Below are 115,343 nucleotides of genomic sequence, written 5' to 3'. Positions count from 1 at the left end.
GGTGATAACCCTGCCGTGGTTCGTGCAGAAGACGGAATATCGCCCAAAGGCTGCCAACTACACGCCGCTTGTGAACGGCCACGAGGCGTTCGGAGCACTCTATGACGCCATTGACAAGGCGACACGTACCATTGATTACATCTGCTGGGGTTTCCAGCCGTCGATGTATTTCAAACGGGACGGTGGCAAATCGCTGCGTATTGGCGATCTGCTCATCAGGAAGGCCAAAGCGGGTGTCAAGGTTCGCATCCTGTGCTGGCTCGATTCCGCCTGGATCGCGCAGATCGGCGAACAGGAGGTGCCGGGGTGGACCGAGGGTGCGCGGTTCATGACACAGAACGAGGATGCATATCAGATCGCCTACGACCGGAACTGGTATCACAATGCCCGGTTGCCGGCAGGCGGCAAACCTTCGGGTGCAGCGCCTGCCGGATCGCAGATGTATACCGCACTCAGACAGGACCCGTACCAGATGTTCGGTTCGCAGTCCTTCAGGGATATCGGCATCGAACTGGTGACGCGTGACTTCTCGCTGCACGACCGCGAGGAGATCATGTATCGGGAAAAGCTCATGCGGGGAAGCGGCGATGGCCCAACATCCGGGACTATTGGCGCATACGGTGCGGAACCCTCCCATCACCAGAAAATGGTGCTGATCGACTATGAAGCGCCGGAAGTTGCTGTGGGCTTCGTGATGGGACATAACACGCTGGATGCCTATTGGGACGATGACCGTCACAGCTACGCGAAGAAAACGCCGGGCCTGGGGCGCAATGGTGATACGCCACGGCAGGACATGTCGGCCATCGTCGCGGGGCCGATTCTCGAACATCTGAACGACAATTTTTGCTGGGCGTGGCAACGTGATGCGAAGGAAGACCTGCTCGCAAAGCGTAGTGGATTTGCGGCGCAGTTAGAACCGCGCGACAGGATCGGTACACGCGTCATGGCGCAGATCAGCCGCACGCAGTCGCAGGAGGGCGTGCGTAACATCAGGGCGCTTTACCTTCAGGCGGTCAATAACGCAACGAAATTCATCTATATCGAGAATCAGTATTTTCGCTGGCCGGCTCTTGCGGAAAAGATCAAGAGCGCGGTACAGGCACAGATCTGCGCCGGACGTGATCCGGCAAAGCCAGTTCATCTTTTTGTTGTGACCAACGCGAACAAGGACGGTATCGGGCAGGGGCCTGGAACGACCTATGACATGCTCAATAGCCTTGGCCGCGCGGACACCATTCCGGTCATCGCGAAGGAAGAGCGCAGTGACGCGCTCGGCTCCGCATTACAGGATGTCCGGAAAGAGGTTACGGCGGCGAACACGCAGATGCGCGACGCGAGCAGCCCGCGGGAACAGGCCGACGCACAACGCGCGATTGACGCAGCGCAAGCCGGGCAGGCGAAGCTGCAACAGCAGTATGACGACAACCTCAACGCAGGTAAGGCGGTTCTGCCGCAGCCGATTCCGGGTCTCAAGGTTCACGTCTGTTCGCTGGTTGCGCCCGACTCGCCGCCTGGTAGTGCGTGGACGCCAGTTTACGTTCACAGCAAGATCATGATCGTTGACGACGTGTTTCTCACGCATGGTTCGGCCAACATCAACCGGCGCAGCATGGAGGTGGATAGCGAGCTAAACATCTGCCACGAACGGATGGACGTGACGCAGCCGCTGCGAAGGCACCTGTGGAATATTCATACGGATGGTCGAGGCGCGCAGGATGACCCAGAAATAGCAGCGAAAACTTGGGAGGACATCATCGGCCGGAATAAGGGAAAACAAAAAAACGCCGAGACACCGATCGCCTCGCTTGTTGGTTTCATGTGGACTGGCGCGAGTCGTTTGCGGCTGGACTGAACGATGAAGAAACGAAGCAAATTAATTGCAATCTGCCTGGCGCTTGCGCTCAGCGCCTGTTCGAACAAGGATAATCCGATGCCCACTCAAGCCGAATGGAGCGCCGTGCGCGCGAAACTGGCCTTTACCTGCGTCCATGAGGCGGACCACCTGCCGCCGCTCGATCCGCAGGCTGATACGCTGTTCAAATATGCCCTGTTCCTCGAAAAGAAACCCGGCCCGAAAGACTACGATGCGGCCGCCCGCTATTATCGGATTGCCGCGGCATATGGTCATTACAAGGCTAACCACAACCTCCAACTGCTGGTCTCCACCGGGCAGGCATCGTCGCCCCACGCGGCCACAGAAACGGTTGATCTGGCCGAACAGTTGATTGCTGAGGGCATCCCGGGCGGCTACTACGACATGGGTCACTACCTCGAACTCGGTTACGGCGTGAAGCAGGACGAGAAGAAGGCGCGGATCTATTTCCGCAAGGCCGCTGACCTTGGTAGCGCCGAAGGGCAATATTATGTCGGTGACCTGCTTTCCCCAAAGGATCGCGCGCCGGACATTTCACGGCAGATGATGGAATGTGCCGTCGATCAGGGATATGGCAAGGCTGGCAGCTATTTGGGCATTGACCTGATGGACGCCAAACTTTATGAGGAAGCTGTCGAGGCGTTCCAGAAGGGGGTGCAGGCTGGTGATGCGCAATCGTCGTCATTTCTGCAAAATGGATTCGATACGAATCCATCGGATGAAATCTATTACGTCGGACAGTCCAAAGATTCTGAACGCTCACGCCGGTACGGACTGATCTGGAAGTTTCTCAGCGACCACGATGGCCTGAATCCGAAGGTCCCGGACATCGACCGGATCGTGCCGCTGCCTCCCGCGAAGCTACCGGAGTGGGATGGTACGTTCCAGTGGCAGAAGGAGCAGGACGCCGCCCAGCCACCGCAGAAGCCTGCCGAGTCGCTGGTTACAAAGCTGGCCCGTGAGAAAAACCTCGACCCTGCGACGGGCCTGCCTCTCACGCCGGCTAAAAAGGACAACCGTTTGCCGCTTGGCGCCACGGCTCGCACCAACGAGTTCTGCCCGCAGGATGGCGTCTGGCGCGCGAAACAATGGGCGGGTTTCAGTCCGGACGCGACACAGCGGATCGGCAAGGGAGAAATCATGCCGCGCCTCACCATAACCCAGCCGCGTGCCATACCGGGACTCGACGCGTTGCTTGGGATGCGCCAGCACCATACCGATGTGACGTGGAGCCTGGTTGCCTACAGCGACGAGGCGTAGGACACCCGGTTCGGCCAACGTCGACCGGCGCAGCATGGAAGTGGACAGCGAACTGAACATCTGTCACGAGCGCATGGACGTGACGCAGTCGCTGCGAAGGCACCTGTGGAATATCCATACAAACGGGCAGGGGGTGCAGGATGACCCTCAAATCGCGAGCAAGTATTGGGAACAGACAATTGCTCGAAATGCCGGCAATCAAAAGATCGCACTAGCTCCCATCGCATCACTCATTGGATTCATGTGGACGGGCGCGAGCCGTTTGCGGCTGGACTGAACGATGAAGAAACGAAGCACATCAATTGCGATCTGCCTGGCGCTTGCGCTCAGCGCCTGTTCGAACAAGGATAATCCGATGCCCACTCAAGCCGAATGGAGCGCCGTGCGCGCGAAACTGGCCTTTACCTGCGCTCACGAGGCGGACCACCTGCAGCCGCTCGATCCGCGGGCTGATACGCTGTTCAAATATGCCCTGTTCCTCGAAAAGAAACCCGGCCCGAAGGACTTCAATGCTGCTGCGCGCTACTACCGGATTGCCGCCGCGCATGGTCATTACAAGGCCAACCACAACCTGCAACTGCTGGTGTCCACCGGACAGGCATCGTCGCCCCACGCGGCAACGGAAACGATTGACCTGGCCGAACAGTTGATTGCTGCGGGCATCCCGGGCGGCTACTACGACATGGGCCACTACCTCGAACTCGGCTATGGAGTGAAGCAGGACGAGAGGAAGGCGAGGATCTATTTCCGCAAGGCCGCAGATCTCGGTAGCCCCGAAGGGCAATACTATGTCGGCGACCTGCTTTCCCCAAAGGATCGCGCGCCGGACATTTCGCGGCAGATGATGGAGTGCGCAACTGACCAGGGATATGGCAAAGCTGCAAATTATCTTGGTATAGACTTCTCGACCAACAATCTGTATCCCGAAGCAGTCGTGGCATTTCAGAAGGGTGTGAAAGCTGGTGATACGCAATCCGCACTAGCCCTTCAAGAAGGGTTTAGTGGACCACCACCAAGTAATAAGCTTTTCTTTCTGGCACTTACTCATGATCCAGAGCGCTCACGCCGCTATGAACTGATCGGCAGGTTTATCGACGACAACGACGGCCTGAATCCGAAGGTCCCGGACATCGACCGGATCGTGCCGCTGCCTCCCGCGAAGCTACCGGAGTGGGATGGTACGTTCCAGTGGCAGAAGGAGCAGGACGCCGCCCAGCCACCGCAGAAGCCTGCCGAGTCGCTGGTTACAAAGCTGGCCCGTGAGAAAAACCTCGACCCTGCGACCGGCCTGCCTCTCACGCCGGCTAAAAAGGACAACCGTTTGCCGCTTGGCGCCACGGCTCGCACCAACGAGTTCTGCCCGCAGGATGGCGTGTGGTGTGCGAAACAATGGGCGGGTTTCAGTCCGGACGCGACACAGCGTATCGGCAAGGGAGAAATCATGCCGCGCCTCACCATAACCCAGCCGCGTGCCATACCGGGACTCGACGCGTTGCTTGGGATGCGCCAGCACCATACCGATGTGACGTGGAGCCTGGTTGCTTACAGCGACGAGGCGTAGGAAAAATCACGCCCTGTGATTTTTGAGCAGGGATCGATATTTAAAAGCTGAGTGGAAATGCGACCATGGAACCGCGAAGGTATCACGGTGATCTGTGTCTATAAGCGTAGGCGCCTGCCTCTCGCCAGAATCCAGGCGGCGGCAGAGGCAAGGGGCGGACGGTGCGCGAATCTTGGACGGTCGAAGAAGCGGAGCAAGCGTCTGAAATACGATTTTGCAGGATGAGTGCGGACTGACGTTGCCCCCGTTGCACGCATCCCTCACTGTATTCCTTGGTTCTGACCTACACCGAAGATACTAAGCAGTTGATCATGCAGGCTGTAGATTCAGCCAAGCTGGCTCCTCTAGTGAGTGGAGTTATGGAAGTACCGTCTTTTTTAGACGGTGACGAATTCAAGTTTGACGATGAATTGGCGCGACAGCTTGGAGTTGTGGTGCTCAATGTGATTGCAGCGGGACGACCGAACCTGTCCGCATTTTTGTGTGCAAGGCGAGTTATAAAACGTTACTCGGCCAACATCGGCCTGATCTACTCCGAGACGACCCGTACAGGGACGTTGCGCAAGTTCGGGTTTGATTACAAAGGCCGGATGGTGCTGGTGAACTAGTTCGCGGTCGATAACATAGGGCCGGACAAGCTAAAGATCGATTTTCAGTATGACGATAACGATCGCATTGTTGCCACGGTGGATCCGTTGGGCAATGCAACGCGGTACGCGTACGACGGCAAGGGGAATCTTGCTTCGGTAACCCATCCCGATGGCGTGCCAAGGCTCTGCGTTGAATGCTATATGGCGTGGAAAGCGAAACTGCCGGGGAAGCTGTTTGGCGACGAATTGAGCGAGGCGTTGCCGGATTGGGGTGAGACAACGGAGCTGATGCTGAGCGATCAGGCGCAGATTCCTTATCCCGCTCTGGTGCCGGATTTGACCGGCTCTGCGAAGAGATCAACGCTCTATAGCGCGCTGTTCGGAGCTGGCGGCCGTGACGGTGGAATGGTTAAATGTGCAGGTAGCGGTGATAAAGAGTGGCTCGAGGCGGAGTGTCATGCGAAGTATGAGCGCGATATGTTCAAATGCAACGCGCTTGCCAAATATATGGGTGGGTTGGCTGGCCTCGCGCTTTGCAAGCAGAACGCATTTGCTGACTATCAAGATTGCAGGGGGCACTGATGATTCAATTTCCGCCATGTTCCGTGGTAGTAACCTATGACCAGGATCGTCAGCAGTTGATCCTGCAGTCGGTCGAGAAAGCGAGGATGGCCCCTGCTTTGAAGGGGGCAATTGAAATGCCCGTTTTGCTGGACGAATTCGAGTTCAGACTCGACGATGAATTTGCGCGTCGGTTTGGTGCTGGCGTGCTCAGTCTGATCGCACTAGGTCAGCCTGACATAAAGCAATACATGACTTTTACAGAGGCACCGACCGACAAACCGTCAGAAGAGTAAGCAACTGCGGTTCGGTGCAACGAGCGAACGATGTTCGATGGTTGCACCGGGATCACTGGAGACGATTGCGGCCCGTACTTTTATGTGGCCTCTATCCTGCGGCGCCTCCGCATCACCCTCACTCCGGCAACACCGCCACCGAAGCCTCACTCGTCAACATCAAAAACGTCAACGTCTCCTGCAGATACAGCCTCACCACCTGATCAGTGTGGCTGAGATACCCAATCGACAGATCCTGCCCAATATGCAGATCGAAGTCGCCACCACGTGTGGAAAGCACGCTCCCACCATCGATAGCTGGCGCCCAGATAATCTCGGTATTCACCAGTCGCTTGAGATGCGCGAGCACCGGATACCCTTGGTCACTCGCCTCGCTAACAGCCGTATACGCATCCGCGCCCAGTAAAACCGAATACGGCCCATCGACCCCGGCAAGACGCAATTGCTCGAGCGCCTTCGCGATCACCGCGGGATAGTCGCTCAAATCCGCCGGCAGACTCAGCTTGGGATTCGACGAACCCTCGCGAATGCCGACAATATTCGCCGCCTTATAACCGTCGAAAATCGCACGGTCCTCGGCATAGGCCAGTTGCTGCGCGGCATCTTTAGCCGGCTGCCAGTCCGAGTCTTCCGCGCCACGTTCCACATCGTCGATCGCGTCGCGCGTCAATTCGAACGGCACGCGCAATTCCACTAGCGCTTTCACTTCGCGCTGCCGCGCACTGATACCAGGCTGCGGCGGCGCAATGGTGGACTGATGACCCGTGCCAACGGCAGACAGACTCGGTCCACCAGGCCCTTTCACATCGACCACACGGCGACCCGCCACAGAACGTCTGAAGGTCCGTGCGACTTCTTCCTCGATCTCCGACCAGGCGGCCGCGGATATAGGCGCGAGTTCGCGATGCAGATTATTCATGTTGAGGTGCTCCTTTGAGAGAGCCGATGTTCAGCGAACCATCGCTGAGCGGTTCGGCAGACGGCGGGGATTCGGATTCATTGACGGGTGTCGCTACTGCGGCGGGATCGCGCTCGGCCAGCGCTTCAAGCAGGGGAGCCGAAGGCACAAAGAACAGGCCACCCGTGACCGCGCGGCTGTAGTCGAGCAGCCGGTCGTAGTTGCCAGGCGGCCGGCCGACGAACATATTTTCGAGCATCTGTTCGATCGGCGCAGGCGAGCGCGCATAGCCGATAAAGTACGTGCCGAACTCGCCGAAGCCCGGTCGGCCGAACGGCATGTTGTCGCGCAGGATTTTGACCTCTTCGCCGTTGTCGTCGATCGTCGTGAGCGAACTGTGCGAGTTGGTGGGCTTCACCGCCTCGTCCAGTTCGATGTCGGAGAGTTTGGTGCGCCCAATGATGCGCTCCTGCGTCTCGACCGACAGCCCGTTCCAGCCGGTCATGTCATGCAGATACTTCTGCGTGAGCACGTAGCTGCCGCCGGCAAACTCGGGATCTTCCTCGCCGACCACCGTGAACGTGACAGCTTCGTTACCGGTTGGATTCTCGGTGCCGTCCACAAAGCCAATCATGGCGCGCTGATCGAAGTTACGAAAACCGTGGATTTCGTCGACCGTGGTCACGGCGCCGCTGAGCCGGCCCATCAGTTGCGTAGCCAGCTCAAAGCACAGGTCCATCTGGTTGGCACGGATGTGCAGCAGGATATCGCCGGGCGTCGCCACTGCGAGCCGCTCGCCGGAGCCGAATTCGCGGAACGGATGCAGGCCGGCTGGGCGCGGCGCGCCGAACAGCGCATCCCAAGCCTCTGAGCCGAAGCCGCAGACACAGGACAGGCCGCCGGCCGGTACACGCTTGCCGACCGAGCGCACCAGCGCGGCAATATCGGCGCACCAGGCTCGCACGGTTGCACGACTGGCCGGGTCGGGGTTGATGGTCGCAACAATGAAGATTGCACTGGGAGTGACCTGCACGGACACCGCTTGTGGTTCGTGCGTAACAGCAGCAGGGATCGGGGTATCGGACATCGCTTCGGCCTTTCAGGCTGACAGGTCAGACAAGGTTGGTCGGGGTAGCAAAGGGAGACGCAGGGCCACAGGATATATCACCCGAGGCGTTGCGGAACGCCAAGGGTAGCAGGGTGCGGGGTTTTGTGTGTCGGAAGGGGGGGCAGCGGGAAGGCTGAACGTATCAATTCGCGCCGTTTATCCGTCGTTTGAGACGACAGGATGGATCGATAACGCTACCGGCCCACCACGAGCAGCGCGAACTGCGTACTAGGCGCTCCTGGCTCGCAACGCCCAGTTCAGGCGCTTCTGCGTGCTGGCATTGGGATGAGCAAGCCGGTCGGCGAGTTGCGCCACGGCACCGTCCAGTTGCGCCAAGGTCTGTGCATGGCCTCGATCAATGGCCATCTCCACCGCACTTGCGGTGGCCTCGAGCCGCTCGCCAGTTGCTGGCGAAGCGGGGGAGCCGTGATAACGCGCAATCATCGCGTCGAGTCGCGTGAGGATTGACGCGGCGTACGCCACGCCGGCATCGTTCGATACCGCTTGCCCAACATGCCCGGGCACAAGCGCGGCTTCTTCGGGCCGGCTCAACACGCGGGCCCAGTGCAGGCAACTGAGCATGGACCCCGTAGCGAGTTCGACGCCCGGGTTCCACACGAACACCCGTTGGGTTTGCAACGGTCGCAATGCAACGCGCAGGTCATGCCAGCTTCGGTCCAGCGTGCGCATTGCGGCGCTTGCCGCGGTGCCGTCCGGTTGTCGCGCATCGGGTTGTGTAGCAAGCCGCACCACCTGCCGGAGTGCCGCGAGTACGGCGGCGATTCGCGTCTCGACATGGCGCGTCGCTGCGAGCGGCATCATCAGAATGGCGACGGCAAACGATACGACGCAGCCCACCATCACTTCTTCGATGCGCAACTCGACCAACGGCCCCATCGCAAAGCCCAGTTGTCCATAGACGAGGCCGACCAGAACCGTGATAAAGAACACGCCCGGCGCATACGCATTCAGGATGTAGTACGCCCAGCCGAACACGCACAGCACCATGGCCACGGCCATCAGCAGCGGCTCCCCGTGCAGCGAGGTTGCCAGCAGCATGCTGGCGAGTGCGCCTGCGAGCGTCCCGGCCAGCCGTTGCGCGCCTCGATAGACGGTATCGGCACGCGAGCGGGTGCCGAGAAACACGACGAAGGTGGTGATGACCGCCCAGAACCAGCGCTCCGGCGAGAGCGAGTGGCCGATCACCATGGCGAGCAAAGCCGCAGTGGTGGCACGTGCCGCCGGCAGCCAGGCGAGCTTCGAACGGATCTCGCCGATCCACTCGGCGGCGGTCTTTTTGCCGCGTGCTGCAGGCGACGTCTGCGAGACGCGCCGCGGCCGCGCGGCTTGCCTGAGCCGTTCGACGGCCCTGCGTAGCGGATTGGTGTCCGCCTCTTCCGATGCCGAGCCGAATGCGGTCTGTCCCGCCGCCACCTCGAGTTCGACGAGCCGTTCGCGCAGCGTAGCGGCGTCAGGAGGGTTCAGCAGTGCGAGTTGTTCTTCCAGCGCGAGCGCGGCCTCATTCAGTTCGGAGACGCGCGCGGCGCTGGCGACGCCAGGCATCTGCGCAGTTCGCGTGGCAGCCAACACGCGTTCGGCGCGCAGCGTGACGGTATGCACCGCCAGGCGCAAGGTCCGCTCGGCGTGTATCGGTACGATCAGTCGTCCGACGAGCGCCACCATCGCTGGGCCGACCGTCGACAACGCAATGGTCTGCGCAACCTGGGCGGCCGAAGGATGCAGATACAGCCCAAGATAGAACGTAACCACACCGATCATCGCGCAGCCAAGCGCTCGCGGACCGCAAGCCTGGCAGAGCATGCCGGCGAACATGACGAGCAGGAAGCCGGCATCGCCCGCGAGCGGATAGCGGCTCAACGCGGCGGCGACGGCGAAGTTCACGCAGCCGCACAGATAGAGGTTGAACAGGGTGACGAACCACGCGCTGCGGCGCGCGTCGCGCACGAATAGCGGCGCGATCATGCTGAACAGGACGCCGAGGGCAGCAAGGGTGACGGGCTGGTGATGACCGGCCGTCCATGCGACGCAGGCGATGCCGCTCAGGAGGCAGGCGAGCGCGGCGCGCAAGGCAGTGTGGAGGCGTACGAGTCCCGGGTCCGCAACCAGCAGGCGGCCGGCGACGCGTGAAAACGCGACAGCAATCATGATCGATGATATCCAGGCTAGGAGGTCGAGACCGGCTTGTGGCCGACTGCGACAGGGCGGATGGAACCGCCAGCTTCAGGCCGCCGACCTGGGCTGTGAGCCGGGATCACCGGCCCACAGCCCGCTCGACGACGGACTACATCACCCGCGCATGACCACATCGGTCGCAGGAAACGGCATCTGCGTAGCGGTGGCATGTTCGGGTTTTCCCGGATGATATCTGGTCAAAATTAGCTGCGTCTAGAAAAGCAAGGTGAATTCGCTATTTTTTATGAAGGCTGGTTGAAAGCTTTGGCGTTCACAGAACGTGAGACAGAGCCGGCTTTTAGACAGCACGGCGCGGCACGGGAAACGTAAAACGCAAAATGCAAAGCTCAGATGCAGCGATCCATGGCGATGCGATGCGCCCTCCCGTTAAATCGCAAAACCGGAAGTCTGGGATATCAGTTGCATTATTTAATATGTGATCCTTATCAAATAAGCCGGTTCAAATTTCACACAGGATCGTTCTTTGAAGGCGTGAAATTTGGTGCGCTGCGCAAGCGATATGGCAGCGTATCGCAGTACAAAACGTTGAGCTTTCAACGAGGGTGGCAAAGCGCGGAAATGACTTCATTTAAGGGGTCTGCGCGAAGTCAATGCTGAGCATTGCATCTCTCCAGGTTGGTATTACACAACGCTTTTTCGCTTCCGTCTCAATCTCGATGGACGACCCGCCACGAGCGTGCAAGCATCCGTCCCGTTGCGTGTTTATGAACCGCAACCATCAACGAAGTTTGCCATTGAACCCTGCGTGGCAGTTCGAAAAAAGCGCGTCGTTTATATATCCAAGAACCCGGAGATCGTAATGAGAAAGCAGTTCATTGCATTGGCTGTATTAGCCGCATGTGCCGCCCCCGTATTTGCCCAAAGTAGCGTCACGTTGTATGGCGTGATCGACCAGGGCATCAACTACACGAGCAACGTCGGCGGTGGCCGCGAGTTCGAGATGGCGAGCGGCTATGCAGAGGGCAGCCGTTGGGGTTTCAAGGGTTCGGAAGATCTGGGCGGCGGCATGAAGGCCATCTTCCAGTTGGAAAACGGCTTTAACGCAAGTAACGGCGCGCTCGCTGAGGGCGGCCGTCTGTTCGGACGTCAGGCATACGTTGGTCTGGCAAGCAACACGTACGGTACGGTCACGTTCGGCCGCCAGTACGACTCCGTGGTCGATTACTTTGCGCAAACCACCGCCAACGGCAACTGGGCCGGCTATCTGTTTGCCCACCCGTACGACAACGACAATAGCGACAACTCGTTCCGTCTGGACAATGCCGTGAAGTACGCGAGCCCGAATATCGGTGGCTTCCAGTTCGGCGGGGCGTACGCGTTCAGTAACGATACCGGCTTCGCCAACGATCGCGCCTACAGCTTCGGCGGTCAATACACCAACGGCGGCCTGCTGGTAGCCGCCGCGTATATGCAAGCGGACAATCCTGGCGGGACCACTGGCGGCGCGATCACCACCAACGACGCGAGCTTCATTGCCGAGCGTATGCGCGTCTGGGGCGCCGGCATCAACTACACGTTCGGCCCGGCGACGGTGGGCTTTGCATACTCCAACTCGAACTACAAGAATCCGACGGCAAACGGCTACATCAGCACAACGGCGCCGCTCGTCATCGGTTCGACGCTGAACACGCTGAAGTTCCAGAACCTCGAAGTGAATGGCAAGTATCAGATCAGCCCGGCGTTCTATGTCGGCGCGGAGTACGTCTACACAATCGAGAACTTCGATGCCTCGACCGGCAACGTCAAGCCGAAGATCCAAACGGTCGGTCTGATGGCCGACTACAACCTCTCGAAGCGCACCGACGTCTACATCCAGGGCGTGTACCAGGACGTGACCGGCGACAAGACGAACTCGGTGCTGGACGACGGCTTCGTGCTCGGTACCGACGCACCGTCGTCGAGCTCGAGCCAGACCGTGGTTCGTGTCGCCATCCGCCACCAGTTCTAAATTTTTGCTCCATCACGCGGCATGATGTGACGCGATCGGCGTGACGTGATGTCCTTGGCAGGCTCATCGTGCATCGGAAGATTCACGATGAGCTTTTTTTCGTCGCAGCATAAAGTGCCACGCGCCACTCCGGCGAACGCTTAATTGCGCTGTATGTGGGCCGCAAAGCACGTCCCAGGCGGCGCCTCGAGCACCAGAATACGCCGCCTGGGTCTGGCAAACCCTTACCAGATCTCCTTGCGCTCGCCGTACAGCCCGTCCCGGCGGGCTGTGAGCCGCCTGCCTCCACGCTCGCAGCAATTCATGCTGTGAAGCGCTATCAAAACGATTCGTTTCGCTTGCGCGCGATGCCGAATCAGGACATTCCGTTAATTTTGCGGTGCTTAAATTCACTCAACCCGCAACGTTCCTCGAAATGACGGGCAAACCACGTTACACAACCCGGATTCATTCATCCTTGGTCCCAGGAGCAGATTCCATGAACGACGACGAAATCAAACGAGCCGGTTTCAGCCGCCGCGACATGATGCGAGTATTGGCTGCGGGCGGCATGCTCGCGACGGGGGCCAGTGGTTTGCTGGCGGGCGCGACCAGCGCCTTTGCTGCCGACACGCCGAAGAAGGGTGGCAAGATTCGGGCTGCCTACGACTCCAGTTCGACCGCCGACACGCTGGATCCGGCCAAGGGCTCGGCCGGTGCCGACTACATCCGCTTCTTCATGTTCTATAGCGGGCTCACGCAGTTCGACAGCAGCCTGACGCCGCAGCCGGCGCTGGCCGAGTCGTTCACCAGCAGCGACGCGAAGGTCTGGACCATCAAGCTGCGCAAGGGCGTGACCTTTCATGACGGCAAGGCGCTGGCGCCCGCCGACGTGGTGTACTCGCTGATGCGCCACAAGAATCCGGCGACGGCCTCGAAGGTGAAGTCGGTCGCGGATCAGTTCGACGAGGTCAAGGCAAGCGGCCCGGATGAAGTGCAGATCACGTTGACCGTGCCGAACGCGGACCTGCCGGCAATTCTCGCCACGCCGCAACTCGTCATCGTCAAGGACGGCACCACCGATTTCTCGACCGCCGTGGGCACCGGCCCGTACAAGCTGAAGACGTTCAAGCCAGGTGTCACGACGGTCGGCACGCGCAACGACAGCTACTGGCGCCCGGGCAAACCCTACCTCGACGAGGTGGAGCTGATCGGTATCGGTGACGACGCGGCGCGCGTGAACGCGCTGCTCTCGGGGGATGTCCATCTGATCAGCGCCGTCGATCCGCGCGCAACGCAGCGCGTAGCGTCGACGCCGGGCTACGCGATCAAGGAGACCAAGTCGGGTCTCTATACCGACCTCATCATGCGGCGCGACAACACGATCACCGGCAACCCGGACTTCGTTGAAGGCATGAAGTATCTGTTCGACCGCGAGCAGATCCGCACGGCGGTGTTTCGCGGCTATGCGGTAATCGGTAACGATCAGCCGATTCCTCCCGGTCACCGCTATTACTTCGCCGGCCTGCCGCAGCGTCCGTACGATCCGGATAAGGCCAAGTTCCATCTGCAGAAAGCCGGCGCCGTCGGCTTGACGCTGCCGCCGATCTACGCGACTTCGGACGCCAACGGTTCAATCGAAATGGCCGAGATGATGCAGCTGACGGCGCAGAAGATCGGCGTCAACCTGGCGGTCAACCGCGTTCCCGCCGATGGCTACTGGTCGAATCACTGGATGAAGCATCCGCTTGGCTTCGGCAGTATCAATCCGCGTCCGAGCGCCGACGTGCTGTTCACGCAATTCTTCAAATCGGACGCACCGTGGAACGAATCCGGCTGGAAGAATCCGCAATTCGACCAGTTGCTGATTACGGCGCGTGCAGAAACCGACGACGCCAAGCGCAAGCAGATGTACGCTGACATGCAGACCATCGTCAGCAACCAGGGCGGCATCGGCATTCCTTCGTTTATCAGTCTGCTCGACGGTTACGACAAGCGCCTCAAAGGCCTCGGTTCGATTCCGACCGGCGGCATGATGGGCTTCTCGTTTGCCGAGAACGTCTGGTGGGAAGCCTGACCCGGCAGACCCTCCTGACCGGCTCGCCGGTGGCGCAACAGCGCGACATTGCGTTGCGCCACCGGTCTCTGCAATCCTCGTAGGAGGCCCGTGCGATGAACCAGACCATTGCAGCGCTGATCGTTAAGCGCATTGCGCTGACGCTGCTGATTCTGCTGATCGTGTCGATGATCATCTTCATGATTACCAACCTGCTGCCGGGCGACGCCGCACAAGAGGCGCTCGGTCAGGCGGCAACGCCGGAGACGATTGCGGCATTGCGCCTGCAGTTCGGCCTCGATCAGCCGGCCTACCTGCGTTATCTGCATTGGCTTGCGGGCCTCGTGCGCGGTGACTTCGGCATGTCGCTCTCCGCCAGTCTGCCGGTCAGCGAGATGATTGCCGGCCGTCTGCCGAAGTCGCTCGAGCTGGCTGCAATCACGACGCTCGTCTCGGTGCCGATTGCGATTTCGATGGGCATCCTCGCCGCCGTGAAGCGCGGTTCGCTGCTCGATCGCATGATCAGTCTCAGTACGTTGGCGCTGGTGGCGACGCCGGAATTTCTGATCGCGACGTTCGCGGTGCTGGTGTTCGCAGTCAAGCTGCATTGGTTGTCCGCGCTGTCGTACAGCGGCGAGATCGACAGTTTCGAACATTTCATGCGGGCCTATGCGATGCCGGTTATCACGCTGTGCTGCGTGATCATCGCGCAGATGGCGCGCATGACGCGAGCAGCGGTGATCGAACAGCTCGGCTCCTCGTACGTCGAGATGGCGATTCTCAAGGGAGCGCGTCCGGCGCGCGTGGTGCTGCTGCATGCGCTGCCTAACGCGATTGGCCCGATTGCCAATGCGGTGGCGTTGAGTCTGTCGTATCTGCTGGGCGGCGTGATTGTCGTCGAGACGATCTACAACTATCCGGGCCTCGCGCGTCTGATGGTCGATGCGGTCAGCAACCGCGACATGCCGTTGGTGCAGGCCTGCACGCTGATCTTCTGCCTCGGCTATCTGATTCTGGTGCTGCTCGCGGATCTGTGCGCGATCGTTTCCAACCCGAGGCTGCGGACATGAACATTCCTCAATCGTCCCCCGTCGATCCCCGTTCGCCGACGCCTGCTGAAGGGGCACTCCTTAGGAGTTCTGCCATGCCCGCTCCTCATTCACCCGCGCCTTCCGGCGGTGGTGGCGGCGCTGCGCCGACGCCACCGGTCAGGCGTGCCGCGCGCCGCTTGCCGTCGCTGTCGTTGAGCGGCTGGATCGGCGCTTTCATGGTGGCGCTTGCGTTATTCGTGGCGATTTTCGGGCCGATTCTCGCACCGTATCCGGTGGGCGCGATCGTCACGCAAGATGTGTTCGCGCCGTTCAGCGCTCACTTGCCGCTCGGCTCCGACTACCTGGGTCGCGACATGCTGAGCCGCATCATGTACGGCACGCGTTTGACAGTGCTGCTGGCGTTGGCCGCGGCGCTGTTCGCCGCGCTGTGCGGAACCGGTCTCGGTTTGCTGGCAGCCGTCGCCGGCCGCGCCGTGGACGAGACCATGAGCCGCATACTTGACGCAGTGAGCTCGATTCCCACCAAGATGTTCGCGCTGATGATCGTGGCCGCGTTCGGTTCGTCGCTCACGTTGCTGGTCATCACGGCAGGCATCAGCTATACGCCTGGCGCTTATCGCATTGCGCGCTCGCTGGCCGTGAATATCAGCGCGCTCGAATACGTGCAGGTAGCCAAGGTGCGTGGCGAGAACGCAATCTACATCTGCTGCGTGGAAATCCTGCCGAACATGATTCATCCGATGCTGGCCGACCTCGGCCTGCGTTTCGTGTTCGTGGTGCTGTTGCTGAGCAGCCTGAGCTTCCTTGGGCTGGGCGTGCAGCCACCGTATGCGGATCTCGGCTCGCTGGTGCGGGAAAACATCGCCGGTCTCGGTGACGGTGCACCGGTGGTGCTAATGCCAGCTATTGCCATTGCGATCCTGACGGTCGGCGTCAATCTGCTGATCGACGGGCTGCCTGGGCGTGGCAAGCGTCTACGTTTGCGCCGTGCCGCGGAGGCTCGCTGAGATGAATAAGACAACCGACAACCTGGTTGAAGTGCGCGGACTGCGCGTGGTGGGCAGCAGTGAAGGGCGGCCCGAAACGACCATCGTCCACGACATCGACTTTACGGTCGCACGCGGCGAGGTGCTCGCGCTGATCGGCGAATCCGGCTCGGGCAAGACGACGATTGCGCTCTCGCTGATGGGTCACGCGCGTACCGGCTGCCGTATTGCGGGCGGGTCTATCCGCGTTGGCGACGCAGATGTGCGCTCGCTGTCACCCAACGCGCTGGCTTCGCTGCGCGGTCGCAAGGTTGCCTATATTGCGCAAAGTGCAGCGGCGGCGTTCAACCCGGCGCGCACGATTCTCGATCAGGTAATCGAAAGCGCGCTGATTCATCGGACCATGAGCAAGGCGGCCGCCCAGGCAAAAGCGATCGAATTGTTCCGCGCGCTGGCGTTGCCGAATCCCGAGCGGATCGGCAAGCGCTATCCGCACCAGGTATCGGGAGGCCAGTTGCAGCGATTGCTGGCGGCGATGGCGCTTATTACGGATCCCGAACTGGTGATTCTCGATGAGCCAACCACTGCGCTCGATGTCACCACGCAGATCGACGTGCTGCAGGCGTTCAAGAGGGTCGTGAAAGAACTCGGAACGACGGCCGTGTACGTGTCGCACGATCTGGCGGTGGTCGCGCAGATGGCCGATCGCATCGTCGTGCTCAGCGATGGCGAGATTCGCGAGGTGGGCAGCACGGCGCAGATTCTCAATGCACCCGCGCATGCATACACGCAGAGCCTGATCGCGGCGGTCATGCCGACGCCGCGCGGCGCACGTCCGGAAGGACGTGCCGCGGCCGGAGCCGACGAGCGTCCGTTGCTGGAGGTGAAGCGGCTTGTCGCAGGCTACGGCAAGACCGATGCAAAGGGTTACCCGGCGGCACGTATTCTCGACGACGTGGATCTGGTGATCCATCGCGGCAAGACGGTCGGCGTGATCGGCGAGTCCGGGTCCGGCAAGACTACGCTTGCCAAAGTAATTGCAGGGCTGGTGCCGGTAGCGGGTGGTTCGCTGCTGCTCGACGGCGAGCCGATGCCCAAGCGGCTGGATCAGCGTAGCAAGGAGCAGTTCAGGCGCATCCAGATCGTGTTCCAGAACGCGGATACGGCGTTGAATCCGGTGCATACGGTGGAACGGATTTTGTCCCGGCCGCTTGCGTTCTATCACGGCATGAAGGGCGAACGTGCCCGGCAGCGTGTCGCCGAACTGCTCGATCTGGTGCGACTGCCCGCAGCGCTTGCGACCCGCCGTTCGGGCGAGCTGTCGGGCGGCCAGAAGCAGCGGATCAATCTGGCACGAGCGCTTGCGGCCGAGCCTGATCTGATTCTGTGCGACGAGGTAACGTCCGCACTTGACACCGTGGTAGGCGCGGCGATTCTCGATCTGCTCGCCGACCTGCAACGCAAGCTGGGTGTGTCGTATCTGTTCATTACCCACGACATCGGCAAGATGCGCGCGATCAGCGACGACATCGTTGTGCTGTACTCAGGACATCGCGTCGAAGCGGGCGATCGCGCGGCACTGTGCGCGCCGCCGTTTCATCCGTATGCCGATCTGCTGATTTCATCGGCTCCGGAGTTGCGCACGGGCTGGCTCGATGAGGCCACCATTCGCTGTCACAGCGAATTGCCGCCTATTGGACCCAGCGCGGCGCATTCCGAACTGTGTACGTTTCTCGGACGCTGTCCGTTGCGCGTCGACGGCTTGTGCAACACCACGGCACCGGCGCGCCGGCAACTGTCGAACGGTGCCGAAGTGCTGTGTCATCGCACGGAACTCGATCTGACGACCTTGCAGGCCGCAATGGTGCGAGAAGGCACCGTCGTATAACGGGAAAAACTTCATGGCTCTGAGAATCGGTGTTGATATCGGTGGCTCGTTCGCGGACTTTGCAGTACTGAATGATGAAACGGGCGAGCTGAAAACGCTGAAAGTGTTTTCCCGTCCCGATAGCCCTGGCGCCGAAGTTTTACGCGGTATGGAAGGGCTGGCCGAACGCTACGGCATCGATCCGCACGAAGTGGCGTATTTCACGCATGGGACGACGGTGGGCGTCAACGCCGTCGTACAACGCAAGGGTTTGAAGCTCGGCCTGCTTACGACACGTCACTTCGAAGACGTACTCGATATCGCGCGGCTCAAGGGCCCCGATATGTATAACCTGATGTCGAAGCGCCCCGCGCCGCTGGTGCCGCGCGAGCGTGTCTTCGGCATCGTGGAGCGGCTGACCGCGGACGGCACGGTCGAGACACCCGTGGATGAGGCGAGCGTGCTCGATGCACTCGACAAGCTGCGCCGTGCCGGTTGCGAAGGCGTGGTGATATCGCTGCTGCATTCATATCGCAATCCGGCCCATGAGCACGAGGTTAAGGCCATCCTCGAGCGGGCCATGCCGGATCTCTTCGTTTCATGTTCCTCCGATGTATGGCCAATCATCCGCGAATACGAACGCACCTCGACGGCGGTGATTGGCGGCTATGTGCAGCCGAAGGTGTCGCACTATCTGTCGTCGTTGCAGCGCGCGCTACGCGAAACCGGCATCGCGGCGGACATGAAGGTCACCAAGTCGAATGGCGGCGTGATGAGCGCCGAAACCGGCAAGACCAATTGCGTGCAGATGATTCTCTCCGGTACGGCGTCCGGCGTGATCGGTGCAGCGTATGTTGCACAGCTTTGCGGCTTGCAGCATTGCATGAGCCTGGACATCGGCGGCACGACGGCTGACGTGGCACTGATCATCGACGGCGAGCCGCAATACGCAACCGGCGAATATATCGGCGACTTCCAGATTCATATTCCGTCGGTCTCGGTATCTTCGATTGGCGACGGCGGTGGCTCGATTGCGTGGGTCGACGATTTCGGCGTGCTCAAGGTCGGGCCGGAGAGTGCTGGGTCGAACCCCGGCCCTGTGTGCTACGGCCGGGGCGGCACACGCGCGACGATCACCGATGCCTTCGCCGTGATGGGCGTGATCGGCAATGCGAGCCTCGGCTACAACTCGGTGAAGGTCGATCACGATGCGGCCTGCCGCGCGGTCGAAGTGCTGGCGCAGCGGCTTGGCTCCGATATTTACCGGACCGCGGAAGCGATCGTCAACGTGTCGGTGTCCGGCATGTATGCGGGCGTGAGCCGGATCGTCTCGCGCTTCGGCATCGATCCGCGCACGTTTTCGCTGCTGCCGTTCGGCGGTGCCGGGCCGATGCTCGCGTGCTACTTCGCGCGGGCACTCGGCATGGAGCAGGTGGTTGTGCCGACCACACCGGGCGTGCTCAGTGCGCTGGGCGGTTTGATCGCGGACACCAAGAACGACTTCGTCAAGACCACCTACTACGATCTCGATGCTGCGGCGCTCGAGGCCTTACGCGACGATGCGCATGCGCTCGAAACGGCGGCGCGAAGCTGGATGGCCGGTGAAACTGCGTGTCCCAGCGATAAGAGCGACGATCGCCCCGCGCGCATCGCGGTCTCGGCGGATATGCGCTACAAGGGCCAATCGTTCGAAATCGACACACCCCTTGAACTGGCATGGCTGCAGGAGCGAAACATTGACGCGCTCAGCGAAGCATTCCACCGCGAGCACGCGCGACTCTATGGCCACAGCGATCTGAAAGCAAAGATTCAGATCGTGGCGCTGCGCCTCGTGATCGCGTCAGTAACCCCCAAGCCAGCCTTGCGACCCATCGAAGCCAGTGAGCAGACGCCGGTGCCGGACGCTTCGGTAAAGGTTTGGATGGACGGCGCGTTCCACGACGCCGCGCTGTTTCACCGCGCCAAACTGCTAGCCGGCCAGCACATAGCCGGACCCGCAGTGATCGCGCAGGACGATTGCACAACCTGCGTGCTGCCTGGTTTCGCGGGACGTGTCGATACCTACGGCAATCTGATACTCACTTATGTTGGCGCGAACTGAACCGGAGCCCGGCATGCAATTCGACAAGGCAGTCCTGCAGATTTTCGCCAACTACTGCGTCGCTGCGGCGGAAAGCATGGCGTACACGCTGGTGCGCACCGCGCATTCGACCTTCGTGAAAGAGACCGAGGACTTCTCGTGCGCGATCACGACGCCGGATGGACACACGTTCGCTTCACCAAAGACGCTTGGCGCGACCTGGTACGTCGGCCTCGATTACGGCCCGGTGATCGGCATGATCGATCACTACGAGCCGGGCGACATCGGCATGACGAACGATGCATACAGCGGTTTCGTCGCCACCCACACGCCGGATATCGTGCTCTGGAAGCCGGTGTTCTACGAAGGTGAGATTGTCTGCTTCGTGGGCGGCCACATTCACAACACCGATATGGGCGGCGCCGTGCCCGCCTCGCTGTCGCGTACGCTGACCGAGATCGAGCAGGAGGGCATCCGCTTTCCGCCTACCAAGATCGTGCGACGGGGCGTGCTCGACGAAGAACTGCTGCGCATCATGGCTACCAATGTGCGTGTGCCGGACCAGAACGTCGGTGATTTGCATGCGCAACTGGCGTCGCTGCATACGGGCGAGCGGCGCGTGCTGGAGATCATCGAACGGTTCGGCATCGACGGTTTCAAGGCGGGCATGCAGGCGTTGCTCGATTACTCGGAAGAGCAGGCGCGCACTGTCATGCGCGGCATTCCCGATGGCGAGTATTTCTTCGCCGAATACGCCGACGAAGACTCGGTGCGCGGCAAGCCGATGCGCGTCGCGTTGACGCTGCGTATCCGCGACGGCAGCGTCGAATTCGACTACACCGGTAGCGATCCGCAGTTGCAGTCGTCATTGAACATCCCGACCGGGGGACGCGAACGGCATGCGCTTGCGCTGGTCGGTTTCGTTTATGTGCTGTACACGCTCAACCCGGAGATCCTGCTGAACAGCGGCATGCTGAGAGTAGCGCGCTGCGTGCTGCCTGAAGGCACGGTGGTGAATGCGCAGCGGCCGGCGGCGGTCGGCATGCGCAGCCTGACCTGCAAGCTGCTGCATTTGCTGACCTTCGGTGCTTTCTCGCAGGCCATTCCTGAGCGGCTCGCCGCTTGCCCCGCAGGCGGCCTGTCGATCCTCAGCGTCAAGACAATGGACCGGCACGGCAGTACGGTCATGGCGTCGATTGGACCTATTGGTGGCGGCGCCGGAGGCATGTCGTTCGATGATGGCGAGGACGGCTCTGGCGCGAACAACGCGTTTTTGCGCAACACGCCTGTGGAGATCAACGAGGCTGAGGTGCCGATCCGTATCACGCGTTACGGCGTGGCGCCCGATTCAGGTGGCGCAGGACAATTTCGCGGCGGCCAGGGGCTGGTGATGGAATTCAAGGTCTTCTCGCCAAACACGCTCGTCACTGCTCGCAACCGCGACCGCACGCACTTTGCCTCATGGGGCGTGCGCGGCGGCCATGCCGGCGCGAACGCGCGGTTCACCAGGAACCCCGACACGCCGCAGGCGGAGCAACTCGGCAACACGGACCTGGTGATCTGCAATCCGGGCGACGTGATCCGGCTGATTGGTGCGGGAGCAGGAGGATACGGCAGGCCTATCGATCGCGACGTTCGGCGAGTGTGCGAAGACGTGCAACGCGGCTATGTCACGGCACAGGAAGCGCGCGAGGTTTATGCCGTGGCGATCGCCGACGGCGAGATCGACTCTGCTGAAACGGCTGTGTTGCGCGAGCAGGCTCATGCGATGGCGCGCAATACGCCGGTTCCTGCGTTCGAGTTTGGCCCTTACCGTGAAGCGTTCGAAGCGAAGTGGACGCGCGAACGCTATGCTGCGCTCACACATATTTTGTCAGGCGTGCCTGTGCAATGGCGCTATTTCATCAAGCATCGGATTTTCGATGCACTAGATGCGCGTGTCGAAACGCAAGGTGCGGGCGCCGAGGTGATCGAGCAGATCTTTGCGGAGCTCTGTGCTTCGTGGCCCGAGTTGCGTCGCGCGAGTTAACCGAATCGATTTACCGTAAAGAGAGAACCTATTCATGTCGCAGTCTTTATCAGTTAGTCCCGTGCAGAGTTTTTGTTTCGGCGAGCCGCAGGGCGAAGGCACACTGCTTTCGCTGAGTCCGGAGCGTTTGTTGCGCGGTCAGCCCGAGCGCCGCGATTGGCCTGTATTCGAGCGCGGCGATGGCAAGATCAGCACCGGCATCTGGAGCGGCACAGCAGGCGTGTGGCGGATCGATTTCCCCGAAGGACAGTTCGAGTTTTTCCACGTGCTGTCGGGCATTGGCGCGATCGTGCCGGATGACGGCGAACGCAAACCGTTCGGCCCGGGCGATGCCGTGATGGTGCCGGAAGGTTTTCGCGGTGTGTTCGAAGTGACCGAGAAAGTCACGAAGCAGTATATGTTTGTGCAGAATATCTGAGCGACGCGGCGCGAAGCGGCGCCGCTGTTAGCGGCACCGCTTCACGCCTCTCGCGATAGACAACGGCACTCAGTTGTCGAGCAATTGCCCCAACCGCACCACCGTTACCCCAGGCCTGAGCTGTCGCAACGACGGCATCACCAGCACGCAATTGTCATAAGGCGTGACCACCGGTTCACCCTCATTCCAGCCGATCACAGCGCCCGCTTTGGGGAATGTCTCCAAACCGGTGTAAGCGTCTGCAAAGCGAAAATCCATACTCTTTGCCACTACGGGCTCCGTGACACGAATCACACGCATGGCATCCGGCTTCGGCGCGAACCAGTCAGCGGGCAGGTCGGCTTCATCGAGTACACCGGACAGCACCAGGAAGCGCGCCGTGCAGTCCTTCGCTACCACCACCGACGACGGCTCCCAATGCTGGCCGCACTCCACCAGCAGCGCGTTGCGTGTGCTTTGCGGATCGCCGAAGTCGGCATAGTCGCGCATGCGACGCCCTTCCGGATGACCTTCGTCGCTGATCACGGTAGCAGGGGCACCCAGTGCGCGGGACAACGCGATGCCTTTCTCCAGCGGACCTGACACGATCAGCGGCGCACTACGCTCATGCATCGAATGCAGGTCGAGCAATGCGTCAACGGTATCGATCACAGGACGCAACGCTCGTGCGCGGCGCAGCTCGCTCGAATCCGTGCTCGTGTCATCGAGTTTCGCCGCGGTCCATACCCGGTTGAAATCCTGATCGACGAAGCGCGATGCATCCGGCTTCGAAGCGTCGAAAGTCAGATAAGCCTCGACGTTCGAAAACGCCAGTGTGAGCTTGCCGCGGCGCGGCCGCACGCCGAGATCGAGCAGCCCCTTGACCGTGATCGCGCCGCACACTTCGTTGCCGTGCGTGAGCGCGTTGATCATCACGTGCGAGCCGGGCAGGCCGCTGTCGAACGTGTAGACATACGGAATGCCGGTATTGCCTGCGGCATAGCCGCTCAGGTCGGGGAATTCGACGTCGACCGGGTAGGCGTGGTCCTGCGGTGAGTGGGTTGTCATGTGAGAGTCCATTCGCAGTCGATAAAGGGCCTTTATCCAGGATTCAGGCAAGGCCGCCCTGGCAAAGGTATTTGATGTGCTGGTAGTCGTCGAGACCGTAGCGCGAACCTTCGCGGCCATAGCCCGACTCCTTCACGCCGCCGAACGGCGCCGCCTCGCTCGCGACGGCGCCCTCGTTGATGCCGATCACGCCGCCTTCGAGCCGTCCGGCGACGCGCCAGATGCGCCGCACATCGCTGGAATAGAAGTATGCCGCGAGTCCGAAAGGCGTGTCGTTGGCTTCGCGCAGAACGTCGGCGTCGTTGTCGAAGCGGAACAGCGGTGCAACCGGGCCGAAGGTCTCTTCGCGGAACAGCGCCATGTCGCGGTTGGCGTCGCCGATTACCGTGGGGGCGTAGTAGTGTGGACCGTCCAGCCCTTCACCTTGCAGGCGACGGCCGCCCGTCAGCACTACGGCGCCACGCGCCAGCGCGTCCTGCACGTGACGCTCGATCTTGTCGACCGCACGGGCGTTGATCATCGGGCCGATCTGCGAGTCGCCGCGCGTGGCGGGGCCTACCCGGAGGGCAGCAACACGGTCCACCAGTTTGCGCACGAACGCGTCGTAGATGTTGTTTTGCACATACACCCGGTTCGGGCACACGCAGGTCTGGCCACCGTTGCGAAACTTCGAGGCCATCAGGCCGTCGACTGCGGCGTCGAGATCCGCATCGTCGAAAACGATAAACGGCGCATTGCCACCCAATTCCAGCGAGAGTTTCTTGAGCGTATCAGCCGATTCGCGGGCCAGGTGCTTGCCCACAGGCGTCGATCCAGTGAACGTGATTTTGCGCACACGCGAATCGGCGAGCCAGTTAGAAACGGTTGCCGGCGTGTGTTCGCGCGAGGCGGTCACGACGTTCAGCACGCCAGCCGGCAGGCCGGCCTCTTCGGCGAGACGAGCCAGCGCGAGAGCGGTAAGGGGCGTGTCTTCCGCGGGCTTGGCGACCACCGTACAGCCGGCGGCCAGCGCCGGAGCGATCTTGCGGGCGATCATCGCGAGCGGGAAATTCCACGGCGTGATGGCGGCGACCACGCCGACCGGTTCTTTGATCGCCATCATCCGCTTACCGGGCATCAGGGCGGGAATCATGTCGCCGTAGCTGCGTACGGCCTCTTCCGCAAACCATTCCACATACGACGCGCCATACGCCACCTCACCGCGCGCTTCGGCGAGCGGCTTGCCCTGCTCGCGCGAGATGATGCGCGCGAGGTCCTCGCTATTGGCGACGATCGCGGCATGCCAGCGCTTGAGAAACTGCGCACGTTCGCGGGCTGTACGCTCGCGCCAGCTATCGAAAGCGGCGTGCGCTGCGTCGGTGGCGGCCTGGGCGTCAGCGTGGCTGCTGTCGGGCACGCTCGTAAATTCGCTTCCGCTAGCCGGATCGCTGACGGGATAGCGCGCGCCATCAATAGCATCGCGCCACTCGCCATCGATGAAGTTGTGCGAGCGGGAAAGTTCTGGACGATGGAGTGTGAGTGGCATGGCGAACGCCTGCAAGAATGAGTTCAGGATAACGAAATAGAAAGCCGGGAAAGGAGTACAAAATCATGCCGCACCCATTCCTTCAATCGGTCAACGGAAACAGGCTTTCAATCGGGTAGTGGTTCTTCACGAACGGCGACTTGATCACGACGTAGCTGAAGTACTTTTCAATGCCGATGTTACGTTCCAGCAGATTCTCCATCACGCTCTGGTAATGCACGACGCTGCGCGTGACGAACTTGAGCAGATAGTCGTAGCCGCCGCTGACAAGGTGGCATTCGGCGATCTCATCCACGGTGCGGATGCTGGCCTCGAACTTGGCAAAGTCTTCGCGCCGATGGTCCTGCAAGGTCACTTCGGTAAACACGAGCTGGATGTCACCGAGCTTGTTGAGCTGCAGATGTGCGCCGTAGCCCGCGATGTACCCGGCCTTCTCGAGACGCTTCACGCGAATCAGGCACGGGCTCGGCGAGAGGCCGACCGCATCCGCGAGGTCGACGTTGGTTATGCGGCCCTTCTTTTGGAGCTGGGACAGGATGCGCAGATCGATGCGGTCCAGCTTCATTGAACTAGCGTTGGTTGACACGGAGGCGATGACCTATGGAAGCGCGGTGACGGAACTATCGTAGCACGCTCCGTCATGAAAAAATTTCACGGCAAACCCGTACGCAGCAAGCCTCTCGGCGCATTGAGCCGCCACACCGCAAGGCTGCGGGACGATGCCCGAGATCAAGCCTCGGGCACGACCTCAGGCAAGGCTGGCGCGTACTTCGGGCGCTTCCAGCACCGTATCGAGCGTTTTGCGCAGGCGTTCGAACATCACGTCGAACTCCTCGCGCGTGTAGCAGAGCGCCGGCGCGAAGCCGAGGATGTTGTCGTTGAAGGCGCGGAAGATCAGGCCGTTGCGATAGGCGGTGGTGGCGATCCGCTCGCTCAGGTTCAGTGCAGGGTCGAAGCGGCGCCGGGTGGCTTTGTCCGACACCAGTTCGAGCGCGCCGAGCAGGCCGCGGCTGCGGGCGTCGCCCACCAGCGGATGGTCGAGCAGGGCGCGCAGTCCCGCTTCGAAGCGCGGCGCCTGAGCCACGCCGTTCGCCAGCAGGCCGCCTTCGTGATAGAGCCGCAGCACTTCGAGACCGATGGCCGCGCTCACCGGATGCGCCGAATAGGTCTGACCGTGGCCCACGGCCGAACCGGTGCCTGCACCATCGGCAATGCCGTTGTAGACCTCGTCGGACATCAGCACGGCGCCCATCGGCGCATAGCCGGCGGTGAGTCCCTTCGCCACCGTCATCAGATCCGGCTCGACGTCTTCGCCAGCACAGGCGAACAACGGGCCGGTGCGGCCGAAGCCGGTGATGACTTCATCGGCGACGAACAGGATATCGAGTTGGCGGCATGCGTCGCGCATCGCCTTGAGCCAGCCTTTCGGCGGCACGATCACGCCGCCCGAGCCCTGGATCGGCTCGCAGAAGAACGCGGCAACGCGCTCGGCGCCGAGCGACTCGACCTTCGCGCGCAGCGCGGCAACCGACGCGTCGATCACCGCTTGCGGATCGTTGCTCGTTTCGCTGCGATACAGATACGGCGAAGGAATGTAATGCTGGTTCGGCAAAGGCAGATCGAAGTTCTGATGAAACACGCCGAGTGCCGTCAGCCCCGCACCCACCGACGACGAACCGTGATACCCGCGCTCCAGCGCAATGAACTGCTTTTTCTGTGGCCGGCCGGTGGCGTTGTAGAAGTTCGTGATGTAGCGGACTGCCGCGTCCACCGCATCCGAGCCGCCCAGCGTGAAATACACGTGACGCAGCGAGGCGGGCGCCAGTTCAACCAGTTGTTCAGCAAGCCTGATCGCCGGTTCGCAGCCGAAATGGAAATAACCGGTGGCGTAGGGCAAGCGCGTCATCTGTTCGGTCGCGACGCGCACGATGCTCTCGTGACCGTAGCCGGTATTCACGCACCACAGACCGGAGAATGCGTCGAGCAGTTCGTTGCCCTCGCTATCGCGCAGCCATGCGCCACGGCCCGATTCGAGAATGGTCACGCCGCGCTTCTCGTGAGCACGCATGCTGGCAACCGGGTGGATCAGATGTTTGCGGTCGGATTCGATCAGTGAGGACGTGGACATGGTATGGGGTGCGTGAGTTGTGCGCGCAGCAATGCACGGAGTGCCGGAAAGGTGCGCGCAACGCGTGCCGCGAGCGCGAACCGCATGCAAACCATGGTAGCGGGACACAAACAACGAAGACGCTGGGATTCGCCGCTGCTGGAAGGTGGGAATTGTGTTTTTGCAGGCGGCGCAGCATTTTGTGCTGCGCTGGCGCGCTCAATATCCGCGGGCGCGGTCCACCTGACCGATCAGCGGCTCGCCTTCGCGGTGGCGGCGCAGGTTGTCGAGTACGACTTCGACCGCGCTGTCCGGCTGCGTCACGCTGGCAATGTGCGGCGTCAGCATGACGCGCGGGTGATGCCATAGCGGATGATCCGCAGCTAACGGCTCGGGGTCCGCCACGTCCAGCACGGCGGCGCTCAGTTGCCCGCTTTCGAGCGCCTCTAGCAGATGATCCTGCTGCAGATGACCGCCGCGGCCTGTGTTGATCAGCGCGGCCCCGCGTGGCAATTGCGCAAACAGATCGCGGTTCAGGATATGCCGCGTTGCGGCCGTCAGCGGCAGCAGGCAGATCAGAATATCGGTGCGGGCGAGAAATTGCGGCAGCGTGTCGGCGCCCGCGAAACATTCGATCCCGTCGAGCTCGCGCGGCGAACGGCTCCAGCCGGCGCAGGGAAAGCCAAAACTGGCAAGGCGCTTCAGCACGGCCTCACCGAGCACGCCGAGACCGAGCACGCCGACGCGCCGCTCGCCTGCGACGCGGGTGCGCACCGGCTGCCAGCGGCCTTCGCGTTGCTGCGCGGCATAGGTGAGCCAGTCGCGGTGCAGCGCCAGCGTGGCGAGCGTCGTGTATTCGACCATCCCCGCCACGATGCCCGGTTCGATCATCCGCACTACCGGCAGGTGCGCCGGAATGGCCGACAGATCGAACTGGTCGATCCCGGCACCCACCGAAAACACCAGTTCCAGATTGGGAAAGGCTGTGGCGAGATCGCGCGGCGGTTCCCAGACGGCGAGGTAGCGCACGGCGTGGGCATCGTCGCCTGAACTGCCGTCCGGCCAGATGCGGAAGGGGATGTCCGGGGCTTTTTCGGCAAAGAGGCGCGCCCATTGGGCGCCGCGCACGGTGTCGGCCTTGTAGAGGAAGGTCATCTCGCGGGGTCCTGGGCGTCGTCGTTTGGGGAGGGCGGTGAGGATCTTTGGAGGCCTATAGCGCCTAACCGAGCGCCTGGTTGGTGATGGCGAAAACGCGTACGTCGCTTTCAGGCTGGGGCGCAGCGCCCCGCACCATGGTGACGACTGCATCCACCTGTTGCAGTCCGAGACCGTCGAGCCAGTCGGACAGACCCGAGTTACCGTCGACGTCGATACGCACGAACTTGCCTTCGTTCGATCCAACCAGGTGGCTGATCAACGCCTGGGCGCCTTCGATATGCGGCGCCACCAGCGGCCCGATCACATGGCCGCGGCCGAAGCGGCGCATCAGCGCGAAGCCGACCGGTTCGCCGTCGCGATCGAGCACGACACCTTCCGCCACGTTCAGCAACGCGCCCAGCACCTGCGTGCGGTCATAGCCTGCCGCGCGGTTTAACAGGGCCGAGAGCCGGCCCGGATCGCGCGCGCCGAGCGGACGGATCCGTTCGCCGGGCGCCAGTTGCACGGCCGGCGGATGCGCGCCACCCGTGCCCTGGTGTTGATGGATGCTGCCGATAGCCTTGAAGCCGAACTTTTCGTAGAGCGGCTGGCCGGCCGGCGTGGCGTTCAGGAAGGTGGTGCGCTCGCCGAGCGCGTCCATCGTGCGGGTCATCAGATCGCGGCCGATGCCGCGGCCTTGCTGTTCGGGAGCGACGATCACCATGCCGAGCGAGGCGTGATCCGCACCGAATTTCCAGTGCAACGCGGTGCCGAGCAGGGTGCCGTGGTCCTCGGCGCCGACGCCCGTGCCCAGGTTCAGCGCGAATTCCCAGTCTTCGCGGCGATGCGGCCATTTGACCGCCACCGACAGTTCGTGCGCGGCGGGCAGATCGCCGGCCGTCAGCGGACGAAACCGGACAGGTGCTCCAGCAAGCGGTTCAGTCACTTTCCACTCCTCTTCAATATGCCTGCGTAATGTCGCACCGGCAAAATACTGCGGCTAGGACGATCTTATTGCGCGAGCCGCACCGTGGGAATACCGCACGCTGCGCTGCGCACAGCCCTCATAACGCGTGCTCCGCGCGGTCGTGGCCGGTCATCATGGCAGCAAATGCTGCGCTATCGCCCGTACCATGATTCGAATCTCGTCTGCGACCTGGAATGGACACAATGGACAGCTTCGATCCCGCTCTGATTGCCGTGCGCGGCGCGCACTTCATAGGTGGCCGCTACGTGGACGGCGCCGCTGCACTCGACGTCACGCGCCCCTCGGACGGCGCAGTCTACGCGGATCTGCCGATCGCCGACGCCGATCTGGTGGATCGTGCTGTCGAGGATGCCTGGCACGCCTTCAGGACCAGCGACTGGGCTCGCTGCGCGCCGCGCGAACGGGCGCGCACGCTGCGCCGCTGGGCCGAATTGATCGAGGCGGATGTGGACACGCTGGCGCGTCTGGAGTCGGTCGGCTCGACGCGGCCCATTCGCGATGCCGTCGCTTGGGATGCGCCGTTCACCGCCGAAGGTATCCGCTTCTACTCCGAATTCGCCGACAAGATCGGCGGCGAGGTCGCGGCGACGCGCCCCGATCATCTCGGCATGATCGTCGCCGAGCCGTACGGTGTGATCGGCGCGATCGCGCCGTGGAATTTTCCGCTGGTGATGGCGTCCTGGAAAATCGCGCCGGCGCTTGCAGCGGGCAATGCGGTGGTGCTGAAGCCGTCGGAGATGACGCCGTTTTCGGTGCTGCGTTTGGCCGAACTCGCGATCGAAGCCGGCATCCCGCCGGGCATCTTCAATGTCGTGCAAGGCGACGGGCGCGTCACGGGCGACGCACTGGTGCGTCATCCGAAGATCGCCAAAGTGACCTTCACCGGCTCGAGCCAGACCGGTGCGGCCATCATGACGGCCTGCGCGCAGACCGGCACCAAGCCTGTGACGCTGGAGCTTGGCGGCAAGAGTCCGCAAGTCGTGTTCGCGGATGCGCCCGATCTCGATCTGGTGGCGCGCCGTATCGCCGGCGCGATTGCCGGCAATGCGGGGCAGGTGTGCGTGGCGGGTTCGCGCTTGATCGTCGAACGTTCGGCCGCGCCGCGTCTGATCGACGGTATTGCCTCCGCGTTCGCTGCGTTGAAGCCTGGGCACACGTGGGCCGCAGGCACGACACTACCGCCGATCATCTCGGCCAAGCAGGCACAGCGTATCGAAGGCATCGTCGCGCGTAGCGTCGGGCAGGGCGCACAGATTGCCGCGGGCGGCACGCGCCTGCCGGTGGCTGGTGAGGGGGCCTTCTACGCGCCGACCATCCTGACCAACGTGACTGCAGACTCCGAGGCTGTGCGCGAAGAAGTGTTCGGGCCCGTGCTCACGGTGCAGACCTTCGATGACGAAGACGAGGCACTCGCGCTCGCCAGCCACGAGAAATATGGTCTTGCGGCGGGCGTTCATACGGCCGATCTGAGCCGCGCGCTACGGGCCATGCGTAGCATCGAAGCGGGCACGGTGTGGATCAACCGCTATGGGCGTACTTCCGATTTTGTGATTCCCACTGGTGGCTACAAGCAATCCGGACTCGGCAAGGATCTCGGCCGCCAGGCGTTTGAAGCGAATCTGCGTTTCAAGAGCGTGCTGATCGATCTGAATCAGGGGGCTTGAATCTGCGTGCGGGCATGGCTTTCACGCGCGTCGATTTCAGCTCATACATAAGCCCTGCTGCGCGTAGCACGATGTGTTGCTAAAGCGGCATCTATAGCTTCCAATACGGCCGCGTCGGTCTCCGACGCGGCCGTTGTTGTTTATGTCGTCGCTTGACGATCACCGTCACGGACCCCGTGAAGCCTTGATTGGCCCGGTTGAGAGCGCCCGCGTAAGGGCATACCCGGGTCGAGGAAATGCCGTTCTGATCCCCTTCAGCGGATGCCGCATACTGTGCTGCGAGCGCAGCGAAAAACGGCGGATTGTGTGTTCAGCGCCGTCCATAACACGACAACCCGCATTTTTTGGGGTGGTGTAATTCTCTTCAAGCAGCCGTCGCCGCGCGTGCAGTGACTGCTTTCCCGCTGACTATTGCCCACCACAGGACATAGACATGACCCGCTTCAGGCCCAAATACATCACCTTCGACTGCTACGGCACGCTGACCCGTTTCCGCATGGGCGACATGGCCCGCGAAATTTTTGCCGACCGCGTCAGCGCCGACCATATGGATCAGTTCGTGCGCGACTTCTCGGCGTTTCGCCTTGACGAAGTGCTCGGCGCCTGGAAGCCGTATCAGGAAGTCGTGAAGAACGCCGTGCGCCGCACGCTCAAGCGCTGGAATCTCGCCTACGACGACGCCGAAGCCCAACGTTTCTACGACGCCGTCCCGACCTGGGGGCCACACGCAGACGTGCCGGAAGGTCTTGCCAAGGTCGCGAAGGAAATCCCGCTAGTGATTCTGTCGAACGCATCGAACGACCAGATCCAGAGCAATGTCGACAAGCTCGGCGCACCGTTTCATGCTGTGTTCACAGCGCAAATGGCACAAGCGTACAAGCCGCGTCTGCAAGCGTTCGAATACATGCTGGACAACCTCGGCTGCGGCCCGGAAGACATCCTGCATGTGTCGTCGAGCCTGCGCTACGACCTGATGTCGGCCAACGATCTCGGCATCAAGAACAAGGTGTTTGTCGCGCGCGGTCATGAACCTTCGACGCCGTTCTACAACTACACCGAGATCAAGGACATCGGCGGTCTGGCCGGCGTCGTCGGTCTTTAAGCCTGGTTTGACGCACTGATGCACTGACGCGCTCAAGCGCGAAGGAACCCGATGAAGCTTGATTCGTACTGGCTCGACACTGCGCCGCCGTTTCTGCACGGGCAGCAAGGCCCGCTCGAAGGCGGCTCCGATGTGGTGGTGATCGGCGGCGGCTTTACCGGCCTGTCTGCGGCACTCGAGTTGGCGAAGCGCGGTATTCCGGTGACGGTGCTGGAAGCCGGGCGCATAGCCGGTGAAGCGTCGGGCCGCAACGGCGGCCAGTGCAACACCGGTCTCGCGCACGATTATGCGGCGCTGGCCGAGCGTATCGGTGCGGACAATGCGCGCGATTTCTATCGTGCGTATGAGAGTGCGGTGGGGACGGTGGCGTCGATCGTCAGCGACGAGAAGATCGATTGCGATTTTTTCCGTGGCGGCAAGATCAAGCTCGCGGCCAAGCCTCAGCACTTCGACAAGCTTGCCAGAAGCTACGAATCGCTGTTGCGCAATGTCGATTCGGACGTCGAACTGATTCCTCCGGAACGGATTCGCGAGGAAGTCGGCTCGGATGGCTTTTACGGCGGCCTCGTGCAGCGCAACGGTGCGCAGATGCATATGGGCAAGTTTGGCGTGGGCCTTGCGAATGCCGCTGTCAAATACGGCGCGCGCATTTTTGAATACACACCGGTGACGGGCCTCAAGCGCCTCGAAGGCGAACGTTACGAAGTGGCCACCGAGTTCGGCAAGATCCGCGCCGGGCGCGTACTGGTTGCTACCGGGGCTTCGCAGATCGGCCCATTGCAGTGGTTCCGGCGCCGCATTGCGCCGGTAGGCAGCTTTATCGTCGTCACCGAACCTCTGACGACCGCGCAGCTCGACGAGATCGTGCCGAAGCGCCGCGCTTATGTGACCACACGCAACATCGGCAACTACTTTCGCGCGACGGCCGACAACCGTTTACTGTTCGGCGGTCGCGCCCGTTTTGCCATGTCGAATCCGCGTTCCGACGAAAAGAGCGGCCAGATCCTGCGTGCAGGTCTCGCCAACTACTTTCCGAAACTGGCCGACGTGGGCCTCGATTATTGCTGGGGCGGCCTCGTCGACATGACGGCTGACCGGTTGCCGCGCGCGGGCCAGCATGAGGGACTGTTTTACTCGATGGGCTACAGCGGCCATGGTGTGCAGATGTCGGTGCACATGGGTCGCTTGATGGCCGACGTGATGTTCGGCGCCGCCGCGAGCAACCCATGGCGCAAGCTGGAGTGGCCCGCCATTCCAGGCCATTTCGGCCATGCGTGGTTTCTGCCGCTGGTGGGCGCCTATTACCGTTTGCAGGACATTCTGCATTGAACCGATGCAGGGGCAGTACTGTTGTTTGCCGTAGCAGCGCATCTCGTTGCTACGGTTTTCACCAACCATTCCGAGGATGACCATGTTGCGTTTTACCCGTGAGCTTCGCCCCGCAGCACGCCTGCAAGCCGTTCAACGCTTCGCTCTTCAGGCTGGCGTAGCCCTTTCCATGATGTTCGGCGCAAGCCTGAGCCATGCCGATACGCCGACGCTGACCGCGGGTTCGCCGCCGTCGAGCGCACCGACCACCTTCATGGACGTGAAGACGCAGAAGATCGAAGGCCTGATGCCCGATGTGGTGGATGCGATCGGCAAGCGCGAAGGCTTCAACGTCTCGTTCGATGCGGTGCCGTTTTCGGCGCTGATCCAGTCGGCCGTATCGGGCAAGATCGACATCATCGTGGCGGGCATGACGCCGACGCCGAAGCGCGCTGAAGTGGTCGACTTCTCGCAACCGGTTACCGCGTTCGGCGAAGGCATCATCGTCAAGGATTCGAACAAGACGGATTACAAGTCGGTGCAGGACCTGAAGGGCACCGTAGTGGGCGCGCCCACCGGCACCGATTACGGCGATCAACTGGTCAAGCTCGGCATTTTCAAGGAAGTGAAGATGTACGACAGCCCCGCCGACATGACGCGCGACGTGGTGCTGGGCCGCATTACCGCTGGCTTTAGCGACTATCCGATTCTCAAGGCGCAGGAAGCGTCGGGTGGCCTGCGCGGCGCGCGCGTGGTGAACGACTACGTGCCGATGGAGAAATTCGACATCGCCATCGCCGTGAAGAAGGGCAATGGTGCACTGCTCGCCAAGATCAACGATGCTCTGACGAAGATGAAGGCCGACGGCTCGCTCAATGCGATCCTGAAGAAGTGGAATCTCGCAAGCTGAACGCGAACCCACCCCGATTCTGAAGAGCACACCGTATGCATTGGCGCGATATAACCGATTTTGTCCCGATTCTGTTCACGGGCGCCCTGATGAGCATCCTCATCACGCTGGGGTGTCTGGTATTGAGCACCGTGCTCGGACTCGTCTGGGCGTTGTTGAAAATGTCGCGCCATCCCGGTGTCGTCACGGTGGTCAGCGCGATGATCAACGTGGTGCGCGGTTTGCCGATGATCGTGCTGCTGTTTTACATCTACTTCGTGCTGCCGGATGTCGGCATCCAGATGACGGCACTCGAAGCGAGCATCATTGGTCTGGGCTTCGGCTACTCGACCTATGTGGCGGAAATCATCCGCTCGGGCATCGAAGCCGTCGACCCTGGCCAGTTCGAAGCGGCCCAGTCGATCGGCATGGGTCGCGTGAAGACGATGTATCGCGTGATTCTGCCGCAAGCCGTGCGCGTCGCGTTACCGCCGTATGCGAATACGCTGGTCATGATGTTGAAGGACTCGTCGCTGGCTTCGACGATCACCGTTGCCGAGATGACGCGTGAAGGTCAGTTGATCGCGGCGTCCACGTTTCAGAACGTGACTGTCTATACGCTGGTGGCGCTGGGGTACCTGGCGATGAGTCTGCCGCTGATGAGCCTGACGCGTCATCTGGAAAAGCGTTTCGGCAAGCACAAGGCGAAGTAACCGCGACACGAAGGCGACATGAAGGCTGTACGAACGCTAAACGAGGCCTCTAGCGAGGTCGCAAGCCGGGCCTCAAGCGAGGATGCCATGATCGAGATCGTTGATGTGCACAAGAGCTTCGGCGCCGTTCCGGTGCTGAAGGGCATTTCGTTGAATATCAAGCAGGGCGAAGTAGTGTGCCTGATTGGCGCATCGGGTTCCGGGAAATCGACTCTGCTGCGCTGTATCAACGCGCTCGAGTCGTACGATACCGGTGACATCAAGCTGATGGATCAGCGCGTCGAGCAACGCTCGCGCCACATCAACCGCTTGCGTACGCAAGTGGGCATGGTGTTTCAGCGCTTCAATCTGTTTCCGCATCGCACTGCGCTCGAAAATGTGATGGAAGGCCCTGTTCATGTGAAGGGCGAGCCGAAGCAGCAGGCGCATCGCGAGGCGATCGAATTGCTCGGCAAAGTGGGGCTCGGCGAGAAGCTCCATGCGTATCCGCACCAGCTCTCGGGTGGCCAGCAGCAACGTGTGGCGATTGCGCGCTCGCTTGCCATGAAGCCGAAGGCGATTCTGTTCGACGAACCGACTTCCGCGCTCGATCCAGAACTGGTAGGCGAAGTGCTCGCGGTGATGCGCACGCTCGCGCGCGAGGGCATGACGATGCTGGTGGTCACGCATGAAATGGGCTTTGCCCGCGAAGTGGCCGACCGGGTGTGCTTTCTGCACGGTGGTCTGATCATCGAAGAAGGCAGCGCGCAGCAGGTGCTGTGCTCGCCGCGCGAGCCGCGCACGCGCGAATTTCTGCGTCACGTGCTCACGAACCGGATGGAGACGACAGACGATAGCGCTGGCGCCAATAACGATGGCCACGCGCATGGAGCGACAGCATGAACGGACGATTCATCCGGCTTGGCGAGACCGGACGCAAGAGCGTGAAGATTCGCGTGGACGGTAAAGAGGTAGAAGCGCTCGCAGGCGACACGCTGCTGGTGGCGATGCTCTGCTCTGTGGATCATGTGCGTCAATCGGAATTCGGCAATGAGGTGCGCGCGGGCTTCTGCCTGATGGGCGCCTGCCAGGACTGCTGGGTCTGGACCTCAGACGGCGAGCGGCTGCGTGCCTGCACGACCGTGGTCAGCGAAGGGCTGCATATCCTGACGACTCAAGCGGAGGAGCAATGGGCGAACCTGTGATGGGCCAACCTCGCGTGATTATCGTCGGTGCGGGGCCGGCGGGTGTGCGTTGTGCGCAGACGCTGCTGGCTGCCGGCATCCGCCCGATCGTCATTGATGAAGGGCGCCGCGACGGCGGGCAGATTTATCGACGTCAGCCGGAGAATTTTTCTCGCCCTTACGCGAAGTTGTATGGGACTGAAGCTCCCCGCGCGGAGGATTTGCACAACACGTTCCAACGTTTGCGTCCGCAACTCGATTATCGACCGGAAACGCTCGCGTGGAATGTCGCCGAGCGCAAGCTGCATGTCGTTCGTGACGGGCACGCAAGCTCACTGCCTTATGACGCGTTGATTCTGTGCCCAGGCGCGACCGATCGTCTGATGCCGGTAAAGGGCTGGCAATTCGCGGGCACTTACAGCCTCGGTGCGTCGCAGATTGCGTTGAAGTCCCAAGCCGTTTCGATTGGCCGCAAAGTGGTGTTCATGGGCTCGGGACCGTTGCTGTATCTGGTCGCGAGTCAGTATGTGCAAGCCGGTGCTCAAGTGGCGGCAGTGCTCGATACGTCGAAGCTCGGGCAACGTCTGCGCGCGCTGCCGAAACTGCTGGCGCGGCCCGATGTATTGAAGAAGGGCGCCGCGCTCGTGTCGTCACTAAAGAAGGCGGGCGTTGTTGTAGAGAACGGCATCGAGCCACTGGAAATCGTGGGCTCTGACGCCGCCGGCGTGCAAGGCGTGAGCTATCGAAATGCAAAAGGACAGGTACAGCAGATTGCCTGCGATGCGGTAGCGCTCGGCTATCACCTGCGCCCTGAAACGCAACTCGCCGATCTCGCGCGCTGCGCGTTCCGCTTCGACGACAAGTCGCGCCAGTGGTTGCCGCAGATCGACGAACTGGGCCGCAGCTCGGAAGCGGGCGTGTATCTCGCAGGCGACGGTGTGCGTGTGCTCGGCGCAGACGGTGCGGAACTGGCAGGCCGTCTTGCCGCCTATGCGGCATTGCAGGATCTAGGCCACGATATTGACGCCACTACGCTGGACGAACTGAAACGCCAGCAACAGAAGATGGATCGTTTTCGCCAGGGCTTGGTGGAAGCTTTTCCGTGGCCCGCTGCGCAAGCCGCGCGCCTCTCGGACGACACAGTGGTGTGCCGCTGCGAAGGCATCACCGTTGGCGAACTACGCCGTGTTATCCGGGAAGAGGGCGCGTGCGAAGCGAATCGCGCTAAAGCCTTCAGCCGGGTCGGCATGGGACGCTGCCAGGGTCGCTATTGCGGCCATGCAGCAGCGGAAATCATCGCGGATGCGGCCGCTGTGCCGGTCGAACTGGTCGGCCGCTTGCGCGGGCAAGCGCCCGTCAAGCCGCTTTCGATCGCTACCGTTGAGGAGGTCGAATGAGTCGCTCGCAAGCAGATGTGATCATTGTCGGTGGCGGCTTCATGGGCGCGGCCACCGCATTTTTCCTGCGCCAGCGCGGCCGTTCGGTGATTCTGCTCGAGCGTGGCCTCGTCGGACAGCAGGCCAGCGGCGTCAACTTCGGCAATGTGCGGCGCCAGGGGCGTTTCCTGCCGCAATTGCCGCTCGCGAATCGCTCGCGTGAGATCTGGGGCAAGTTGCCGGAACTGATCCAGCACGACGCAGAGTTTCTGATGTCGGGCCACATTCGCATCGCCTATCGCGACGAACAGGCCGACCAGTTTGAAATTTATGCAAAAGAGGCCAGCCAGTACGGCTTAAAGCTTGACCTCTTTCGCGGCGCTGAAATGAAGGCGCGCTTTCCGTTCCTCGGCCCGGAAGTGCTGTGTGCGTCGTATTCGGAGAAAGACGGTCATGCGAATCCGCGACTCGCGGCGCCGGCGTTCGGGCGTGCCGCGGCACGTCTCGGTGCGCAGATCATCGAGAACACGGAGATCGTGACCGTCGAAAAGGAAGGCGCGGAATTTCGCGCTACCAGCACAGATGGCCGCACGTTCCATGCGCCCGTGCTGTTAGTGACTGCCGGGGCATGGGGTAGCCTGTTGAGCGAACAGTTCGGTGAGCCGGTGCCGATCGCCGTGCATGGCCCGCAAATGGCCGTGACCGAACCGACCACCTATGGAATCCGTCCGGTAGTGGGCGTGTCCTCGCCGAATATCGAGGAAGTGCTGTATTTCCGCCAGGTCAAGCGCGGCAACATCGTGATTGGCGGTTGTGCTCGGGGGCCGGCTTATCCCGACGTGCGGCGCGCTTATGTGTTGCCGCAGAACACCATGCTGCAGTTTCGTCAGATGCACCGCCTTGCGCCGGCGCTGGCGAAGCTCAATATTATCCGCGTGTGGAGCGGGATTGAAGGCTATATGCCCGATGATCGTCCGGTCATGGGCGCAAGCGGCAAGGTCAGCGGCCTTTACTACGCGTTCGGTTTTTGCGGACATGGCTTTCAGCTCGGACCGGGCGTTGGCGACACGATGGCCGAACTGATCGACACCGGCGCAACCAGCACGCCGCTGGAACCGTTCGATATTCGCCGTTTTGCCACCGTGGCCACACGGGCACAGCAAGCTGCTTAGGAATCGAGATCATGCTGACCGATCACGCAAGCATGTTTGCGGACGATGTAACCGAGAAGGCGCCGGTCGCATCGCTTCGTCTTGATCTGGCTACGACGCTCGCACAACCGCGTCGTGCGACGAGGCCCATAGAACGGGCGATCGAGTTCATCGAAACATCGTTCTCCCAACCTGTGACGCTCGCCACACTCGCTGCCAAGGCGGAGTTGAGCGTATCGCGCTTTGCAGCGCTATTTCGCGCGGAGATGGGGATCTCGCCGCATCGCTATGTTTGCCAGGTCAGAATCCGGCACGCGCAGCGTCTTTTGCGTGGAGGGTTGCCGCCGTCGATCGTGGCGACGGAAGTGGGCTTCTTCGATCAGAGCCACCTGGGCCGGCATTTCAAGCGTGCGGTGGGCACGACGCCTAGCGCGTACCTGGCGTCGCGTAGCTAGGGTGCTGTTGGTGCACAGCTGGTGGTGACTAGCTATAGCTGACGAGCAGCTGACACGAGGCCGCGCGCGGTGGCCTCGCTGCAGGCTCAATCAAACGTAGTTACCAACCCGCTCCGCAATCGCCGCACCAATCTCATCCGTCGACGCTTCCCCGCCCATATCGCGCGTGCGCGGTCCTTGCTTCAGCACGTCCGAGATCGCCGCCACAATCGCTTCATGCGCATCGTGCTCAGCGCCCGCACCTTCGCCGAGGAAGTCGAGCATCATCGCCGCGGACCAGATCATCGCGACCGGATTGGCGATATGCTTGCCTGCAATATCCGGCGCCGAGCCGTGAACCGGTTCGAATAGCGAAGGAAAGCGCCGCTCCGGATTCAGGTTCGCGGAGGGGGCAATGCCGATCGTGCCCGTGCAGGCCGGACCGAGATCCGAGAGAATGTCGCCGAACAGGTTGGACGCAACCACTACATCGAAGCGCTGCGGCTGCAACACGAAACGCGCGCACAGGATGTCGATATGCTGCTTGTCCCACGTGATGTCGGGGTACGTGGCCGCGATTTCGGCGGCGCGTTCGTCCCACCAAGGCATGCTGATGGAAATGCCGTTGCTCTTGGTCGCTACCGTCACATGACGCCGGGCGCGGCGTTGCGCGAGATCGAAGGCGAACTTCAATACGCGGTTGGTGCCGTGACGCGTGAAGATGGACTGCTGCATCACCACCTCGCGCTCGGTGCCTTCGAACATCTTGCCGCCCACCGACGAATACTCGCCCTCGGTGTTCTCGCGCACGACGAAGAAGTCGATGTCTTTCGCGTTGTGTTCGGCGAGCGGCGAGCGCACGCCTTCAAACGTGCGTGCCGGACGCAGATTGACGTACTGGTCGAACTCGCGGCGGAACTTGAGAAGCGAGCCCCACAGCGAGATATGATCGGGCACGGTGTCGGGCCAGCCAACCGCGCCGAACAGGATGGCATCGCAACCGGCAAGCTGGGTTTTCCAGTCGTCGGGCATCATCTGGCCTGTTTGCGCGTAGTAGTCGCAACTGGCCCACTCGATGTGCTTGTACGAGAGTTCGACGCCGAAGCGGCGGCTGACTGAGTCGAGGACGCGGAGCGCTTCCGGCATTACTTCACGGCCGATGCCGTCGCCGGGGATCACGGCGATACGATGTTGTTTGCGGGTCATGTCGAACGTCCGGATGAATGGCGTGGGGCCGTAGATGGAGGACAATGCGCGGCGCGACGGCAGGCCACGCGAGTGAATCCATTCTATTGATCCGGACGAGGCGAAACAGCCCTTTGCAGGTTAATCCACTTTCCACGAATCGTGAATAAAACGCCCAATCTCGCCGACCTTCGCGTGTTCTGTGCTGTTGCGCGGCATGCCAGTTTCAGCGCCACCGCGGAATTGCTGGGCGTGTCGCCCGCGTTCGTCAGCAAGCGTGTCGCCATGCTCGAAGCCGATCTCGGCACGCGCTTGCTACACCGCTCCACGCGGCGCGTGACGATCACCGAGGCGGGCGCGCAGGTCTTCGCCTGGGCCGAGAAAATTCTCGATGACGTGGAGCACCTGGTCGAAGATGTCTCCACGACTCAGCGCATCCCGAGCGGCACGTTGCGCATTTCCAGCAGCTTCGGCTTTGGCCGGCATGTGGTTGCGCCCGCGGTGGCGCGCTTGTCGGCGGCATATCCGCAACTGAATGTGCGGCTTGACCTGCTCGACCGGATCGTCGATGTTGCTGCGGAGGGTTTCGATCTCGACGTGCGCATCGGCGACGAGATCGCGCCGCATCTGATTGCGCGCAAGCTGGCGGCGAATCATCGGGTGTTGTGTGCGTCGCCGGAGTATCTGGAACGTCATGGCAAGCCGCGCGAACTGGCCGACCTCGTTGCGCACCGCTGTCTGGTCATCAAGGAGCGCGATCACCCGTTCGGCGTGTGGCGGCTCAGCGTCAAGGGCAAGGAGACGCAGTTGAAGGTGACTGGGCCGCTCTCGACAAATCACGGAGAGATCGCGGTGCAATGGGCCGTGGCCGGGTACGGCATCGTACTGCGTTCGATCTGGGACGTCGCGCCGTTGCTGGAGAACGGTACGCTTGTGCAGGTGTTGCCTCAGGTTTACCAGGCCGCGAACGTATGGGCGGTGTATCCCGAACGCCGTGCGAGTTCGGCAAAAGTGCGGGCGTGCGTGGACTTTCTGGTGAAAGAGTTCAAGGGGTGGAAGGGCGGCGCGGCGCTTCACAGTGCGTCATGAAAAATCACTCCGAGCGTGTGGCGATGCCCTGAAAGCAGCCGGCTCACGCCGTGCCGCATGTTGACCCGATAACTGCCGCGTGTGCCCTGCACGGGGCGATGATGCACGGCGAACACAACAGCATCGCCTTTACGTAACGGCATCACTGCAACACGTGACTGCATACGCGGCCGCTGCTCGGTCAGCACAAACTCGCCGCCGGTGAAATCTTCTCCCGGCTCGGAGAGCAGGATAGCCAACTGCAGCGGAAACACATGCTCGCCGTACAGATCCTGATGCAGGCAGTTGTAGTCGTCCTTCGCGTACTGAAGGATCAGCGGCGTCGGCCGTGTCTGACCGGCATCGTGGCAACGGCGGATGAATTCGGCGTGCTGCGCGGGGTAGCATGCGTCGATATGCATGAGCGTGTTCCATCGGTTCGCTACCGGCACCAGATGCGGATATACCGAGCGGCGCAGCGTAGCAATCAGATCGGGCAGTGGATAGCCATAGTACTTGTATTCGCCGCGACCGAAACCGTGGCGCTCCATCACAACCCGGCTGCGATATAGCGCATCGCGTGAATACAGCGCGCTTAGCGCATCGCATGCCTGCGGCGACAGGAGGCCTTGAATCATCGCGCTGCCTTGCTGGTCGAGACTCTGCTCGACGTTCCACCAGTCAACTGCCTCGATGCGGCGCGCCGTCTCTGCGTCCGATGCATCAAGTGAAGCAATGGTCGTATCGGTGACGTTCGCGTTTTGGGGAACGTGCTTCAGAACGGTGTTCATGCGAGGCTCCAGATTCTGCTTCAATAGACCCAGTGTATGAAAATGCGCGTCGCGGGACACCCCGGGTCTTGCTCTCCAATTCGGCGGAACTCCTCTGGCGGGCAGCAGTCATGGATTTGAAAGGCCAGGTCTTAACCAAATCCAAAGACTCGCTTCAGAAATGCGAACTTCGCGAAACGTGCCATAAGGTTCATAGTAATAGTCTGTTTAGCTTATCCGGAGTGCCGCCCATGTCCGCTTCTCCCCAGAGTCTCGACGCCTGGCTCGAAAAGCAGGAGGTCGTCAAGGACACCATCACCGCCTTTCCCCTGGCGGCGTTGGCGGCAACGCTGGACCGGACCGAAGCGGGCGATGTGGTCCCGCCAATGTGGCACTGGCTGTATTTCTTGCCGGTATCGCCGCTGGCAGAGAAGGGGCCGGACGGTCATCCGAAGCGCGGCGGTTTTCTCCCGCCCGTGCCGTTGCCGCGGCGGATGTGGGCCGGCGGGCGTCTCACGTTCCACGAGCCGCTGAAAGTGGGCGAGCGTGCCGTGCGCACCTCGACCATCGCCAACATCGAGGACAAGACGGGGCGCTCGGGCCGTCTCGTGTTCGTCACGGTGCAGCATACGGTTGAGGTTGGCGGCGAGCTGAAGATCGAAGAAGAGCACGACATTGTCTATCGCGACGCGCCGCATCCCGATGCGCCTCCACCAAAAGCGGCGCCTGCGCCGGAGGGCGAAACGTGGCGGCGCACGATTCAAACTGCCCCGGTATTGCTGTTCCGCTATTCGGCACTGACCTTCAACAGCCACCGCATTCACTACGACTATCCCTACGTGACCGGGGTTGAGGGTTATCCGGACCTGGTCGTGCACGGCCCGTTGATTGCGACGCTGCTAGTTGACCTCGTGCGCCGCGAGTTACCCGACGCCACGCTGCAAAGTTTTGCTTTCAAGGCGCTACGTCCGACCTTCGCGAACCACCCGTTCACTGTTTGCGGCAAACCCTGTGACGACGGCAAGACCATCGATCTGTGGGCCAAAGATCACGAGGGTTATCTGACGATGCGCGCCACGGCGGCAATAGCCTGACTCGGGCCGCCGCTGTGCCGCACCGCCGAACTTCAACGCTTGCCCTCGAACACCAACTGCCATTTCCATGCAAACGACGCAATCCGATTCTTTCCAGGACATTCGCGAAGCTGTGCGCGATCTGTGCCAGCAGTTTTCCGGCGAATACTTTCGCAAGATCGACGAGGCGCGCGGCTATCCCGAAGCCTTCGTCGATGCTCTGACCAAAGCGGGCTGGCTCGCCGCGCTGATTCCGCAGGAGTACGGCGGCTCGGGACTCGGTCTGACCGAAGCGTCGGTCATCATGGAGGAAATCAACCGGGCCGGCGGCAACTCGGGCGCGTGTCACGGGCAGATGTACAACATGGGCACGCTGCTGCGGCACGGCTCGGCGGAGCAGAAACTCAGGTATCTGCCGAAGATCGCCAGCGGAGATTTGCGTCTGCAATCGATGGGGGTGACCGAACCCACCACCGGCACGGACACCACCAGGATCAAGACCACCGCCGAGCGTCGCGGCGACCGCTACGTGATCAACGGACAGAAGGTATGGATTTCGCGTGTGCAGCATTCGGATCTCATGATCCTGCTTGCCCGCACCACGCCGCTTGCTGACGTAAAGAAGAAATCCGAGGGCATGTCGATCTTTATCGTCGATCTGCGCGAGGCGATCGGCCACGGTTTGACCGTGCAGCCGATCCTGAACATGGTCAATCACGAGACCAACGAACTGTTCTTCGACAACCTCGAAATTCCCGCGGAAAACCTGATCGGCGAAGAAGGTCAGGGCTTTAAATACATTCTCGATGGGCTGAATGCGGAACGCACGCTGATCGCAGCGGAGTGTATCGGCGACGGTTATTGGTTCGTCGACAAGGTTTCGGCTTATGTGAAAGAGCGCGTCGTCTTCGGTCGCCCGATTGGGCAGAACCAGGGGGTGCAGTTTCCTATCGCGCGCTCGTACGTCAATGTCGAGGCTGCGAGCCTGATGCGTTTCGAAGCCGCACGCCGCTTCGATGCGCATGAACCGTGCGGTGCCCAGGCGAACATGGCCAAACTGCTGGCGGCGGACGCCTCGTGGGAAGCAGCGAACGCGTGTCTGCAATTTCACGGCGGTTTTGGTTTTGCATGCGAATACGACGTAGAGCGCAAGTTTCGCGAAACGCGCCTGTATCAGGTTGCGCCGATCTCGACGAACCTGATTCTCTCGTACGTGGCCGAGCATATTCTCGGCTTGCCGCGTTCGTTCTGATGTTCTGTCTGATTGTGAAGGTGAGGTGTAGATGAGACCCCTCGACGGTATCAAGGTCGTCACACTCGAGCACGCCATCGCGGCGCCGTTTTGCACACGCCAGCTTGCCGATCTCGGCGCGCGCGTGATCAAGGTGGAGCGGCCGCGCGTAGGCGATTTCGCGCGCGGCTACGATGAACGGGTGCACGGTCTGTCTTCGCACTTCGTCTGGACCAACCGGTCGAAGGAGAGCCTCGCACTCGACCTTAAGCAACCGGAAGCCGCGAAGATTCTCGACGCACTGGTCGCCGATGCGGATGTGCTCGTGCAAAATCTCGCTCCGGGCGCAGCGGACCGGCTTGGGCTCGGCTACGAGACCTTGAGCGGGAAATATCCGAAGCTGATCGTGTGCGATATTTCCGGCTACGGTTCGGACGGTCCGTATCGCGACAAGAAGGCCTATGACCTGCTGATCCAGAGCGAATCGGGCTTCCTGTCCATTACAGGTTCACCCGGTGAGCCCGCCAAGGCCGGTTGCTCGATCGCCGATATCGCTGCAGGCATGTATGCGTATTCGAACATCCTCAGCGCGTTGTTGCTGCGCGCACGCACGGGGCGCGGTTGCCGCATCGATGTGTCGATGCTGGAGAGCATGGTCGAGTGGATGGGTTATCCGCTCTACTACGCTATTGATGGTCAAACACCCCCGCCGCTGTCTGGCGCTGCGCACGCGACCATCTATCCCTATGGACCGTTCCCCGCGGGCGACGGCAAGATTGTGATGCTTGGCCTGCAGAACGAGCGCGAATGGAAGCTGTTTTGCGAGCAGGTGCTTATGCAACCCGAGCTTGCCACCGATCCGCGCTTTGCATCGAATTCGAAACGCACGTCTGCACGTGAGGCACTGCGCTCGGTGATCGTGGAGGCATTTGCGCCGTTGACGGCGGCACAAGTGATCGAGCGCCTGGAAGCGGCCGGCATTGCCAACGCGCAGATGAATACGCTCAACGACGTATGGGTGCATCCGCAATTGGCTGCGCGCGAGCGTTGGCAAGAGGTCGGCACGCCGGCCGGCATGATTCCAGCCTTGTTGCCGCCTGGCTTGCCCACCAGCTTTGACCCGCGCATGGACCCCGTCCCGGCATTAGGCGAACACACCGACGCGATCTTGCGCGAACTCGGTTACGACAGCGCGCAGATCGATGCGCTGCGCGTGGCCGGCACCATTTGAGGCTTCCATCATGACCGATCACCCGAGCCGTACGCTGGCGATATTTGCCGCACAACTGGACTTCGATTCCATTCCCCACGCAGTGGTCGAACGCACCGTCAATCTGTACGTGGACTGGTTAGGCTCGGCGCTTGCCGGTAAAGGCGCGCGGCCGGTCGAGACCATCGCACGTTTTGCCCGCCAGGCGGGCGGCGGTCTTGCAGAGGGGCCGTGTGAAGTCTTGATCGATCGCAGTCGCGCGACACCGTATTTCGCGGCAATGGTGAACGGTGCAGCCTCGCATTTCGCCGAGCAGGACGATGTGCACAACGGTTCGGTTTTTCATCCGGCCACCGTCGTGTTCCCGGTGGCGCTCGCGCTGGCGCAAGCGAACCACGCATCGGGGCGCGAATTCATCGCGGCAGCGGTGGTGGGTTATGAGGTTGGAATTCGTATAGGCGAGTTTCTCGGCCGCTCGCACTACAAGGTTTTTCATACTACCGGCACGGCTGGAACGGTCGCAGCCGCCGCCACCGCGGGCCGGCTGCTCGGTCTTACGCCCGCGCAAATGCTGGACGCTTTCGGCTCGGCAGGCACCCAGGCGAGCGGCCTGTGGGAATTCCTGCGCGACGCGGCGGATTCGAAACAACTGCATACCGCGATGGCTGCGGCCAACGGCCTGATGGCCGCCCAACTCGCCGCCGACGGCTTCAAGGGCGCGACGCACATTCTCGAAGGCGCGCAAGGGATGGCAGCGGGTATGTCGAGCGACGCGGATCCCGCGCGTCTGGTCGACCGACTAGGCAGCCGCTGGGCCACCGCCGAAACATCGTTCAAGTATCACGCCGCTTGCAGGCACACGCATCCTGCGGCGGACGCACTGCTTTCGGTGGTTCAGCAACACGCCTTGGCACCGCAGGAGATCGCGAAGGTCACCGCTCACGTGCATCAAGGCGCAATTGATGTGCTGGGCCCCGTCGTCAATCCGCGTACCGTACACCAGGCGAAGTTCAACATGGGAACGGTGCTGGGCCTCGTCGCTTATCACGGTTATGCGGGCGTGACCGAGTTCGAACAGGGCTTCGACGACGACGCGATCGCCGCCTTCCGCGACAAGGTCGAGATGGCCTTCGACGCTGAAGTAGACGCTGCTTATCCAGCGCGCTGGATCGGCAAGGTCACCGTCGAGACGCGTGACGGCCGCACGCTGCACGGTCGTGTGGACGAGCCCAAGGGCGACCCTGGTAATACGCTGACGCGTTCCGAGCTGGCGACCAAGCTGCAGCGGCTGGCGGCGTTTTCCGGCGCAGCCTCGGAGGAAGAGGCGTCGCAGTTGCTCGAGCACGCCTGGCAAATTGCATCGCAGGCCCGCGTAGGAGCGGTGTTTGCGGAAGAGGTGCCTGCATGAGCACCGCGCTGCCGCGTTCATACCTGTTCGTACCGGGCAACCGTCCCGAGCGGTTTGAGAAGGCGCATGCGGCGGGCGCGGATGCCGTGATCCTCGACCTTGAAGATGCCGTGCAGCCGGATGAGAAATCTGCCGCGCGCGCGGCCGTTCTCGCGGCCGCAAATGCCGCGCGGCCGGCATGGGTGCGAATCAACGGCTCCGACACGCGCTGGTTCGCCGACGACGTCGCTGCGCTCGCCGGGCATCCGGGTATCGCCGGGGTGGTGTTGCCGAAGGCGGAGACGCAGGAGCAGGTGAGCGCGGTACTGGCTCATGCGCATGCGGCGCTGAGCGTGCTGCCGATCGTCGAAACGGCCCGCGGTTTTGCCAATCTGACGGTCTTGTGCGCCGCGCCGCGCGTGAGCCGCATCGTGTTCGGGACGCTCGATTTCCAGATCGATCTGGGTATCGACGGCGAGGGGGAGGAATTGCATCTGTTCCGCTCGCAGATCGTGCTGGCCTCGCGGCTGGCGGGGATTGGCGCGCCGGTAGACGGCGTATCGACCACAATCGACGATGCTGCCGTCATCGAAGCCGATGCCCGGCGTGGACGCCGCTTTGGCTTTGGCGGCAAGCTGTGCATCCATCCGAAGCAGATCGATGCGGTGCACCGTGCTTACGCGTGGAGCGACGCAGATCAGGCGTGGGCCACGCGGGTGTTGCAGGCCGTGGAGGCGAGCGAGGGGGCAGCGGTGGCCGTCGACGGCAAGATGGTCGACCTGCCTGTAATCCTGAAGGCGCGGCGGATTCTCGGTCAGGGTTGAGGCGAAAGCACCGATTGTTGCACCTCATTAACCTCAGCGAAATACCGGCTTCCAACAATGCGAATTCCCACTTTGGGCCGGCTATTGCAATCTTAGTCTGCTCTGGAAGAGGCTGATCGAAGCCGTAACACCCAGGGGCTTGCATTAGAGCTGTCATGCCACCCAAGACGGCCGCGCAAGCTTCGTAGAGCGTGCGGACCCCGCCGCAAGAGCATGGGACCGGAGTCACTGTCAAAGCGCTAACCCCGGTCGACACAGGAGACAAAGCTTGGCTACCGTTAATTCCGGCGCGCGGCTCGACCGCCTGCCTATCAGTCGTTTTCACTGGAAGATCCTCGGCCTGATCGGCGCGGGCGCGTTTCTCGACGCGTTCGACATCTATCTCGCCAACGGCTCGCTCGCCGCGATGGTCAAGACGGGCTTCACCGATTTGCGGCTCGGCTCGTTCTTCATCTCCGCGACCTTTATGGGCATGATGATCGGCGCGGGTCTGTCGGGTTATCTCGGCGACCGCTTCGGCCGACGCTATTCGTATCAGGCGAATCTGGCTATCTTCGGTCTCGCGTCGCTAGCAGCGTGCTTCGCGCCGAACATCTATTGGCTGATTCTGCTGCGCTTCCTGATGGGTGTCGGGCTCGGCGCGGAACTGGTGGTAGCGGCCGGCACGCTGTGCGAATTCGTCCCGCCGGCCACGCGCGGGCGCTGGACGTCGCTGCTGGCGCTGATCATCAACTCAGGATTGCTCGGCGCGACGGCGGTCGGCTACTGGGTGATTCCTCATCTGGGCTGGCGCTATATGTTTGCGATTGCCGGCGTCGGCGCGCTCGTTGTCTGGTTCCTGCGCCACCGGATGCCGGAGTCGCCGCGTTGGCTCGAAACGGTGGGTCGGCTCGACGAAGCCGAAGCGACGGTCTCGGCGATCGAGCGAGAGGTCGAGGTACGCGTCGGCAAGCTGCCGCCGGTGGCGCGCGTGGTGAGCCACGAAGTGCCTGCGGCGCCGCTGTCTGCGCTGTTTGCGCGCGGGATGATCGGCCGCACGCTGGTGGCCGCACTCACCTGTATGGCTATCAATATGTCGCTGTACGGTTTCGTGGCCTGGCTGCCGACGTTCTTCGTCAAGGAAGGGTTGACGATCGTACAGTCGCTCGGCTTTGTGCTGCTGATGTCGTTCGGCGCGCCGTTTGGCGCCGTGGTCGGCTACTTTGTGACCGACCGTATGGGACGACGTAACGGCCTCGTGCTGTTTTCCATCGTGACGATCGTGCTGGCCCTGATCTATGTGCAGATGCGTGCGCCTGCGGCGATCTCACTCGTCGGGTTCGCGCTCGTCACCGCGATTTATACGGTCTGCACGCTGGGGCTGTTCGGGTATATCCCGGAGTTGTTTCCGACGGCGCATCGCTTGCGTGGTACTGGCATCGCCGGGACCTGCGGGCGGGCGGCTTCGATGACGACGCCTTATGTCGCGCTGCTGCTATACACCCATTTCGGCGTGACGGGTGTGCTTGCCATGGTCGGCGGTGTGTTGTTGCTGATGAGCGTGGCGATTCTCGCGTTGCGCATCGAGACCAGCCAGCAGACGCTCGAAGAGATTTCCCCGGATACGGAGATGTATGGCGCAGGCGGCGTGGAAGTGGCGACTGGTGGTGTGACGCGGCAGTCTGCGAGGGTGTGAGGTTTGGTTGTGGGGCCTGCCGTGGGTAAGCGCCGGCAATGCGTGAGAAGAGGGCGCGTGATTTAATGTAGGTTCGGTTGGCGCGGAGCCCACGGGGTTCGACGGCTTCCGCCCACGTGGCACATCGCACAACGCGAGGCCCGCATCCGCAGCTTCCGAAGGAGACGCCGTTGACTCAGTCCGATGCCCCTGCCAATGCGCCAACGGCTACGCCGGCGCACACGAAGTCCCACACCTACGTACTGGTCCACGGCGCCTGGCACGGCGGCTGGTGTTGGGAAGCGGTCGCGCAGATCCTCCGCTCGAACGGGCATCGCGTGTTCACGCCGACGCTAAGCGGGCTTGGCGAGCGAAGCAATCTGCTGTCGCCGCAAATCGATCTGCAGGTCTTCATTCAGGACGTCGTCGATGTGCTCGAGCAGCACGACCTCTCCGATGTGATTCTGGTCGGGCACAGCTTCGGCGGCATATCAATCGCTGGCGCTGCCGATCGCGTGCCGCAGCGTATCCGTCAACTGGTGTTTCTCGACGCAGTCGTGCTGTCTAATGGGGAGACGGCGTTTTCGCGGCTCGCGCCGGAGATCGCCGCGGCGCGTAGGCAACTCGCGCTGGAAACCAGTAACGGTTTGACCATCCCGGTACCGCCCGCGAGCGCATTCGGCGTGTTCGAGCCCGATCAGGTCGCATTGCTAGAGCGGTATTGCACACCGCATCCGTTGAAGACGTTCGACGATCCTATTGCTTTGACGGGCCCGGTGGGTGGCGCGCTTCCGAAGGTCTACATCCAGTGCGTCGATCCCGTGTACGCCCCTTTGCAAAGCAGCCGTGACTTTGTGAAAGCGCAGAAGGACTGGGCGTGGGATGAGATTGCTACGGGACACGATGCCATGGTCAGCGCGCCGGAAGCGCTGGCGGAGAAACTGATGGCGTTTGTCTGAGGGAAGCGAGGGGGAGTCGGCGCAGACTGCCGCTGCGCCGTGCGGGAGACGATGGCCCCGCAGGCCGTACCGAGGCTAGCCATTCGGCTAATTGAAACGCCGTTTCGCGCCCGGTTAAGATGGGTCTTTGCGTTGCTGCCGTCCGCCTGTAGGTGGTTGTCGGCGCACCGGCGCTCACTCCATCGGCTTTCGTCATGCATTTCGACTTTGTAGACCTGCGGCTCATCATCAACGTTGCCGACACGAAAAACCTTGCCCGCGCGGCGGAGCGTTCCCACCTTTCGGCACCGGCGGCGAGCAACCGGATCAAGAACCTGGAGGAGCAGCTCGGCTTCAAACTGCTCTATCGAACCAGCCAGGGGGTGACGCCGACGCCAGCCGGCGAGGCGTTCGTCCACCACGCCCGGCTCGTGCTCGAGCGAGTCGAGCATCTGGCGGGCGACATGCAGGAGTACGGCGAAGGCATCAAGGGCCATGTGCGGATCTGGGCCAACACCACGGCGATCAGCGAATTCCTGCCCAATGTCCTGAGCCATTTCCTGCGCGACCATCCCGATGTCAACATCGACTTGCGCGAAGTGCTGAGCGGCGAGATCGTCAAAGGCGTCGCGGATAGCGCGACCGACATCGGCATCGTTGCAGGCAACATGCACGCCGAGCATCTGGAGATGCTGCCGTATCGGGACGACCGGTTGATCCTTGTCACCTCGAAAGACCATGCACTCGCACATGAGCGTTCGGTCGATTTCGCGCAGACGCTCGAGGACAACTTCGTCGGCTTGCCCACCGCGAGCGCGATTCACGCGTTTGTGACGAGCGCGGCCGATACGCTGGGTGTGCGGCTCAAACTGCGCATTCAGGTGGGCAACTTCGAGGCGGCCTGTCGGATGATCGAGGCAGGTGTGGGCATCGGCATCGTGCCGGAGTCTGTCGCGCTGCGCCATGGAAAGACCATGCAGATTGCCCTTGTGCGCCTGAACGACGCGTGGGCGGAGCGCAAGCTGAAGATCTGCGTGCGCAGCGTCAAGGATTTGCCGCCGTTTGCGCGGGCACTGGTCGACCGGTTGATGGCGGGCAATTGAGGTATGCACTCGAAGGCGCCCGAAGGCTCGAAGCGGCGTTCGAAGACATGTCCGCTGGGCGCGCGAGGCAGCCGCGACCTAGACACGTTTCCGGATCGAGAATATTTCGTATAGGAAACGAAATTGTCCTGATAGAAAGGCTACGCACCGCCGCGAGCGGGTCCCCGGAAATCCGCCTATCCTATATGCTGCAAGCCTCCAGGCGGCGCGGACTGATGCGCCCGTGACCTGAGCCGCAGACCCCGCCGCAATTGCGCTTGCCGCCATAAACCCCCGCGTGTATAGTTTCCGAACTTACTCTTGTTTCGTATTGGAAATTTAAGGGATTCCTGTTATGAACGCTTCGACCATCCTCGCCGATCTCGGCATCGCCCAGGCGGCGCAAGCCGGCGACATCGCGGTTCATTCGCCAATCTCCGGCGAGCTCATCGGCCGCGTGGCCAGCCATACCGTCGCCGACGTCGACGCGGCGCTCGCCAATGCCAAGCACGCGTTCAACGTCTGGCGCAATGTGCCGGCGCCGCGCCGCGGCGAACTGGTACGCCTGCTGGGCAACCGTCTGCGCGAGAAAAAGCAGGCGCTGGGCAGCATCATTACGCTCGAAACCGGCAAGATCCTCCAGGAAGGTCTCGGCGAAGTGCAGGAAATGATCGATATTTGCGACTTCGCGGTCGGCCTGTCGCGTCAGCTATACGGCCTGACCATCGCCTCGGAGCGTCCGGGCCACCGCATGGCCGAATCGTGGCATCCCATGGGCACCTGCGTCGTGATCTCCGCGTTCAACTTCCCGGCCGCCGTCTGGTCGTGGAATGCCGCGCTGGCGCTGGTGTGCGGCAACGCCGTGATCTGGAAGCCGTCCGAAAAAACCCCGCTCACCGCGCTGGCCGTCAACCAGATTCTCGCCGAAGCGCTGAAGGAATTCGGCGATGCGCCCGAAGGCCTCACCGCGTTGATCAACGGTGGCCGCGACGTGGGCGCGAAACTCGTTGCCGATCCGCGTGCGTCGATCGTCAGCGCTACCGGCAGCACTGAAATGGGCCGTACGGTTGGCGTCGAAGTGGCGAAGCGCTTTGGCCGCTCGCTATTGGAACTGGGCGGCAACAACGCCGGCATCGTCGCGCAAAGCGCCGATCATGAACTGGCCATGCGCGGCATCCTGTTCTCCGCGGTCGGCACGGCGGGCCAGCGCTGCACGTCCCTGCGCCGCCTGTTCGTGCACGACAGCGTGTATGACAAGACCATCGAGCGTCTGAAGCAGCTTTACAGCAAGGTGCCGATCGGCAACCCGCTAGAGAAGGGCACGCTGATGGGTCCGCTGATCGACAAGCAGTCGTTCAACCGTATGCAGGAAGCGCTGCAGCAGGCGGTCGCGGAAGGCGGCAAGGTGTTCGGCGGCGAGCGCGTCGAGGTGAAGGGCTACGAAAGCGGCTATTACGTGCGCCCGGCGCTCGTCGAAATGCCGTCGCAAACGGCGGTTGTGCTGAAGGAAACCTTCGCGCCGATTCTCTACGTGCTGCGCTACTCGGACTTCGCGGATGCGGTCGACGCGAACAACGCTGCGGTGCATGGTCTGTCCTCCTGCGTGTTCACCACGGATCTGCGTGAAGCAGAGCGTTTCCTGTCCGCTGCCGGTAGCGATTGCGGGATTGCCAATGTGAACATCGGACCGAGCGGCGCGGAAATCGGCGGCGCGTTTGGCGGCGAGAAGGAAACCGGCGGCGGGCGCGAATCGGGTTCGGATGCGTGGAAGGCCTATATGCGCCGCGCGACCAACACGGTCAATTACTCGTCGGCGCTGCCGCTCGCGCAGGGTATCGACTTCAATATCGGCTGATTTTCCGGCTGATGTCCCGGCTGACCGCACGGTTCGTGCGGTCAGCGCCTGCTTTCGATGGAGCCTTGTCGTGAGTGCGAAAGTCGTAATCATCGGCGGTGGCGTGATCGGCAGCTCGATTGCGTATTTCTTGCGGGCTTCGGACCCGACCGTGAGCGTCACCGTGATCGAGCGCGATCCGACCTACGCGCGCTCGTCGTCGGCGTTGTCGGCGGCGTCGATCCGTCAGCAGTTCTCCACACCGCTCTCGATCCAGATGTCGCTGTTCGGCATCGAGTTCTTGCGTTCAATCGGCGAGCGTCTGGAGATCGACGGTGCAAAACCTTCGATCGATCTGCATGAAGGCGGCTACCTGTTCCTTGCCACGCCGGCCGGCGAGCGCACCTTGCGCGAGAATCACGCGCTGCAGAAAAGCCTTGGCGCCGACATCAGTCTGCTCGAGAAAGCGGCATTGCAGGCACGTTTCCCGTGGCTCAATACCGAGGATCTGGTGGCGGGCGCTTATGGGGAAAGCGGCGAGGGCTGGTTCGATGGCTATGGCCTCGTGCAGGCTTTGCGCAAGAAGGCGCAGGCGCTGGGCGCACGCTACATGGCCGATGCGGTGACAGCATTGGATCGCGACGGCAAGCGAGTCACGCAAGTGGTGACGGCGGGCGGCGAGACTTTCCCCTGCGACGTGGTGGTGAATGCGGCGGGAGCGTGGTCGCGCAAGATCGCTCAGATGATCGGCATCGACATTCCGATATTCGCGCGCCGCCGCAGTATTTTCAACGTCAGTTCGCCTGCGCGACTGGAACACTGTCCGTTGCTGATCGATCCGACCGGCGTCTATTTCCGGCCTGAAGGCAAGTCGTTTATCTGCGGGACGTCGCCGAGTGCGGATAACGATCCGGACGATCTGCCGCTCGACGAAGTCGACCACGCGCTGTTCGATGAGGTGATCTGGCCGACGCTGGCGCATCGCGTGCCGCAATTTGAAGCGCTGCGCGTGCAGAATTGCTGGTCGGGCTACTACGAATATAACGTTCTGGATCAGAACGCGATCATCGGCCATCATCCTGATGTCGATAACTGTATCTTCGCCAACGGGTTTAGCGGTCATGGCTTGCAGCAAGGGCCGGCCACCGGGCGCGGCGTCAGTGAACTGATTCTGAACGGGCGTTATACGACGCTCGATCTGTCGTCGCTCAATTTTGAGCGCGTGCTGGAGAACCGGCCGATCGTCGAAAAGAATGTTGTCTAGGTGCGGACAAGTGCAGTTGCGTTGTGCGTCATGTTGCCGGCGCCTTTGGGAATGCGTTAGCTGAACCCGGCCTCGCGCCGGGTTTTTTTGCGCCGAGTGATTCCGAAAACTCAAAACGTAGTGATTAGATATCGTTTGCCGCGCGTGGGGTTGCTGACCACAATCTACGTTGGCGTTGGCTCACGGAGCGCCCTGAGCTCTTAAAGCCGAACCTTTTGCCCCACTCACTTAACTGCTGGCCACGAGCCCGCGGTCTACCGTTTCGACACCATGTTCTCGTTCACTCCACCGTTCGAAGCACCGTCTGGCTCGCCGATTCGTGAGCTGTTCAAATACCTGGGACAGCCGGGCATGATCTCGTTTGCAGGCGGCTATCCGGCGAGCGACCTGTTCGATCGGGCAGGTCTTGATGCAGCGACAGCACGCGCGTCGGAACAGAGCGCGCTGTGTTTGCAATATGGCCCAACCGACGGCTTGCCGGTCCTCAAAGAGGAGCTTGCCAGACTGATGACGCGGCGCGGCACGCCATGTACGCCGCAGGAATTACTGGTGACCACGGGCTCGCAGCAAGGCTTCGATCTGCTGCTGCGCGTAATGGTGGGCGCTGGTGACATCGTACTGGTCGAACAGCCGGCTTATCCGGCGACGCTGCAGGCGCTCAAGTTGCAGCAAGCCGAGGTGATTACGATCCCGGTCGATCAGGACGGCCTCGACGTGGTTGCGTTGACCGCGCTACTCGAAGCGGGCACGCTCAAGCGCGCGCCGAAGCTGCTTTACACGGTGCCCACATTCGCGAATCCGACCGGCGCGACGCTTTCCCATGACCGCCGCATTGCATTGCTGAAGCTGGCGGCGCGGCATCAGTTTCTCGTCATTGAAGATGACCCATACGGGGATCTGCGGTTTGCCGGTGAGGCGGTGCCCTCGCTGCTCGCGTTGAGTGCCCAGGTGCCCGGCTCGCGCGATTGGCTCGTGCACTTTTCGAGTTTGTCGAAGATCGTGGCGCCGGGTTTGCGAGTGGGCTGGACTGTGGCACATGCGGAGATTCTGCGGCGCTGTACGGTCGCCAAGCAGACCGTGGATCTGTGTACCTCGTCCCTGACTCAGGTGATTGCAGCGGAATATCTCGCGAGCGGCGCGCTTGAAGCGCATCTGCCGCAGATCATCGCGGCCTACGCATTGAAATGCAGGACGCTGTGCGATGGTCTCCAGACGCATCTGAAAGACGAGATTGCGTTTCATCGTCCAGCGGGCGGGATGTTCGTATGGGGGCGGCTCGGCGGCGGATTCGATGCGTCCGTTTATCTGAAGGCGTGTATCGAACAGAACGTGATGTTTGTGCCCGGCGTCGCGTTTTATAAGGACAACGTTGACCTGGCGTCGCTGCGATTGTCGTTTGCGGCACCGGGCGTGAGCGATATCGAAGAAGGTGTGCTGCGGTTGAAGCGGGCGCTTGACGCGTTTGGCGGGGCGTGACGATTGCGACGGGGCGTGCGCGTCATCGATAGCCTAACCCGCCCGCAAATGCTGCAACAACGCAAACCCATGCACGCCATGTAGCCAGACATGGCCAGCCACAAACCACGCGGCGATCCACGAAGCCCCGACCACCAGCAGATCGCAGTGCCCGCTATTCCACCAGTTAAGCGAGTGACGGCCTGCAATCCATGGCACGCCAAGCGGGTTAGGCCAATCTGCGAGTAAATGCATCAAGCCGCCGCAAGCAAAGCCAAACGCGATTGCCGCAAACGGATGCGGTAGCCCAAGCCAACGATACGACAACACCAGCAACACGACCCACCCAATGCCCCAATGCGTGACGGTGCGGTGAGTGATCCACAGGCGCCGCTTGCGCGACCACCATGCCACTTCCATCCAGTCGGGCGCCGTACCGCCGGCCACGGCGGCGATAAAACTCGACAACACCCACAGATGAAACGGGCCGCCCGCGCCACTGCGCGCGACGATAGCCGCGGCGATAACACCGGCCGCGAAGCCGGTAGCGTGATGTGCTTTGTTCGATGCCATCGGAAGTGCGCGGCGCCACGTGCGCCGTCTGATTACGAATACGAAGGGCCGTTATATTCGCAGATGCCCGCGCAAAAAGACAGCGCCGCGCGTGCAGTGCAGGCGCGGCGCGAGAGACTCACTCACATTCGTCAAGCGGCAAGCGCCGCGCAAAGCGCAGACGCGATGCCCGCTGCTTAGGTCGCGCAGCGCGCGATATCGAAGCGCATTTCCGGTTCCGGCGGATCGTCCGGCGAGTTGGCCGGCCGCATCACCTTGATGACGGACCCGGCACTGGCAGGCGTAAGTGTAACGAAGTACGAAGTGTTGGAATCCGATCCAACGGCCAGTTCGGTCGCTCCGCCCACGGACGATGCCCGTACGCGCGAAAGACGGCTCTCCAGGCATTCTGTAATGTCGGAGGTGGTGCGTTGCGACGTCACGAACACCAGCGGTTGCGACGCATCGCGCGCGGGACCGGACGAGCCGCAGGCCGCAAGCGTGAGTGCTGTGGGAACGAGTAACAGAAGAAGTTTTTTCATGATCGGATCGTCGGCGCTCCCGGTCGGGCGCGGGAACTGGGCCATGGGCGGAGAACGTGGTGCTCCGCGACGAAGCCGCCGGTCAACCGCGGCGAGCGCCTGATGAGGCCTGCAGCGTGGAAGGCGGCTGCAGCGAGTATACCTGCGTATGCATGACGGTTCGACACTTGTGCGTTTCGCGCGCCCATAAAAAAACGCACGCGTGATCGTGTCACGCGTGCGCTGTTCAGCAGTCTCAACAGACCGGATCGTTCGATCCGGTCCGCAGCTTCATTAGAAGCGGTGACGCAGACCGACGGTCGCTGCGACCTGGTTGCCGGTCGACGACGGCGACAGCGTGTTGATCATAGCCACGTTCGCGCTGCCATCGCCCAACGAGCCCGACGCATGCTGGTACACACCTTCCAGGTAGAAGTCGGTGCGCTTGCTGAGCGAGTAGTCAGCCTGCAGCGAAACGGTTTGCCACTTCGGATCGCCATCGCTCGTGCCGCCCGTCGCATGGCCGTTCGTGAACGTGTACGCCGCGTTCAGGCTCAGCGCCGGAGTCAGAGCGTACTTGCCGTTGACTTCATAGTTGTCGAGGTGCAGGTTCGTACCCGTCGGCACCGTGAAGCCCACGCCGTTCTGGTCGCCAGCGATCAGGTTGTCGTCCTGTGTGTGCGTGTACAGCAGACCAACCGTAGCCGGACCGAACGAGTAATTCGCGCCCACGCCATACGTGCGCTGCGTTGCTGCCGTCAGGTTGGCGTCGTTGCCTGCGCCTGCCGACACCGCGCCGCCCGAGTTCGAGCTGCCCAGTGAGTTGTTCATCTGCAGGTAGGCAGCTGCAACATTCAACGGGCCGTTGGTGTACGAAGCGCCGGCGCTATATGCGCGGTTGTTCGCGAACTGGCCAGCGTCGTTGCTGAAGCCGTACAAGCCGCCGAAGTGGAAACCGGCGTAGTTCGCGCTCTGGTATTTGACTGCGTTCTTGATCGAGAACGAGTTGTCGAGGTTGTCGTTGTCGAACGGGTGGGCGGCGAGGTTGTTGCCGTAGCCCGAACCTGCTTCCGACAGCGGACCGAGGTAGTCGACCACGGAGTCATATTGACGGCCGAGGGTCAGCGTACCGTACTGGTCGCTTTGCAGACCGACGAAAGCCTGACGGTTGAACAACGTGTTGCTTTCGTTGAACTGGCCGTTGTTAATGTTGAAGCCGTCTTCCAACGTGAAGATGGCATGCAGGCCGCCGCCGAGGTCTTCGCTGCCGCGCAGGCCGAAGTACGTATCCGACACCGTGCCGCTACCTTGTTGCCAGTTATTGTGGCCACCCTGGTTGTTCGTGTAGACCAGACCGGCATCCAGCGTGCCGTACAACGTGACGCTGCTTTGTGCGTGGGCGTTGATGGCGAACGCGCCCATGATGCCCGCGATGATGAGGGTTTTTTTCATGCTTTTTAACTCCGAGACAGTCCGTAGAGAATCGCGATATAGGACTTAATGCCGACGCCGCCGGCCGCCTAGTGATTCGCAGCGAAGTGTATTCCGTCTAATCCATTGATTTGCGTTGTATGACGCAACAATGCTTTTCCGAATCAGGAATGGCGCGTTTGATCAGACGTAAGTGCAAGTAAATAAAGTGAATTTCTGTTTGATTTATTGGGCGTCACGATGTTGTCAACTGTTTTGATGTTGCACGTGCGCGACGCCCGTCCCTGGCGGCTCAGCGACTTACGGGCTGTTGGCCGGGCGACAGGATTTCGATTCTTAAGTTTCGCGAAAGAGATTATTCCATTTGTTGTTGCGATTACGCCGGGTTACTCGATTTACAATTAAGCGCACCCTTTGACCGAGGGTGTCTTTTTCATCTGTTTATACGCGGCCTTCGGGCCGCGTTTTTTTATTCTGTATTGAATTCGATTATAAGTTCCTGGTAATTTCGAAAAACATTTTTCTATAAATGGAAACAATCGGCCACCTTGGCTGAAAGGCGTAGGCCGTCCTTGGCGGTCGCGCGGACAGGTAGAATCGAACCCTGAGCCCTGTGCTGATGAACCTGTTCCAAACCTGAGCGACCCTGCAATGACCGACAAGTCCCTTCCTTCGCCCGACACCGCGGCCGATTCCGCGACGGAAGACCTCCCCGACGTGCCCGAGATCCAGCACGAAGCGCGTTTGTGGCGCGATGACGGCTGGACGGCGCGCGTCATCAAGAACGAAGACGACGACGGCTGGGCGGTGGAAATGATCAAGGACGGCGAGGCGGAGCCTGCGCTGGTCGGACCATGGACGATGGGACGTGACAAGAAGAACCCGAAACCGCTCGATACGGGTGCTTTCAATACGTTGGTGAAGACGGCGTCGGAGGTATTGCGCCGCCATGAGCAGCAGCTGCACGCCATGCTGCACAAACGGGTCACAGTGGATTCGCCGTCCGGCGACGGGGAACTGGCGGTCACGCTCGACATCGTGCCGAGCGAAGATGATCCCTACGCGTTGTTGACCGCGTTCGACGCTTTTGGCGAACAGCTCGCGCAGGTGAAAGTGGCGCCTAACTTCAAGCTAGGCAAAGCAAACGCTACCGCGTGGGTGGCAGACGGCTTTCGGCGTCCGGGCTGAGTCCGCGCCAAACCGGGGTGAGATCTCCGGGCGCGGCGCTCGCACCCGTTCTCAATTCCGCTTGCAGAAAATTGCCGTAACGTGCGGGGCGACGTGATGCACGATTGCCGCCGTGCTGCCGGCCTGCGTGACCGCCTCCTGCACGCTCGAATCGCTGCCCCACACCACGGCGCCGTAAGCTGAATTGGCAAGCGGCTCGCCGTCGCCGGTACGGAACATCGGATCGTCCTTCTCGAAGCCGACCACCGCGAACACGTGAAAGCCGAAGGCGGTCAGGTCGGCGCTTTTGGCCGGCTTGAATGCATTGATCGAATTGCTTTCGACGCGCATCGGCGTTGCCTCGATCAGTTGCTGCTGGGCGAGGTCCGCGATGAACTGATGTCCGGATTCGTTGCAGGCAAGCGACGCGTCGAGCGCCGTGGCGGCGTGGCCGGCAAGCGGCAGGGCTGTCGCAGACAAGACGAGCAGGGCGATGGAAAAAACGTGCTTCATGGCCTTCAGGGTAGCGTGGTCGAAATGGCAAATTCGCCGCACGGCAAGGCTGGAAGGGCCGCCGCGCGGGTTGCGCATCTGGATTACACGGCGTTACAGGCGCAACTGGATTCGCACTTTACCAACGTTCGGGGATTCGTGCTGAAGTCCGCTCCTGTCAACGGTTAGAGGGATTTTTGTTGCGGAGAAGAGCAAGATTTCCTGTAACCGTATATATTTCCGGGTTATGAATTCGCGACCAATAGCCCTAAAAAACGTTCCGGTCCCAAAAACGTGGGACGCGAGACTTGCCCGCCGGCTCGTGACGCCGCTGGTGAACACGTTTGTCACCCCTAATCACCTGACCACCCTGCGCCTCCTGATCGGCGTCGCGGGCGCGCTGGGCTTGGCCCGTGGCGGGTTTGTATGGGCCAATGCAGGCGCACTGCTGATCGTGCTGTCGAACTTCGTCGACCACACGGACGGCGAGCTCGCGCGCATCAGCGGCAAGTCGAGCCGGATCGGTCATTTTTACGATCTGGCGTGCGACGCCCTGGTGACGGTCCTGCTGTTCGTTGGCTTGGGCCTTGGCATTGGCCCGGTGCACGAAGTCGGCCGGGTCTTGCCGGGCGGGTTCCTTGGAGGACTGGCCGGAGTGGCGGTCGCCGTGATTTTCTTCCTGCGTATGCGGATTGAAGACATGGAAGGAAAATCGGGCACCAAACAGGCATCGGTGGCCGGTTTCGAGACCGAAGACGTGCTGTACCTGCTGCCACTCGTCACGCTGACGGGCATCATCACGCCGTTCGTGGTGGCTGCTTCGATCGGCGCGCCGCTTTTTGCCATCTGGGTGATCGTCGACTATCGCCGCGCGCTGCGTCGCAATGCACGCCCCGTGGCCGAGACCAGTCAGATGCAGGTTAGTCAATGAGTACGCAGGCCGAAGAGCACGTGGTCAGGCAGGCGTCGTTCCAGCAGGTGTCCGGCGCACCAGCGCCCGCGGCCGCTCCCGAGGCGGATCGCGCAGTCGCCGGCCGTACACGCCAGTTCGACACAGCCGGTCTGCGCAAGGAATTCGCCGATCAGGGCGCCTTCCTCTACATGGAAGACTTCCTGGCGCCCGAGGTGACGGCGCAACTGGTGCATAGCGCCCGCGCGTTGCTCGACGAGGTGAACCGCAATTACCTGCCGGGGCACAAGCAGGGCGGCAGTGTCAGCCGTCACACGATCGACCGTCTCGCGCCATTCATTGCCGAGCTGTATCGCTCGAAAGAGCTGATCGGCTGGCTGGAGCAGTTGAGCGGCGACAAGCTGATGGTTTCGCCGGCGGACGATCCGCACGCCTATGCGCTGTACTACTACATGCGGCCGGGCGACCATATTGGCTGGCACTACGACACCTCTTACTACGACGGCCGTCGCTATACGCTGCTGCTTGGCGTGATCGACGAGTCGTCGTGCCGTCTCGATTACGAACTGCACACGCGCAACCCGGACGTGCCGGACGTGCCGGGCTCCGTGCAGATTCCACCGGGCGGCCTGGTGTTTTTCGACGGCGACAAGCTGCGCCACCGCATCACGCCGGCTGGCGCCAACGAATTCCGCGTCTCGCTGACGTTTGAATACGTTACCGATCCGAACATGCGCCCGTGGCGGCGTTTCATCTCGAACATGAAAGACGCGATCGCCTACTTCGGCTTCCGCCAGGTGTTCCGTCAGATGGTCAAAGGCAAAGGGGCCGGCGCATGACTCGCGCGGCCGTGATCCTGCTGACGATCGGCGTGGCGCTGTTCGTCGCGCTGCTCGCCTGGCAGGGCCTTGGTTCCGTTACGTCGACGCTGATGGCGGCCGGTTGGGGCCTGGCGCTGGTGGCCGCATTCCATCTCGTGCCGCTGGTGCTCGATTCGGCGGCGATCGCCGTGCTGTTCGACCGCCGGCGCGACGGTGTAAGCGCGCTCGATGCGCTGCTGGCGCGCTGGACCGGCGAGTCGGTCAACAGCCTGTTGCCGGCCGGACAGATTGGCGGCCCTGTGGTGATCGTGCGGCAACTGTCGCAACGCGGCATGCGCATGCGCGATGCGGCCGCCGCGATCACGGTCAGCACCACGCTGCAGGCGCTCGCGCAAATCGTTTTTGCCGTGCTCGGCCTGCTGCTGTTCGGCGCCTACGCGGCGCAAGGCGCGCTGCACGATCTGCGCACCGCAACTTTTATTGCCACCGCTATACTCGCCGGAATGATTGCGCTGTTCTTCTTCGCCCAGCGCCGCGGCCTGTTTGGACGGCTTTTGCGGGTGGTGTCGAAGGTGTTCGGCAAGCGCGACTGGTCATCGCTCACGATGCGCGCCGATGCCGTCGATGGTGCCGTGCAGGCGCTCTATCGCGACCGCGCCCGCGTGTTGGCGAGTTTTGCGCTGAGCCTGGTAGGCTGGATCGTCGGCACCGTGGAAGTGTGGCTTGCGCTGCGCTTCCTCGGTCATCCGGTGGGCTGGATCGATGCGTTGCTGCTCGAAAGCCTGGGTCAGGCAATTCGCGGCGCTGCGTTTGCGATTCCCGGTTCGCTTGGCGTGCAGGAGGGCGGTTATCTGCTGCTCGCGCCGCTTGTCGGCTTGCCGCCGGAGGCGGCGCTGGCGCTGTCGCTTGCCAAGCGCGCCCGTGAGCTCCTGCTTGGCTTGCCGGGCCTGTTGTACTTGCATTTCAGTGAAAGAAACTGGCAGCGTCGGCGCGCGACGCAGGTGCCGGCTGTCGACAAATCTTACTTTTAGAAAGGGACCGCGCATGCGTGCCATTATTCTCGCTGCGGGCCTTGGCCTGCGTCTCCAGCTTCCGCCTGGTGAACAGTTCCCGAAGTGTCTGCTGCAGTTCGACGGCGTGAGCCTGCTCGAGCGGCATCTGCAGATGCTCGAAACCGCTGGCGTGACCGACGTCGTGCTGGCGCTCGGTTTCCAGCCGGAACTGGTCGCGGCAGAGCTGAAGCGCATCAACTGGCCGCACCCGGTCGAGACGGTGATCAATCCGCGTTTCGACCTCGGCAGCGTGCTGACGGTGCACACCGTAGCGGACGCATTGACGCGCGGCGGCGACGTCTTGCTGATGGACGCCGACGTGCTGTATGACGAGCGCATCCTGAATGCCCTGGTGGCGGGCGAGACGGCAAACCGGCTGCTGATCGACCGTGATTTCGAAGCGGGCGACGAGCCCGTCAAGCTGTGTCTGAAAGACGGCGTGCCGGTCGAGTTGCGCAAGCAGCTCGCGGTGAACCTCGAATACGACACGATTGGCGAGTCGGTCGGGTTCTTCCGTTTCCGCGAGCAAACGGCGCAGCGCTTTGCGCAGATCGTGGCGGGCTACATCGACAGCGGCCGCTCGAATCTGCCACACGAAGAGGCCGTGCGCGATCTGCTGCTCGAGGGCAGCCAGGTGTTCGATACTGCCGACGTGACCGGCGCACCGTGGATCGAGATCGACTTCCCGAATGACGTCGTGCGTGCCCGTACCGAGATCCTGCCGCAATTGCAGCCGCTGGTCATGGCGCCGCGTTAAGCTTCGCTTCCCGCCTTTCTATGCGATGTGAGTGTGCCGGCTGATGCCGGCACATTTCTTTTCTGCGCGCTTCGTTGCATCCTCAACCATCTCGCACAGATTCCGCGCAGGGTCATCACAGCATGCTGTGCTGTGCAAATCACCTTCCTTAACAACATCTGTTGCCGGGGCAATGCGATAATTGCACCTTTACGCCGACGGTTTCGTCAACCGTCGTCTCGCCAATGCCTCTCGCCCTGGGTGCATTCATCGTCCCGTTGATCGTCGCATGTGCGATGTTCATGGAAAACGTGGACGGCACAGTCATCGTGACGTCGCTCCCCGTCCTCGCGCGCGACCTCGGCCAAAGTCCCATTACCCTTAAGCTTGCCATCACGAGTTATGTGATCGGCCTCGGCGTCTTTATTCCCATCTGCGGTTGGGTGGCCGACCGCTTCGGCTCACGCACGGTGTTTCGCACGGCAATCGGCATCTTCATGACCGGCTCGCTGATGTGCGCTGCATCGAGTTCGCTCGGCACGTTTGTGTTTGCGCGCTTCGTGCAGGGGCTTGGCGGTGCGTTGATGGTGCCGGTCGGACGCATCATTATTTTCCGCTCGCTGCCGAAGTCGGAGTTCATCCGGGCCATGAACTACCTGACGGTGCCCGCGTTGCTCGGCCCCGTGCTTGGGCCGCCGCTCGGCGGCTTCATCACCACGTATCTGCATTGGCGCCTGATCTTTTTCATCAACATTCCGATCGGCGTGCTCGGCATCTGGCTCACGAACAGGCACATCGCCAATGTCCACGAGGCGCATCCGGGACGGCTCGACTGGTTCGGTTTCGTATTGTCGGCGGCCGGCGCTTCGCTGTTTATGCTGGGCGCGTCGCTGGTGGGCGGCGAACTGGTGTCGAACAGTCTGTCGCTCGGTATGTGCGTGGCCGGCGCCGCGTTGCTGCTCGTGTACTGGTTGTATGCGAGCCGTGTTGAACTGCCGGTGCTCGATCTGCGTCTGCTGCGCATTCCGAGCTTCCATGCAAGCGTGCTGGGTGGCTCGCTGTTTCGCATTGGTCTTGGCGCGGTGCCGTTTCTGCTGCCATTAGCGTTGCAGGAAGGGCTTGGCATGACGGCCTTCGTGTCAGGTTCAATTACCTGTGCTTCAGCGTTCGGCGCGTTCTTCATGAAGGCGGCCGCCTCGCGGGTGCTGGAGCGCTTCGGATTTCGCCAGGTGCTGATGGTCAATGCGGGCCTGGCGGGCTTGGCGATCGCGGTCTACGGACTGTTTTTCCCCGGCATGCCGCATTGGGCAATCTGGTGCATCGTGCTGTTCGGCGGCTTCTTCCCGTCGCTGCAGTTCACCTCGCTGAATACGCTGGCTTATGCGGATATCCCTGCCCGCGACATCGGCCGTGCCACTAGCGTGGCGAGCGTGATCCAGCAGATCTCGCTTGGGCTCGGCGTGACGATCGGCGGTATCGTGCTGGAGATTTCGCACCATCTGCAGGGTCATCCGGCGATTGTGTGGTCGGACTTCTGGCCAGCGTTTCTGGTGGTGGGTTTGTTCTCGGTCGGTTCGATTCCTGTTACGGCGCGTCTGCCGCAGGGTAGTGGCGATGAGATCGCAAAGGGTAGCCGGGGCCGCGCATGATGGACCCGGCTGTTGAGTCTTACTTCCGCGATGGCACGACGCAACCGCGGTCAGATCGCCTCACGCACTGCCCGCAAGAACTGCTGGGTCCGTTGGTGCTGAGGCGCAGCGAAAAATTGCTGGGGCGTTCCCTGCTCGAGGATCTTCCCCTCCGAAAAGAAGCAGACGCGGTCCGCGAATTCGCGCGCAAAACCCATCTGGTGCGTGACCATCAGCATCGTCAGGTTGTGCTCGCTCCCGAGGCGGCGGATCACATTGAGTACTTCGCCGCATAACTCGGGATCGAGCGCGGACGTCACTTCGTCGAACAGCATTACTTTTGGGCGCATCGCCAGCGCTCGTGCAATGGCCACGCGTTGCTGCTGGCCACCCGACAGTTGCGACGGGTAGTGATCGCATTTGTCTTCCAGTCCTACCAGCGACAGCAGCTCCCGCGCGCGGTCGGTTGCCTCCTTGCGGGAAAGGTCATGCACGCGCATGGGTGCTTCGATGGTATTGGCGAGCGCGGTCATATGCGGAAACAGGTTAAAGCTTTGAAACACCATACCGATCTTGCTGCGCACGCGGCGCAGATGCCGCACGGAGGCCGGTACCAGTTCGCCGTTCTTGCACATATGCGTAAGCGGCTCGCCGTCGACTTCGATCGTACCGCCGGTTAGCGGATCCAGCGTCATCAGCACGCGTAGCAGCGTCGACTTGCCAGAGCCGCTTGGCCCGATGATGGCCACTTTCTCGTTGCGGGCGATTTCCAGATCAAGGCTGTCGAGCACCGTGAGCGCGCCATAGCGCTTGGTTACGCCGGCGAACCGGACCATCGGCGCCTCGGCTTCACAGCCTGCTGCCGTGCTCAACACGTCTGCGGGATCTCGGTTCATCTCTTTCTCCATCACGGGGGCATCCGGCTGCAACGGGGTGGATGTTTCGGTATCGGTCTTCATGGCAGCCTCAGCCTGAACTCGAGGCGCCGCACAAGTTGTGCAAATGTGACGCTGATAAGGAGGAAGAACAGGCCCGCCATCGTGATCGGCTCCAGATAGCGGAACGTTTCCGAGCCGATATTCTTGGCCTGCTGCATCAGTTCGACGACGGTGATTGCCGAGAGCACGGGCGTGTCCTTGAACATCGCGACGAGGTAATTGCCAAGCGCCGGAATCACGGCGCGGATCGCTTGTGGCAGGATCACGCCGCTATATGTGCGCCACGGCGAAAGCGACAGCGCGCAGGCAGCTTCCCACTGGCCGCGCGCCACGCCGTTGAGCCCCGCGCGGTACACCTCGGAGGTGTAGCACGCATAATGCAGCGCGATGCCGACCGTACCGGCCGTCAGTGCGGACATGGTGATGCCATATACCGGTAGCACATAGAACAGTACGTACACCTGAATCAGCAGTGGCGTGCTGCGGATAAATTCAACGACGAAGCCGACTCCCCGCGACAGCGGCTTGAGATGGCTGCGGCGCAAGATCGCCAACACAAGGCCGAGCACCAGCGCGATCGCAAAGCCGACCATCGTGATGAGAACCGTATAGAGCGATGCGCGCAGCAGCGCTGGCAGGATGTGCGCAGCATAGTGCAGATCGAAGAAGCTGTTCATCGGACGGCCCTCTGGCTCATGCCATGACTCGCACGCCGCTCGAAATACCGCATCAGCGCTACAAGGATTTGCGCGAGCACGAAATAGATCACCAGCGTGAGCGTAAAAATCTGCGCAGTCTTGAAGGTGGCCTCGTCGAGTTGCCGTGCGCGAAAGGTCAGATCCGATAACGTGATCAAAGAAACCAGTGAGGTGCCCTTGAGCAGCTCGATCATCAGATTGGTTGCGGGTGGCAAGGCATTGATCATCGCCTGCGGCAGGATGATGCGGCGCATCCGCGTCAGCGGCGACAGGTTGAGCGCGAGCGCCGCTTCGAACTGGCCGCCGGGCACGGAGCGCAAGGCGCCGCGCAGAATTTCCGAGCCGTAAGCGCCGTAGTGCAATCCGAGTCCGACTATAGCCACCGTGAAAGGTGCCAGTTCCAGATGAAACGGTGGCAGCGGCAGCACGAAGAAGAACCAGAATAGTTGCACCAGCAACGAGGTTCCGCGAAACACTTCCACGTACACGTTGCCAATCCAGCGTAACGGCGCCCAGGGCGCGAGCCTGGCCGCAGTCGCTGCGAAGGCCATGGCGATCGCGAGCAGGGTGCTGCACACCGCGATCCCGATGGTGACGAGCGTACCCTGCAACAACAGGGGAAACAGTTCACGCATGGCGGTTCCTCGCTTGCATGTGGCGGCGCACAGGAGCGCGCGCGGCTGAAACCCGATGGACACGCTGGCACGCGTATCCCGTGGCCTTATTTACCGCAGATTTGGGCGGCGCTCTTCGTGGTCAGATTTGACTTGTCGAAGCCAAACGGCGCAACCGTCTGCAGATGATCGGTCGTGCCGAGCCAGGCGTGCAACTGCTTGTTAACCGCATCGCGCAGGTCCGTGTCTTCGGGACGAAACGCCAGCGCGCCGTAGCCGGTGTGCTTGGGATCATCAGTGAAACTGGCAATCGCCTCAACCTGCGATGGATCTTTTGCTGCCAGACCCTTCATCGTCAATGCGGTACCGACGGCAGCGTCGGAACGACGTGCGCGAACAGCCTGCAGTTGAGCGGTCGTGTCGGGAACCTGTAGCAACTGATCGTCCTTGACGCCGCTGTCGTGCGCATAGCCCAGTTCAACCGTGCCCGCCATTGCCGCAAGTTTCGTGTCAGGCTGCTTTGCCACATCCGCGTAGCTATGCAGATGTTTGGGGTTGCCTTGCAAAACCAGCAAGGTGTCCTGAATCTGGTATTGCGGATCGGCGAACGCAACCTGCCCGCATCGCTCCGGCGTGATGTACATGCCGGCGGCGATCACGTCGAAGCGGCCCGCACGCAGACCGGGAATCAGCGATCCCCATTCGGTAAGCACGCCGTCTACCTTCTTCACACCGAGCCTGGCGAATATCTTGCGGGCAATTTCCGGCGACTCGCCGGTCACCTGGCCGTCCGGCGTCGTATAGGCGAAGGGCGCTTCGTTCGCATAGCCGATGCGAACTTCGCCGGTGCGTTGGATGCGCTGCAACGTCGTTTCCGCTGACGCGGCCTGGGTATGCATAACCATGCTCGCCGCTGCGAGGCAGAGGACTCCCAGCATTCCTGAAGTGCGCTTCGCTTTCATGTCGATCCCGATAGATGACGCTGTGAATGGGGCGGCGCGTCATGCGCCGGATCGCTCTAAGGGTTGGCCCCAGGCAATGGCGCAGCATCCGCGAGAGTTGCCATACGCGCATCGCGGCAGGCATCTCGATCGCAGGATACAAAGCCATTTTTTTGTTCCGATTGCTCTAGGACAATAATTTTTCGCCGTCATTTGGTTGCACTATAAGTGGGCAAACCAGCGGCAATACCGGGAGGCGAGGGTGATCGAGCAGTGGCGGGAAGCCGTGCGCGCGGTGCACGGAGTGGAGTCGAAGTACAAGCGACTGGTGAAAGCGATCGCGGGCGACATCGAAACTTCCGCGTTGCGGGCCGGCGCGCGCCTGCCTCCGCAGCGCGACGTGGCGGCGGAACTGGCGATCAGCGTGCAGACGGTTACCAACGCGTACAAGGAACTCGAACGGCAGGGCCTGATCCGCTGCGAAGTGGGCCGTGGCAGCTTCGTGGCGGCGCGCGTGACCGAGACCATGTCGAACTACATGCTCGACATCGCCGAACGCTCCGTGGTCGATTTTTCTATTGCGCGCATCATCCATACGTCTGAACACGATGCGATGTGGCGCAAGGTCTGCGCGACGCTGGCGACGCTCGAAGACCAGCCCTGGATTCGAGCGTTCCGGCCGATTGCCGGCTTCGAGCATCACCGTCAGGCGGGAGTGGCATGGCTCGCGTCTCTAGGCATGCCGGCCACTGCCGATTCGCTGCTGGTCACCAACGGCGCGGCACACGGCATTTTTCTCGCGCTGGCCTCGCTGGTCGGCCCCGGCGATACAGTGCTGTGCGAAAGCCTGACCGATCACGGCGTGATCGGCTCGGCCAATGTCCTGGGCTTTACGCTCAAAGGCCTTGAAATCGACGAATACGGTATCCATCCGGAGCATTTCGAGGAGATGTGCGATAGCGAGCGCGTCACCGCGCTGGTTTGCACGCCGACGCTCAACAATCCCACCGTCGCGCTGATGCCCGACTCGCGGCGGCGTGCGATTGCCCGCATTGCCGAGCGTTATGGCGTCTACGTGATCGAGGATGACGTGTATGGACCGCTGCCCGCCAAAGCCGCCACGCCGATCGCAAGCCTGATCCCCGAGCTGTCGTTCTACTGCACGAGCATGACCAAATCCGTGCTGACGGGACTACGCATCGGTTATATGACGACGCCACGCCGCCTCGCTCTGCGCGCTGAGAGCGTGTTGCGCGTCAATAGCTGGATGGCGACGTCGCCGATGGCGGAGGTGGCCACACGCTGGGTCGCCGATGGCACCGCTGCGCGGCTGGTGCAGATACAGCGCGAACGGCTCGCGCGGCGGCAGGCCGTGCTCAAGCAGATACTCGGTGCCTATGTTCTGGGCGCGCATCCACACGCATTGTCGGCGTGGTTGCGTGTGCCCGATCATTGGCAGGCGGAACGGCTTGTACGCGAACTGCGCAACCGCGACATTGCAGTGACCTCGCCTGACCCATTCCTCGTGCGAGGCGCGGAGCGTCCGAATGCCGTACGCGTGTGTGTAGGTGCTGAAGTGAGCGAGGAGGCCTATAAAGATGCGCTCGAAACGATGCGCGAGGTCTTCGAGCAATATCCGCAGGTGCATGATTTCGCGTGAGGCCTTGGCATGTTCTTCGGGTCAAGCCTGAAATGAACTAGGACAATAAGAATCAGTTTTTAGAACATTAGACTGGTTTGCATTGAGACCGATGCAAGCCACTATGACCTTCGCGAGCGATCTTTCCCTGGTCGATGTCTACCGCGCGCGCCGCCGCCTCGAAGGCCGCGTGCTGCGCACGCCGCTGGTCGAATCGCCGGCACTGTCGGCGTTGGCGCAAACGCCGGTCTTTCTGAAACTCGAGACGCTCCAGCCGACCGGCAGCTTCAAGTTGCGCGGCGCCACCAACGCGCTGGCTTCGCTCGCGGAGTGCGGCTGCAGACAGGTTGTGACCGCTTCGACCGGCAATCACGGCCGCGCAGTGGCGCATGCGGCGCGGGCACTCTCCATAGAGGCCACGGTGTGCATGTCGGCGCTTGTTCCAGGCAACAAGGTGGAGGCCGTGCGGGCACTCGGTGCGTGCGTGCGCATTGTCGGCAGAAGCCAGGACGAAGCGGAGCACGAAGCCCTGCGTCTGGCGCGCGAAGAGGGTTTTGCCTACGTGCCGCCGTTTGACGATCTGAACGTCATTGCCGGGCAGGCCACCATTGGCCTTGAAATCGCGGAGGCGTTGCCAGAGGCCGGCAACATCGTCGTGCCGTTATCGGGCGGTGGCCTGTTTGCGGGCGTGGCCTTCGCCGCCAGGAGCATCAATCCGGAGATTGGCATGACCGGCGTCACCATGTCGCGCGGCGCCGCGATGCATGCGAGTCTCGCCGCCGGCCGGCCGGTGCAGGTCGAGGAAGTCGAATCGCTGGCGGATTCGCTGGGCGGCGGGATCGGACTCGACAATCGCTATACGTTTGCACTCACACGTGACCTGATCGACGCAGCAGTGTTGCTCGACGAGGCATCGATCGCCCGCGGCATCGAACATGCCTACCGGCACGAGCGGCTAGTGATCGAAGGGGCGGCGGCTGTCGGCATTGCGGCCGTGCTCGACGGCGTCCTGCCCGCAGACAGGTTGCGGCGCGGACCCCTCGTGCTGGTGATCAGCGGCGCGAACATCGATATCGATCAGCATCGCCGCATCGTCAATGCGGTGTGACACAGGAATAGGCCATGACGTCCGCCTCCATTTCCATTCTCGGCGAAGCGCAACTTCGCGAACTCGTGCCGCTGGACCTGGCAGCAGTCGATCAGGTGGAAGCCGCCTTTCTCGCACTCGCCACGGAAGCAGTTGCGATGCCGCCTGTACTGCGTCTCGATCTGCCCGGCCAGCACGGCGAGGTCGATGTGAAAACCGCTTATCTGCCGCGCTTCGCCAGCTTTGCGATCAAGGTAAGTCCTGGTTTTTTCAATAATCCGTCGTTGGGTTTGCCGAGTCTCAATGGATTGATGCTGGTGCTCTCTGCGCAAACCGGGCTGACTGAAGCGGTGCTGCTCGATAACGGTTATCTCACTGCCGTCCGGACCGCAGCCGCGGGCGCCGTCGCGGCGCGCTGGCTTGCAAAACAGGCAACGCCGCAGGTCGCGATGATTGGGGCCGGCGAGCAGGCACGCTTGCAATTGCAGGCGCTGATGTTGGTGCGGCGCGTCGAGCGCGTCTCCGTATGGGCCCGCAATCGCGCAGCCGCAGAGCGCTTCGCCGCGGATACGACGGCACGATTGGGTGTGCATTGCGACATCGCGCGTGATGTCCACCATGCACTTGCCGAGGCGGATATCGCCATTACCACGACGCCCAGCCGCACCCCTCTGGTGGAAGCGCCAGATCTGCATCCGGGCTTGCACATCACCGCGATGGGTTCGGACGCCGAGCACAAGAACGAGATCGCTCCGGCCGCACTGGCGGCGGCACGCTACTTCTGTGACCGCATGCAACAAACGCGCGTGCTGGGGGAGCTGCACCACGCATTGGAAGCGGGCGCGGTGGATGTGCACGCAACGTTTTCCGAACTGGGCCAGGTGATCGCGGGCCAGGCCAAGGGCCGCACGCATGAGTGCGATGTGACGATTTGCGACCTGACCGGGACCGGTGCACAGGACACGGCCATTGCCGCGCTCGCGCTTTCGCGTGCACGGGAGGCTGGAGCTGGAACGATTTTCCGCAACGAAGCGAAAGGCTGAGAGGGGACGATGGCAGAAACAACTGAACAGGAACGTGGGGCAGCGACTGTGGCGGCAGCAACGCCCAGCGTACGGTTGCCATTCGAGCGCGCCGAATATGATGCGCGCATTGCGAAGACCCGCCGCGCCATGCAGGCCGTGGACATCGATCTGTTGATCGTATCGGATCCGACCAATATGGCGTGGCTTACCGGCTACGACGGCTGGTCATTCTATGTCCACCAGTGCGTGCTGCTGGCGATGGATGGCGAGCCGGTCTGGTTCGGCCGTGGCCAGGACGCAAACGGGGCACGCCGTACCGTGTTCATGCGGCACGAGCAGATCATTGGTTATCCGGATCATTACGTGCAGTCCACCGAGCGGCATCCGATGGACTACCTCGCCCGTGAAGTGATCGAAGCGCGCGGTTGGCAGACGTGTCGTGTCGGCGTCGAGATGGATAACTACTACTTCAGCGCGGCGGCTTATGCATCGCTGATGCGCAATCTCCCCAATGCGCAGTGGCGTGATGCGACGGCGCTCGTGAACTGGCAGCGCGCGGTGAAATCGCCGCGTGAAATCGAATACATGCGGATTGCGGCGCGCATCGTCGAGAAGATGCATGCACGCATTGTCGAACGCATCGAGCCAGGTATGCGCAAGAGCGATCTTGTTGCGGACATTTACGCGACCGGCATCAGCGGTGTCGAAGACCATGGTGGCGACTATCCGGCCATCGTGCCCTTGCTGCCGACCGGCGCCGATGCCGCGGCACCCCATCTGACATGGGACGACACGCCGTTTGCCCGTAACGCCGGCACGTTCTTCGAAATCGCCGGGTGCTTCAAGCGCTATCACTGCCCGCAGTCGCGCACGGTGTACCTCGGCAAGCCACCACGGCATTTCATCGATGCCGAGCGCGCAGTGGTGGAAGGAATCGAGGCGGGACTCGCTGCAGCGAAGCCGGGCAATACCTGCGAAGACATCGCCCATGCGTTCTTCGCAGTGCTGCGTAAATCGGGTATCGAGAAGAACAGCCGCTGCGGCTATCCGATCGGAGCCAGCTATCCGCCCGACTGGGGCGAGCGGACCATGAGCCTTCGTCCGGGCGACCGGACGGTGCTGGAACCTGGCATGACCTTCCATTTCATGCCGGGCCTATGGCTCGAAGACTGGGGTCTCGAGATCACCGAGAGCATTCTGATTACCGATTCCGGTGTCGAGACTTTTTGTACGACGCCGCGCAAACTGTTCACGAAGGAGTAGGGCGCATGCGGCCATCTCCGATTCAGCCGACGGTCGACTTCGAGGCCCACGGCGAACAACATGGCTTTCTCAAACTGCCGCATTCGCATGATGCGTCGGCCTGGGGCGCGGTGATGATTCCGGTTACCGTCATTCGTCGCGGCGAGGGGCCGACGGTGTTGCTGACCGGCGGCAATCACGGCGACGAATACGAAGGGCCGATAGCGTTGTCGAAGCTCGCGTCTGCGCTCAAAGCGTCGGACGTGACCGGGCGCGTGATCATCGTGCCATTCATGAACTATCCGGCGTTCCGCGCGGGAAACCGCACGTCACCGATCGATCGTGGCAATCTGAACCGCAGTTTTCCGGGTAAGCCGGATGGCACGGTGACCGAAAAAATCGCCGATTACTTCCAGCGTTATTTGTTGCCGCTGGCGGACTACGTGCTCGATCTGCACGCTGGCGGCCGCACGCTCGATTTCGTGCCGTTGGCCGCGATTCATGTTTTGCAGGACGCCGGACAGCAGGCACGTTGCGAAGCAGCGATGCGTGCGTTCGGTGCACCTTATTCAATGAGGATGCTGGAAATGGATAGCGTTGGGCTGTTCGATACAGCGGTCGAAGAGGCGGGCAAGGTGTTCGTGTCGACGGAGCTGGGCGGCGGTGGCACGGCAACCGTCCGGAGCGTGGCGGTGGCGGTGCGCGGCGTACGCGGATTCCTTGCGCACGCGGGGGTGCTTGTCCGGCACGATGATTTGAACTCCCGCGCTGCCTCGCATGATGGAGCGCGCACTACCACGCTGCTCGATATGCCGGATGGCACCTGCTACACGACGAGCGAACATGAAGGCTTGCTTGAACTGTGCAAGGAACTCGGCGATAGGGTCGAGAGCGGTGAATTGATCGCCCGAATCTACGACGCGACGCGCACGGGTTTGCCGCCTGTCGAATATCGCGCGCGCCGTGGTGGCTTGCTGGCGGCGCGCCACTTCCCTGGGCTGGTGCGGATCGGTGACACGGTAGCCGTAGTGGCTGAGGTGGTGGAGTGGGGTAAAAACCCATGAAACTCGACCGGTACGACCTCGCTATTCTGCGCATTCTGTCGCAAGACGGACGCATGACGAAGTCGCACCTCGCTGAAGAAATCAACCTGTCGGTTTCGCCGGCATGGGAACGTGTGCGGCGGCTTGAGGAGAGCGGCATCATTCGCGGCTATCGGGCCGACGTGGACTGGCTGCGCGCCTTCGAGGGCAGCCGCGTGATCGTCGAAGTGACGCTCGCGCGGCACACGGCGCCCGACATGCGCCGCTTCGAGGAGCGCATCGCCGGCGCGTCCGAAGTTTTGCAGTGCCACGCAACGGGTGGCGGTGTCGACTATGTGATGCACGTGATGTCGCGCAATATCGACCACTATCAACGCTTCATCGATGCATTGCTGACCGAAGAACTCGGCATCGAAAAGTACTTCACCTACATCGTCACGAAAGAGGTGAAGAGCATGGTGGAGGGCGTGCCCGCGTGGGCAGGCGATGAGGTTGCGGGCGAGACCTGAACGCAAGGGGCACAGGTCATGGGCTCACAAAAATCACCAGGTGCCGCCGCGAAAATCAGAAAAACACGCATCCTGCAGCGGCCAAAGCAGAAAACTCGCCGCTGGGCGGGACGTACAGTAACAGACATACATCGGATACAGGAGGTCGTCATGTTGCTGGGTCATCCCGTCCTATTCAAATCGCTCTGCTATGTCGATGGACGTTGGGTGCATAGTGCGAGCGCATCGACCGTCGCCGTCCAGAACCCGGCTGACCAGGAGGTACTGGGTCATGTCCCGATGCTGGAGGCTGCGCAAATCACGCAAGCGGTCGACGCGGCACACCGCGCGTTCTCAAACTGGCGCTGGCTGCCGGTGGCAAAGCGCGCCACTTTACTGCTGCGCTGGCACGAACTAATCTTGCGTCATCAGAACGATCTCGCTGCGATCCTCTCGCTGGAGCAAGGCAAGCCTCTGGCGGAAGCGCGCGGTGAAATCACGTACGGGGCGAGCTTTGTCGAATGGTTTGCGCACGAAGCGCGCCGTCTCAATGGACGTACGATTCCTTCGCATATCGACGGCGCCCAGCTTGGCACTCTCATCGAGCCCGTAGGAGTGGCAGCGTTGATCACGCCCTGGAATTTCCCCACGGCCATGATCACGCGCAAAGCGGCGGCCGCGCTTGCGGCGGGTTGCACCGTGGTGGTGAAGCCTGCGCACGAAACGCCGTTTTCCGCCTTGGCACTGGCGCAGCTCGCTGAAGAAGCGGGCTTGCCCGCGGGCGTGTTCAACGTCGTGCTCGGCGAACCGCAGATGGCGATGGAAACGCTGGTGCGCGATACGCGCGTGCGTGCAGTGAGCTTTACGGGCTCGACGCGAGTGGGCGCGCTGGTGATGCGGACCGCAGCGCAAGCAGGCATCAAGAAGACGGCGCTTGAGTTAGGTGGCAATGCGCCGTTCATCGTTACCGAGGACGCGGATCTGGAGCAGGCAGTGCGCGTCGCGGTGGCCGCGAAATTTCAGACTTCCGGACAGGACTGTTGCGCAGCGAACCGGATGCTCGTTGCGCGGCCCGTTTATGAGCCTTTTGTCGAACGTTATAGCACTGCGGTGCGTGCGCTGCGAGTAGGGGCAGCGTTTGAATCAGGCGTCGACGTAGGACCGCTCATGCACCAGGCCGCCTTCGACGCTACTGTGGCGCGTGTCGAAGATGCCCGCGCCAAAGGCGCGCGCATCACCGTGGGCGGTGCGGCGCATGCGCGCGGTGGCTGGTTCTTCGAGCCTACCGTGATTGCCGACACCGCGTCCGGCATGCGCGTCTACGACGAAGAGAATTTCGCGCCTGTCTCCGCGGTTGCGCCATTTGACACACTCGATGAAGCGATCGCACGGGCCAACGACACCGAATACGGCCTCGCGGCTTATCTCTGCGCAACGGACCTGAACACGGTATTCCAGGTGATCCGTCGTCTGGAGTTCGCGATGGTGTCCGTGAACGGTGCGAAGTTCACCGGCGCGCCGATTCCGTTCGGCGGCATCAAGGCTTCCGGGCTGGGTCGTGAAGGCGGCGTCGAAGGTTTCGAGCCTTTTGTCGAGACACGTTATTTCTGCCTCGGCGAACTCGGTGTGCCGGTGACCGAAAGCCCTCCCCGAGGACACCGTAAGCCCGCGCCTGTTGCGGCCTAGCCAGGTCGCCCGCGCAATCCAATCCCACTCATCGCTAATATGACGGAGAACCTCATGACCCAACTCAACCAGCTCTTCGAAGCAGACCGCGCGCATTTCATGCACCCCTCGACGCACGCGCACGATCACGCTAGCGGCGCTCTGCCGGGCCGCATTGTGACGGGTGCCAAAGGCATCCGGATCGAGGACCACCAAGGCAAGACGTACATTGACGCCTTCGCTGGCCTCTACTGCGTGAACATCGGCTATGGCCGCACCGAAGTGGCCGATGCGATCTACGAGCAGGCGAAGAAACTTGCCTACTACCACACGTACGTCGGACACTCGACAGATACGATCATCGAACTGTCGTCGCGCATTATCGACTGGGCGCCAGCGGGGATGAAGAAGGTGTACTACGGCATGTCCGGCTCGGATGCCAACGAAACGCAGATCAAGCTCGCCTGGTACTACAACAACGTCAAAGGGCGCCCTGACAAGAAGAAGATCATCTCGCGCCAGCGCGGCTATCACGGCTCGGGCATCGTCACCGGCAGTCTCACGGGTCTGCCCAGCTTTCATCAGTATTTCGATTTGCCACTGGAACGTGTGAAGCACACGGTGTGTCCGCACTGGTACCGTCAGGCGCCTGCCGGGATGAACGAAACGCAGTTCGTCGCGTATTGCGTCGATGAACTGGAACGGCTGATCGCAGAGGAGGGCGCCGATACGATTGCCGCCTTCATCGGCGAACCGGTGATGGGCACTGGCGGCATCCTGCCGCCGCCGGACGGCTATTGGCCCGCGATCCAGCAGGTCTTGAAGAAGCACGACATCCTGTTGATCAGCGATGAAGTAGTGTGCGGTTTTGGCCGCCTCGGTTCGAAGATGGGCGCGCAACACTACGGTATCCAACCCGATCTGATTACCGTTGCGAAGGGGCTGACCAGCGCGTACGCGCCGTTGTCGGGCGTGATTGTCGGTGAAGGGGTGTGGGACGTAATCGATAAGGCGTCGCAGGAATTCGGCGCAATGGGTCATGGCTGGACCTACTCGGGTCACCCGGTTTGCGCTGCGGCGGCACTCGCCAATCTCGAGATCCTCGAACGCGAGAATATTACGCAGAACGCTGCGCAGACCGGCGCTTACCTGCTCGAGCAACTGCACGCAGCGTTCGATGATCATCCAATGGTAGGTGAAGTCCGCGGGGCGGGTATGCTCGCTGCTTTGGAATTCATGGCGGACAAGGATGAGCGGCGTGCTTTCGATCCGACGCTCAAGGTTGGGCCGCGTGTGTCGGCCGCTGCGATGCAACGTGGTCTGATTGCGCGGGCCATGCCACACGGCGACATTCTCGGCTTTGCGCCGCCCCTTGTCGCCACACGCGCAGACGTGGACGAAATCGTGCGTCTTGCGCGCGGCGCAGTTGACGAAATCGCCGCTGAAGTACACGGGCAGCCGGCCACCGCATAGCACCATTCGCGCACCGTCGCGTGCTTTCACCGGGTGCTGCTTCACAACACCAGGTGCGGCTACATAAGACCGGCGACACCGAGCCGCAGGCCGCATCCCTCGAGATTGGAGGAAGACATGAGTTACGTACATCCATGGCACGGCGAAACTGTGCAAGGCACCTCGCCGGGCCTGTTACGGCGCGCCATCGCCGCCTCGGCGCTGGGCAATGCCACCGAGTGGTTCGACTACGGCATCTATGCGTACGGCCTGACGTATATATCGGCCGCACTGTTCCCCGGCAACACGACGCAGGCGACGCTGTTCGCGCTCGCCACTTTCGCCATTTCGTTTTTGGTCCGCCCACTCGGGGGACTATTCTGGGGGCCGCTCGGTGACCGCCTGGGCCGCAAGTATGTGCTTGCGCTGACGATCATCATGATGTCTACGGCGACCCTGCTGGTCGGGCTCGTGCCAACGTATGCAAGCATCGGATGGTGGGCTCCCGCGGTGCTGATCGTCTTACGGATGGTCCAGGGTTTTTCGACTGGAGGGGAGTATGGTGGCGCGGCGACCTTCATGGCCGAATATGCGCCTGACAAAAAGCGCGGCTTTTGCGGCAGCTTCCTCGAATTTGCCACGCTGGCAGGCTTTTCTCTCGGCGCGTTTCTGATGCTGGGTTGTTCCATTGCATTGGGAAACACAACGATGCATGCCTGGGGGTGGCGTCTGCCGTTTCTGATCGCGGCCCCGCTTGGGCTGATCGGCTTCTATCTGCGTTCCAGACTCGAAGACACGCCTGTCTTTCTCGAGCTCGAGCAGTCGAGCCGAGAGGAAAACGACGCTCGCGTGCCGCTGAAAGATCTGCTGACCGGATATGCGCAGCCGCTGCTGTTGCTTGGCGGCCTGGTGGTGGCCTTGAATGTCGTCAATTACGTGTTATTGGCTTATATGCCGACCTTCATGCAGAAGCAATTGAGTATGAGCGACAACATGTCATTGCTCGTCCCGCTCATTGGCATGCTGGCAATGATGGTCTTTCTACCTTTTGCCGGGACCTTTTCTGATCGGGTCGGCCGCAAGAATGTCTGGTGGTTTTCGCTGATTGGCCTTTTCGTCGCGGCCATTCCCATGTTCCTCCTGATGCGGCATGGAATAGCGGGTGCGCTCGCGGGTTTCGCCGTGTTGGGCTTGCTCTACGTGCCTCAACTGGCCAGCATCTCGGCGATGTTCCCAGCAATGTTCCCTACTCAGGTGCGCTATGCCGGCATGGCCATCGCCTACAACATCTCGACCTCGATCTTCGGAGGCACCGCTCCGATGGTGAACGAGTGGCTCATTGCGCATACCGGCAGTACGCTGGTGCCGGCTTACTACATGATGGGCGCTTGTGTGATCGGCGCATGCGCGCTGCTGTTCGTTACGGAAACCACCGGCTGCTCCTTGCGCGGACGGGAGATTCCAGGCAAGAAGTAGCGCGACCGAGCGTGTTGCGGCTTCGCAAAACCGCCCTCCTCATGCTATAAGCCCAAGGCAAACGTTTGTTCCGATCAGGGAATTTGTCATGGAGGGCGGTGAATGTCATCGGGTAAAGTAAAGTTGTCTGCTTGCGCATTTGCGTTAGCAGCATTCCTTACCGTATCGAGCGGGTTCCTCGAAGCGGTGCCGGCGTACGCGAAGACTTCGGATCAGCAACCCGCAGTTCTCGACGCTTCGGCCGTTGCCGTGGCAGACAAGTTCAGCGCCGATGCCGCTGAGCAGATCTTCAAGGAAGGCGGCAATGCCGTCGACGCCGCCGTGGCGATTGCCTTTACGCTTGCCGTGACGTATCCGGAAGCTGGCAACATTGGCGGTGGTGGTTTTATGACGCTGTATGTCAACGGCAAACCGTACTTTCTCGACTATCGGGAGAAGGCGCCGCTTGCGGCCACACGCAATATGTATCTCGACGACAAGGGCGAGGTCGTCAAAGGCATGAGCCTTTTCGGTTATCGCGCGGTGGGTGTGCCGGGCACGGTCGAAGGCATGTGGGAAGCGCAGCGCCGTTTCGGCAAGCTGAAGTGGAAGCAGGTGCTGGCTCCGGCCATCAAGTACGCTACAGACGGCTTCGAAGTGAGCGAACAGTTGCAGCAGCGTCGTGACGATGCCGCTAAAGAGTTTGCAGGCAAGACCAACTTCGATACCTACTTTGGTAATCTCAAGCAGGGCGTCAACTTCAAGCAGGCGGACCTTGCCGCCGTGCTGACGCGTATTGCCAATCAGGGTGCCAAAGACTTCTACGATGGCAAGACCGCCGACCTGATCGCCACATCCATGCGCGGCCATGGCTTGATCACGAAAGAGGATCTGCATGAGTACAAGGCCATCTGGCGTGAGCCGGTTCAGGCCGACTGGAATGGCTATCACGTGATCACCGCGCCGCCGCCGAGCTCAGGCGGTGTCGGTCTCGTGCAATTGCTAAAGATGAAGGCGGATATCGCACCTGACTTCAAGGACGTGCCGCTCAACTCGGCGCAGTATGTGCACCTGATTGCGGAAATCGAAAAGCGTGTATTTGCCGACCGTGCCCAGTACATGGGCGACCCTGATTTCTACAAGGTTCCGGTGGCGCAGTTGATCGACGATGCGTACCTTGCCAAACGCGCCGCCGACGTTAACCCCACGACTCCATCGGACACAAAGAGTGTGCAGCCAGGACTCGGCACCTCGATGCCGGAAAAGGCCGAGACCACGCATTTCTCGGTGATCGACAAGTGGGGTAACGCGGTGTCGAACACCTATACGCTCAATGGCTATTTCGGCTCGGGCGTCGTGGTGGACGGCACAGGGATCGTGCTCAACGATGAAATGGACGACTTCTCCGCCAAGCCGGGGGTGGCGAACCAGTTTGGCGTGGTGGGCAGCGATGCGAATGCGATCGCGCCGAAGAAGCGTCCGCTTTCGTCGATGACGCCGACTATCCTGACGAAGGACGGCAAGGTGTCGCTGGTGATCGGCACGCCGGGTGGCTCGCGCATCTTCACGTCGATTTTCCAGGTGATCAACAACGTCTACGACTTCAACATGCCGTTGCCCGACGCAGTCGCCGCGATGCGCTTTCATCACCAGTTGTTGCCGCCTAACACGATCTTCTGGGAGCCGTACAAGCCGATCACCGGCGATCTCGCGCAGCAGATCGAGGCGAAGGGTTACGTGTTGAAAGGCCAGGATTTCAGCGGCGATATCCAGGTCATCAAGGTCAATGGCGATACGCCGGAGCCGGCTGCCGATCCGCGTGGCCGCGGTGTGACGCGAGTGGTTCAGTGAGCGTTTGAAATGGCGGCGGCGGGCGCGCATTCAGCACTGCACCGCCGCCATGCAGTGCAGCACGAGACGGCTCGAGCAGTCGACGCGCGATGCGCTTACAACTCCGTAAACCGCCCGAGGAAGCGCGCCCAGGCGGCCTTATCGGCCTCCGAGAGGGCTGAGTTCGACGTGACGCCGAATGCCTCTTCGCGGGCTTTGACGCAGGCGTCGATAAATTGCTGCAGGGCGTCGCGATCGGCAAACACCAGTTCGCGTCGCGATGCGGCAATTTCAACGCGCGCTGGCGTTTTCGTCACACGCGGCACGCCGGAGTCGTCGTAGTCGGCGGTGTTCCGCGTGACTCGCACCTGATAGTTGCTTGTCACATCGCTCTCCTGTGTCGGCGTTGGCGCTAAAGCACCTGCGCCGATCCCATGCAGTTTGAATGCGCTCGAGGGTCGGTTCCCTCAGTATAGAAAATCGCCGTGACACTGGTGCGTTTCTTCGCATCAATCTCAACTCGTCTGTTCGACCGGCGTCAGCGTCAGCTCGAGCCGCTGCGCGCCGCGCAACACCGTCATATTGACCGGACGGTCGATGCGCGACGCATCCAGCACCCGTTGCAGGCTATCGACCCCGTCGACGGGCAGCGCATCGATCGCGACGATCGTGTCGTCCGTGCGCAGTCCACCGAGCGCGGCCGGGCTCGCCTTGACGATTTCCATCACCCGCACGCCGGTCTCCGAGTTCAATCCAAAGTAGCGCTGTACACGCCGCGACAGCGGCGTCGTGGTGCCCGCTACGCCGATATACGCACGGCGCACGCGGCCATGGGCGAAGATCTGCATGATGACCCACTTGGCGGTGTCGATTGCGGTGGCAAAGCAGATGGCCTGAGCACCGGGGATGATGGCCGTGTTCACGCCGATCACCTGACCCGCCGAGTTGATCAACGGACCGCCCGAATTGCCGGGATTCAAGGCCGCGTCGGTCTGGATCACGTCGTAGATCATGCGGCCCGAGTTCGAGCGCAGCGAGCGGCCGAGGGCGGACACCACGCCGGTCGTGACGGTCTGCTGGAGGCCGAGCGGGTTGCCGACCGCGATCGCAATCTGACCGACCCGCAGCCGCCCGGATTCGCCGAGTTCGACGTGCGGCAACGGTTCGGCCGAGCCGATCCGCAGCACGGCGAGGTCGCTGCCGGGGTCGTCGCCGACCAGATCGGCGTCGAACTGGCTGCCGTCCGCGAGGGTCACGCGGATCTGCGCGGCGCCGTGCACGACATGACTATTGGTCAGCAGGTAGCCGTCAGGTGTGAACAGAAAGCCCGAGCCGGTGCCGCCGCGTGTGCCGCGGCCACCGGGGTTGGCGGGGGTTCGGTGTTCGACGGAAATGAAGACGACTGCCTGCTGGACGCGCTCCAGCGCGCCGATCACGGTGCGCGAGTAGGCGTCGAGCAGGGCGTCGTCGGATAGCGCGGACGGGCCAGTGGACCCGCCAGGCGCAACGGGCTCAGACGCCGCGCGCGACAGGTCGTCGATAAAACGGGGACGGCTTCCCATGGTGAAGCTCCGGACAAGGCGGGAGCGTAACTGCAGGGCTGTCTGCCGGTTTTCAAGGCACGGGAAAGGGCGTGAGAAACTGGCCGTAGGCCAATTTAAAGGTGGCCAAACTGGTTATCATGGTTCGCATACGACGGTTCGCGCGCAGATCGGTGTCCGGATGAGCGGAAATCATCCGTGGCGGCCCTTCAGGCGCTACGCATGTCGCCCCAGTAATAACAGTGACACCTCGGTACTCGATAATCGGGCGGTTGCCGCAGCGGTTCGCGCGGTGCGCCTACCTATTCCCCGTTTCAGGAGAGTCGCGATGAAAGAGCAGGATCCCAGCGCCGATACGGCATCGATGGCAGAACGGCAGCGCCGTTTTGAAGAGGATCTCATCGACGCGTACGACGAAGAGCTCGAGATGGAGGTAGACGACCGCATCGGCGACGGCGAAGCGGGCTTCTCACCCGAGCATCGCGAGGCGCGTAAGCATTACTTCCGCGAGCTGTTCCGTCTGCAAGGGGAGCTGGTCAAACTGCAGGACTGGATCGTCGCGACGGGGCACCGTCTGGTAGTGATTTTCGAGGGACGCGATGCGGCAGGCAAGGGTGGCGCGATCAAGCGCATCACGCAGCGCCTGAACCCGCGCGTGTGCCGGGTTGCGGCACTACCGGCGCCGAACAATCGCGAGCGCACGCAGTGGTATTTTCAGCGCTATGCAACCCATCTGCCGGCTGGCGGCGAGATGGTGCTGTTTGACCGCAGCTGGTACAACCGGGCGGGTGTCGAGCGCGTGATGAACTTCTGTACCGACGAAGAGTACGAGGAGTTTTTCCGCTCGGTGCCGGAGTTCGAGAAGATGCTGGTGCGCAGCGGCGTGCAGATTATCAAGTACTGGTTTTCGATCACCGACGAAGAGCAGGAAATCCGCTTTCAGACCCGCATCCACGATCCGCTCAAGCAGTGGAAGCTGAGCCCGATGGACCTGGAAAGCCGCCGCCGCTGGGAGGCTTATACGCACGCGAAGGAAGTGATGCTGCAGCGTTCGCATATTCCCGAAGCGCCATGGTGGGTCGTGCAGGCCGTCGACAAGAAGCGCGCGCGTCTGAACTGCATTCACCATTTGCTGAGTCAGGTGCCGTACCACGAGATCGAGCATCCGACGATCAACCTGCCGGAGCGTGTACACAACAGCGAGTACATCCGTCAGCCAGTGCCGGCCAATATGATCGTGCCGGAACTGTATTGAGTTTGAGTGGATCGATGTGACAAAAAAAGCGCGGCTCACGAGCCGCGCTTTTTTATGGCTGACGGGATGGGCGGCCTGTCGTGCCGCCACAACCCCGTCCGCTGAAGCTTCAGAACACGTGCAGGAACACCCAATACAAGCCCGCTGCCAGCGCGATCGAAACCGGCAGCGTCAGCACCCATGCCAACAGCAGGCTGCGCACGGTGCTCCATTGCAGGCCGGAACCGTTGGCTGCCATCGTGCCGGCCACGCCTGACGACAGCACGTGGGTCGTCGACACCGGCAGACCGTAGACGTCAGCCGCTCCAATCGTCAGCATCGCCACCAGTTCCGCCGACGCGCCTTGCCCATAGGTCAGATGCTGCTTGCCGATTTTTTCGCCGACCGTCACGACAATGCGCTTCCAGCCCACCATCGTCCCCAGGCCGAGCGCGATCGCTACTGCGACCTTGACCCAGGTCGGGATAAATTTGGTGGCGCGATCGATCTGCTTCTTGAAGTTGTCGATCACCTTGTCGTCGTCTGCGGCAAAGTCGGGCTGCTTGGCCTTGTCCATCAGGCGAACCGCTTCGGAGACGACGTACATGTTGTTGCGCACGTTGTCGACGACATCCTGCGGCACCGCTGCCATCGAGCCGGACGTGCCAACCTGCTGGCCAATCTGCGTGGTCAGCTGCTGGAGCGCAGGCAGCGTCTCCGGCGTCAATTTATGCGTCTGCACATACGCTTCGACGTCGGCGCGCGGATGGGCCGACGGCGGTGCGCCATTGGTGTATTTGCCGAACGTCGCGGCGGCCTGTTGCGACACGGCGACGAAGGTTTGCGTTTCCGCAGGCGTCACGGCCTTGTTCAAGGCGTAGGCGGTCGGCACCGTACCGATCAGGATCAGCATGATGAGGCCCATGCCTTTCTGGCCGTCATTCGACCCGTGCGCGAACGAGACGCCCGTGCAGGTCAGAATGAGCAGGCAGCGAATCCAGAACGGCGGCGGCTCGTTGCCCTTCGGTTCGGCGTACAGGGCCGGCACACGTACGACCGCTTTCAGGACCATCAGCAGCAATCCCGACAGCAGGAAACCGACGATAGGCGAGAACACCAGCGACTTGCCGACGCCCAACGCCTGGTTCCAGTCCACGCCGCTCGTGCCGCTGGAGCCGTGCATCAGCTGGTTCATCAGGCCGACGCCGATGATCGATCCCACCAGCGTGTGCGAGCTCGATGAGGGCAAGCCGAAGAACCACGTCCCGAGGTTCCAGATGATCGCCGCGATCAGCAGTGCGAACACCATTGCGAAACCCGCGCTGCTGCCGACCTGCAGGATCAGTTCGACGGGCAGAAGCTGCAGCACGCCGAAGGCGACTGCGCCGGTCGATGTCAGGACGCCGAGGAAATTCCACGTGCCCGACCAGATCACCGCGAAATTCGGCGCAAGCGAATGGGTGTAGATGACGGTGGCGACGGCGTTCGCGGTATCGTGAAAGCCGTTGACGAACTCAAAACCGAGCGCGATCAGCAACGCGACGCCAAGCAACAGGTAAGGCAGAAAGCTGAGCGATTGAACCGACTGCAGATCGCTGACCAGATGGGCGGCACAGTACACCGCACCAATCGCGATCACGATCAGGAAAATGATCATACCAATGTTGCGGTTTCGGCCGCCCGTGGCAGGCGTTTGCGGGTAAGACAGTTCCGGCATGGCGTTGCCCCAAAAAGTAGTCGCGTCAACGTTTCATGCTGGTTTACGAATATGTCGTGTTTATGACAGAGATGTGTCTTTCGGACCCTTTGAAAGCAACGAAAGGGCGTAAGCCTTACCTGGTAAGGCGGCCCCATCGGAAAATCGCATACGGAATTCAACTACTATTTCGATTTGCGACACAAATTCTGGCGCCTGGCGGACGAGCAAGCGTGCCTTTTCAAATCAATTCGTCATACGAAGTAATTTGTCTGTCCATTGAACGGTTGAATGTTGCGTGCGGTGGCCGGCATCTCTTCGCACTCGTGGGCGGCGAAAGGACCAGCGTGGCGAGCGCGTAAAATGTCACTCCGCTTTGCCGCATCCGATCAGAGACGCCCTTGAAACGAAAAATGCCCGCGCTCAATGCGCTCAAAGCCTTTGAAGTGGCTGGCCGCACCGGCAGCTTCACACGTGCCGCCGAACTGTTGAATGTCACGCAGAGCGCGGTTAGCCGGCAAGTGCGTCAACTGGAAGAGCAACTCGGGGAATCCCTGCTGCAACGCCGCCATCACCATCTTGAGCTGTCGGCGGCGGGGCGCCTGTTGCTGCAAGCGCTGCAGCAATCGTTCGACAAGATCGAACTGACCGTGCGCAGCATTCAGGAAAAGACCCACCTTAACCGTTTGCGTATCAATGCGCCGCCCACCTTTACCAGCCGCTGGCTGATGCCGCGTCTGGGACGCCTGCGCGACGAACATCCGGAGCTCGAACTGAGTCTGTCGACGCGCGTCGAGGACAAGCTTGCCGAATCGGGCGTGCTCGATTGTGCCATCCGTTTCGGTGACGGTGAATGGGAGGGCTTCGACAATCGCTTGCTGATGAGCGAGCGGCATATTGCGGTTTGCTCGCCGGCGCTGCTCGCGCGGCATGCAGGACCGCAGGGCATCGACCTGAATCAGTTCACGTTGCTGCACGTGCTGGCGAGCGACGAGCAACGCTATCTGACCTGGCAGCACTGGCTAAAAGCAGCGGGAATTGTCGGCGTCGATACGACCGGTGGCTACGAATTCGATCTGCTCGACCTGGCGATTCGCGCGGCCGTCGACGGTCTTGGCATCACGATCGCCGACCGCCATATGATCGCGCGCGAACTCGCAAACGGCGAACTCGTGCAAGTGCTGAACGTGCACGTCGATGGCCACCAGTCGTACTGGCTGGTGACACGCCCCGAGCAGGACGACTTACCGCAACTGGCCTTGTTTCGCGACTGGCTGCAGCACGAAATGTGGTCTACCGCACGCAATCAGGAGCCGTCGGCATCGTCGCCGGACCGGCTGGCCAGCGGACATTAAGCCGCGATGTAACAACGGCGATCTTTAATGGAGAGCGTCGCCCACGCCGCATTAGCGGGCTTTAGCCGCCTTGGCTGCCCTGTTCGCTTTGTTCGCCCACGCCTGGTGGCTACCCACCACGCATAAGATTGGGCCAACGGCTTAGGCCTGCGAACAATGCGTTCTCCATAAAATCGCGCTAACCGGCACCCTTCAAGTCGTCCGAGCGGGTTGATTAAGCTCCTGTAAGTTAAGCATTGCGCTTAAAAGCTCGCGTTCTGCGGTGTTCTGCACGTTCAGCCCAAGGCACCCGCCCCGGATTCGCGCGAATCTCTATACACTGGCTCCGCGGGGACGAATCGCAAGATCGTCTTGAAGAACAAGGTAAGGCCGCGCGACGGGGAACGGCTGGAAGTTCCGTGCGAGCCTACGCCAACAAGAAGAACTGAGAGCAAGCGTATGGGGCAGTCAAGCGAAGAACCAGCAGGAGAATCGCCGGGATTTCCGGATGCAACACGTCGGCAAAGAGTGAGCGCAACACTGCGCGCCACGCTGCTTGCGTTCGCGGTGACGATGCTCACCTGTATGCTGAGTGGCGCACTCAAAAGCATGGCAGGCGAAATTGCGGCTATCTGGCTTGCGAATGCGCTGTTACTGGGCCAGATGATGGTGGCCGCGCCGGCCCAGCGCTACTGGGTGCTTGCCGGCGGCATAGCAGGCAATATGGCGGCCAATCTGCTTGGCGAGAGCCTTGCGGTATCCCTCTCTTACACGTTTGCCGATACGCTCGAGGTGCTGATTGCCTTTAGCTTTGCGCCACGCGTGACTTCGATCGCCGAACTGCTGCGGCCTAAAGCGCTCGTCAGATTCATCGCCGGCGGCGTGATACTTGCGCCGCTCGCGTCCGGTGTGCTGGCAAGCGTGCTGTTGCGTGGGCAACTGAGCGGCAATCTGCTGCCCAATTTCGCTAACTGGTTCGTTTCGGACGCACTCAGTCTGGCTATCTTTACGCCTGGCGCGCTCGTGCTCTGGAGCGGCGAGGGTGCCCATCTGTTGCGTGGGGAGCGGGGTCTAAAGACCTTGGGACTGCTCCTGCTGGTTTGCGCGGTAACGACCGGCGTCTTTGCACAAAACCAGTTCCCTTTGCTCTACTGGGCGTTGCTGCCAATCATGCTGCTGGCATTTCAGGCGGACCTCGCTAGCGTCATGGTCGGCCTGATGCTGTGTCTTGCCATTGCGGTGGCGTTCACCATGCACGGCATCGGACCGCTCTGGATGTATCCGTATGCGAACATGGAAGCGCGCATCTTTTCGCTGCAACTGTTTTTGCTGGCTGCGTTAGGCATTGCGCTGCCGATCAGCGCGACTCAGGTTTCGCGCAGCCGTCTGGTAGGGCTGTTGCGCGAAGGCGAGCGGCGCTACCGGATCCTTGCGGAGAACGCGACCGACATCGTTATGAGCGTGACGCTCGATGGCCGTCTAACGTATGTTTCGCCGCGAGCTCAAACGGTCATGCGTCGCGATCCTGACGAGCTGATTGGTGAATACTTTCCCGATCTGGTGATTGCCGACGACCGCGACGCGCTGGCTACGGCTATCGAAAAGCTGGCCGCCGGCGCGAGCGAGGTGTCGCAGGTGAGCCGCTTCAGACGACCCGACGGCCAGATCCTGTGGCTCGAAACGTACCTTCGTCCGGTGATCGATCCGTTTTCCGGGCAGCCTGAAACGCTGACGGCGACGGCTCGTGACATCACCGCACGCAAAGCTGCCGAACAACGTCTTGCCGAAGAACGTCTTGAACTGCAGGGGCTAGCCTATCGCGATGGTTTAACGGGGCTCTTTAACCGCCGGCATTTCGACCGCGAACTGGAGCATCAATGGCGGCACCTCGCGGAGGCCAATGACGCCAGTTTTATGGCAGTCGTGATGATCGATATCGACGCCTATAAGAGTTTTAACGACCACTACGGTCATCAGCGCGGCGACGACTGTCTGCGGACGATCGCGCAGGCGATTGCCCTGTCGGCGCGGCGTCCCTCGGATATCGTGGCCCGCTATGGCGGTGAAGAATTCGCGCTGGTCCTTAAGGACACCGATCTGCACGGTGCACGGCGGGTCGCCGAGCGTATCCGTCTGGCGGTTGAAGGGTTGCAGGTGCCGCACCTGGCGAGTCCCGCTGGGGTAGTGACCGTGAGCCTGGGCGTCGCAGCACAACAGCCGCGCGAGGGTCGCGACGCGAGTGGTCTGGTGGCGGCAGCAGACCGTGCCTTATACGTTGCCAAACGGCGAGGCCGCAATCAGATCTACGTGTCCGAGAGCGACGACGCAGGTCTCGGGTCGCTTGCCTGATATTTGTCTAAAGAGTTACGTCGGCCAGAACATTCCCAGTGCCGCTAACGCCATCACCGCAGTCGCGATCCATCCCACCCAGCGCAACAGACCGGTCACGATAAACTCGCCCATGATGTCCCGGCGCGCCGACATGAGCATAACCAGCACCATGATGGGTACCGCCGCTAGCCCGTTCACGACGGCGCTCCAGTAAAGCGCGTCGATCGGATCGAAATTGACAAAGGTGAGTATGACGCCGCCGAGAATCGCGATCGCGATCACCGCATAAAACTGCTTGGCGAGGCTAACCTGTAGCGCCAGACTGTTACGCCACTTCATCGTGCCGGCAGCGGCATAAGCCGCAGATCCCGCCAGCACAGGAAGAGCGAGCAGGCCGGTGCCGATAATGCCGAGGCTGAACAGCAGGAATGCGAATGAACCGGCAATCGGTTTTAAAGCGCTTGCGGCGTCGGCGGAAGTGGTGATCTGGATGTGATGTGCGTGCAAGGTCGTCGCCGCGGCAAGAATGATGAAGAACGCCACGCCATTCGACATCGCCATGCCAATCCACGTATCGAAGGTGATGCGGCTGAGTTGGGACTCTGCCTGCTGCGGCGCGCGCAGCAAGGCCTCTTGCCCCGGTTCGGAGCGAATCTCTTCTACTTCCTGCGAGGCCTGCCAGAAAAACAGATAAGGGCTGATCGTGGTGCCAAGCACGGCAACGACGGTGGTCAGGTAGTGGCCGGAGAACTGAATGTGCGGTTTGACAATGCTTAGGCCAACGGCCTTCCAGTCGACCGGAATGACAAACACAATCGCAACGTACGCAAGCAATACGAGCGTGAGCCACTTAAGGATGCGGGCATAGCGCTCGTATGGCACAAAGACCTGTAGCAAAAGGGAAAAAGTGCCCAGCAGAACGACGTAAACCGGCACGGGACCGCCGAGCACGAGTTTGGCTGCCGCACCCATTGCCGCGAGGTCGGCGGCAATATTGATCGTATTGGCAATCAGCAGAACCATCACGGCGGCATAAAGGATCTGCGAAGGATAGTGGCGGCGCAGATTGGTGGCGAGTCCGCGGCCGGTAACCCGTCCCATGCGCGCGCTGATCGATTGAATCGCGACCATCAGCGGGAACGTGAGCAGCATGGTCCACAGCAGACCGAAGCCGAATTGTGCGCCGGCCTGCGAGTACGTTGCGATACCGCTCGGGTCGTCGTCGGCCGCGCCCGTCACGAGGCCCGGACCCAGGCGCCTGGTCCACGACCGGCCGGCCTCATCTTCGACCACAAGCTCTGGATCTAATGGTTCAGTGGGCACGTTGGTTCCTTGAAGGTGGCGGCTCGTTCGCAGCTACCCTTTGCTGGGCAGCATTATTCGTGCCACGGGTTTGGGCGGACGAATAGGAATGACCTATGATCAGTTCTATTAATGAAACAGTTGAACGCCCGGCAAGCGGATATTTCTTGAGCGATGCAGTGCCGATAAGTGCAATGCCTTGTCTCGTTGTGCGCGAAACCATAGCGCTTTGTTGTGTGCTCATGGCATAGTGCGACCATCGTCCACACGTAAGGAGGCAGTATGGCCACTCTCGAGCAGATTCAAGCGCGTATGAAAAAACTCCAGGCGCAAGCCGAAGCTTTGCTTGCCAAACGCGCGCAAGCGGCCGTTGACCAGATCCGCGAACTGATGATCAAGCACGGCTTGACGACCGCGGATATCGAAGCCCGTGCCAAGGCCAGGCGTGAAGCTAAAGCAGCGGGGCGCCGTCTTTCCAATGGCGTTGCGAAGACTGCCGCCGGCGCCAAGGGCAAGCTACCACCGAAGTATCGTGATCCTAAAACCGGCGCAACGTGGAGCGGTCACGCACGGCCGCCCGCCTGGATCAAGGACGTGAAGGACCGTACCCGCTTCCTCATTGACGGCGCAGCTGAGATCGCATTGAACGGCAGCGGCGCTAGCAAAGCGACGACTGCGGCAAAGAAGGTATCGGCGAAAAAAGCGGCCGCAAAGAAAGCGCCCGGCAAGCGAGCCGCCGCGAAGAAGACCGTAGCTAAGAAAGCCGTGACCGCGAAAGCCCCGGCGACAAAATCCGCCGCGAAGAAGAAAGCAGGCGTGAAAAAGCCGGTGGCAAAGAAAGCGTCACGGGGTCGGCCGGCAGCTAAAAAGGCTGCGTCGAGCGCAGTCGCTGCGTAACAACGTCTGTTGATACGTTCAACAGTTCGTGCCTGAAAACGACATTGGCCCGCCAAGGCGGGCCAATGTTCTGCGGGAACGCGAGTTCCGGCTGCTTACAGCGGCGTGATGTTAGCCGCTTGCTTGCCCTTCGGGCCTTGCTTCACTTCGAAGCTGACCTTCTGGTTTTCCTGCAGCGATTTGAAGCCACTTCCCTGGACTTCAGAAAAATGCGCGAACAGGTCTTCGCCGCCGCCGTCCGGCGTAATGAAACCAAAGCCCTTTGCATCGTTAAACCACTTCACTGTACCTGTTGCCATTTTCCTGAGTTTTCCAAAAAAGACGTGTTGTGTTGGCGTCGTGCCGCCACGGTTGACGGAGCGCGACGCGTCTTTGTACCACAGTAAAATGACAATCCACAACCAGGGAGGCTACGGTTTACCGGAACTTTCTCGCCTTGGCGCGACACCGCGCAGCGTGACGGCCTCTGTCTCCGAGCGCAAACTCTCCACCCGTGCTGCCAGGGCGGCCGCGCTGGCTCGTGAAGGAAACGGGTCGAAGGCGTAGCCACGGCGTGCCCAGGAATCGAGCCCGCCCTTGAGCGCGCGAATCCGCGTAAACCCTTTACGGCGCATATGCAACCTGATGCGCATGGCTGTGTCCTCGTCCTGACACACGCAATACACCACGCGGTGCTTTCCCGGTAAAGCCTCTTCGATGTCGGCCGCCGAAGTCGCGTCGAGCCGCCGGGCGCCCGGAATGCGATGGGTATCGTCCTGCACCGCGGACTCCGGCCGTGCGTCCAGAATGATCGGCGGCGACTCCGAATGCAGGGTTGCCTCAAACTGTTCCTGGGTAATCCGAACCTGCTTGAGCCAGCGTCTAAAGCGCCAGCGCTGGATGCAGCGAAGCACGAAGTAGAGGAGCGACGCCGCCAGCACCAGATCGATCACTGTGGTGCCATGTGCCCTGACTGCGAGCACGAACAGACCCAGTTGCTTCTGGAACAGGGCGCCGCCGAGCAGCCAGAACGTTGCCCATATCACAGCGCCTAGCAGATCCCATGCGGCGAATATCTTTGGGTCGACACGCGTTGTTCCCATCAACGGCGGGGTGGCGAGGGCAAGACCCGGAATGAATTTGGACACCGACACAATCGGCGCGCCAAAGCGCTCAAACAGGGAACGCGTAGTCCGCACGCGTGCACCAGCAGACATCGATAGCCGCGAGAGCGCGTTAATCAGCCGCTGGCCATACAGGCGTCCCGCCGTGAACCAGATACCATCGCCGAGCAACGCACCGAGCACCGCTGCCGGCAATACGTACCAGAACGACAGGGCACCGCTTGCGATCGCGGTACCGGCGAAGAGCAGGACGGGCACCGCGGGCAGAGGCACGCCGAGACGGGTCAGAAACACGTTTAGAAAGACGACCGCGCCACCCCACGTCGAAATCTCCGATTGCGGAAACTCTATCAATTGCGCGGCTCCTGAAGTCACGGCTGAGGGCGCAGCAGCAGCGTTGCTGCATCCGCGTTCGTGGAATGTTGTAGGCGCAAGCCGGATGCCCGGGCAGGCGTCAACACGCTTTTATTTTACGTTTGAATCGATCAGCGTCACGCGCACGCCTTCGCATCCTGCGTCGCTGGAGACTTCAAGTTCGCGCCATGGACCTTTCGGTCCTTCGACGGCGATCAGCGGATCGATTTGCCGGTCGGGGCGTAGCACATTGAACGGCCACGATGGGCGCCGTAACCGCTCATGGACCAGCGAGCCTAGCCAGATCTGCGCGGAGGGTCCACCGCTTTTGCGTTGCACAGCATACGTGGTGGGCCAGAAGCGTAAGACGTCGCGTTCGTCGCGCGCTTCGCGGGCACGGGTAAAGACAAGTGTCGAGGGCTCGCCGTTGTTGAGCTTTGGCAAAACGGGTAACGCGGTCGCCTCGGGGTCGGGGGCCACCAGCGAGAGGATGGAGCGCACCGAGAGTTGCGTGCCCTCCATCCAGCCGCGGTCGGCCAGTTGCGATTCGATCTGCTCTCGGTTGGCCGACCATTGCACGGTGATCGGCTCGCGCCGGTCGCCTGTCATGTCGGAGCGGTAGCAGGCAAAAGTTTTCCAGAGCGTGTCGGTCCATTGCGCTTCGGTGACGACCTCGAGAGGAGGGTGCTGTTCGCTGGGCGGTGCGGTGCTCAAACGGTGAAGTCCTATCTGGGGTGCCGCGCTGGCGCAGATCACGAGCAACATCACAGCGGGCATAAACTCGCGCGGAGTGGGCATGTCAGGGTTGCGCCACACGGCGGTCAATGCGACGACGGCGACCCAGATCGCCGCGAACGCCGCCCCGCCCACCGCATCGGAAAACGCGAAGCGCCCGACGTAGAGCCCTGCGAATGCTACCGCCACGACGATCGCTGCGCTGACCGTCGTCACGAGGATCCCTTGGATTTTGCCGACGCGACGTGACAGCAGGAAGGCGAGAAAACCGTAGACGATCGCGCTTGCCGCCACGTGATTGCTAGGGAAGGCATACGCTTCGAAGCCGGTGGAAACGGGCGACACCTGCCGCACCGTCAACTGGATGGCGAAGATCAGCAATTGCGAAAAGGCGACTGCCGCCAACCAGTAGGCGACGGCGAGCCAACGCCGTTCGTATGTCATCCAGACGATAACGGTCGCCACAACGGCGCCCAGCGTAGGAAGGCTGCCTAGCGTGGCGAGGCCTGATATTAGCGAGTCGGCCCAGGGAGAATGGATCGATTGCAGGAATCGATACACCGACATGTCGATCTGAACCAGCGGGGCGCCATTGGACACGCCTTGAAACACGCCGAAGAATATCCCAGCGAACAACAGCACCAGTACGGAGATGATGGCGACGATACCCATCGCCGGCCTCTGGGGGTCCAGCACCTGCACCAGAAAAGTTGCTGCACGTCCGTTGTGACAACGGGCCCATGCGACCAGCTCGCGACGCGATGCGTTGGCCCATGCCCGCGCGCGCAAGACGATGTGGCGCATGGCCTGAAAGCTCAACCACCCGATGGCGGCGAGAATCGCGATGACGGCAACCAGACGAAACGAGACGGCGCCGGCTAGTTGCAGGGATGCGCCGAACACGACCCCCGGCAGAATATGCGCAGGTGCCCACAATACGGCAGACAGTGCGTTCATCGCGTAGAAGCGCGTTGGGCTCATTCCCAGCATGCCTGCGACGACTGGCACGATGGCGCGCACCGGTGCGATGAAACGGGCAAACACCACGCTGCGTGCGCCGTGCTGCGTGAAATACTGGTGGCCGGTCTGCAGGATCTGCGGATGCGTGCGGAACGGCCAGAGTTGGACGAGGGTATTGCGGTAGCGGTGGCCGATCCAATAGCTAAGACCGTCGCCGGCGATGGCGCCGACGAACGCGCACGCGAACAGCCAGCCGAGGTTGAGCGCACCTGTGCCGACTAGCGCTCCGGCAAGAAACATGGCCGTGCTACCGGGGACGAAGGTGCCGATGACCGCGACCGACTCCAGAAACGCCGCCAGGAACACCACCGCCAACGTCCATCCCGCGTGGCCGCCGAGCAGGTGCAACAGGTGAACATACGCTTGCTCCATCTACCTCTCCGGCGGTCCAGCACTATGACGAATGAATGCGAACGGGAAAACGTGTCATATCAGAATATAACCTCAGCAGATGTCATGCCGCACCGAAGCATGCGGTCGACAAACAATGTGACGGCCTTGGACTGCGGGAGTGTGCGCTGGCGTGACGGTCCGTTGACGTCTTGCGAACTTGACCTATAACGGAGGTGCGGTGCGGGCATTCTCTGCGTCTGGGACCGGCATCCACCACTTCAGACGCCCGTTTGTTGCACTGCATTGTCGCTTCCGGCAATGAGGAGGGCGACAGGCGTCGTTAGTCGGGTAGCGGGCCACGGTGACATGCTGCGAGCCCGCTTGAGGATGCAAGGAGTGTCGAGATGAAAACACTTATCGTGTTGCCGTTGGCTGGCGCAGGGCTGCTGCTGGCGGCCAGCGTAGCAAACGGGCAGGAGATTCGCCCGGACATGCAGGCGCGAGGGCGCGCGATCCTGGAGCAGAACGCGAACGAGACCGCGCAAGATGCGACAGACATGCCCTATAGCGAAACGGGGCAGCCCGGCACGCCGCAGGCGCGCGCTATAACTAACTCATCATATGGCGGCAGTGTCGATTCCGACGGACAGTCGGGCGGCCCGCGATGCGTCACCGGCCCGCAATGCAACATTTTCCGCGGCCGATGACGTCCAGACCTGCCATAGCCGAACGAAGAAATCGCAGCTCGCAGCGGTGCTTATTAATATGGATAACTGATAAATAATTTCCTTATGTATGTTTCATATGTCCAGACGTGTTGACACTAAATCATTCTTCATCTTGGCGAAACGGCGTTTACGTGCTGGGAAGATTAACTTTGTCCTGCAGGTCCTTGTTTAGCAGGCCAACGTAAGAACGTCCTTCTCGCGTTAGGCCTGCTCAATGGCTCTAACCCTGGAGGGCACAAATGAAACACTTCGAAAAGGCAATAGCGGCGGCGGTTTTGCTGACCGTCAGCGCGGCTAGCTGGGCATCCCCCGGACTGACACCGCAGCAATGCAACGACTATCCGTTCACGCGCCTCAAAACCGAGGTGACGCACAAGCAATTGATGAACGAGTTATCGGAGCTTGAAGCGGTCGGCTATGACCCGAGCGCTAACGACAACTACTATCCGTCCGATCTCATGGCCGCCCAGAAGAAGCTGAACGCGGAATATCGACGGGATTGCACGGCTTCAAATGGTGTACCGACCGCGCAATACTCGGCGACGCCATAGTGACCCGCAGCGCATGACCGTGTCCGGCAATAGCCGGGAAGCTTGTTTTGACCGATGTTGTCGCAGTCGTACGACACTTGCACGCCTAAAACGAGCCATTTTTTTCAAAAAAGGAAACTCGAGACCGCTCCACCAAAGGCGATGGAGCGGCTGCCTTTCGTACTTGCGTTTGTTGAAAGTCTGACTTTCTTTAGTGCCGTCTCGTCAAGAAAAGTGGCTACTTAAACTTTGCTTGCACTTTCATGTTGCTGCCGCAACCAGCAGTGACAGCGCCGCAGAGCGCAGAAGGGCAAAGGAAAAAACAGACTCTCTCACCTCACTCATCAGGTACAAGGCAAATGAAGAAACCATGTTTGGCCGGATTGTTGTCCGCACTTGCGCTGTGTAATGTCGCGCATGCTCAAAGCAGTGTCACGCTTTATGGCCTCATCGATGAGGGTTTCGATTTCACCACCAACGCCGCGGGCAACCGTGGCTACCAGATGGTGAGCGGCGACACGGCCGGGAGCCGCTTTGGCCTGAAAGGCAGCGAAGACCTTGGCGGCGGCCTGAGCGCAATCTTTCGTTTGGAAAACGGCTTCAATACCAACACCGGCACGATGGGGCAAGGCGGTCTGCTGTTCGGACGTCAGGCTTACGTTGGCCTGTCGTCGGCGCAGTACGGAACCATCACGATGGGCCGTCAATACGATCCGACCGTCGATATGTGGAGTGCTCTCACGGCGGCCGGCAATTGGGAGGGCGACCTTGGTTCGCATCCGTACGACAACGACAACGCGGACTGGGATTACCGTATCCAGAACTCGGTCAAGTATGTGTCGCCCACGGTTGCGGGCTTCACCGGCGAGGCCTTGTACGGTTTTAGCAACGAGGCGGGCGGGTTCGCCGACAATCGCGTGTACAGCGCAGCGGTGCAGTACCAGATGGGCCCGGTCACTGCAGTTGCCGCTTATATGAAGACCGACAACGGCGGTGCGACTGCCGGTGGCGCGGCGCCGAGCGCGACAGTGGTGTTCACTGGAAGCTCGCAGCAAAACATCGATGCGGCCTTTTCGTACAAGTTCGCCGACAAGGCGATTGTCTCGCTGGCCTATTCGCACGTCGATATCTACAATCCGACCTCCAACGCATACTTCGTTACGCAACCGGCTCCCGGAACACAAAACTCATGGAAGTTCGACAATATCGAACTCAACGGCCAGTACTTCTTTGCGCATGACTTCTGGCTGGGCGCAGCCTATACGTTTACGCGCGCGCACGTTTCAACGGTGACGGGCAGTTCGGATCCGAACTGGAACCAGCTATCGCTGATGCTCGACTACGATCTGAGTGCACGCACTTCGGTTTACGTGCAGGGGGCGTACCAGCATGCTGATGGCAAGACCGGCCAGGACTTTGATTATGCGAACATTCTCGGATCGCCGAGCGAGTCGTCGAGCGGCAACCAGATGGTGTATCGCATCGCGATGACGCATCGCTTCTAAGACGTCTCACCTTAGCTTCAGCATAAAAGGCACACGCCGGATTCCGGCGTGTGCCTTTTTCATTGTTGCGCCATTTAGTGCTTAGGTGGCCTTCGACGCAATCTCCCGTGAGTCATTTGATGGCCTGCAGTTGGCTCAATGTAAAGAATTTGCATTGATGTTTCATGCAATGTGTACAAACGTGACGGGTTTTTCATCTTGGTGCGGCCTGGTATTTATTCGTGCGGAGCTATGATGCCAGGACTGTAACCAGTATGACCATGTCCTGGTGGCGCGCAACAGGAGATTGGCAGGGCTTTGTCTGGCGACGCGCTTCGCATGACGCCGATGCAGGCGTGTCGTGGCAAGCGTAGACGAGACGCCTCATAAATTAAATATAACAGAATCTGTAAGCTATGGAATCCTGATTGTAATGTTTTTGGCGATGTTGAAGCTTTCGACATCGATAGCAGAAAACGCGCATGACTTTCGGATGTTCACTATGTGGTCTTACGCTCAATCCATTTTCCTTCTGACCGCTAGCGTCGCGAGGATGTCCATCAAGTCCACGCTTTCAACAAATCTACAAGTGAGGGGCCGATGACCGTGTCCACTCTGGATTTTGGCAAAGTACGGGGGAAGGCGATCTCCAGCGATAAACTGGAGACGGCTGCTAGGCGCCGTTCCGGGCAGCGCTGGCATACCACTACATTTAGATGGCTGTCGGCGTACGCAGCGATTTTTACCCTGTGTTTCGTGGCCTTGCTGGGGTTTCTCGAATACTCGGTGGGCGCGGCGATGGAACGCGAAGCCGATAGTGGGATTCGCTGGCAGATGCGTTACTTCGATTCGAAGTCCGACGATCAGCTTGCCTCCGTCATCAACCAAAGGCTCGAGCGCGAAATCCGGCACACCAATTACTACGGCGTATTCGCTCCGGACGGTCATCGGATCGCGGGGGACATTGCCACGATGCCACCCGGGCTGAAGCTCGACAAAGCGGGCGAATCCCATAGCACCAGTATGGGACGCACGATCGAACTGCCGGATAACGCGTCGACGCCCACGGTGCGCGTGATAGGGGAACTCCGCGACAACGGCGTCAAGCTCGTCATAGGACGCAACCTGTCCGACGTGCGGCACGTGCGGGAGGAGCTGACCAAAGTGCTGATCGTCGGCGGCGTGCTGTGTCTCGGACTCAGTCTTGCCACCGGCCTGTTGCTGAGCCTGCGTCAGATGCGCCGTGTGGCGGACATGCGGCGCGTGACTACCCGCATCGCCAACGGGGATCTCGCGCAACGTTTGCCGACCGGCGGTCGTGACGAACTGGACATGCTGTGTCACCTCGTCAATCACATGCTCGATGAAGTCGAGCGCCTCATGAATGAAGTCAAAGGCGCATGCGATGGCATTGCGCACGATCTGCGTACGCCGTTGGTGCGTTTGCGTCTGCAGTTGGCCAATCTCGCCGAGCGGGTCCGGGCCACGGGCGACAGCGCGGCCGACTCGCTGCTCGCTAACGCGCGCGTCGAGGCCGACTCGATTCTCGAACGTTTCGGGGCGATGCTACGTATTTCGGAGATCGGAGCGCTACAACGGCGCAGCGGCTTCGACGTGATTTCGTTGCAAACGCTGGTCGACGAACTGTGCGAGCTCTATGAACCGCTGGCCGAAGAGAAGTCGATCACTCTGAAGTCCAGCACGGCAGCTGTCGGACCATTGCATGCTGACCGCGCCTTGTTGTTCGAGGCATTCAGTAACCTGCTCGACAATGCGATCAAATTCGCGCCCAACGGCGGCGAGGTGAGCGTCGATCTCTGGTCGAGCCAGTCGGGGCCCCAACTCGTGATTGCCGATAACGGTCCCGGTATTCCGGTGAGCGAGCGTAACGCAGTGCTAAACCGTTTTTACCGTGTCGAGCAGACACGTCACGTACCGGGAACCGGTCTTGGACTTGGCATCGTTTCGGCAATCATCCGGCTGCATGACTTCGAGCTGCGCATTGGTGGTGAAGACCGGGGAACGACAATCACAATCGATTGCTGGCCACACAACTTGCAGTAGGTCATAACGATAGATGAGAATCCTGCTGGTTTCTTCCTCCGAAGCGGAGACGGTTTACCTACATAAGGCATTCAGGGAAAGCGCGCATAGCGTCCAGGCAGCGGACAATCTCCGCTATGCGCTCTATCTTGCCTCGCATGAGGAATTCGATGCGATTGTCATTTCCGCTGTAGGCGTCACGTTGATGACCTCGCTCTTCGACGCGCTACCCGAACTGGCGCGGCTGCCACGTGCGCCGGCCGTGATCGTCGCGCTTGCCAGCGGCAGTTCGCAAGATCGTGCCAGGGTGCTGCGCGCGGGCGCCGACGCCTGTTTCGTGCAACCGTATTCGTTTCTGGAGATGCAGGAGCGCATGCTGGCGCTTCATCGGGCATCGGTGGCGCGCTCGGTTCAACCGTCGGCCACGCCAATCCAGCTAAGACTGGATCCACTCACGCGCGATCTGGTCGAGGACGGCAAGCGCGTGCTGATGACCAAACGCGAGTATCTGCTGATTGAATGTCTGCTGCGTCAGGTGAATGCGCCGGTCGCGAGAGATCAGCTGATCCGCTATGCATGGCCGGACAAGGAGGATGTCGATCCTTCCAGCGTCAACCTGGTGGTGTCGCGCCTGAGGCGCAAGCTGGAACTGAATGAGTTTAGAGCGAGGGTCGAGACGATTAGCCGCTACGGCTATCAGTTGGCTTCGCGTTGAACATTAAACGGTAAAGCCGCGTGGGTAGGAGAAGGAGCGGCCAGCCCGGCGCCGCATGAAGCGGGCATCACAAGGATAACTGAACATCTCGGAGAACTAAGGTGGCCGGATTGACCTGTTCGCGTTACGTGGGTCTGCCCACTGAAGCGGGCCGGTCATCCGGCGCGTATTGCTCAATGGTGGGCATATACGGTGCGGTCCAGATATGCGAGTTGCCCGTCCTGCTCGGCTGTGACGAGTCTCTGATACACCTGTGCGCGGGTTCGTCCCGCAACCGGTTGACCATAAGGTGCGACCCACTGGCCGGCTTGATCAGGCGTTGCTGCTGCGGTGGTGAAGCTGGAGTCGCTCGATGCCGCATGCGGATCGTATGCTCCCGTGTTGGTCTGGGCAAATGCGCTGCTGCTTGCGGCGAGGCCGATGAGCGCTGCCAGCATGAGGGTTTTCATGGCGGATTCCTTGTTAAGAAGGTGCAAAACCGGATGAAGCCGGATTGCATCGCGGGATGCCAGCCGGTGCACGCCGGCATTCCGCGACGCGCTTACGGATGGGCGTAGACGACCGTGTTCAGGTAGTTCAGCTGACCGTCTTTTTCGGCTTGTACGAGTTCGCCGTACACCTGGGCACGGGTCTTCGGTGCAATCGCCTGGGACGGTGGAACCCACGTTCCGGCGTCTTGCGGCGCGGCGTTCGACATTGCCACGGTGCTCGGGGCGTTGTTGGATGTAGCGGCAGTGGCGGGGTTGCTTTGGGCAAAGGCCGAGCTGGTTGCGAGAATACCCAGCAGAGCTGCGATCTTGATGGCTTTCATGACTGCTCCTCTATGAGGAAGAGATGGTTTAGGTCCGGGCTGTACCGCACAACGCAATGTGCGTCTCGGTAAGAAGCAGAATAGAGCGGTGGGCCTATCGCAACGCGAGCATGAAAGTGAAGAGATTTTTAATCGGCAGCTATGTTTAGCCGAGAATGTAACCGGAGCCTCTGACTGTGCGGATTTGCGGGTCTTCTCCCGCAGCGCCGAGCTTCTTGCGCAAACGCCCCACATGAACATCAATCAGATTGGTGCCCGGATCAAAGCGGCAACCCCATACGCCCTCGAAGATCATCGTGCGCGTGAGCACCTGGCCCGAATGGCGCATCATGTATTCGAGCAGTTTGAGTTCGGTTGGCTGGAGGTCGAGCACCTCACCGTGATGACTGGCCCTATGCTTGAGCAGATCGAATTTCAGTTCGCTCACCTGAAGGCTGGTTTCAGCCGTGCGCTGCGGGGTTTTGCGCCGCAGGAGCACCTCGGCGCGAGCGGCCATTTCTTCGCGCGCGAACGGCTTGGTCAGATAGTCGTCGCCACCGGCCCTTAAGCCCCTGACGCGTTCGTCGACATTCGACATGGAACTGACGAGCAGTACGGGCGTATCGATGCCTACGTCGCGCATGGTCGTGAGAATTGTCAAGCCGTCGAGGTCAGGGAGCGTGCGATCCAGTGTGACGAGATCGTAGGGGAACGCCATGATTTTGGCGATGCCATCGCGCCCGCAGCGTGCGACGTCGACCTCATAGCCAGACTCCGAGAGCGAGGTCACAATCTCGTGAATCATCAGTTCATCGTCTTCCACAGAGAGCACTTTGGGCATGGCTTATCAGCTTTGCGAAGAAGGAGGCACGAGTCGACCCTGCATTCGCACTGCTGACAATGCGCGCATGGAGGACCATCGGACAGATCACAGGGTCATCATCGCCGACGGCTGGTAACCTGGCGTCGCCACATGGATTAAGTGTTTTTAATGGTTTTGCAACGGAGCCGGGCGCGATGCGCGGCGTTATGCAGTGGCTCGCTACAGGCGGGAGCCGCCATGGCGTGAAGGTGTTTCGAGCCGAAATGAATGCGCGCGAGGCGTGGGCTCGGATTTAATTTGTGTCAGACTAGCTTGCTACCGGTTCTGCGGCCGCCAGCCTGCATGGCCTGCCGTCGAGGTTTCAGTCACGACACCACCGCGCGCGACATCATACACGCGCGTTTGGGCTCGCACGCAATCTGGACGGGCGGCGACGCAACACATTCCGGCTCCATTCATTATTCACTCGGTTTTTCATGCGCTCCAAGTTCCTCAAATGGTTTTTCATTGTCTGCCTGCTCGGCAGCGGCACGGTCTATTCCGCGTTCATCCTCGTGTTGTTTCCTTTCGCGGGAAGGTCCGGACGCTACTGGCTGGCAGCGCAATGGTGTCGTGCAATGGTTGCATGGATGCGTTGGCTACCCGGCGTGACCTGTTCGGTGGAAGGGCTTGAGCATCTTCCGGATGGGCCGTCGATTCTGTTGTGCCGTCACGAATCGACTTGGGAGACGCTGGCATTTCTCGCGCTGTTTCCACGGCGCATCAGTTTCGTCTTCAAGGAAGATCTGTTGCGCATTCCGTTCTTTGGCTGGGTGCTACGTGGCCTCGATATGGTGAGCCTGAACCGCGGGTCGCCACGTCAGGCTCATCAGGCGGTCACGCAAGAGTGCGCCGAGCGTCTCGCCAAGGGGGATGTCGTGGTGATCTTTCCGGAGGGCACCCGTGTGCCGCACGACGCGCCGCCTCGGCTGACCTCGGGCGGTATCCGTCTGGCATGTGCGACCGGTGCCCCGGTGGTACCGGTGGTGCATAACGCGGGAAAAGTTTGGCCGGCAAAAGGTTGGCCAGACAGGAAAGGGCATATTCGGGTCGTCGTGGGTCCCGAGTTTTCCTCTGTCGAGACTTCGCAACAGGAGTTGAGCCGGGCGGTTCACGACTGGATGAAAACGGCTCTGCTAAAGCTCTGATCGCTTGCGAAAATGCGCGGGTACGTTTTACCGGACTTTGGTATCCGATCAAGTATTTATTGCCTGTGAACTCACAATAAAGGCGTTTATGGCGGCCTGGGCTGCCATAAAAGCAAATGGCCCGCCGAGGCGGGCCATTTGCAGCAGGGGGGAACGAACGTCCCGGCCTGTTACAGCGGCGTGATGTTTGCCGCTTGCTTACCCTTCGGGCCTTGCTTCACTTCGAAGCTGACCTTCTGGTTTTCCTGCAGCGATTTGAAGCCGCTTCCCTGAACTTCCGAGAAGTGCGCGAACAGATCTTCGCCGCCGCCGTCAGGCGTAATGAAACCAAAACCCTTTGCATCATTGAACCACTTCACAATACCGGTTGCCATTTTTTAATCCATTCAATTTAAATGTCGCGTTCGCGTGTGCCGCGTCTTCGCCCCGCGACCGAACGCGAAGAATGACTTTGTACCACGCTGATATCAAACCTGCCAATCATGATGTTTCTGTAGGTCGCTTAAATCGGACAAATGCCAGCCAGGCGGTGTTGGGAAACTGTAATGTCAGGGTAGGGTAAACTGCGTGCACACTCTCCCGAGGAAATACATGAAACATTACTTGCAGGAAGAGTTGACATCGTTTTGGGGCCGTCTGACCCCTTACTTCGCGCTGCTGGAATCCGCGCAAAGCGACGTTCTGGAGCCGATTGGACGTGTCACTGTGGACACGGACGAGCGGCAGGCATTTGCGCTGCATACCACTGACGCCAAGCCGCAGGGCGATACGTCGGAGCTTCCGACGGGGCAAAGCGCTACTTATACGCGGTTGAAGGGCGATGGAGCGGTGTGGGGGCCGTGGTTCAGGGAAGCGTATTGATCTGGTATTGCGCTCGTGTCACTCGCGGTGCGTGAAGATTTGCGACAATGCTGGTTTGCTTTGGGTGCCTGCGGCGATCCGTACGTGGTCGTGGGCGCTTGCGCTTCCTAATTCACCTCGTTTCGACGTATGAGCAAGTCTGCATTCATTCCCAGTGTTCCAGCGAAGTCCGAGAGCGATTTCGAAGTCTCGGCTTCGACCCGACTCGCCGGGTATCGGCGGTTTTTTGGTGTCTTGAAGGTGGTTCGCAAGACCGATGGGAAGGTGTTGTTTCCATTCGATGGGGCGGGGGAGATTGGGCCTTTTGTTACCAAGGTTGAGGCGTTGGCTGCTGCGCAGGTGCGGGGTGAGGGGATTGTTGCTGGGGATTTGGTTCGGCCGGAGTTGTAGGGGGTTGGGGGTTTTTGCCTGCGGCGCCTTGGGTTGGTTGTTTTTCCGGCGGTGTTGGCCTTTCCTTGCATTGCTATCGGTCTATTAGCTTTGCCCCTGTGCGGGGCGGCACTTACTTTCTTTGCCGCCGCAAAGAAAGTAAGCAAAGAAAGCGGGCTTCCAACCGCTAGCCTGTAGGTGTCCACCACTTGTGTGAACACGGAGTGGTCCGCGCACGCATTGCGCCCTCGGACCACACCCGTCAGTGACACAGCGATCATCCGTTCCAGCGTCGCGCTTCGCGCCACGCCGTCGGGCATAACTTCCCCTGCGAACTGTGTAGGTATTCTAACTATTTTGGATTGCCGCTCCGCTCTGGGCGAAGCTGATAGACCGATAGCAGGGCAAGGAGAGGCCAGCTTTGCAGGAACGCGGTCAAGTGCCGCAGGCAAAAAGCAAACCTCGGTTCTTATTGCGCCTCCGCCTGCGCGCGACTCACCACTACATTCTCAGAAGCATTCCCGGCCACTGCGGGCTCCGCGTCTGCACGCTGCCCCATAGTCCACCCCGCAGGCTTGGTCGTCCAGGGACTGGAAGCCGGATCCCCTTGGTAAGTCATCCCCGCCGTCGCGGCACCATGCGCATTGCCGGCAAACGCCACACCCGACACCCCAAACGAAACCGCAGCCACTCCCGTCAAAACGACAGTCAGCATTGCCTTGTTCATTTCATTTCTCCCAGAATGCGATGCAGAAATTGCGCCGCGTCACTTCATATACGAGGTCTCCTCATCACTGGATGCACGGTGCAATAAAGTCGGGAGCCCCCGACAAGTCCCGCGCTCCTGGAGACGCGATCGGTAACCTCACGTTACCAATCTCGCATGCACGTTTCACCTGTAAATCCGAACTCTTCATAGACTCCCGTCACTGCCCGTGTCGCCGGTAGCACCCGGTCACAGGGCAATCACCGAGGTCGTGCGCGCTCGCGTGTACGTCGCGACCGGCATCGCGCACGGGTCGTACGTCGCCTTCGCGCGCCAGGTTCTTTTATGCGGGAGATCTCAATGCAGCGAACGCGTAACCCCCTCGTCACTGCCCAACTGGACGGCACGGAGCTGTGCGCCGACTATTGCGAGCAAACGGGGCGTCTTCGTGTTCTGCAGGGCACAACCGTCGTGCAGGAATGGTTTCCACCCAATTCGTGGATCGCCATTGCGTCAGTGGCCGGCGCCCGAAACTGGGGGACTCGGCCCGACTCGAATGAACTTCAAACTTTGCTCGCTAGTCAGGCATCCTTGTTGCGCCTCGGCTAGCGGCTCTGAGTGCGCCTGGTGGCGCATGTTCTCGACCTACCTATAAACCGGTGTCGCCAGCGCTTTACGACGGCTGCGCCTCTTTGAACCCGATCGATACGAACAAGGCTTCGGAGGCGGCATTGCCGGGGCTGATCATGGCGCAACAGCGGCAGTAGCCCAAGGTCGCAAGCGCCTGGGTCGCCGCTTGCAGAAGAAGCCGGCCATATCGCCGTCGGCGGTACTCCGGTGCGACAGCGATCGCTGCAATCACCGGCATCCCGTACGGCTCGTAATCGGTCGCGAGCAAAAACGCCGCACACTCGCCGTCGACGATGGCGACACGCGACGCCGCTGCGATGAACGGCCCATATTTGCCGTCGATGATCGCGTTCACCTTCCGCGCGGCCTGCTCCTCCGGCATGCCGTCGTCATCCACGGTGCCTTGAAAAGCGCGGTACATGATCGAGGCGATCGCGGGGACGTCCTCCCTTGCGATAGCCCGCGTGACCGCTGCGCATACGTCCGGGGCGGCGTGCGTGAAAAGCTCGAATTCCCATTTGCGGCGGGAGGACATGACTTGTGTTTCCCTCTGTACGGCAGATGTGATCGGCCTGGACCACGTTTCCAGACGGGGTCCGGCTTCGCATTTTAATTGCTCGTGTTTCACACCAGGCCTCGAACCATAACATGAGTTTTTCGAATGTTTGTGGCTCGAATTAGTCGCTTGTCGGTCCTCGCGACGCGGAGAAGAATTCTGCCCATGCACCGGCGGCGTGCCATTCATCGCGGCCGGCAATGTGTTTTTCGCACCACGCCACCTGGTAAAGACTATGCGACTCGAGCGGAATTTTGCTAACGGCCAGTTCATCGAACCCGCAACCGGCGACCTCATCTCCGTCTACAACCCCGCTACCGGCGCCCTGGTTGCCCAGGTCTCCGCTGCGTCGAGAGACGAAGCATTCGCCGCGGTCGGCGCCGCCGCCATTGCGCAGAAAGGCTGGCGTAAGCTGCCCGCCGCCGAGCGGGCGGTCCATCTGCACAAGCTTGCAGATGCCTTGACGGAATGTGCACCAGCTATCGGCGCCGCGCTCGCGCTGGAGTCCGGTAAAAGCGTCGCGGATGCCACTAACGAAGCTATCTATGCCGCTCAAATCACCCACTATCACGCGGAATGGGCGCGCCGCATCGAAGGCGAAGTCATTCCGAGCGATACCCCCGACGAGAATCTGGTCTTGCATCGCGAGCCGATCGGTGTCGTCGCCTGCCTGATTCCGTTCAACTATCCGGTCTACACATTGCTGCGCAAGATCGCGCCTGCTCTGATCTCCGGCAACACGGTCGTGGTGCGCCCAAGCAACAACACGCCGATCTCGGCATTCGAAATTGCCAGGGCAGTCGAACGCGCCGGTTTGCCGGCAGGTGTCGTGAACATTCTGGCCATGAGTCACGCGACCGCGGAAGACGTCTGCACGCATCCGGCGGTCGGCATGATCACGTTGACGGGCAGCGTCAGTGCCGGGCGCAAGGTGCTCGAGTATTGCAAGGCGAACATCGCCAAGCCGTCGCTCGAACTGGGCGGCAAAACGCCCGCCATCGTCGAGCCGGATGCCGACCTCGAAAAGGCCGCGCGCGAACTGGTGGCGTCCAAGACCACACATTGTGGCCAGTTGTGCACGGCGATCGAACGCGTCTATGTGCACGAGAGCGTGCACGATCGCTTTGTCGCGCTGCTCAGGCAGCACATGAGTGCGGTGAAAATCGGCGACCGCGCTGAAAACGCCGCCCTCATGGGGCCGCTTGTGAACGAGGCGTCGCGTCAGTCGATCCATGCAATGGTCATGCGCGCCGTGGAAGCGGGCGCCAGGCTCGAGACGGGTGGCGAGTTGCCCGGCGGCAACGGTTTCTTTTACCCGGCAACGTTGCTCTCGAACTGCAGCCAGGACATGGAGATCATCCAGGAAGAGACCTTTGGTCCGATCATGCCGGTCGTCAAATACAGCACGCTCGACGAAGCGCTTGGGATGGCTAACGATCACCAGTTCGGTTTGTCGTCAGTGCTTTACACCGAGAACTATCGTTCTGCGATGAAGATCGCCAACGGCATCGAAGCGGGGGAGCTGTACGTGAACCGCACGCCGGCCGACCCGTATCAGGGCTTCCACGCGGGCTGGAAGCGCTCTGGCCTCGGCGGCGACGATGGCAAGCACGGCATGCTCGAATTTACGCAGACACGCCTCGTGGTCATGAAGTACTAAAGGCTCGATACACACTCAAACCCGGCACGCTGCACACAGCGGCGCGCCCTTTCTGAACCTGCAGTCTCGCGCAAGCACGCTGCAACCATAACAAAGATATTGGAGATGCGACAAAGCCGGGGCAGCAATGCGCTGCAGGCCTTGTGTGTCTCTTAGGAGCACCCCAGTGTCATCTCAACCGGTTCAATCCAACGCCGCGCTGTCGGTTGCCCACGACGCAGCCGCCGTGCGGAAAAACGCTGCACAGCGCTATGTGCAACTGTTGCTGCTGGTGATCGCCGCCGGCGCGATTTATCCCATTCTTTATTTGCGGCAGGTGTATCAGCCGACCATGCTGGAGGTGTTCCATATCACCGACAGCCAGCTCGGCTACCTCTACTCGTCGCTTGGGACGATCTTCCTGATCAGCTATCTGCCGAGCGGCTGGCTCGCCGACCGTATCGCGCCGCGCATGCTCATCAGTTTCTCACTGGTCGCAACCGGCGCGCTGGGTCTGTGGTATTCGACCGCGCCGTCGTTTCATCTGCTGATGGTCATCTTCGGCGGCTGGGGCCTGTCGACCGGTCTGACGTTCTGGGCTGCCGTCATCAAGCGCGTGTCGATGATCGCCGGAGCAGACGAACAAGGCCGCTTCTTCGGTTTTCTCGACGGTGGCCGTGGCCTGATCGAAGCGCTGCTGGCGACCGTTGCGATCACCTTGTTCGCCTGGATGACGCAGACGCGTGGCGAACCGGTCGCGGCAGGTTTCAAGCTGGTGGTCTACATGTACGCGTTTCTGTGCATTGTGCTCGGCGTTGTGCTTGGTCTCGTGAAGGATCCGCGGGGTAGCAAAGCCGCGGCGGACCACGCCGCCATACGCAGGCGCAGTAACGTCTTTGTCGACCTGAAAACGCTCGCCTCGATTCCGGAACTGTGGCTGGTGGCCGCCATTGTGTTCTGCGGTTATCAGGTCTTCTGGGCGACCTACAGCTTTTCGGCCTATCTGCATGAAGGCGCGATTGGCCTCTCCGTGGTGATGGCCGGCACGATCACCACGCTCAAGCTGTGGATGCGGCCTATCGGCGGCATTGGTGGCGGTTTCCTCGGCGACCGCTTTTCCAAGGTCTCCGTGCTGGTGATCGCGCTGTTCCTCGCGGCACTCTCGCTGCTCGGACTGGTTGCTGCGCCTGGAATTGGCAGCCACGTGGCGCTGGTGCTCCTCGTGTTGTTCATCGGCATTCTGACTTACGCGATTCGCGGCTTGTACTGGTCGTTGCTCGATCGCTGCAATGTGCCGGTCGAAACGATGGGTCTGGCAATCGGTTTGATCTCGGTGCTCGGCTATTCGCCGGATGTCTTTCTGCCGCTTATCAACGGCTATCTGACGCAGACCTATCCCGGTGTATTCGGGTACCAGCTCTACTTTGGTTATGTAGCCGCAGTCGCTGCGCTCGGCGGCTTCGCTGCTCTTGCACTTAGAAACATGCTTAACAGGAAAGAAGGTCTGTAAATGAAAGTTGTCTCGCTCGAAACGCATATCGTCGCCGTGCCGCCGCCGCATCTGGGCGGCATGTACTGGATCTTCGTCAAGCTGAAGACGGCGTGCGGGATTGAAGGCGTCGGCGAAATCTATTCGGCGACGTTTCATCCGAATGCGATGACCCATCTCATCGACGATGTGTTCGGCCGCTATCTGCTCGACAAGGATCCGCATCACGTCGAGCGGCTGTGGCGTGAAGCCTATTCGAGCGGCTTTACGCAGCGTCCCGACCTGACCATGATGGGCATCGTCAGCGGCCTGGAGATGGCCTGCTGGGACATCATCGGCAAGGCTGCCGGCAAGCCTGTCTACGAACTGATGGGCGGCATGGTCAACGAACGGCTTCGCTCGTACACCTATCTGTATCCGAAGAATCGCGACGGCGAATACGATTACGACGATCCCGATCTCGCGGCCGAATGCGCGGTCCAGAACGTGAAACGCGGCTTCACGGCGGTCAAGTTCGACCCGGCAGGTCCGTACACCGCGTATTCCGGTCACCAGTTGTCGATAGAAGTACTGGACCGTTGCGAACTGTTTTGCCGCAGGGTGCGCGAAGCGGTGGGCAGCAAGGCCGATTTGCTGTTCGGCACACATGGGCAAATGGTGCCGTCGTCGGCTATCCGTCTTGCCAAACGTCTCGAGAAATACGATCCGCTCTGGTTCGAAGAGCCGGTGCCGCCGGGACAGGAAGGCGCGATGGCGCAAGTGGCCAAACACACCAGCATTCCTATCGCGGCTGGCGAGCGTCTGACCACCAAGTACGAGTTCTTCAAGCTGCTCGAGGCGGGCGCGGCATCGATTCTGCAATTGAACGTGGCGCGCGTAGGCGGTCTGCTCGAAGCGAAGAAAGTCGCGAGCATTGCTGAGGTGTACTACGCGCAGATCGCGCCGCATCTCTACAACGGGCCGGTGGGCGCCGCAGCGAGCATTCAACTGGCGGCTTGCACGCCGAACTTCCTGATTCAGGAAAGCATTGGGACGTGGGGCGGATTCCATGCGGAAGTATTGAAGACACCGATTCGCTGGGAAGACGGCTACATCATTCCGTCACGCGAGCCGGGTCTTGGCGTCGAACTGGACATGGATGTGGTGCGGCAACACTCGCCGTACAGCGGCGAACGCCTGCATCTGCAGATGGCCGCGAAGCCCGCCGACGTCAAGGATCTTGCGCCGGCCAAGGGTTGAACTTGAGAGTCAATTTCGCATTCACTGAAGCGGGCGCCATCGGGCGAACTACACCATGAACTACGACTACATTATCGTCGGCGCCGGCTCTGCGGGCTGCATCCTCGCGAATCGCCTGACGGCCTCGGGTGAATACTCGGTGCTGCTGCTCGAAGCGGGCGGCAAAGATAGCTCGTTCTGGTTCAAGGTCCCAGTGGGTTTCACCAAAACGTACTACAACGAAACCTATAACTGGATGTACTACAGCGAGCCCGAAAAGGAACTCGACAACCGGCCAATCTATTGTCCGCGCGGCAAGGTGCAGGGCGGCTCGGGATCGATCAACGCAATGATCTTCGTGCGCGGTCAACCGCACGATTTCGACGACTGGGCGGCCGCGGGCAACAAAGGCTGGTCGTTTAACGACGTGCTGCCGTATTTCCGCAAGCTCGAGTCGCATCCTCTTGGCAATACTGAATATCACGGCCAAGATGGCCCAATTCGCATTTCACCGATGAAGGATGCCGTACATCCGATTTGCCACGTGTTTTTGAAGGGCTGCGAGCAGGCGGGTTATCAGCGGACTCAAGACTTCAATGGTGCGCAGTTCGAAGGTGCGGGCATTTACGATGTGAACACGCGCAACGGGCAACGTTCGTCGAGCAGCTTCGAATATCTTCATCCGGTACTGGAGCGCAAGAATCTGAGCGTCGAACGTGACGTGCTGGTGAGCCAGGTGCTGTTCGACACCAACAAGCGTGCGACGGGCGTAGTGGTCAAGCAGGGCGGCAGCGAGCGCAGGTTTTTAGCGAATCGTGAGGTGATCTTGTCGGCTGGCGCAGTGGATACGCCGAAGCTGTTGCAGCTGTCCGGCGTCGGCGCCAAGGCGTTGCTCGCGCAGCATCGCATTCCGCTCGTGCATGAATTGCCGGCAGTCGGGCAAAATCTGCAGGATCATCTGTGCGTAAGCTTCTACTATCGCGCCAACGTGAAGACGTTAAACGACGAAATGCGGCCGCTGCTCGGCAAGCTCAAGCTGGGTCTGCAGTATCTGTTGACCCGCAAGGGGCCGCTCGCGATGAGCGTGAATCAGTCCGGTGGCTTTTTCAAGGGCAACGACCAGGAGGCGCAGCCTAACTTGCAGCTCTATTTCAACCCGTTGTCGTATCGCATTCCTAAGAGCAGCAAGGCGAGCCTCGAGCCGGAACCATATTCTGGCTTCCTGCTGGCGTTCAATCCATGCCGGCCGACGAGCCGCGGCACGATCGAAATCGCCTCGAACCGTGTGGAAGACGCGGCGAAGATTCGTATCAACGCGTTGACCACGGACAAAGACATCGACGAAGTGATTCAGGGTTGTGAACTGGTGCGCAAGGTGATGGCCACGCCGGCGTTGCAGGGCATCACGGTCGAAGAGATTTCACCAGGGCCGCAGGTCAATACGCGAGAGGGTTTTCTGCAGTATTTCCGCGAGCAGTCGGGTTCGATCTACCACCTGTGTGGATCATGCGCGATGGGCTCCGATGCGCAGACTTCTGTGGTCGACGAACGCCTGCGCGTACACGGCATCGCAGGCTTGCGCGTGGTGGATGCGTCGATCTTCCCGAACATCACGTCCGGCAATATCAATGCGCCGACGATGATGGTGGCGGAGAAAGGGGCTCAGATGATTCTCGAAGATGCGCTGATGGAAGTCGCGCTCAAGCGCACCCAACCGGAGTTAGCGGCGACGCATTGAGTATCAGCCGGGCGTCACGGCGCGTCGTGCAACACGGCGCGTCCTTGCGTCATATCCCGCAAGGCTTCGCGCGCCGCGTCCAGTGCGGTAACAGGCATGCCGATCGTCAGCCGCACTTCCATTTCATACCCGCTATCAGCAAGCGCATAACCTTCCTGTTCGATCCAGCGGCGCACGCGCGCTTCGTCGGGATAGCCGATCTCCACTGTCAACAAGGTTTGCGCAATCCGTTCGATGCGCGGCGCGTCCTGCAGCACACGAGCAATCGAATCGGCATACGCGCGCACGAGGCCGCCCGCACCCAGCTTCACCCCGCCATAGTAGCGCACGACGGCGGCCAGCACGCCGTCGAGATCGTGATGGCGCAGTACTTCGAGGATCGGCCTGCCGGCGGTGCCGGAAGGCTCGCCGTCGTCGGACATGCCGGAATGTCCCCCGGCGAGCAACGCCCAGCACACGTGTGTAGCAGCGGGATGCGTTTCACGCAGGCGGCGCAGTTCGACCATCGCAGCATCGCGGTCCGCAACGGGAATGGCATAGGCGATAAAGCGGCTCTTGCGGATTTCGAGTTCTGCAGAGACGGATGTTGAAAGAGTGTGACTCACGTTGATGGAACTCGATTAAATCATTTGCCTGAACGCCGTTTTCTGCCGCACCTATATTGACCCCGATGGACAGGCTACGACATGATATGCCTACACGGTGCCTGGATGGACGGGGGATGAAACAAGAACGCTTCACAGCGGCGCGCATCGACGCATCCGCTTGCCAATCACGACGTGCGAGGGGCCGTCTGCTACCGCTCGTGGCAACGCTGCTTTTCTCAGCGCATGGGACGGTCGCTTTGGCTGGCGATATCGCACGGGATACCCCGGCCGCATCCATGGCGCTCGCTGCAGGGCTTTATGCAACGCCTGGGACGTCCACGTCCGTATCGGTCGTGGCGACCCCGAGCGTGACCGCAACCGCGCTTCCCGCGGAAGCTCCGCCGAACAAAGTCTCCGCGCCGCCGCCTGTCGTGATCGCATCGGCACTTCCCGCGAAGGTCCCCGAGACCACCACCAACTGGATCAGCTACGTGGCCCTGATCGCGGGCATTGTGGGCGCGATTACGGGCATCGCCGGGGCCATCATGGGCGCCTTGGGCCTTCGCAGAGCCAGCAGGCATTGAGCCAACGGTCAACCTTTCATTAGGGTTAACGGCTATTTGACAATAATCCCTTTCGGACGCGGGGGTTAATCTTAAACGCGTACTTACCTAGACTGTAGACGCTGACTGACGAACAGGGTTGTTCGTAGCAGGACAAACAAAAGTCTGGAGGTATTAGCCATGAAATCCCTTATTCAAACCGTTGTCGTTGCCGCTGCGTTTGCTGCACCGGTTGCTGTGTTCGCTCAATCGAACCAGCCTCTCACCCGTGCGGAAGTGCACGCTCAATTGGTCCAGGTCGAACAGGCTGGCTATTACCCGGGCGACGGTGACCAAAACGCTTATCCTGCGCAGATTCAGGCTGCTGAGGCCAAAATAGCAGCACAAAACGGTGCGACGGATGTGGGTGGCGTCGCAAACGGTTCGTCGGATATGGCGAAGCCGGCCGTGTCGAGTTCCAACCAGAACTAAAGGCCCTGCCACTGATGCATTGATGCCCTGATTCCGCGCTGCGGAAGAATAGCGGGCGCATCTGGCCGTTTGAACACCACGCTATGAGTGCGCACGGTCGCCGAGCGGCGCCGTGCAGAGAGCGGGCTCGCTACCGGTTTCGACCGCAGTAGCGCGCCGCTTTCGCCTTGTCACCTTGAATACCTCCGCCGTCGGGCTCCCGATGGCTTCGCTCAGACTTTTGCGGTCTGGGCGCTTTTTCCTTCGCGACCGTTACTAAATCTTTCTCGAGCTGCGCCCGCTTGCGCCGGTGAGCAAACGGGGATACTCGTCTGTTGCGATTTGCCGGAAATGAAGCGTAAGAGTCTGCACATAGGGATATTCAAATTGTGGTGAGAGTATGTGTGCTCCCAGACGGACCATGTGACCGGAATTACCTATGCGAAGGGATCTTTGCTTATCGCCTTCATTCGAATTCGAGTTGGCCAGCGCAGGCGATCTCCTGTTCGCCTGCGAGATTGACGCTACCGCTACAGCAGGCTTCACCGCCAGGGACCCGCTTCCCGCACTCT

The 115,343-nt window shown here is 61.2% G+C and carries 106 protein-coding genes (2 of these 106 running past the window's edge); 73 read left to right on the top strand and 33 right to left on the bottom strand.

What is annotated here, in order from left to right; translation table 11 throughout:
- The 7 genes from BUS06_RS21120 to BUS06_RS21090 all read left to right on the top strand — a co-directional run.
- Nucleotides 1-1,855 carry the 3' portion of a phospholipase D-like domain-containing protein gene (locus BUS06_RS21120; protein WP_074266394.1) on the top strand. Its footprint begins 56 nt before the window's first position, so the window shows 1,855 of its 1,911 coding nt (coding positions 57-1,911); its start codon lies beyond the left edge, outside the window; its stop codon occupies nt 1,853-1,855.
- 3 nt (nt 1,856-1,858) lie between these two features.
- Complete coding sequence (locus BUS06_RS21115; protein WP_438803545.1) at nt 1,859-3,136, top strand: SEL1-like repeat protein; 1,278 nt, start codon at nt 1,859-1,861, stop codon at nt 3,134-3,136.
- A gap of 34 nt (nt 3,137-3,170) precedes the next feature.
- Complete coding sequence (locus BUS06_RS21110) at nt 3,171-3,413, top strand: hypothetical protein (RefSeq protein ID WP_174567541.1); 243 nt, start codon at nt 3,171-3,173, stop codon at nt 3,411-3,413.
- 3 nt (nt 3,414-3,416) lie between these two features.
- Complete coding sequence (locus tag BUS06_RS21105; protein ID WP_254368927.1) at nt 3,417-4,697, top strand: SEL1-like repeat protein; 1,281 nt, start codon at nt 3,417-3,419, stop codon at nt 4,695-4,697.
- 311 nt (nt 4,698-5,008) lie between these two features.
- Entirely contained in the window at nt 5,009-5,305 is a 297-nt protein-coding gene (locus BUS06_RS38265) for a hypothetical protein (RefSeq protein ID WP_254368926.1), read from the top strand.
- A gap of 87 nt (nt 5,306-5,392) precedes the next feature.
- Nucleotides 5,393-5,869, top strand: a complete 477-nt coding sequence (locus BUS06_RS21095) for an RHS repeat domain-containing protein (RefSeq protein WP_143787628.1) — start codon at nt 5,393-5,395, stop codon at nt 5,867-5,869.
- Complete coding sequence (locus BUS06_RS21090; protein ID WP_074266390.1) at nt 5,869-6,144, top strand: hypothetical protein; 276 nt, start codon at nt 5,869-5,871, stop codon at nt 6,142-6,144. Before BUS06_RS21095 ends, BUS06_RS21090 begins: the two co-directional genes overlap by 1 nt.
- Before the next feature lie 118 nt (nt 6,145-6,262).
- On the opposite strand, the gene BUS06_RS21085 is transcribed toward BUS06_RS21090, so the two are convergent.
- The 3 genes from BUS06_RS21085 to BUS06_RS21075 form a co-directional block, all read right to left on the bottom strand.
- A complete protein-coding gene (locus BUS06_RS21085) occupies nt 6,263-7,063 on the bottom strand; it encodes a family 1 encapsulin nanocompartment shell protein (protein WP_074266389.1) in 801 nt (266 codons plus the stop codon).
- Complete coding sequence (locus BUS06_RS21080) at nt 7,056-8,129, bottom strand: Dyp-type peroxidase (protein WP_143787627.1); 1,074 nt, start codon at nt 8,127-8,129, stop codon at nt 7,056-7,058. Before BUS06_RS21080 ends, BUS06_RS21085 begins: the two co-directional genes overlap by 8 nt.
- Before the next feature lie 249 nt (nt 8,130-8,378).
- The gene (locus tag BUS06_RS21075) at nt 8,379-10,316 is read right to left on the bottom strand and encodes an FUSC family protein (protein ID WP_074266388.1); all 1,938 of its coding nucleotides are present in this window, start codon (nt 10,314-10,316) and stop codon (nt 8,379-8,381) included.
- An 847-nt stretch (nt 10,317-11,163) separates the two neighbouring features.
- Here BUS06_RS21075 and BUS06_RS21070 point away from each other — a divergent pair.
- The 8 genes from BUS06_RS21070 to BUS06_RS21035 all read left to right on the top strand — a co-directional run bounded on the left by BUS06_RS21070 (nt 11,164) and on the right by BUS06_RS21035 (nt 22,779).
- Nucleotides 11,164-12,312 (top strand): porin, encoded by a 1,149-nt coding sequence (locus tag BUS06_RS21070; protein WP_074266387.1) that lies wholly within the window; start codon nt 11,164-11,166, stop codon nt 12,310-12,312.
- 478 nt (nt 12,313-12,790) lie between these two features.
- A complete protein-coding gene (locus BUS06_RS21065; RefSeq protein ID WP_074266386.1) occupies nt 12,791-14,368 on the top strand; it encodes an ABC transporter substrate-binding protein in 1,578 nt (525 codons plus the stop codon).
- A gap of 95 nt (nt 14,369-14,463) precedes the next feature.
- Nucleotides 14,464-15,417, top strand: a complete 954-nt coding sequence (locus tag BUS06_RS21060) for an ABC transporter permease (RefSeq protein WP_074266385.1) — start codon at nt 14,464-14,466, stop codon at nt 15,415-15,417.
- A gap of 74 nt (nt 15,418-15,491) precedes the next feature.
- A complete protein-coding gene (locus BUS06_RS21055; RefSeq protein ID WP_254368925.1) occupies nt 15,492-16,406 on the top strand; it encodes an ABC transporter permease in 915 nt (304 codons plus the stop codon).
- A 1-nt stretch (nt 16,407) separates the two neighbouring features.
- The gene (locus BUS06_RS21050) at nt 16,408-18,273 is read left to right on the top strand and encodes an ABC transporter ATP-binding protein (RefSeq protein ID WP_074266383.1); all 1,866 of its coding nucleotides are present in this window, start codon (nt 16,408-16,410) and stop codon (nt 18,271-18,273) included.
- A 13-nt stretch (nt 18,274-18,286) separates the two neighbouring features.
- Nucleotides 18,287-20,353 (top strand): hydantoinase/oxoprolinase family protein, encoded by a 2,067-nt coding sequence (locus tag BUS06_RS21045; protein ID WP_074266382.1) that lies wholly within the window; start codon nt 18,287-18,289, stop codon nt 20,351-20,353.
- A 13-nt stretch (nt 20,354-20,366) separates the two neighbouring features.
- The gene (locus BUS06_RS21040; protein WP_074266381.1) at nt 20,367-22,361 is read left to right on the top strand and encodes a hydantoinase B/oxoprolinase family protein; all 1,995 of its coding nucleotides are present in this window, start codon (nt 20,367-20,369) and stop codon (nt 22,359-22,361) included.
- 34 nt (nt 22,362-22,395) lie between these two features.
- On the top strand, nt 22,396-22,779 hold the full coding sequence (locus BUS06_RS21035; protein ID WP_083611545.1) for a cupin domain-containing protein: 384 nt from the start codon (nt 22,396-22,398) through the stop codon (nt 22,777-22,779).
- A 69-nt stretch (nt 22,780-22,848) separates the two neighbouring features.
- Here the strand turns inward: BUS06_RS21035 and BUS06_RS21030 are convergent, their stop codons facing one another.
- From BUS06_RS21030 to BUS06_RS21005, 6 genes are all read right to left on the bottom strand, one after another.
- Nucleotides 22,849-23,826 (bottom strand): M14 family metallopeptidase, encoded by a 978-nt coding sequence (locus BUS06_RS21030; RefSeq protein ID WP_074266380.1) that lies wholly within the window; start codon nt 23,824-23,826, stop codon nt 22,849-22,851.
- 43 nt (nt 23,827-23,869) lie between these two features.
- Nucleotides 23,870-25,351 (bottom strand): NAD-dependent succinate-semialdehyde dehydrogenase, encoded by a 1,482-nt coding sequence (locus BUS06_RS21025; protein ID WP_074266379.1) that lies wholly within the window; start codon nt 25,349-25,351, stop codon nt 23,870-23,872.
- A gap of 82 nt (nt 25,352-25,433) precedes the next feature.
- A complete protein-coding gene (locus BUS06_RS21020) occupies nt 25,434-25,916 on the bottom strand; it encodes an Lrp/AsnC family transcriptional regulator (RefSeq protein ID WP_074266378.1) in 483 nt (160 codons plus the stop codon).
- A gap of 183 nt (nt 25,917-26,099) precedes the next feature.
- Nucleotides 26,100-27,479, bottom strand: a complete 1,380-nt coding sequence (locus BUS06_RS21015; protein WP_074266377.1) for an aspartate aminotransferase family protein — start codon at nt 27,477-27,479, stop codon at nt 26,100-26,102.
- A 198-nt stretch (nt 27,480-27,677) separates the two neighbouring features.
- Nucleotides 27,678-28,613 (bottom strand): 2-hydroxyacid dehydrogenase, encoded by a 936-nt coding sequence (locus BUS06_RS21010; RefSeq protein ID WP_074266376.1) that lies wholly within the window; start codon nt 28,611-28,613, stop codon nt 27,678-27,680.
- 64 nt (nt 28,614-28,677) lie between these two features.
- Nucleotides 28,678-29,541: a GNAT family N-acetyltransferase gene (locus BUS06_RS21005; RefSeq protein WP_074266375.1), complete on the bottom strand. Its 864-nt coding sequence runs from the start codon at nt 29,539-29,541 to the stop codon at nt 28,678-28,680.
- A gap of 224 nt (nt 29,542-29,765) precedes the next feature.
- On the opposite strand from BUS06_RS21005, the gene BUS06_RS21000 reads away from it, so the two are divergent.
- From BUS06_RS21000 to BUS06_RS20955, 10 genes are all read left to right on the top strand, one after another.
- Nucleotides 29,766-31,247 (top strand): aldehyde dehydrogenase family protein, encoded by a 1,482-nt coding sequence (locus tag BUS06_RS21000; protein ID WP_074266374.1) that lies wholly within the window; start codon nt 29,766-29,768, stop codon nt 31,245-31,247.
- A 433-nt stretch (nt 31,248-31,680) separates the two neighbouring features.
- A complete protein-coding gene (locus tag BUS06_RS20995) occupies nt 31,681-32,349 on the top strand; it encodes a haloacid dehalogenase type II (RefSeq protein ID WP_074266373.1) in 669 nt (222 codons plus the stop codon).
- Nucleotides 32,350-32,400: 51 nt separating this feature from the next.
- On the top strand, nt 32,401-33,678 hold the full coding sequence (locus BUS06_RS20990; protein ID WP_074266372.1) for an NAD(P)/FAD-dependent oxidoreductase: 1,278 nt from the start codon (nt 32,401-32,403) through the stop codon (nt 33,676-33,678).
- An 82-nt stretch (nt 33,679-33,760) separates the two neighbouring features.
- Entirely contained in the window at nt 33,761-34,567 is an 807-nt protein-coding gene (locus BUS06_RS20985; RefSeq protein WP_074266371.1) for an ABC transporter substrate-binding protein, read from the top strand.
- 35 nt (nt 34,568-34,602) lie between these two features.
- Nucleotides 34,603-35,259 (top strand): amino acid ABC transporter permease, encoded by a 657-nt coding sequence (locus BUS06_RS20980; RefSeq protein ID WP_074266370.1) that lies wholly within the window; start codon nt 34,603-34,605, stop codon nt 35,257-35,259.
- 87 nt (nt 35,260-35,346) lie between these two features.
- Nucleotides 35,347-36,141 (top strand): amino acid ABC transporter ATP-binding protein, encoded by a 795-nt coding sequence (locus tag BUS06_RS20975; protein ID WP_074266369.1) that lies wholly within the window; start codon nt 35,347-35,349, stop codon nt 36,139-36,141.
- Nucleotides 36,138-36,443, top strand: a complete 306-nt coding sequence (locus BUS06_RS20970; protein ID WP_074266368.1) for a (2Fe-2S)-binding protein — start codon at nt 36,138-36,140, stop codon at nt 36,441-36,443. Before BUS06_RS20975 ends, BUS06_RS20970 begins: the two co-directional genes overlap by 4 nt.
- The gene (locus BUS06_RS20965; protein ID WP_074269217.1) at nt 36,443-37,819 is read left to right on the top strand and encodes an FAD/NAD(P)-dependent oxidoreductase; all 1,377 of its coding nucleotides are present in this window, start codon (nt 36,443-36,445) and stop codon (nt 37,817-37,819) included. The genes BUS06_RS20970 and BUS06_RS20965 overlap by 1 nt, the downstream gene beginning before the upstream one ends.
- Nucleotides 37,816-38,970 carry an NAD(P)/FAD-dependent oxidoreductase gene (locus tag BUS06_RS20960; protein WP_074266367.1) on the top strand — a complete coding sequence of 385 codons (1,155 nt, stop codon included), beginning with the start codon at nt 37,816-37,818 and terminating at the stop codon, nt 38,968-38,970. The genes BUS06_RS20965 and BUS06_RS20960 overlap by 4 nt, the downstream gene beginning before the upstream one ends.
- 32 nt (nt 38,971-39,002) lie before the next feature.
- Nucleotides 39,003-39,404, top strand: a complete 402-nt coding sequence (locus BUS06_RS20955) for a helix-turn-helix domain-containing protein (protein WP_083611767.1) — start codon at nt 39,003-39,005, stop codon at nt 39,402-39,404.
- A 90-nt stretch (nt 39,405-39,494) separates the two neighbouring features.
- On the opposite strand, the gene BUS06_RS20950 is transcribed toward BUS06_RS20955, so the two are convergent.
- Entirely contained in the window at nt 39,495-40,589 is a 1,095-nt protein-coding gene (locus tag BUS06_RS20950) for a tartrate dehydrogenase (protein ID WP_074266366.1), read from the bottom strand.
- 141 nt (nt 40,590-40,730) lie between these two features.
- Between BUS06_RS20950 and BUS06_RS20945 the strand changes: the two genes are divergently transcribed.
- Complete coding sequence (locus BUS06_RS20945) at nt 40,731-41,657, top strand: LysR family transcriptional regulator (protein WP_074266365.1); 927 nt, start codon at nt 40,731-40,733, stop codon at nt 41,655-41,657.
- On the opposite strand, the gene BUS06_RS20940 is transcribed toward BUS06_RS20945, so the two are convergent.
- On the bottom strand, nt 41,642-42,427 hold the full coding sequence (locus BUS06_RS20940) for a 2OG-Fe(II) oxygenase (protein WP_083611544.1): 786 nt from the start codon (nt 42,425-42,427) through the stop codon (nt 41,642-41,644). The genes BUS06_RS20945 and BUS06_RS20940 overlap by 16 nt on opposite strands.
- Nucleotides 42,428-42,657: 230 nt before the next feature.
- Between BUS06_RS20940 and BUS06_RS20935 the strand changes: the two genes are divergently transcribed.
- The 11 genes from BUS06_RS20935 (at nt 42,658) to BUS06_RS20885 (ending at nt 56,379) form a co-directional block, all read left to right on the top strand.
- Nucleotides 42,658-43,500, top strand: a complete 843-nt coding sequence (locus BUS06_RS20935; RefSeq protein ID WP_074266364.1) for an HTD2 family dehydratase — start codon at nt 42,658-42,660, stop codon at nt 43,498-43,500.
- Between the two features lie 67 nt (nt 43,501-43,567).
- Nucleotides 43,568-44,731 (top strand): acyl-CoA dehydrogenase family protein, encoded by a 1,164-nt coding sequence (locus BUS06_RS20930; protein WP_074266363.1) that lies wholly within the window; start codon nt 43,568-43,570, stop codon nt 44,729-44,731.
- Nucleotides 44,732-44,762: 31 nt separating this feature from the next.
- Nucleotides 44,763-45,941 carry a CaiB/BaiF CoA transferase family protein gene (locus tag BUS06_RS20925; protein WP_074266362.1) on the top strand — a complete coding sequence of 393 codons (1,179 nt, stop codon included), beginning with the start codon at nt 44,763-44,765 and terminating at the stop codon, nt 45,939-45,941.
- Between the two features lie 10 nt (nt 45,942-45,951).
- The gene (locus tag BUS06_RS20920) at nt 45,952-47,328 is read left to right on the top strand and encodes an MmgE/PrpD family protein (RefSeq protein ID WP_074266361.1); all 1,377 of its coding nucleotides are present in this window, start codon (nt 45,952-45,954) and stop codon (nt 47,326-47,328) included.
- Nucleotides 47,325-48,131 carry an HpcH/HpaI aldolase/citrate lyase family protein gene (locus BUS06_RS20915; RefSeq protein ID WP_074266360.1) on the top strand — a complete coding sequence of 269 codons (807 nt, stop codon included), beginning with the start codon at nt 47,325-47,327 and terminating at the stop codon, nt 48,129-48,131. The genes BUS06_RS20920 and BUS06_RS20915 overlap by 4 nt, the downstream gene beginning before the upstream one ends.
- A 268-nt stretch (nt 48,132-48,399) precedes the next feature.
- Nucleotides 48,400-49,806 carry an MFS transporter gene (locus BUS06_RS20910; protein WP_074266359.1) on the top strand — a complete coding sequence of 469 codons (1,407 nt, stop codon included), beginning with the start codon at nt 48,400-48,402 and terminating at the stop codon, nt 49,804-49,806.
- A gap of 170 nt (nt 49,807-49,976) precedes the next feature.
- Nucleotides 49,977-50,744: an alpha/beta fold hydrolase gene (locus tag BUS06_RS20905; RefSeq protein ID WP_083611543.1), complete on the top strand. Its 768-nt coding sequence runs from the start codon at nt 49,977-49,979 to the stop codon at nt 50,742-50,744.
- Between the two features lie 194 nt (nt 50,745-50,938).
- Nucleotides 50,939-51,826 carry a LysR family transcriptional regulator gene (locus BUS06_RS20900; RefSeq protein ID WP_074266358.1) on the top strand — a complete coding sequence of 296 codons (888 nt, stop codon included), beginning with the start codon at nt 50,939-50,941 and terminating at the stop codon, nt 51,824-51,826.
- Between the two features lie 334 nt (nt 51,827-52,160).
- On the top strand, nt 52,161-53,660 hold the full coding sequence (amaB, locus tag BUS06_RS20895; protein WP_074266357.1) for an L-piperidine-6-carboxylate dehydrogenase: 1,500 nt from the start codon (nt 52,161-52,163) through the stop codon (nt 53,658-53,660).
- A 70-nt stretch (nt 53,661-53,730) separates the two neighbouring features.
- Nucleotides 53,731-54,903: an NAD(P)/FAD-dependent oxidoreductase gene (locus BUS06_RS20890; RefSeq protein ID WP_074266356.1), complete on the top strand. Its 1,173-nt coding sequence runs from the start codon at nt 53,731-53,733 to the stop codon at nt 54,901-54,903.
- Between the two features lie 270 nt (nt 54,904-55,173).
- A complete protein-coding gene (locus tag BUS06_RS20885; protein WP_074266355.1) occupies nt 55,174-56,379 on the top strand; it encodes an aminotransferase-like domain-containing protein in 1,206 nt (401 codons plus the stop codon).
- Between the two features lie 33 nt (nt 56,380-56,412).
- Here the strand turns inward: BUS06_RS20885 and BUS06_RS20880 are convergent, their stop codons facing one another.
- The 3 genes from BUS06_RS20880 to BUS06_RS20870 form a co-directional block, all read right to left on the bottom strand.
- Complete coding sequence (locus tag BUS06_RS20880; RefSeq protein WP_074266354.1) at nt 56,413-56,931, bottom strand: metal-dependent hydrolase; 519 nt, start codon at nt 56,929-56,931, stop codon at nt 56,413-56,415.
- Nucleotides 56,932-57,107: 176 nt separating this feature from the next.
- Nucleotides 57,108-57,452: a sugar ABC transporter ATPase gene (locus BUS06_RS20875; protein ID WP_143787626.1), complete on the bottom strand. Its 345-nt coding sequence runs from the start codon at nt 57,450-57,452 to the stop codon at nt 57,108-57,110.
- A gap of 273 nt (nt 57,453-57,725) precedes the next feature.
- Entirely contained in the window at nt 57,726-58,883 is a 1,158-nt protein-coding gene (locus tag BUS06_RS20870) for a porin (RefSeq protein WP_074266352.1), read from the bottom strand.
- A 630-nt stretch (nt 58,884-59,513) separates the two neighbouring features.
- Between BUS06_RS20870 and BUS06_RS20865 the strand changes: the two genes are divergently transcribed.
- The gene (locus tag BUS06_RS20865; protein WP_074266351.1) at nt 59,514-60,050 is read left to right on the top strand and encodes a hypothetical protein; all 537 of its coding nucleotides are present in this window, start codon (nt 59,514-59,516) and stop codon (nt 60,048-60,050) included.
- Between the two features lie 51 nt (nt 60,051-60,101).
- Here BUS06_RS20865 and BUS06_RS20860 read toward each other — a convergent pair whose 3' ends face one another.
- Entirely contained in the window at nt 60,102-60,542 is a 441-nt protein-coding gene (locus tag BUS06_RS20860) for a hypothetical protein (protein ID WP_074266350.1), read from the bottom strand.
- Here BUS06_RS20860 and BUS06_RS37900 point away from each other — a divergent pair.
- The 6 genes from BUS06_RS37900 (at nt 60,534) to BUS06_RS20835 (ending at nt 65,689) form a co-directional block, all read left to right on the top strand.
- Nucleotides 60,534-60,710: a hypothetical protein gene (locus BUS06_RS37900; protein ID WP_167379413.1), complete on the top strand. Its 177-nt coding sequence runs from the start codon at nt 60,534-60,536 to the stop codon at nt 60,708-60,710. The genes BUS06_RS20860 and BUS06_RS37900 overlap by 9 nt on opposite strands.
- Nucleotides 60,711-60,768: 58 nt before the next feature.
- Nucleotides 60,769-61,452 (top strand): CDP-alcohol phosphatidyltransferase family protein, encoded by a 684-nt coding sequence (locus tag BUS06_RS20855; protein WP_074266349.1) that lies wholly within the window; start codon nt 60,769-60,771, stop codon nt 61,450-61,452.
- Nucleotides 61,449-62,270 (top strand): HalD/BesD family halogenase, encoded by an 822-nt coding sequence (locus BUS06_RS20850; RefSeq protein ID WP_074266348.1) that lies wholly within the window; start codon nt 61,449-61,451, stop codon nt 62,268-62,270. Before BUS06_RS20855 ends, BUS06_RS20850 begins: the two co-directional genes overlap by 4 nt.
- A complete protein-coding gene (locus BUS06_RS20845; RefSeq protein ID WP_074266347.1) occupies nt 62,267-63,283 on the top strand; it encodes a flippase-like domain-containing protein in 1,017 nt (338 codons plus the stop codon). The genes BUS06_RS20850 and BUS06_RS20845 overlap by 4 nt, the downstream gene beginning before the upstream one ends.
- Before the next feature lie 13 nt (nt 63,284-63,296).
- The gene (locus tag BUS06_RS20840) at nt 63,297-64,061 is read left to right on the top strand and encodes a phosphocholine cytidylyltransferase family protein (protein WP_074266346.1); all 765 of its coding nucleotides are present in this window, start codon (nt 63,297-63,299) and stop codon (nt 64,059-64,061) included.
- Nucleotides 64,062-64,285: 224 nt separating this feature from the next.
- Complete coding sequence (locus BUS06_RS20835) at nt 64,286-65,689, top strand: MFS transporter (protein ID WP_074266345.1); 1,404 nt, start codon at nt 64,286-64,288, stop codon at nt 65,687-65,689.
- A gap of 50 nt (nt 65,690-65,739) precedes the next feature.
- On the opposite strand, the gene ehuA is transcribed toward BUS06_RS20835, so the two are convergent.
- The 4 genes from ehuA to ehuB all read right to left on the bottom strand — a co-directional run bounded on the left by ehuA (nt 65,740) and on the right by ehuB (nt 68,880).
- Nucleotides 65,740-66,627: an ectoine/hydroxyectoine ABC transporter ATP-binding protein EhuA gene (ehuA, locus tag BUS06_RS20830; protein WP_438803543.1), complete on the bottom strand. Its 888-nt coding sequence runs from the start codon at nt 66,625-66,627 to the stop codon at nt 65,740-65,742.
- Nucleotides 66,624-67,283, bottom strand: a complete 660-nt coding sequence (gene ehuD / locus BUS06_RS20825; RefSeq protein ID WP_074266344.1) for an ectoine/hydroxyectoine ABC transporter permease subunit EhuD — start codon at nt 67,281-67,283, stop codon at nt 66,624-66,626. Before ehuD ends, ehuA begins: the two co-directional genes overlap by 4 nt.
- Nucleotides 67,280-67,939, bottom strand: a complete 660-nt coding sequence (gene ehuC, locus BUS06_RS20820; RefSeq protein WP_074266343.1) for an ectoine/hydroxyectoine ABC transporter permease subunit EhuC — start codon at nt 67,937-67,939, stop codon at nt 67,280-67,282. Before ehuC ends, ehuD begins: the two co-directional genes overlap by 4 nt.
- Before the next feature lie 86 nt (nt 67,940-68,025).
- A complete protein-coding gene (gene ehuB, locus BUS06_RS20815; protein ID WP_074266342.1) occupies nt 68,026-68,880 on the bottom strand; it encodes an ectoine/hydroxyectoine ABC transporter substrate-binding protein EhuB in 855 nt (284 codons plus the stop codon).
- Between the two features lie 241 nt (nt 68,881-69,121).
- On the opposite strand from ehuB, the gene BUS06_RS20810 reads away from it, so the two are divergent.
- The 10 genes from BUS06_RS20810 to ggt all read left to right on the top strand — a co-directional run bounded on the left by BUS06_RS20810 (nt 69,122) and on the right by ggt (nt 81,806).
- Nucleotides 69,122-70,519 (top strand): MocR-like ectoine utilization transcription factor EhuR, encoded by a 1,398-nt coding sequence (locus BUS06_RS20810; protein WP_074266341.1) that lies wholly within the window; start codon nt 69,122-69,124, stop codon nt 70,517-70,519.
- 91 nt (nt 70,520-70,610) lie between these two features.
- On the top strand, nt 70,611-71,606 hold the full coding sequence (gene eutB, locus BUS06_RS20805) for a hydroxyectoine utilization dehydratase EutB (RefSeq protein WP_074266340.1): 996 nt from the start codon (nt 70,611-70,613) through the stop codon (nt 71,604-71,606).
- Between the two features lie 14 nt (nt 71,607-71,620).
- Nucleotides 71,621-72,628 (top strand): cyclodeaminase, encoded by a 1,008-nt coding sequence (locus tag BUS06_RS20800; protein WP_074266339.1) that lies wholly within the window; start codon nt 71,621-71,623, stop codon nt 72,626-72,628.
- 9 nt (nt 72,629-72,637) lie between these two features.
- Nucleotides 72,638-73,873 carry an ectoine hydrolase DoeA gene (gene doeA / locus BUS06_RS20795; protein ID WP_074266338.1) on the top strand — a complete coding sequence of 412 codons (1,236 nt, stop codon included), beginning with the start codon at nt 72,638-72,640 and terminating at the stop codon, nt 73,871-73,873.
- 5 nt (nt 73,874-73,878) lie between these two features.
- Nucleotides 73,879-74,916: a N(2)-acetyl-L-2,4-diaminobutanoate deacetylase DoeB gene (gene doeB, locus BUS06_RS20790; protein ID WP_074266337.1), complete on the top strand. Its 1,038-nt coding sequence runs from the start codon at nt 73,879-73,881 to the stop codon at nt 74,914-74,916.
- Nucleotides 74,913-75,404 (top strand): Lrp/AsnC family transcriptional regulator, encoded by a 492-nt coding sequence (locus BUS06_RS20785; RefSeq protein WP_074266336.1) that lies wholly within the window; start codon nt 74,913-74,915, stop codon nt 75,402-75,404. Before doeB ends, BUS06_RS20785 begins: the two co-directional genes overlap by 4 nt.
- 150 nt (nt 75,405-75,554) lie before the next feature.
- The gene (locus BUS06_RS20780) at nt 75,555-77,069 is read left to right on the top strand and encodes an NAD-dependent succinate-semialdehyde dehydrogenase (RefSeq protein WP_074266335.1); all 1,515 of its coding nucleotides are present in this window, start codon (nt 75,555-75,557) and stop codon (nt 77,067-77,069) included.
- Between the two features lie 54 nt (nt 77,070-77,123).
- Nucleotides 77,124-78,521 carry an aspartate aminotransferase family protein gene (locus tag BUS06_RS20775; RefSeq protein ID WP_074266334.1) on the top strand — a complete coding sequence of 466 codons (1,398 nt, stop codon included), beginning with the start codon at nt 77,124-77,126 and terminating at the stop codon, nt 78,519-78,521.
- A gap of 117 nt (nt 78,522-78,638) precedes the next feature.
- The gene (locus tag BUS06_RS20770; protein WP_074266333.1) at nt 78,639-79,976 is read left to right on the top strand and encodes an MFS transporter; all 1,338 of its coding nucleotides are present in this window, start codon (nt 78,639-78,641) and stop codon (nt 79,974-79,976) included.
- Between the two features lie 102 nt (nt 79,977-80,078).
- Complete coding sequence (gene ggt / locus BUS06_RS20765) at nt 80,079-81,806, top strand: gamma-glutamyltransferase (RefSeq protein WP_074266332.1); 1,728 nt, start codon at nt 80,079-80,081, stop codon at nt 81,804-81,806.
- A gap of 95 nt (nt 81,807-81,901) precedes the next feature.
- Here ggt and BUS06_RS20760 read toward each other — a convergent pair whose 3' ends face one another.
- Both BUS06_RS20760 and BUS06_RS20755 read right to left on the bottom strand, forming a co-directional pair.
- Nucleotides 81,902-82,171 (bottom strand): hypothetical protein, encoded by a 270-nt coding sequence (locus BUS06_RS20760; protein ID WP_074266331.1) that lies wholly within the window; start codon nt 82,169-82,171, stop codon nt 81,902-81,904.
- 129 nt (nt 82,172-82,300) lie between these two features.
- Complete coding sequence (locus tag BUS06_RS20755; RefSeq protein ID WP_074266330.1) at nt 82,301-83,347, bottom strand: S1C family serine protease; 1,047 nt, start codon at nt 83,345-83,347, stop codon at nt 82,301-82,303.
- Nucleotides 83,348-83,654: 307 nt separating this feature from the next.
- Between BUS06_RS20755 and ppk2 the strand changes: the two genes are divergently transcribed.
- Entirely contained in the window at nt 83,655-84,581 is a 927-nt protein-coding gene (ppk2, locus tag BUS06_RS20750; RefSeq protein ID WP_074266329.1) for a polyphosphate kinase 2, read from the top strand.
- Nucleotides 84,582-84,690: 109 nt separating this feature from the next.
- Here the strand turns inward: ppk2 and BUS06_RS20745 are convergent, their stop codons facing one another.
- Nucleotides 84,691-86,277 carry an inorganic phosphate transporter gene (locus BUS06_RS20745; RefSeq protein WP_074266328.1) on the bottom strand — a complete coding sequence of 529 codons (1,587 nt, stop codon included), beginning with the start codon at nt 86,275-86,277 and terminating at the stop codon, nt 84,691-84,693.
- A 392-nt stretch (nt 86,278-86,669) separates the two neighbouring features.
- Here BUS06_RS20745 and BUS06_RS20740 point away from each other — a divergent pair, with 392 nt between their 5' ends.
- Together BUS06_RS20740 and BUS06_RS37160 are read left to right on the top strand one after the other, a co-directional pair.
- Nucleotides 86,670-87,611, top strand: coding sequence for a LysR substrate-binding domain-containing protein (locus BUS06_RS20740; RefSeq protein ID WP_074266327.1), 942 nt, complete (start codon nt 86,670-86,672; stop codon nt 87,609-87,611).
- A 507-nt stretch (nt 87,612-88,118) separates the two neighbouring features.
- Nucleotides 88,119-89,939, top strand: coding sequence for a bifunctional diguanylate cyclase/phosphodiesterase (locus BUS06_RS37160; protein ID WP_167379412.1), 1,821 nt, complete (start codon nt 88,119-88,121; stop codon nt 89,937-89,939).
- 15 nt (nt 89,940-89,954) lie between these two features.
- On the opposite strand, the gene BUS06_RS20725 is transcribed toward BUS06_RS37160, so the two are convergent.
- The gene (locus BUS06_RS20725) at nt 89,955-91,244 is read right to left on the bottom strand and encodes an Nramp family divalent metal transporter (protein WP_074266326.1); all 1,290 of its coding nucleotides are present in this window, start codon (nt 91,242-91,244) and stop codon (nt 89,955-89,957) included.
- 261 nt (nt 91,245-91,505) lie between these two features.
- On the opposite strand from BUS06_RS20725, the gene BUS06_RS20720 reads away from it, so the two are divergent.
- The gene (locus tag BUS06_RS20720) at nt 91,506-92,120 is read left to right on the top strand and encodes an H-NS histone family protein (protein WP_074266325.1); all 615 of its coding nucleotides are present in this window, start codon (nt 91,506-91,508) and stop codon (nt 92,118-92,120) included.
- A 95-nt stretch (nt 92,121-92,215) separates the two neighbouring features.
- On the opposite strand, the gene BUS06_RS20715 is transcribed toward BUS06_RS20720, so the two are convergent.
- From BUS06_RS20715 to BUS06_RS20705, 3 genes are all read right to left on the bottom strand, one after another.
- Nucleotides 92,216-92,419: a cold-shock protein gene (locus BUS06_RS20715; RefSeq protein ID WP_074266324.1), complete on the bottom strand. Its 204-nt coding sequence runs from the start codon at nt 92,417-92,419 to the stop codon at nt 92,216-92,218.
- A 111-nt stretch (nt 92,420-92,530) separates the two neighbouring features.
- Nucleotides 92,531-93,577: a VTT domain-containing protein gene (locus BUS06_RS20710; protein WP_074266323.1), complete on the bottom strand. Its 1,047-nt coding sequence runs from the start codon at nt 93,575-93,577 to the stop codon at nt 92,531-92,533.
- A 111-nt stretch (nt 93,578-93,688) separates the two neighbouring features.
- A complete protein-coding gene (locus BUS06_RS20705) occupies nt 93,689-95,704 on the bottom strand; it encodes a bifunctional DedA family/phosphatase PAP2 family protein (RefSeq protein WP_074266322.1) in 2,016 nt (671 codons plus the stop codon).
- A gap of 365 nt (nt 95,705-96,069) precedes the next feature.
- On the opposite strand from BUS06_RS20705, the gene BUS06_RS20700 reads away from it, so the two are divergent.
- From BUS06_RS20700 to BUS06_RS20680, 5 genes are all read left to right on the top strand, one after another.
- Complete coding sequence (locus tag BUS06_RS20700; RefSeq protein WP_074266321.1) at nt 96,070-96,372, top strand: hypothetical protein; 303 nt, start codon at nt 96,070-96,072, stop codon at nt 96,370-96,372.
- A 260-nt stretch (nt 96,373-96,632) separates the two neighbouring features.
- A complete protein-coding gene (locus BUS06_RS20695) occupies nt 96,633-96,944 on the top strand; it encodes a DUF4148 domain-containing protein (RefSeq protein ID WP_074266320.1) in 312 nt (103 codons plus the stop codon).
- Nucleotides 96,945-97,282: 338 nt separating this feature from the next.
- On the top strand, nt 97,283-98,428 hold the full coding sequence (locus BUS06_RS20690; RefSeq protein ID WP_074266319.1) for a porin: 1,146 nt from the start codon (nt 97,283-97,285) through the stop codon (nt 98,426-98,428).
- Between the two features lie 639 nt (nt 98,429-99,067).
- A complete protein-coding gene (locus tag BUS06_RS20685) occupies nt 99,068-100,471 on the top strand; it encodes a sensor histidine kinase (RefSeq protein ID WP_074269212.1) in 1,404 nt (467 codons plus the stop codon).
- A gap of 13 nt (nt 100,472-100,484) precedes the next feature.
- The gene (locus BUS06_RS20680; protein WP_074266318.1) at nt 100,485-101,165 is read left to right on the top strand and encodes a response regulator transcription factor; all 681 of its coding nucleotides are present in this window, start codon (nt 100,485-100,487) and stop codon (nt 101,163-101,165) included.
- Between the two features lie 173 nt (nt 101,166-101,338).
- On the opposite strand, the gene BUS06_RS20675 is transcribed toward BUS06_RS20680, so the two are convergent.
- The 3 genes from BUS06_RS20675 to BUS06_RS20665 form a co-directional block, all read right to left on the bottom strand.
- Nucleotides 101,339-101,614, bottom strand: coding sequence for a hypothetical protein (locus BUS06_RS20675; protein ID WP_074266317.1), 276 nt, complete (start codon nt 101,612-101,614; stop codon nt 101,339-101,341).
- Nucleotides 101,615-101,706: 92 nt separating this feature from the next.
- Nucleotides 101,707-101,976: a DUF4148 domain-containing protein gene (locus BUS06_RS20670; RefSeq protein WP_074266316.1), complete on the bottom strand. Its 270-nt coding sequence runs from the start codon at nt 101,974-101,976 to the stop codon at nt 101,707-101,709.
- Nucleotides 101,977-102,121: 145 nt separating this feature from the next.
- A complete protein-coding gene (locus BUS06_RS20665) occupies nt 102,122-102,796 on the bottom strand; it encodes a response regulator transcription factor (RefSeq protein ID WP_074266315.1) in 675 nt (224 codons plus the stop codon).
- Nucleotides 102,797-103,254: 458 nt separating this feature from the next.
- Here BUS06_RS20665 and BUS06_RS20660 point away from each other — a divergent pair, with 458 nt between their 5' ends.
- Nucleotides 103,255-103,965, top strand: a complete 711-nt coding sequence (locus BUS06_RS20660) for a lysophospholipid acyltransferase family protein (protein WP_074266314.1) — start codon at nt 103,255-103,257, stop codon at nt 103,963-103,965.
- A gap of 170 nt (nt 103,966-104,135) precedes the next feature.
- On the opposite strand, the gene BUS06_RS20655 is transcribed toward BUS06_RS20660, so the two are convergent.
- Nucleotides 104,136-104,339, bottom strand: a complete 204-nt coding sequence (locus tag BUS06_RS20655; protein WP_074266313.1) for a cold-shock protein — start codon at nt 104,337-104,339, stop codon at nt 104,136-104,138.
- A gap of 217 nt (nt 104,340-104,556) precedes the next feature.
- On the opposite strand from BUS06_RS20655, the gene BUS06_RS20650 reads away from it, so the two are divergent.
- Both BUS06_RS20650 and BUS06_RS20645 read left to right on the top strand, forming a co-directional pair.
- On the top strand, nt 104,557-104,826 hold the full coding sequence (locus tag BUS06_RS20650; RefSeq protein ID WP_074266312.1) for a hypothetical protein: 270 nt from the start codon (nt 104,557-104,559) through the stop codon (nt 104,824-104,826).
- Nucleotides 104,827-104,955: 129 nt separating this feature from the next.
- Complete coding sequence (locus tag BUS06_RS20645; RefSeq protein ID WP_074266311.1) at nt 104,956-105,216, top strand: DUF6723 family protein; 261 nt, start codon at nt 104,956-104,958, stop codon at nt 105,214-105,216.
- A gap of 448 nt (nt 105,217-105,664) precedes the next feature.
- On the opposite strand, the gene BUS06_RS20640 is transcribed toward BUS06_RS20645, so the two are convergent.
- Nucleotides 105,665-105,922, bottom strand: a complete 258-nt coding sequence (locus BUS06_RS20640) for a hypothetical protein (protein WP_143787625.1) — start codon at nt 105,920-105,922, stop codon at nt 105,665-105,667.
- A 652-nt stretch (nt 105,923-106,574) separates the two neighbouring features.
- Entirely contained in the window at nt 106,575-107,066 is a 492-nt protein-coding gene (locus BUS06_RS37895) for a GNAT family N-acetyltransferase (RefSeq protein WP_074266308.1), read from the bottom strand.
- A 256-nt stretch (nt 107,067-107,322) separates the two neighbouring features.
- Between BUS06_RS37895 and aldA the strand changes: the two genes are divergently transcribed.
- From aldA to BUS06_RS20610, 4 genes are all read left to right on the top strand, one after another.
- Nucleotides 107,323-108,747, top strand: coding sequence for an aldehyde dehydrogenase (gene aldA / locus BUS06_RS20625; RefSeq protein WP_074269211.1), 1,425 nt, complete (start codon nt 107,323-107,325; stop codon nt 108,745-108,747).
- Between the two features lie 166 nt (nt 108,748-108,913).
- The gene (locus tag BUS06_RS20620) at nt 108,914-110,236 is read left to right on the top strand and encodes an MFS transporter (protein ID WP_074266307.1); all 1,323 of its coding nucleotides are present in this window, start codon (nt 108,914-108,916) and stop codon (nt 110,234-110,236) included.
- A complete protein-coding gene (locus BUS06_RS20615) occupies nt 110,237-111,454 on the top strand; it encodes a mandelate racemase/muconate lactonizing enzyme family protein (RefSeq protein WP_074266306.1) in 1,218 nt (405 codons plus the stop codon).
- Between the two features lie 55 nt (nt 111,455-111,509).
- A complete protein-coding gene (locus tag BUS06_RS20610) occupies nt 111,510-113,171 on the top strand; it encodes a GMC family oxidoreductase (protein WP_074266305.1) in 1,662 nt (553 codons plus the stop codon).
- 14 nt (nt 113,172-113,185) lie between these two features.
- On the opposite strand, the gene BUS06_RS20605 is transcribed toward BUS06_RS20610, so the two are convergent.
- On the bottom strand, nt 113,186-113,776 hold the full coding sequence (locus BUS06_RS20605; RefSeq protein WP_074266304.1) for an IMPACT family protein: 591 nt from the start codon (nt 113,774-113,776) through the stop codon (nt 113,186-113,188).
- A 116-nt stretch (nt 113,777-113,892) separates the two neighbouring features.
- On the opposite strand from BUS06_RS20605, the gene BUS06_RS20600 reads away from it, so the two are divergent.
- The 3 genes from BUS06_RS20600 to BUS06_RS20590 form a co-directional block, all read left to right on the top strand.
- On the top strand, nt 113,893-114,342 hold the full coding sequence (locus BUS06_RS20600; protein ID WP_074266303.1) for a hypothetical protein: 450 nt from the start codon (nt 113,893-113,895) through the stop codon (nt 114,340-114,342).
- A 159-nt stretch (nt 114,343-114,501) separates the two neighbouring features.
- Nucleotides 114,502-114,792 carry a DUF4148 domain-containing protein gene (locus BUS06_RS20595; RefSeq protein WP_074266302.1) on the top strand — a complete coding sequence of 97 codons (291 nt, stop codon included), beginning with the start codon at nt 114,502-114,504 and terminating at the stop codon, nt 114,790-114,792.
- A 418-nt stretch (nt 114,793-115,210) separates the two neighbouring features.
- A protein-coding gene (locus BUS06_RS20590; protein ID WP_074266301.1) for a hypothetical protein crosses the window boundary here: on the top strand, nt 115,211-115,343 show its 5' portion. It continues 107 nt past the right edge of the window; 133 of the gene's 240 nt are visible here — the first part of the coding sequence; it begins with the start codon at nt 115,211-115,213; its stop codon lies beyond the right edge, outside the window.

It is taken from the genome of Paraburkholderia phenazinium (assembly GCF_900141745.1).
GTDB lineage: Bacteria > Pseudomonadota > Gammaproteobacteria > Burkholderiales > Burkholderiaceae > Paraburkholderia > Paraburkholderia phenazinium_B.
The sequence above is the reverse complement of the archived record's forward strand: the minus strand, read 5'-3'. Positions and strand labels throughout refer to the sequence as shown.

Bases quoted from the DNA above. Each gene is read 5' to 3' on its own strand.
- BUS06_RS21115 (WP_438803545.1), top strand. From the start codon at position 1,859: ATGAAGAAACGAAGCAAATTAATTGCAATCTGCCTGGCGCTTGCGCTC.
- BUS06_RS21110 (WP_174567541.1), top strand. From the start codon at position 3,171: ATGGAAGTGGACAGCGAACTGAACATCTGTCACGAGCGCATGGACGTG.
- BUS06_RS21105 (WP_254368927.1), top strand. From the start codon at position 3,417: ATGAAGAAACGAAGCACATCAATTGCGATCTGCCTGGCGCTTGCGCTC.
- BUS06_RS38265 (WP_254368926.1), top strand. From the start codon at position 5,009: ATGCAGGCTGTAGATTCAGCCAAGCTGGCTCCTCTAGTGAGTGGAGTT.
- BUS06_RS21090 (WP_074266390.1), top strand. From the start codon at position 5,869: ATGATTCAATTTCCGCCATGTTCCGTGGTAGTAACCTATGACCAGGAT.
- BUS06_RS21085 (WP_074266389.1), bottom strand. From the start codon at position 7,063: ATGAATAATCTGCATCGCGAACTCGCGCCTATATCCGCGGCCGCCTGG.
- BUS06_RS21080 (WP_143787627.1), bottom strand. From the start codon at position 8,129: ATGTCCGATACCCCGATCCCTGCTGCTGTTACGCACGAACCACAAGCG.
- BUS06_RS21075 (WP_074266388.1), bottom strand. From the start codon at position 10,316: ATGATTGCTGTCGCGTTTTCACGCGTCGCCGGCCGCCTGCTGGTTGCG.
- BUS06_RS21070 (WP_074266387.1), top strand. From the start codon at position 11,164: ATGAGAAAGCAGTTCATTGCATTGGCTGTATTAGCCGCATGTGCCGCC.
- BUS06_RS21065 (WP_074266386.1), top strand. From the start codon at position 12,791: ATGAACGACGACGAAATCAAACGAGCCGGTTTCAGCCGCCGCGACATG.
- BUS06_RS21060 (WP_074266385.1), top strand. From the start codon at position 14,464: ATGAACCAGACCATTGCAGCGCTGATCGTTAAGCGCATTGCGCTGACG.
- BUS06_RS21055 (WP_254368925.1), top strand. From the start codon at position 15,492: ATGCCCGCTCCTCATTCACCCGCGCCTTCCGGCGGTGGTGGCGGCGCT.
- BUS06_RS21050 (WP_074266383.1), top strand. From the start codon at position 16,408: ATGAATAAGACAACCGACAACCTGGTTGAAGTGCGCGGACTGCGCGTG.
- BUS06_RS21045 (WP_074266382.1), top strand. From the start codon at position 18,287: ATGGCTCTGAGAATCGGTGTTGATATCGGTGGCTCGTTCGCGGACTTT.
- BUS06_RS21040 (WP_074266381.1), top strand. From the start codon at position 20,367: ATGCAATTCGACAAGGCAGTCCTGCAGATTTTCGCCAACTACTGCGTC.
- BUS06_RS21035 (WP_083611545.1), top strand. From the start codon at position 22,396: ATGTCGCAGTCTTTATCAGTTAGTCCCGTGCAGAGTTTTTGTTTCGGC.
- BUS06_RS21030 (WP_074266380.1), bottom strand. From the start codon at position 23,826: ATGACAACCCACTCACCGCAGGACCACGCCTACCCGGTCGACGTCGAA.
- BUS06_RS21025 (WP_074266379.1), bottom strand. From the start codon at position 25,351: ATGCCACTCACACTCCATCGTCCAGAACTTTCCCGCTCGCACAACTTC.
- BUS06_RS21020 (WP_074266378.1), bottom strand. From the start codon at position 25,916: ATGAAGCTGGACCGCATCGATCTGCGCATCCTGTCCCAGCTCCAAAAG.
- BUS06_RS21015 (WP_074266377.1), bottom strand. From the start codon at position 27,479: ATGTCCACGTCCTCACTGATCGAATCCGACCGCAAACATCTGATCCAC.
- BUS06_RS21010 (WP_074266376.1), bottom strand. From the start codon at position 28,613: ATGACCTTCCTCTACAAGGCCGACACCGTGCGCGGCGCCCAATGGGCG.
- BUS06_RS21000 (WP_074266374.1), top strand. From the start codon at position 29,766: ATGGACAGCTTCGATCCCGCTCTGATTGCCGTGCGCGGCGCGCACTTC.
- BUS06_RS20995 (WP_074266373.1), top strand. From the start codon at position 31,681: ATGACCCGCTTCAGGCCCAAATACATCACCTTCGACTGCTACGGCACG.
- BUS06_RS20990 (WP_074266372.1), top strand. From the start codon at position 32,401: ATGAAGCTTGATTCGTACTGGCTCGACACTGCGCCGCCGTTTCTGCAC.
- BUS06_RS20985 (WP_074266371.1), top strand. From the start codon at position 33,761: ATGTTGCGTTTTACCCGTGAGCTTCGCCCCGCAGCACGCCTGCAAGCC.
- BUS06_RS20980 (WP_074266370.1), top strand. From the start codon at position 34,603: ATGCATTGGCGCGATATAACCGATTTTGTCCCGATTCTGTTCACGGGC.
- BUS06_RS20975 (WP_074266369.1), top strand. From the start codon at position 35,347: ATGATCGAGATCGTTGATGTGCACAAGAGCTTCGGCGCCGTTCCGGTG.
- BUS06_RS20970 (WP_074266368.1), top strand. From the start codon at position 36,138: ATGAACGGACGATTCATCCGGCTTGGCGAGACCGGACGCAAGAGCGTG.
- BUS06_RS20965 (WP_074269217.1), top strand. From the start codon at position 36,443: ATGGGCCAACCTCGCGTGATTATCGTCGGTGCGGGGCCGGCGGGTGTG.
- BUS06_RS20960 (WP_074266367.1), top strand. From the start codon at position 37,816: ATGAGTCGCTCGCAAGCAGATGTGATCATTGTCGGTGGCGGCTTCATG.
- BUS06_RS20955 (WP_083611767.1), top strand. From the start codon at position 39,003: ATGTTTGCGGACGATGTAACCGAGAAGGCGCCGGTCGCATCGCTTCGT.
- BUS06_RS20950 (WP_074266366.1), bottom strand. From the start codon at position 40,589: ATGACCCGCAAACAACATCGTATCGCCGTGATCCCCGGCGACGGCATC.
- BUS06_RS20940 (WP_083611544.1), bottom strand. From the start codon at position 42,427: ATGAACACCGTTCTGAAGCACGTTCCCCAAAACGCGAACGTCACCGAT.
- BUS06_RS20935 (WP_074266364.1), top strand. From the start codon at position 42,658: ATGTCCGCTTCTCCCCAGAGTCTCGACGCCTGGCTCGAAAAGCAGGAG.
- BUS06_RS20930 (WP_074266363.1), top strand. From the start codon at position 43,568: ATGCAAACGACGCAATCCGATTCTTTCCAGGACATTCGCGAAGCTGTG.
- BUS06_RS20925 (WP_074266362.1), top strand. From the start codon at position 44,763: ATGAGACCCCTCGACGGTATCAAGGTCGTCACACTCGAGCACGCCATC.
- BUS06_RS20920 (WP_074266361.1), top strand. From the start codon at position 45,952: ATGACCGATCACCCGAGCCGTACGCTGGCGATATTTGCCGCACAACTG.
- BUS06_RS20915 (WP_074266360.1), top strand. From the start codon at position 47,325: ATGAGCACCGCGCTGCCGCGTTCATACCTGTTCGTACCGGGCAACCGT.
- BUS06_RS20900 (WP_074266358.1), top strand. From the start codon at position 50,939: ATGCATTTCGACTTTGTAGACCTGCGGCTCATCATCAACGTTGCCGAC.
- amaB (WP_074266357.1), top strand. From the start codon at position 52,161: ATGAACGCTTCGACCATCCTCGCCGATCTCGGCATCGCCCAGGCGGCG.
- BUS06_RS20885 (WP_074266355.1), top strand. From the start codon at position 55,174: ATGTTCTCGTTCACTCCACCGTTCGAAGCACCGTCTGGCTCGCCGATT.
- BUS06_RS20880 (WP_074266354.1), bottom strand. From the start codon at position 56,931: ATGGCATCGAACAAAGCACATCACGCTACCGGCTTCGCGGCCGGTGTT.
- BUS06_RS20875 (WP_143787626.1), bottom strand. From the start codon at position 57,452: ATGAAAAAACTTCTTCTGTTACTCGTTCCCACAGCACTCACGCTTGCG.
- BUS06_RS20870 (WP_074266352.1), bottom strand. From the start codon at position 58,883: ATGAAAAAAACCCTCATCATCGCGGGCATCATGGGCGCGTTCGCCATC.
- BUS06_RS20865 (WP_074266351.1), top strand. From the start codon at position 59,514: ATGACCGACAAGTCCCTTCCTTCGCCCGACACCGCGGCCGATTCCGCG.
- BUS06_RS20860 (WP_074266350.1), bottom strand. From the start codon at position 60,542: ATGAAGCACGTTTTTTCCATCGCCCTGCTCGTCTTGTCTGCGACAGCC.
- BUS06_RS20855 (WP_074266349.1), top strand. From the start codon at position 60,769: ATGAATTCGCGACCAATAGCCCTAAAAAACGTTCCGGTCCCAAAAACG.
- BUS06_RS20850 (WP_074266348.1), top strand. From the start codon at position 61,449: ATGAGTACGCAGGCCGAAGAGCACGTGGTCAGGCAGGCGTCGTTCCAG.
- BUS06_RS20845 (WP_074266347.1), top strand. From the start codon at position 62,267: ATGACTCGCGCGGCCGTGATCCTGCTGACGATCGGCGTGGCGCTGTTC.
- BUS06_RS20840 (WP_074266346.1), top strand. From the start codon at position 63,297: ATGCGTGCCATTATTCTCGCTGCGGGCCTTGGCCTGCGTCTCCAGCTT.
- BUS06_RS20835 (WP_074266345.1), top strand. From the start codon at position 64,286: ATGCCTCTCGCCCTGGGTGCATTCATCGTCCCGTTGATCGTCGCATGT.
- ehuA (WP_438803543.1), bottom strand. From the start codon at position 66,627: ATGAAGACCGATACCGAAACATCCACCCCGTTGCAGCCGGATGCCCCC.
- ehuD (WP_074266344.1), bottom strand. From the start codon at position 67,283: ATGAACAGCTTCTTCGATCTGCACTATGCTGCGCACATCCTGCCAGCG.
- ehuC (WP_074266343.1), bottom strand. From the start codon at position 67,939: ATGCGTGAACTGTTTCCCCTGTTGTTGCAGGGTACGCTCGTCACCATC.
- ehuB (WP_074266342.1), bottom strand. From the start codon at position 68,880: ATGAAAGCGAAGCGCACTTCAGGAATGCTGGGAGTCCTCTGCCTCGCA.
- eutB (WP_074266340.1), top strand. From the start codon at position 70,611: ATGCAAGCCACTATGACCTTCGCGAGCGATCTTTCCCTGGTCGATGTC.
- BUS06_RS20800 (WP_074266339.1), top strand. From the start codon at position 71,621: ATGACGTCCGCCTCCATTTCCATTCTCGGCGAAGCGCAACTTCGCGAA.
- doeA (WP_074266338.1), top strand. From the start codon at position 72,638: ATGGCAGAAACAACTGAACAGGAACGTGGGGCAGCGACTGTGGCGGCA.
- doeB (WP_074266337.1), top strand. From the start codon at position 73,879: ATGCGGCCATCTCCGATTCAGCCGACGGTCGACTTCGAGGCCCACGGC.
- BUS06_RS20785 (WP_074266336.1), top strand. From the start codon at position 74,913: ATGAAACTCGACCGGTACGACCTCGCTATTCTGCGCATTCTGTCGCAA.
- BUS06_RS20780 (WP_074266335.1), top strand. From the start codon at position 75,555: ATGTTGCTGGGTCATCCCGTCCTATTCAAATCGCTCTGCTATGTCGAT.
- BUS06_RS20775 (WP_074266334.1), top strand. From the start codon at position 77,124: ATGACCCAACTCAACCAGCTCTTCGAAGCAGACCGCGCGCATTTCATG.
- BUS06_RS20770 (WP_074266333.1), top strand. From the start codon at position 78,639: ATGAGTTACGTACATCCATGGCACGGCGAAACTGTGCAAGGCACCTCG.
- ggt (WP_074266332.1), top strand. From the start codon at position 80,079: ATGTCATCGGGTAAAGTAAAGTTGTCTGCTTGCGCATTTGCGTTAGCA.
- BUS06_RS20755 (WP_074266330.1), bottom strand. From the start codon at position 83,347: ATGGGAAGCCGTCCCCGTTTTATCGACGACCTGTCGCGCGCGGCGTCT.
- ppk2 (WP_074266329.1), top strand. From the start codon at position 83,655: ATGAAAGAGCAGGATCCCAGCGCCGATACGGCATCGATGGCAGAACGG.
- BUS06_RS20745 (WP_074266328.1), bottom strand. From the start codon at position 86,277: ATGCCGGAACTGTCTTACCCGCAAACGCCTGCCACGGGCGGCCGAAAC.
- BUS06_RS20740 (WP_074266327.1), top strand. From the start codon at position 86,670: ATGCCCGCGCTCAATGCGCTCAAAGCCTTTGAAGTGGCTGGCCGCACC.
- BUS06_RS20720 (WP_074266325.1), top strand. From the start codon at position 91,506: ATGGCCACTCTCGAGCAGATTCAAGCGCGTATGAAAAAACTCCAGGCG.
- BUS06_RS20715 (WP_074266324.1), bottom strand. From the start codon at position 92,419: ATGGCAACAGGTACAGTGAAGTGGTTTAACGATGCAAAGGGCTTTGGT.
- BUS06_RS20705 (WP_074266322.1), bottom strand. From the start codon at position 95,704: ATGGAGCAAGCGTATGTTCACCTGTTGCACCTGCTCGGCGGCCACGCG.
- BUS06_RS20700 (WP_074266321.1), top strand. From the start codon at position 96,070: ATGAAAACACTTATCGTGTTGCCGTTGGCTGGCGCAGGGCTGCTGCTG.
- BUS06_RS20695 (WP_074266320.1), top strand. From the start codon at position 96,633: ATGAAACACTTCGAAAAGGCAATAGCGGCGGCGGTTTTGCTGACCGTC.
- BUS06_RS20690 (WP_074266319.1), top strand. From the start codon at position 97,283: ATGAAGAAACCATGTTTGGCCGGATTGTTGTCCGCACTTGCGCTGTGT.
- BUS06_RS20680 (WP_074266318.1), top strand. From the start codon at position 100,485: ATGAGAATCCTGCTGGTTTCTTCCTCCGAAGCGGAGACGGTTTACCTA.
- BUS06_RS20675 (WP_074266317.1), bottom strand. From the start codon at position 101,614: ATGAAAACCCTCATGCTGGCAGCGCTCATCGGCCTCGCCGCAAGCAGC.
- BUS06_RS20670 (WP_074266316.1), bottom strand. From the start codon at position 101,976: ATGAAAGCCATCAAGATCGCAGCTCTGCTGGGTATTCTCGCAACCAGC.
- BUS06_RS20665 (WP_074266315.1), bottom strand. From the start codon at position 102,796: ATGCCCAAAGTGCTCTCTGTGGAAGACGATGAACTGATGATTCACGAG.
- BUS06_RS20660 (WP_074266314.1), top strand. From the start codon at position 103,255: ATGCGCTCCAAGTTCCTCAAATGGTTTTTCATTGTCTGCCTGCTCGGC.
- BUS06_RS20655 (WP_074266313.1), bottom strand. From the start codon at position 104,339: ATGGCAACCGGTATTGTGAAGTGGTTCAATGATGCAAAGGGTTTTGGT.
- BUS06_RS20650 (WP_074266312.1), top strand. From the start codon at position 104,557: ATGAAACATTACTTGCAGGAAGAGTTGACATCGTTTTGGGGCCGTCTG.
- BUS06_RS20645 (WP_074266311.1), top strand. From the start codon at position 104,956: ATGAGCAAGTCTGCATTCATTCCCAGTGTTCCAGCGAAGTCCGAGAGC.
- BUS06_RS20640 (WP_143787625.1), bottom strand. From the start codon at position 105,922: ATGAACAAGGCAATGCTGACTGTCGTTTTGACGGGAGTGGCTGCGGTT.
- BUS06_RS37895 (WP_074266308.1), bottom strand. From the start codon at position 107,066: ATGTCCTCCCGCCGCAAATGGGAATTCGAGCTTTTCACGCACGCCGCC.
- aldA (WP_074269211.1), top strand. From the start codon at position 107,323: ATGCGACTCGAGCGGAATTTTGCTAACGGCCAGTTCATCGAACCCGCA.
- BUS06_RS20615 (WP_074266306.1), top strand. From the start codon at position 110,237: ATGAAAGTTGTCTCGCTCGAAACGCATATCGTCGCCGTGCCGCCGCCG.
- BUS06_RS20610 (WP_074266305.1), top strand. From the start codon at position 111,510: ATGAACTACGACTACATTATCGTCGGCGCCGGCTCTGCGGGCTGCATC.
- BUS06_RS20600 (WP_074266303.1), top strand. From the start codon at position 113,893: ATGAAACAAGAACGCTTCACAGCGGCGCGCATCGACGCATCCGCTTGC.
- BUS06_RS20595 (WP_074266302.1), top strand. From the start codon at position 114,502: ATGAAATCCCTTATTCAAACCGTTGTCGTTGCCGCTGCGTTTGCTGCA.